Here is a 115,343-nt window from a genome sequence, read left to right as displayed (position 1 = left end):
GAGGAAGAACGGGTGACCGAAATAGCCGGGATGATTAGCGGAAGCGTGGTGAGTGAGGCAGCTTTGGAAAATGCCCGGTTATTACGGGAACAATTTTAATTTAATATTTATGAGTTACAATTTATTGAAAGGAAAGAAAGGAATTATTTTCGGCGCGTTGAACGAGATGTCTATCGCTTGGAAAGTAGCGGAGAAATGTTTGGAAGAGGGGGCGCAAATCGTTTTGACGAACACGGAATTATCTATTCGTATGGGAAAGGTGAAGGAGTTCGCGGAACAGAATAATATTCCTTTGATTCCGGCAGATGCTACTAGCGAGCAGGATTTGGAACAATTGTTTCAAGCGTCGATGGATTTGTTGGGTGGAAAGATTGATTTTATCCTGCACTCCGTGGCAATGTCTTTGAACGTGAGAAAGAAACGCTCTTACGATAATTTGGATTACGACTTTTTGCAGAAGACGTTGGATATTTCAGCCATATCGTTTCATAAGGTGTTACAGACCGCGAAGAAGTTGGATGCCATGAACGAGTGGGGTTCAGTGGTAGCGCTCTCGTACGTGGCCGCGCAAAGAACCATGTTCGAGTACAACGATATGGCGGATGCCAAAGCGATGCTGGAGTCTATTGCCCGCAGTTTCGGGTATATTTACGGGCGGGAAAAGCGGGTACGCGTGAACACGATTTCCCAATCCCCGACGATGACCACGGCAGGTAGCGGTATCAAAGGTTTCGATTCGTTGATTGATTTTGCCGAGCGTATGTCCCCGTTAGGGAATGCCGATGCGGACGAATGTGCCAATTATTGTATTACCTTGTTTTCGGACCTTACCCGCAAGGTTACCATGCAGAATCTTTTCCATGACGGCGGATTCTCCAGTATGGGTATGAGTTATCGGGCAATGCACCAGTACAACAAGAGTTTTGAAAACGATAATTCAAAATGAAATCGGATTTCCGGTTTGTGATAGTAGAAAATCATAAATCGGAAATCATAAATCGGATATAGAAAAGATGTTTTTATTTTTTGACACGGAAACGACGGGACTTCCACAACGGTGGAATGCTCCCATAACCGACTTGGATAATTGGCCTCGTATGGTGCAGTTGGCGTGGATTATGTGCGATGAGAAAGGGAATATTATTGAAGAACGGAGTGACATAGTGAAGCCGGAAGGATTTTTGATTCCGGCGGAAGCGTCCCGGGTGCACGGGATAACGACGGCGAAAGCGCAGGCCGAAGGTAAAGAACTGCTGTCTGTTCTGGAAGTTTTTTCAGATAAAATAGACGAGGCGTACGCGATGGTCGGTCATAACATCAGTTTCGACGAGTGTATCGTGGGCGCGGAGTTTGAGCGTAAACGAATCATGAGTTCGATGTTTTTGAAGCCGAAGTATTGCACGATGAAATCGTCCACGAAATATTGCAAGTTGCCGGGTGGGAAACAAGGATTCAAGTCCCCGAAGTTGTCCGAGTTGCATCAAGTGTTGTTCGGCGAGGGATTCGAGAACGCTCATGACGCGTTGGCGGACGTGAGGGCTACCGTGCGGTGTTTCTGGAAGTTGAAGGAACTCAAGGTGATGTGAGGAAAATAAATAAAAAAACGTATGGCTAAAAAGCAGGAATATAATTATAAATCATTACAATCGGATTACGGGAAGATGCCGCCGCAAGCGGTTGATTTGGAAGAGGCGATACTGGGTTCTCTGATGTTGGAAAAAGATGCTTTTATTACCGTGAGCGACTTTTTGAAGCCGGATTGTTTCTATAAAGAGGCGCACCAGAAGATATATCGCGGAATCCAGAATCTGTCCTTGAATAACGAGCCGGTGGATATTCTGACCGTGAGCGAGGAGATGAAGCGGTTGGGAGAACTGGAGGAGATTGGCGGTTATTATTATCTGGCACAGTTGACTTCCAAGGTGGCTTCTGCCGCCCACATTGAGTTTCACGCTCGTATTATCGTGCAAAAGTATATCCAGCGGGAGTTGATTCGCGTATGCACGGATATCCAGAATAAGGCTTATGACGATGCCACGGATGTTGCCGACTTGGTGGATATGGCACAAAAGCAGGTATTCGAGATTGCCGAGGGAAACATCAAGAAGGAGACGACGGCTATTAACGCTTTGATTGATGAAGCCATCAAGGGAATCGAGATTGCCGGGAATCGTCCCGACGGATTGAGCGGTGTGCCTTCCGGTTTCACGGCATTGGATGAAGTTACTTCCGGCTGGCAACCTTCCGACCTCGTGATTATTGCCGCACGTCCTTCTATGGGTAAGACGGCATTCGTGTTGTCTATGACCCGGAATATGGCGGTAAACCATAACCAGCCTATCGCCTTGTTCTCTTTGGAGATGTCTTCGGTGCAGTTGGTCAATCGTTTGATTGCCAGTGAAACCGAGTTGGGCTCCGAAAAGATTCGGAACGGGCGTTTGTCCGAAGACGAGTGGCAACAGTTACACGCGAAAATCAAAGCGTTGATAAAGGCTCCTATATATGTAGACGATACTCCGGCTCTTTCTATTTTCGAGTTACGGGCAAAATGCCGTCGTTTGCAGCAGCGTTATGGTATCAAGGTGTTGATTATCGACTACTTGCAGTTGATGACGGCGGGAGCCGATATGCGAGGAAACCGGGAGCAGGAGGTAAGTATGATTTCCCGGCAGTTGAAGATTATCGCCAAGGAGTTGAATATACCCGTGATTGCCTTGTCGCAGTTGAACCGCGGCGTGGAGCAACGTACGGGAGATGCCAAGAAACCGATGTTGTCCGACTTACGTGAGTCGGGAGCTATCGAGCAGGATGCTGATATGGTGCTTTTTATCCATCGCCCCGAACGTTACGGGATCATGGAAGACAGTATGGGAAACAGCTTGAAAGGGATTGCCGATATCATTATCGCCAAGCATCGTAACGGTGCCGTGGGGGAGATTCAATTGCGCTTCCGTAACGAGTTGGCTCAGTTCTGCGATCTGGAAGAGGTTTCTCCTTTTGCATCCGGTGGTTCAACGGTAAAAACCGTTACTTTCGGTTCCCGTATGAACGAGGATGCCGCTCCGCAAATGCCGCCCCTCGATACGGATTTCCGGGACGGGGGAAAGAGTTTCGAGAGCGGTGGTAACAGTGGGGCTGCACCTTTCTAATAATTGAAAATGGAGAATTGAAAATTGAAAATGAAAAGAACTCCTCTGTCAGCTGCGCTGCCACTAGCCAAAAATAGTGAGTATTTCAGCTCTCCCTCTGTTTATAGAGGGAAACTGGCGAGTAAGCGAGAGTAGCGGGGAAACTTGTTTCCACGTTACCGAGCGAGAGCCAGTTCGAGCGATAGCTCAATACCCCGAAGGGGGGAGGGAGTTCAATCTAAAATCATAAATCATAAATCTAAAATCATAAATGGTCAGGTTTTTATTGAAGTATTACGTGTTTTGGGTCGTGTTCTCGATCGCGGCAAAGGTGATCTTTCTGGTTTACCAGTGGAAAGAAACGGCGACACTCACCGGGTACGATTACGTGATGTTGTTCACGAAAGGGTTGCGTATGGATCTCTCTTTCGGGGGATACGTGATGGTATTGGCTTGCGTGATTATGGCGATAGGTGTGTTCCTGCCGCCCAAATGGTTGAAACGCGTGTATTCGGTAATAACCTTGATACTTTTGGCTATATCCAGTCTGATTGTTGTCGGAGATTTGGAGTTGTTTAAAAACTGGGGCTATCATATGGATGCGACCCCGCTATTCTATTTGAAAACGCCGGGAGAGGCAATGGCTTCGACTCCCACGTGGTTGATATTGGCATTGGTCTTGCTTTGTGCGGTTATGGTAGGGGTATTTTATAGCTTTTATCGCCGTTGGGTGGCAAATTCCTTGAAGCCGGTCCGGGAAGCTGCTTGGAAGAGCGTCGTTTATCTCCTTTTGGGTGGATTGATGATTATTCCGGTGAGGGGCGGTTTCAACGTGGCTCCGATGAACGTGAGTTTCGTGTTTTTTAATAACAAAAATATGTATGCCAATCAAGCGGCAGTGAATCCGGTATGGAATTTCTTGTACGAGGTGGCACACGTCAACAAGATTAAAAGCGACTTCGTTTTTATGCCGGAAGATAAGGCAAGACAGCTGGTGGACAGCGTGTACACGGAAACGGGTACTTTCCCGAGTGTGTTGAAAACGGATAAACCGAACGTGGTGGTGCTTTTACTGGAAAGTTTTACACTGAACGCTTGGGACGCCATGCCTAATTTGCAGGCGGTGGCGAAAGAAGGCATTTTCTTCTCGAATATATACGCCACGGGAAATCGTTCCGACCGGGGAGTACTGGGGGTTATCAGTGGTTTTCCCGCCCACCCGCAGGTGTCCATGCTGAAGTACCCGAATAAAACGTATCTTCATCCTCGTTTCCCGTTGGATTTTGAGGCTAACGGGTATAGTACTCGGTTTTATTACGCGGGGGATTTGAATTTCGGGGGATTTCGTTCCTACGTGACGATGAGTTTTCAAGGTAGCGTGACGGAGAATGATTTTTCCGGGGAAGCTATCGAGAACCGCTTCAAATGGGGGGTACATGACGGTTATATGCTGGAGCGGTTGTATGAAGATTTGCGTGTGGCGAAAACTCCTTTCATGTATATGGCATTTACCATGAGTAGTCACGAACCGTTTGTCGTACCCATGGAAACAAAAATTCCGGGAAGTGATACCGGTTCGAAGTTTAAAAATGCCATTGCTTACACGGACCAGTGTTTGGGTGAATTTTTTGAAAAGTGTAAAAAGTCCGGGATTTGGGATAACACGTTGTTCGTGTTGATTGCCGACCACGGGACTCGACACGTGGGAAACCTGCAACCTCATGCGCCGGAAACTTATCGTATACCGATGATATTTACCGGGGGGGCTATGAGTGTGCAGGATTCGGTGGTGAATACCTTGGGTTCGCAAACAGATATGGTAGCTACTATGTTGGCACAGTTGGGAATAGATGCTTCGGCTTATCATTACAGCAAGAATCTGCTTGACCCGAGTGCCGTACCTTTTGCTTTCTATGCCTTTACCAACGCGGCAGCCGTGGTGACAAGCAATGGAGCCTATATTTATGATTTGAAGTCTAAAAAAGATATCGGGGTGAATACTAATCCTAGAGATGAAGCCTTGTTGAAGGCCTATTTACAAATCGTTGACCAAGACTTCAAGGGAAGGCAGTAAGAATATAGGTTTATTCGTGAGTTTGACAAAATATGAAATTAATATGCTGATTGTTGCAAATAAAAGTAATGTGAATTGAGTTTTGTTCTTGTATCAAAATATTTTAATTGTAAAATTTGCGAATTTGCAATAAATTTTATATCTTCGTAACAAAGAAATACTAACTATTGAATCGTTAAGTTATGAAGAAAATTAATCGAAACTTTTTTAAGCCATTCATGTTTATTTGCATGGGCTTAATGGCTGTAATGCTTATGAGTGCGGCAGACCCGTATGATACTCCTGGAGCACCCGGAAAACCCGAAATGGTCGACGTTGGGAATAATTGGTGTACAATTAAATTTACTCCCCCAGCAAGTGACGGGGGTTCTCCTATCCAGGGGTATCGTATTGGTTGGAGATACAAAGGAGGAACATGGAATACGACACCTGCTGATAAATTACTACCTGGCTACAAAGTAACGATTACTGGTCTTACAGAAGGCAGTGAAGTTGAATTTCGTGTTAGTGCCGTAAATAAAGCCGGAGAAGGTCCTCCATCCGATGCGAGTGGATTCTTCTATATCAAAGATTAGATGATACTATTTCAAAAAAACATCACCTATAAAAAGCCAACTAATTCATAGTTGGCTTTTTATATTATAATCTTCCGCTTAAACTTACCTACTCACTTTCACCCATTTCATGGCATCTGCCACTACCAACTGAGAGTACTTTTCTTCACCCCATTTCTCTGTCACCTCAAACGGGGGAATACCCCGATCATCCAAAACGACACGGGATTCTCCTGCCGGTAAATCAAATTTTCCCAATGAAATCCACTTATCAGTATTGTCCCCAGTTCTCTCGATCACGATTTCTTCGCTTCCCTTCGGGGTATAGACTGTATAGTAATTCTTCATTCCCGGATAATTTGATTCATAGCTATATTCCCAAGCTCCTTCTTTAATATGAGATTGGTAAACAAGAATCTCGTATACCCCCGCTTCCGGAAGATTCGCTATCCACTCCGCCTTACAACTTCCATTTCCGGCAATCTTGATAAAGGCACTTTGAATCTCCTCCCCGTAAAACTTATCTTGCCCAATAAACGGTCTTCCCCACGTGCTCTTCTTGAAATCCGAACCAATCCTATATGCGTCCTCCTCTTCTTTCGTCAATCGATCTGCCAATCGCTTAAACCTGTTTCCCGACGAATCGATTAAATGAAAACCTTCGTCCTCGTTATCAACTATAATCTCCCCGAGAGGATAAAACTGATTTTTGTCAAGGGATTCGACACACTCTGCTGGAATATCCCCCTTCCACAATGGGGTGCCATGACCGCCCAACATAACTCGTTCCGGTACGCTCCTTGCGAAATTGGTAGATACAAAAAAATACAGTCTATCAGCCTCGTTGGCAATAATCCGCTTGTATTCTCCTGGTTTGACCAAGTAGCTCCGCCAATTGTCAATAACCCATTTCCCGTAATCATCTTCATAACCCCTGATTACCGAAACCAAGCCATCCACTTTACCGATATTGCCAACCTTGAAATCAACCGACTGCATATCCTCCGTCTGCCGGAATGTCAAATCCCTTATCGCCAACCTCGGTACATCATGCGTCGTGTACCAATCATCCACGAATGGTTTGATGTCCTGCCCGAAACGCTCGCAGAATCCCTCCATGAACACGTCAAAATCCACCTCTCGGAAACGGGCATTCTCGTAGAACTCCCGTGTGTAAGCGCACACCGAATTCCAACTGGTAATTGTAGTCAGGTAGGCGAGTAACTGCGAAACTTTTATGCTGATCAACTTATTGTATCCATTCGGATACTCTCCCCGGATTATTCTTTCCAATCCCTTTGCCGCAATGCTATCCAGCATCGGTGGGAATAAAATAAACTTGTCAAGCGTCGGGTTTGCTATTTTACCGAACAACATGTCTATCCCCGCGTACCTCTCGGAAGCAACACTCCAGTGGAAATCCGAGAAAAATCGTTCCACGTGTATATCCTTAAGGAAATAAAGAAAATCATTGAATAACATATATTCCTGTACATTCTTTTCTCTCAGTTTATCAGGAGAAATGTCGCCTGGTTTATTGTATTTATCTATTATCCGTTCCCCGAAAAATGCCATTTCCGGCTGGATATGATTATGGAAATAATAATCATTAAGGAAAGAAGAAGGTGCCTCCACGAATTTTAGAAGCTTGAAAGGATACGGGTTAGGCATAGTTCCTTCTATAAGGTTACGGCACTTGTTTACCAATTCCTCCCAATACTCCTCCGCGTTCGGATACCCCGCTATTTCATCCATCCAACCGTCAAACGGCTTCAAGTAAAAATCATTTCCCGGGTACGTGTAGAACTCCAACGTGATGGAATCCGCCACCACCGACCGCTTCACGTAATTGCCCATGCAAAGCGACAATCCGGTTAGAGCTTGTAAATTGCGGAACGTTACTTCGTCCTGTTTTTCCTCCGGAACGCCTTGCGATAACACCATCTGCCCGTCGGGATTCTTCACGTGCAACGTGTAATCCGTGAAATTTGTTTCTTTCGACGGTTGCAAGGCTACCGGTGCCACTGCCGCCGGGTACCATAGTACCTCCGGTATAAGCAGCGTGTAATCCCCTGACACGAATGCGGAACGTTTGCCGTATCGCTCTATCTTCCCCGATTGCCGTACGGGAGCGAAATACTCATCATCATCAATATTCATCTGGTAAATATCCTCATCAATATACCCGGCGTACTCCATTTCCAACACCACGCTATCTCCGGGAGTCAATGACCGCTCTACGACAACCACTTGTTTGTCCCTCTGAAAAGGTATTTCCCGTCCCTCCGACTCCAGCCGGCTGATTTTCAGTCCGGGATTCAGGAACAGGAGCAACTTTTCCATGTTCTTTGCTTTCCGATTCACCACCGCCATCCGGCTCACCGCCGAGAAATTCTTACCCTCGGGCATATAGGTGATGTCATGCGTCAAGATTCTTGCCTTGGGATACGCCTCGTACCGCGAGAATGTATCTCGGTACGCCTCCCGGTTCTCCCTGCGGGTCTGGAACTTATCGATGTAAATATATCCCATCCCCACGGCTAATACCAGTAACAGATCACCTGTCGCGTGATAAAACGCTTTCCGTCCCGGCACGTTGGGTAACCGCCTCGTGAAAGGAACTGCCAGACATAGTAATCCCAGCCCCAGTAACAAGAAGGTCCCCCGTTGCAACAGGCACACGCCGGAATGCATAAATCCCACGATCGAGGAAAAAGCTTCCGGCAGCAGGCTTCCCCGGAAATCCAGAATCCCGTGAAGTGGCTTCGTCAGGTAAAGATACGATATGCAAAGAAACCCGGTCAGCACGAACCAGCTCACGAAAGGATGTCGCAATATCCTGTTCACCAGTAACGACATCCCCGCCACGAACACGAACGTCGGCAACACATCTCTCAACAAGAAGGACAGATACACCCACGGGTTTACCGGCGAATCCGGAATAATCAAATTAATAAATAGCCAGAATGCCATGAAAATAACATCCACGACCAAAAAAGGAATGACCAGCCCCGCTAATTCCGCCCCGAAAATCTGGCTATTACTTAGTGACCGAATAGAGAGCACTTCCCGGCTATCCGCTTTCTTCCGAGCCCTCGACCTGTCGCAAGCCAAAAATACCACGACTAAAGATTGGAACAAATTCAAAAAATAGACTCCTCTCACTGGGATAGAGGACGCGAACACGATGTTCGCCCACGCCTCCTGATGAATGTCCCATGGGATTAGAAACGCCAGAGTGTAACCCAATACACCCAAGATAAAAAGACGGAACAACCAGTTCCTCCTTACTAACTTACTCTCGTAAGTAGTAGTAATTTGCCATCCTGCCATACACAACATTTTTTATTAGTACACATTTTAATAAATACTTGAATATTCTTATCTCATAAAACTTATTTTATTTACAATTGTTCGTTAATTCTATCAGCGTGATTTCCGGTCGTTGACCGATGCGTCCGGCAAAGCCGAGGTAGCCTTCGCCGCGGGAAACGTATAATTGGCGTCCATTCGTTTCGTACAATCCGTTGTATTCGGGGTAGATGTATTTTGAAGGACTCCACCGGAAGCTACCGATTTGTATCCCGATTTGCATGGCATGGGTATGGCCTGCCAGCATGAGAGCCACGGGATAGCGGATTACCTCGTCCCGCCAGTGTGACGGGTCGTGGGAGAGGAGTATCACCGTGTGTCCTTCCGTGCCTTGCAGGGCTTGTGGAAGGTTCCCGAAGCAGGGGAAAGGTGGACGTCCGCAATTCTCGACTCCGGCAAGATAAATCGTATCGGTACCGATAACGAGGGGAACATTGGTGTTGTTTAGCATGTGGAAGCCTGCCGCTTCCATGTTCTTGAAGAATTGTTTCAGGTTATCCGCCTGTTCTTCCCGGGTAGCCCATCTCACGTATGTACCGTAGTCGTGATTACCCGTGGAGGAGTAGACGCCGTATTTAGCTTTCAGTTCTTTCAATTGGTCAATCCACGGGTTCATTTCCGAGGCAAAGCTATTGACCATATCCCCGGTAAACACGATAAGGTCGGGGTTCAGTGCGTTGACTTCTTCCACGAGTTTTTTTATACCGGGATAATGCTCCCCGTAACTTCCCAAGTGCAGGTCGGTTAGTTGCACGATACGATACCCGTTGAAATTGTCGGGAAGTTCTTTAATGCATACTTGCTGGCGTTCTATTTTGTAGTTGCAGCGTCCCCACGTGATACCGTAAAAAATGACTAAAAAGGAGAATAGGGCGATGCCTAAAGCTGTTCTGCTTATAATATGGGCAGCCGGAATGCATTTAAATTGTCGTAACAGGATTGCAAACGCGTTGATAATGATATATAGTGTTTTCGGGGTATAAAAAAGTAAAATCACGGAAACGCCTTTGCCTACCCAAAAATAGGCTTCCGGTCCTTTCAACGTGGGAATAAAAAAATGGTACACGACAATACAGGCCATGAAAAACAAGGAGTGTGCCCAGAATAGACAAGTGTAAATTCGTTTTCTCAAGTAACGTCTGATTTGCAAATAGAGTAGCGAGTCATTCAGTAACACGCAGAGAAGTCCGGCGACGAGTATGAACAGTCCTGTTTTCATGTCAGTTTATTTAAAAATGAGTGTACCGAAATGTTCCGGTTGGTGAAAGTCCGGTTTGGGTGTTTTCACGGGGTGCCATGTCACGAAATGCGGGTGTGGCAATTTGTTACCGCATTTGTGGATATTACCTCGGATGGTAGTACCCGGTTTGGGTTGGAATTTATGTCTGAAAAAAACGGTGTATGGTATTTTCACCATGAGCGACCATTGATAGTAGGCTTCGTCCGGGTTCTCGTTGTTGAACTTTATCGTGGAGTCACGGAGAATATCGCTATCCAGTCTGCGGGGTATGGGTCTTCGTTTCTCCCGGCTGGTGCCGAAGGCTCCCAGTACCGTGCCGATAGCGTTGAGCTCGATGTTGTAATATCCCGTGCATTTTTCCGGTTGTATGAAAAATTCGACGCATGAGTCTTCCCACACGGGAGAGCAAGGCGTGAGCGCCGTGGCACGAAATTCATATTCCTGCACGTCGAATTTCAAGAAAAGATGGTGTTCATTGTAGGCAATCCGGAAATAAACTTCCGGCTTGTATGGATATACATCCGGCCAATTGATTTCCTTCAAGTTTATTCGGTTACATTCTCGGTCTAGGTGATAGCTTAGAGCCTGTAATGTTTCACTACTCGCTACTTCCGGAAACTTTTTTATTTCAATGATATCCATGATATGAGAGAAAATAAGACGTGTCAGGCAATTTTCACCTGACACGTCGGTATAATGTTTTAGAACAGGCCGGTAATTTTACCGTTGTTGTCAATATCTATTTTTTCCGCGGCGGGAATATCCGGTAAACCGGGCATTCGCATGATACTACCCGTGATCGGTATGATAAATCCTGCTCCGGATGCTATCTCGATCTGGCGTACGGTAACCACGAAATCTTTCGGGCGTCCCAGTAATTTCGGGTTGTCCGAGAGTGATTTTTGTGTTTTGGCGATACACACCGGAAGTTTGTCCAGCCCGAGATCCATTACTTTCTTCAGGTCGGCTTTGGCCTCTGCCGAGTAGTCTATCGCGGCGGCACCGTATAGTTCTTTGGCAATGGTTTCAATCTTTTTCTCCACACTCCAGTTCCAGTCGTAGAGAGGTTTCATGCTGCAAGTGCATTGCTCTGCCACCTTGGATACCAGTCGGGCAAGGTTTTCGGCTCCTTCACCGCCTTTTGCCCAGACTTCGGCGACTTCCATGGGTACGTCCAGTGCTTTACACGTTTCGGCAAGGAATGCAATCTCTTCGTCTGTGTCTGTCACGAATTTATTGATCGCAACAACGGGGCAGATGTTGAATTTCTTCATGTTCTCGACTTGTTTTTCCAAGTTGCCGATACCTTTCTTCAAGGCTTCGAGGTTCGGTTCTTTCAATTGGTCGAGTTTCATTCCCCCGTGATATTTCAAAGCTCTCACGGTAGCCACCATGACCACGGCACTGGGTTTCAATCCTGCTTTCACGCATTTGATGTCGAAGAATTTCTCAGCGCCCAAGTCAAAACCGAATCCAGCTTCCGTGACCACGTAATCGGAAAGAGTCAAGCCCATGCGGGTGGCGATGATAGAGTTCGTTCCTTGCGCGATATTGGCAAAAGGACCACCGTGTATAATGGCGGGGTTGCCTTCCAGAGTCTGCACGAGATTGGGTTTGATGGCATCTTTCAACAAGGCTGCCATAGCCCCGTGCGCGTTTAAATCACGGGCGTAAATCGGTTTCTTGTCAAACGTGTAACCGATGAAGATGTTCCCGAGTCTGTTCTTCAAGTCTTCAAAGTCGTCCGACAGGCAGAGGATCGCCATTACCTCGGAAGCGGCAGTGATGTCGAATCCGGTTTCACGGGGAATACCGGCAGATGTACCGCCCAATCCCACGATGATGTGGCGTAGCGAACGGTCGTTCATATCCATTACCCGTTTCCATGTCACCGTGCGCGGGTCGATGTTCAACGAGTGGGTTTTGCTCTGTATGTTATTATCAATTAAAGCGGACAGTAAGTTGTGGGCTTTCTCGATAGCCCCGAAATCACCCGTGAAGTGCAGGTTAATGTCTTCCATGGGAACGACTTGTGAATATCCGCCCCCGGTGGCACCTCCCTTGATACCGAATACCGGACCTAGCGAGGGCTCGCGCAACACCACGGTGGCTTGCTTGCCGATGCGGTTCAATCCTTCCGTCAGACCGATGGAGATGGTCGTTTTTCCTTCACCCGCGGGGGTGGGGGAGATAGCGGAAACCAGTACCAGTTTTTTCCCGTCGATCTTTGATTTATCGATCAGGCTTAACGGTAGTTTCGCTTTATATCTTCCGTAGGGTTCCAGTAGATCCCTATCGATTCCTAACTTATCGGCGATCTCGTAGATCGGCTTTATCTGTATGGAATTGGCAATTTCAATATCTGTTTTCATATGCGTGTAGTTAATGTTATTTTAATATGAATTTTGTTGTCCCGATCTGTTGGTTGTCCGAGAACAAATCGGCAATGTATTCTCCTTTTTCCAGACTGCCGTCATTCGGCCAGAATATGGCGATTTCCAGTTTTTCGCCCTCGTACTCTATTTCGCGTCTAGCGGAATAGGTCAGCGTGGCGTTTTGGTATTTGAAAAATGATTTACTGGATGCTGCCAATACTTGTCCGTCCGGGCGGGTAATCCGCAAGTATATCATCCGGGGACCTCGTTTGGCCGTGATATTTCGGGCAAGCGAGAAGTCTGCTTTCAGTTGGAAACATCTTCTCAAGTTGGTTTCTTTGTCGTTTTTATTGACGCAGTACACTTTGAAGTTTTCAACGGATAGCGTACTTGCTTTTTCGAGGGTTTCCGCCAATTGTTCGGTTTTCTGTTCCAGTGTTTTATTCCTGTCCCGAACCCAGTCCATTTGTTTTTTCACCTCGGTGTTTTCCGCTACCAATTTCCGGTTCAGTTGGTTCAGCGAGTCGATTTGCACCACGTAACTTCTCAGAACTGTTTTCAATGTCCCGATTTCTTTCTTGTACCGGTTGATCTCGGCGTAAGAATTATTACGAAATTCTTTCATTTTCTCCATGAGCGAGGCTATTTTCTCCTGCTCGTGTGCCAATTTGTTGTTCAGTGTATCGTTATCTGTTTTTAAATTGTCGTAGTGATGACTCAAATCCGTCAATTCTTGTTGAAGTTCTTCCTTTTCGGCCGTGATGGCAACCATATTTTCCCGGTTTTCTTTTTTCTCGATCATGAAAAAGACAAAAAGGACGATCAGTATAGCGGACAGAACGCCGATGACGATGAGTAACGTCTTATCTTTCTTGCTTTTAATGAGTTGTTTTTCTTCCATATTTATATTCGGTTTTATGTTATAACAAAAGCTTGGTTATTCATTTCAACAAATATAGATATAAAACGTTATAGAACGGAGAAAGGATTAGATTTTATAAAAATTTAGCACTTGTTTTTTTGATTAAATTTTTCTAATATTGTAATCGGCGTTTTGAATATTATATTTTAAACCCTTGACAAAGCTATAATTTTAAACAGGGAGTTACTATGACGGAAGAATTTTTGCAATACGTGTGGGCGAATTCTCTTTTCACGAGCACGAGATGCCTTTCAACGAAAGGAAAAGAGGTGGAGATTTTGAATGTCGGTTTACAAAACCGGGATGCAGGACCAGACTTTTTCAACGCGAAGGTGCGGATTGGCGATGTCGTGCAAGCGGGAAACGTGGAAATTCATCAAAAAGCGAGTGACTGGTTTCGGCACGGGCACGAGAAAGACACGGCGTACGATAACGTGATTCTTTCCGTCGTGGCGGATGCCGACATGGAAGTGCGTGATTCTAAAGGCAGGGAAATAGATGCGATTACCCTTCGGTATGACGTGCGGTTATGGGATGAGTACATCTTTATGCAGGGTGTTCCCGTGGAACCTCGTTGTTACCGGAATTTGCGTCGTGTTGATCCGGTGCGTATGGATATGCTTTTCACGGGATATGCGATCGAGCGGCTGGAACGGAAATGCGGGGATATTAAACTGATGCTGGATGAAACACGGAATGATTGGGAAGATTGTTTTTACCGGATGTTGGTTCGTTACTGGTCTGGTAACGTGAATGCGGAGGCGTTTGCCCAGTTGGCACGGGATTTATCCTACAAGAAGATAATTCGTTGCAGTGATAATTTGTTTCGGGTAGAAGCCTTGTTACTGGGGTATTCCGGGTTATTGACGGGATTGGAACAAGAAGACGATTACACGATAGCTTTGCGGGAGGAATACGAGTATCAAGCGGCTAAGTTTCATCTGACCGCGATGGAACGGGCACGATGGAAGTATATGCGGATTCGTCCGACTTCTTTCCCGACGGTACGGTTGGCTCTTCTGGCGTCTTTAATGATGCGCTTCAATTTTTTGCTTTCCGCCGTGCTGGAAGCGGAGCATTTGCCGGAGGTGTATAAATTGCTGGACGTGCAGGCTTCCGACTATTGGGACTCGCATTATAAACCGGGTGTACCCGCCGCGAGGCAAGTAAAACGATTGGGAAATAGCATGAAGACCGTTATCGTGATCAACGTGATTATCCCTTTCCTTTTTATTTATGGCAGGGAGAGAAAAGAAGAGCGATATTGCGACAAGGCTATTCAATGGTTGGAAGAGTTGGAAGCGGAACGCAATCACGTGACTGAGGCGTGGACGAAACAGGGTGTCGAGTTGAAGTCCGCTTTACAATCGCAAGCGTTGCTTCAAATCAAGCGGGAATATTGTGACGCTCACCGGTGTTTGCATTGCAAGATTGGTGGAGAGGTGTTTCGAAGTGTCGTGAAATAATCAGCCGGGATACAATGGCTAGCCTGCCCTTGAACTAGGGGAAGTCTATATTTAGGGGTGGGTTTAAGGTGACTGTTAGGTGGCTTTTAGGCGGCATCGCCTACACTTTGCCCACACTTCGCCTGCGCTTCGCCCACGTTTTAGTAAACAATACGCTTTTTTAACATTCACGGGTGGTAATGTTTCCCGCGAAACAGAAGAGCAAGGAGATGTCAGTTTGCAGGTTACGCGAGGGGTTGATTGTAGGAAATGTATAATTGTGGGGTTGCCTGTCCCCGGGTTTTTCAAGGTATGGAAAAGGGAATGACCGATTTGTCGAGAGGTCATTCCCTTTGTACTGCTTATATATATGAAGGTGTTATTTCAACCCTTTTCTTTTCAATAAAGGCTCGATGGACGGTTCTTGTCCCCGGAAGCGTTTGTATAGTGTCATGGCGTCTTCCGATCCGCCTTTTGCCAGAATATTTTCCCGGAATGATTTTGCTTTTTCGGGATTGAAGATGTTTCCGGTTTCCTTGAAAGCCTCGAAAGCGTCGGCGTCCAGTACTTCTGCCCATGTGTAGGCGTAGTAGCCGGAGGAGTACCCGCCCGCGAATATGTGCTGGAAGTAGGGACTGCGGTAACGTACCGTGATTTCGGGAATCAGTCCGATTTTATCCAGCGTGGTTTTCTCGAATTCATTCGGGTTCACGAGGTCTGTCGTGGTACGTGTATGGTAAGCCATATCCAACAGGGCGGCAGCCATAAACTCGGTGGTGACGAAACCTTGGTTGAAATGTCCGCTCGCTTCCAGTTTGTCAATCAAGGATTGCGGGATTGCCTCACCGGTTTGATAATGGCGGGCGTATATTTTCATCACTTCGGGATCGGAAGCCCAGTTTTCCATGATTTGCGAGGGGAGTTCCACGAAATCGCGGGGAACGGATGTTCCGGATACCTTATTATATGTACATTGAGATAACAACCCGTGAAGCGCGTGCCCGAACTCGTGGAAGAGGGTTTGTGCCTCGTCGAAACTGAGTAGGGCGGGTACGCCTTCCCCGGCAGGTTTGGTGAAGTTGCACACGTTCGTGATGACAGGGGATACTTTTTTACCCAGCGCAGACTGTTTTCGGTAGGAGTTCATCCAAGCTCCAGAACGTTTGCTTTCTCTCGGGTGGAAGTCCATGTATAGGATACCGATATGATCGCCGTTGGCTTCTTTTACCTCGAACGCCAGTGCGTCGGGGTGGGGGACGGGAATTTCCGCTCGTTGCGTGAAGGTGATACCGAATAGCTTGTTGGCGGTGTAGAAGGCTCCTTCTCTCACGCTTTCCAGCGGGAAGTATTGGCGGAGTTCGTTTTCATCCAACCCGTACTTGCTCTTTTTCACTTTCTCCGCGTAATAACGCCAGTCCCAAGGTTGTAATTTGAAGTTTTTACCTTCTTTACGAATCATACGTTGAAGTTCGGCTGCCTCTTTTTTGGCAATCGGTAGAGCCGCTTCCCAGATTTGGTTGCACAAGTTGTAAACGTTCTCCGGGTTTTGTGCCATGTTATTGTCAAGGATAAAGGCGGCGTGGGTGTCGTAACCCAGCAATTGCGCTTTTTGTACCCGCAAAGAGGTCATTTTGGCGATGATTTCCTTGTTATCGTACTCGTTGTCGTTGTTGCAGCGATTAATGTATGCCTTGTAGATTTTTTCTCTCAAATCACGGTTGTCGGCATATTGCAAGAACGGGATCATGCTCGGGTTGTGGAGCGTGAAAACCCATTTGCCTTCCAGTCCGGTATTTTTCGCTGTTGCCGCTGCCGTGGCTATCACGTTGGCGGGAAGACCGGACAGGTCTTTCTCGTTGTCGATAACCAGTTTGAAGGCGTTGGTTTCGTTCAGAAGATTTTCGCCGAACTGCAGGCTCAACACGGATAACTCGCTGTTCAAGCGTTTGTATGTCTCTTTGTCTTCGGGGGAGAGGTTTGCACCACCTCGCACGAAGTCTTTGTAGTATTTATCTAATACAGTCAACTGTTCCGGGGTGAGATTTTCTTTGTTCCGGTTCTCGTACACGGTCTTGATGCGTGCGAATAGCTTGTCATTTAAGTTAATGGCATCCCTGTGGGCGGTTAGTTTCGGGGTGATTTCCTTGGCGATGGCTTTGATCGAATCATTCGTGTTGGCACCTTGCAGGTTCCCGAAGACGGAAGCTACCTTGTCGAGCATCTCCCCGGATGCCTCGAGGGCGTCAATCGTGTTTTTGAAAGTGGGTGCTTCCGGGTTGTTGATAATCGCATTGATTTCAGCTTGTTGCTGTTTCATCCCTTCCTCGTAAGCCGGAATGTAGTGTTTGTTTTTAATTAAATGGAAGGGCGGAACCTCGTGAGGGGTTTCGTACGCGTTGAAAAATGGATTTTCATTCTTCACTTGCCCTGATTGGCAGGATTGCATAGCCAATCCCACGCAACAAACTAAGTAAGTGATTTTCTTCATTCGTGAAATTTTAATTGGTTATTGATTAAGGTTTGCAAATTGTCATTTGCAAGTTACAGGTTGCAGGTTGGCAGGTTACAAGTTATGGTGTGACTTGAATTGACTTGCTACTTACAAATTGTAACGTCACGCGTTTGCATGCGACAAATATACGAAAAGTTTGCAAATTATCATTTGCGGGTTATAGGTTACAAGTATTATGGAATACCTTTTATTAACTTGTAACCTGCAAACCTGTAACTTGTAACGTCACGCATTTATGCGTGACAAAATATACAAGTAAATGATTTTCTCGCTATTTTTGTGTGCTTAATAAGATTTTGATGTTATGAGTGTAAAAGAGAATGTAGCAACATTTGTCACGAAGTTGCCTAAGGTTATATTATTGTGCGTGATTGTTTATTTGATTTCGTTGAATTTCAAGAGCGCGGAGGAGAACAAGGGAGAAGATGTGAAGACGGAAACAGAGGTTGTTCCCTTGGATGAAGTGAAGAAATATTTTCCCGCTTGCACGGGTATCGAGAAAGTCAGTGAGGTGCGTTATGACGTGAAGAATAGTGGGGACGTGATAGGTAAATTGATCGTGACGACGCCGATAGCCGACGATCTGATCGGTTATTCCGGGAATGTACCTTTATTTCTGGCCGTGTCCGGGGAAGACGTGATTTTAGGACTTACTTTATTAAATCATAGTGAGTCACCCGGTTTTATCCGTCAGATAACGAGGAAAAATTTCTTCTCGTCATGGGACGGTAAGACATTGGAGGAAGCGGCAGAGATGGACGTGGAAGCCGTTAGTGGTGCCACGATGACCACGGATGCCGTTCGGGGAAGCGTGAAGAAAGCGTTGAATTTTTATTTCGAGCGTGACGGGGGCGGACGGCATACGGATTGGTTGAAACTGGTTCGTCATGCTTTGGGGGGATTGGTAGTGCTGTTGGCTCTGGCCAGTATGTTCTGGGGAAGCCGGATGAAGAAGTGGCGATTGCCGTTACAGGTGGCTTCCATTCTGGTTCTTGGTTTTTGGAGCGGGTATTTCGTTTCGTTCGAGTTGTTGTTCAACTGGTTGTTGAACGGGATTCCTTGGGGGGCGCGTGTTTTATTGCCCGTGATCGCCGTGTTGGCGATAGTATGTCCTTTGTTTCTGAACAAGGCGTATTATTGTGCTTATCTCTGTCCGTTCGGGGCGGCTCAAGAAGTGATGGGAAAAATCCGCAAGAAAAAAATCGTCCCGAAGGGTATTTGGAAAAATATTTTCAAATATACCCGGGTTACCTATTTTATGGCGATCATCGCTTTGTTATTGTGGGGAATCCCGCTGGAATTGGCGTCTTTGGAACCTTTTTCCGCGTTTCTGTTGACGGCGGCATCGAGTTGGGTGATCGCGCTTGCCGTGGTATTTTTAATCTTGTCAATATTTTTTTCTCGCCCGTGGTGTAATTATTTTTGTCCCACGGGAGAGTTGTTGGATATTTTGAGAAAGGGCGATATAAAGGCAAACCCGGAGAGATGGAAGAAGGTGTTTCGGGAATGCTTGGTGTTGGTGATTTTCTTGGGAGTATTGTATTTTATCTTACAGTAAAAAAATATTGAAACTTTTTTATCAAAACACTTGATTGTTTGAATTAAAAGTGCGTAATTTGCATCCTGTTTGGAAAGCGTTTATAAAATATTGAGAGAGATGTCAAGAATTTGTCAAATAACTGGAAAGAAAGCGATGGTTGGTAACCATGTTTCTCACTCTAAGAGAAGAGTAAAGAGAACATTCGAGATCAACTTGTTTAAGAGAAATTTTTATTGGCCGGAAGAAGAAAGATGGGTACGTTTGAATGTATCAGCTGCCGGATTGCGCCTTATCAACAAGAAAGGTATCAATGCTTGCTTGAGAGAAGCTACTGCCAATGGTTTAGTTAAGAACGTATAAAGTAAGAAGAGATGGCAAAGAAGAGCAAAGGAAATAGAGTACAGGTGATTTTGGAGTGCACGGAGCATAAAGAATCCGGTATGCCGGGAACTTCTCGTTATATCACTACCAAAAACAGAAAGAACACACCCGAGAGAATGGAGTTGCGTAAATACAACCCGATTCTGAGAAGAGTAACTTTACACAGAGAAATTAAATAATTAAGCTATGGCAAAGAAAGTTGTTGCAACATTAAAAACAGCAGATGGTAGGGGATTCGCGAAAGTGATCAAAATGGTAAAATCTCCGAAAACCGGTGCCTATACTTTTAAGGAACAAATGGTTCCCAACGAACAGGTAAAAGATGCCTTGAAAAAGTAAGATTTTAAATCTTCATATATGAAAGGAGCGTCGTGAGATGCTCCTTTTTCTGTATATAGATAAAATATTTGTTCCCGTTGGAAAAAAAATTCGGTAAAAGAGTAACCTATTTGAAATCTCCCCGTAAAAGAACACATATTAGCGATCAAGACACAAGAAATGATTGCTAAAATTGAAAGAGTTAGTTTGAAAGATTGAAAAAATAAATTTCCTCGATTTTTTTTCGGGAAATAATGAAACCTTTCTTTTTCGGCGACGTTAAAGAGAGTATATTAGATGATGAACTTATGATTTATTTTTAGCTGTTATTAGATTGAATCATCTAGCATAAAAGAGAGGGGATAGCTTTGACTATGGTTTAAGCTGATTTTCTGAGAGAGTTCTTAATGGTACTGGAATATGTTCTACGGGACACCACGCACACACACCACACACACAGACGCACGCACACACACACATACAACATCTTTTCGTCAGTCCCAATATATTCCATTTAAGACTTACAGGGAATCCCTCCTTTTTTATTTATGATTTTAGATTTATGATTTAGTGTGTATATAACCCTTTTGGATTCATAGAATTTTTAACCTTTTCATTTCCAGTTTTCGGTATTTCCAATGTCAATTTTTAGTATCTTTGTAAGTCAGTTTTTAAGGCCAAGGAAAATTCATGGATTACAGAGAAGAAGATAGCAATATAGCCATATATGGTGCCAGAGAGCACAATTTGAAAAATATAGATTTAACGATACCTCGCGATAAGTTGACGGTAATTACCGGGTTAAGCGGTAGTGGTAAATCGTCGTTGGCATTCGACACGATTTATGCCGAGGGACAACGTAGGTATCTGGAAACCTTTTCCGCTTATGCCCGTCGTTTTTTGGGTGGAATGGAGCGTCCTGACGTGGATAAGATCACGGGATTAAGCCCGGTGATCTCTATCGAACAGAAGACGACGAACAAGAATCCCCGTTCTACCGTGGGTACAACCACTGAAATTTACGACTTCTTGCGTTTGCTGTATGCCCGCGCAGGAGTGGCTTATTCTTATGCCACGGGAAGCAAGATGGTGAAATATACCGACGAGCAGATTCAGGAGTTATTACAGAAAGATTTCGAGGGGAAGCGTATTCTTATATTGGCTCCCGTGGTGAAGGGACGTAAAGGACATTACCGGGAGTTGTTCGAGAATATGCGGAAGAACGGGTTTATTTCAGCCCGCGTGGATGGAGAGATACGGGAAATCACGATCGGGATGAGCGTGGATCGTTACAAGATGCACGATATTGAAATCGTGGTGGATAAAATCGTGATGGAGCAAGTTGACCAGAAGCGCTTGAAAAACTCCGTGGCGACAGCGATGAAGCACGGTAAAGGGGTGATGACGGTAAAAGATTACGAGAGCGACGAGATAAAATATTACAGCCGCCATTTGATGTGCCCGGACACGGGTATCTCTTATAAAGATCCGGCGCCACATACTTTTTCTTTTAACTCTCCTCACGGGGCGTGTAAAAAGTGTAAGGGATTGGGATACGTCAATCAAGTGGCGATGGATAAAATCATACCGGATGATTCGCTTTCTATTTATGCCGGGGGTATCCTGCCCTTGGGGAAATATAAAGGATCTCTTATATTTTACCAGATTGAGACGATATTACGGAAGCATGGTGCGGATATCAAGCAACCGATTCGGGATTTACCGGAGGAGGCTCTGACAGATATTTTGTACGGTTATCCGGGACAGTTCCGGTTAGAGAATGCCGAGATCGGGGTATCATCCAATTTCCTGACGACTTACGAGGGAATTTTGAAGTACGTGACCATGCAGGAAGAGAATTCCACTTCCAAGAAAGCCAACAAATGGGCGGAACAGTTTATCTCCGTGGCGACTTGCGATGTTTGTAACGGGCAACGGTTGAATCAGGAGGCTTTGCATTTTCGGATAAACGGGAAGAACATTGCCGAATTGGCAAATATGGAATTATCCGACTTGTACGAGTGGATTTGTGACGTAGAGGTACATTTGGAAGAGAAACAGAAACAGATCGCCGGGGAGATTTTGAAAGAGATTCGTACCCGCTTGAAATTCATGTTGGACGTGGGATTGGAATACCTTTCTCTGAATCGGCAGTCGATGACGCTTTCGGGGGGAGAATCCCAACGTATCCGTCTGGCAACGCAAATCGGTTCGCAGTTGGTGAACGTGCTTTATATTCTGGATGAGCCGAGTATCGGGTTACACCAGAAGGATAACCGGAAATTGATTCATTCCTTGCAGGAATTGAGAGATAACGGTAATTCCGTGATTGTCGTGGAACATGACAAGGAGATGATGGAGAATGCCGATTATATCGTGGATTTAGGTCCCAAGGCAGGACGGAAAGGGGGAGAGATTACGGCTATCGGAACTTATTCCGATGTGCTGAAAAGCGATAGCCTGACGGCGCAATACTTGAACGGGGAGAAGGTGATTGCCGTGCCGGCGGTTCGGCGCGAGGGGAACGGGAAGAAGATTACCTTGAAAGGTTGTACCGGGAATAACTTGAAAAACGTGAGTGCCGATTTCCCGTTAGGTAAGTTTATCTGTATCACGGGTGTGAGCGGTAGCGGTAAATCATCTTTGGTAAACGGTACGTTGCATCCGATATTGAGTGCTCATTTTTATAATTCGTTGACGACGCCGTTACCTTACGAGTCGATCGAGGGGATAACCAATATAGATAAAGTGGTCGTGGTAGACCAGAGCCCGTTGGGGAAGAGTCCCCGTTCGAATCCTGCCACTTACACGGGACTTTTTACTGATATTCGTAAGATATTCGAGAAGTTGCCGGAATCACAGATTCGGGGATACACGGCAGGGCGTTTCTCGTTTAACGTGAGTGGCGGGCGATGTGAAGAATGTAAAGGGGCGGGGGTGAAAACGATCGAGATGAACTTCTTGCCGGACGTGTACGTGCATTGTGAAGCCTGTGACGGTAAACGTTACAATAAAGAAACTTTGGAAGTCCGTTACAAGGGAAAGTCGATAGGTGATGTGCTGAATTTAACGATCAATCAGGCTGTCGAATTTTTCGAGAATCTGCCTCATTTGCAATTGAAGTTGAAAATGTTGCAGGATGTAGGTTTGGGATATATCAAGATCGGACAGCCTTGCACGACGTTGAGCGGGGGAGAGTCGCAACGTATAAAACTGGCCACGGAATTATCCAAGAAGGATACGGGAAGAACCTTGTATATACTGGATGAACCCACGACCGGATTACACTTCGAGGATATCAATATCCTTTTAGGGGTACTGCAAAAGTTGGTGGATAAAGGGAATACCGTTATCGTGATAGAGCATAATCTCGACGTGATAAAAGTAGCGGATTATATTATCGATATGGGTCCCGGTGGAGGTAAAGCAGGTGGTACAATCGTGTGTACCGGAACCCCGGAGGAAGTTGCCAAGAATAAAAAATCGGAAACCGCTCCTTTCTTGCGGGAAGAATTCGGTTCGTGATTCATTTTATCTTCTTGAAAAAACGCCGCCACACGTAATCTTTCGTGTACGGGTCTTTCGAGGTGAGAATGAAAGAGGCTTTGCCCACGATGAAATCTTCGGGGATGGGACCGATGTAGCGGGAATCACGGGAGTCGAAAACTTTATCACCGGCGATAAAATACCAGTTTTTCCGGAAAGTGTATTGTCGGATAAGGCTGTCATCAAGATAGATTTGTCCTCTTCTGATGTAGAGAGGGGTTTGGGTTTCGTGGGTGATTATTCTTTGATACAGGGAGTAATTGGACGTGTCGATCGGGATGGTACTTCCCGCGGCAGGGATGTAAAAGGGACCGAAATTTTGAATGTTCCAACCGTGACGGGTATCGAAAGGGAAAGCGCGGTAAATTCCGTCGGCATAATCTCCCCGGTAGCGGTGCAAGCGTTGTTGATCCTGCATATTGCCGTAACCGCTTTTGCCGTTCACGAAATTGATGCCTTCCCGGATAGACAGCGTGTCGCCCGGCAAGCCGATACAACGTTTCACGTAAAAAGTTTGCGGGTCCATTTCCCATTCCCCGTGTTGATTATACTTGGGAAAGTTGAAGACGATCACGTCGTTTCTTTCCAGAGAACCGTATCCCGGAACCCTTACCGTTTCCGGTCGTGCCCCTTCCAGAAAATCAAAGTTTTTATAGAAGCGTGCTCCCATGTACAGCTTATTCACGACAATAAAGTCACCCGGCTCGATGGTCGGGTACATCGAGTCGGAAGGAATACTGTAAAAATCCACGATAAAAAACCTCATGATAGCGGCAATCACGATAGCTAACAGGAATGCCCCGACGTATTGCAATATGTTCTTGACAACTTTTTTCATTTCTTTATGGAGATAAAAATACGTTCTAAATAGTAATAAAACAAGGGAATCACGTACAAACTGACTAAAGTCCCGATCGTCATACCCGCGATCAGGGTAACGGACATGGAGCGTTGTAATTGTGAACCGATATCATTTCCCCATAGCATGGGAACAATGGCCAGTATAGTCGTGAGGCTGGTCATGAGAATAGGTTTCAAGCGTCGTACCCCGCCCTCGTGAATGGCTTCTTCTAAAGGGACACCCGAACGTTGCAACCGGTTGATCGTGTCTATTTTCAGAATGGAATCATTGATAACGATACCGCTCATCACCACGATACCGATCATGGACATAAGATTCAGTGATATACCGCATATCCATAATACCAGCATGGTGAAAGCGATATCCAACGGTATTTCGATCAACAGGATCAAGGGTAAGGACAAGGACTCGAATTGTGCCGCCAGAATAAAATAGAGCATCAGTATGGCGACGATGATGACCATCACCATTTCCCACAATGTTTCTTGTCCGGAAAAATATTGCCCGTCGAATAGGGTGTTCAATTTCTTTTTGCCTGCTTCTTCACGTATTTGATTGATGATCCGGGCTGTGGAGTCACCGACATTATAGATATTCACGGGAACGACCACACCTTCTTTGCGACCGATAATACTCTTGTAATCGAGTTCTTTTTTCATGCGAGTCAAGGCGGCAACGGGAATATCCAGTTGGTCACCATTGCTCACGAACGAGGAGCGAATGATGTCCAGTATCGTTTTTTCTTCTCCCGATATGACGATCGGGACATAACGATTGCCCGTGTTGAGCTTCCCGATATTCATTTTGCTGATATTCTTTTCGAGTACATTAATCAGTGAAGATTGGTTCACTTTGTAGAGTGCCAGACGGTCGGGTAAAATTTCCACCACGATTCGTTCGGAAGTACTCGGTTTGTCTAGTTTTAAGCCCGGCATCAGGGAATCGATATGCTCGATAAAAGCGTTGATCGTGTCGAGTTCGACGATTCCTCTCCGGGATTCCCCGCTAAGGTAGACAATCAAGGGGACATCACTGTCTTTAAACAACTGCTCGAAAAGGTTATCCACTTCCTCGATATCCACTTTGGCTGCCGGGTAAGTGGATTTGATATAGTTTCTGATGTTTTTCACTGTTTTGTCCAATTCGTGGGCGTTTCCCGTGCGGATGTAAAATTCTGCCTCGTTCGTGTTTTGGTTCTTTTCCCGGTTCAAGAAAAATAATTTTTCTCCGGCGTGGCAACTGATCTCTTCACATTCTCCTTCAAAGCGTTTGATAATATCCTTTACCCGGGATTCGTTTTCTTCCATGTGAATACTTGCGTTCCAGTCCGTGCGGAGGATCATTTCGTTTGTTTCAATAACGGGCATTCGTTCCACTTTTAACTGCATGGCAATCATTGTTCCCGCGATTAACGTGATAAAACATCCGACAACGATCCATCTCTTGTGGTGGAAAACGACGTGAAAAATAGTCGTGTAATAGTCTTCAAGGTGTTTGAAACTGATGCGTTGTATAAAACGAGTGATTTTCCCCTCTCCGGCATTCCGGAACAAAAGGTGGAATACCACGGGGACTATCGTGATAGACACGAAGAATGAAACAAACAATCCGATGGCGACAGCCATAGCCTGATCGTAGAATAGAGCCCCGGCGATACCGCTCATGAAAATCAAAGGTACGAAAATGGCACAGGTAGTCAGAACCGACGAGAGGAGGGGAGTGATGATCTCGTTCGTTCCGTCCACGCAAGACTGGAGTAGTGATTTACCCCGGTTCCGGTGTTGATTGATGTTGTCAATGGTGATGATCGAGTTGTCGACCATCATGCCCACGCCCAAGATAAGTCCCGATAGAGAGATCGTGTTTATGGATATCCCGATGATTTGGAAGAAGAACATCGTGATAACCACGGATACGGGTATGCTGATGGCGATGATAAGTGGTGAGCGGGCATCCCTTAGAAAAAACAACATGGCTACCACGGCGAGCAAAATTCCTTGCCAGAGACTTTGGATGAGATTGTCAATCGAGTAATTCAACAACTGGGCTTGATCCCTTGAAACGGTAAACTCCACGTCCGGGTATTCTTCACGGAATTGTTCGAGCAAGCCGGTTACTTTTTCTTTCATTTCCGACATCCGGGCGTTTGATTGCTTGATAACGGCAAGGCATAGTGACTGGCGGTCGCCGTTGAAGAATATACCTCTTTTTTCCCGGGGACGTATGCCTATTTGTGCCACGTCTTTTATTTGTAACAGTCGTCCGTTGATGTTCAAGTATACTTCTTGCAGTTCTTCCGGCGACATGATTTGCGAGGCAAAACTGATGCTGTACTGGTAATACCCGTCTTTCACGGAGAGATTCCCGGATACTTGATTGTTGTTGTCTATTGCCGTTTTCAGTTGGTCTTGGGTTATTTTCAAACTTCTCAATTTTGTTTCGTCAGGCAGGATATAGAGTTCCGGGGAATACATCCCGCTGATATCTACCATGGCGATGTCTGTCAGTTGTTCCAGTCTTTTTTTCAACACGGCATCCGTGAACTCGCAGAATTCCAAGAATTTTTCTTCCGATTCGTATTCCTTCAGGTTGATGTTTATATAGAATACCGGGAGGTCGGACGTCGACGCTTTGATGATAGTGGGACGTTGTACTTCCTTGGGAAGACTGTTCACGCTGGCGTCCACTTTTTGATTTACCTCGATGAAAGCGTAATCGAGTGAGGTGCCGTACTCGAATTTCATGGTGATCAACCCGCTTCCTTCTTTCGATTCCGTCTGAATTTCCGTTAACTTGGGGATTTGCTGCAATTGGTTTCTCAACCCCGCCGTGATGGTGTTCTCGATCTCGCTGATAGAAGCGTTGTCCCACGTGTAATGAATGGTAATCTCCGGGATCTCGATATCGGGCATCAACGACACCGGTAACCGGAACGATGCCACGATTCCCAGCACGATAAAGGCTATCGTGCTCATAATGACTGCTACCGGGCGTTGTATTAGAAAGCGAACCATATTTTAAATTTTAGATTTGATGATTTTAGATTTTAGATTTCCTTGCTCGTTCTGCCCCTCCTTTTCATTTTCAACTTTTAATTTTCCATTTTCAATTGTAAACGTCATTGGTAAATATATAATCAGTACCGGAAGCGAGAATGCAAGACCACTCATGGTGCCGATTGCCATGTTTTTCCAGAAAGGATTGATCTCTCCGATGAGGAAAGGGATAAATCCCAGCAGGGTAGAGGCGATGGTGAGGAATATCGGGACAATCTTGGCGTTGTACGCTTTCAGGTAAGTCCGTATCCCTCTCGGAGCCCCTTGCCTTATCTTGTTGTTATAATCGTTTAGTATATAGAGTACGGCGTTTACCGACAGACCGCTCAACAGGATAAAGGCAGCGAGGCATCCTTCGTCGAATCCTACCCCGAAGAAATACCCCCCCAAGAAGCAGCCAATAAAGGAAATCGGGGTGATACAGATCACGAGAAGGGCTTGACGTAACGATTCCAGTAAAATGGCGCAAATGAAGTAAATGATCCCGATAACCAACAGGATATACAGGATGCGGGCATCGATACCCCCGATATCTTGTTGCCAGTAATTTCTCCATTCGTCCGATTCTTTTACTCGGAACCCCACGGGCATAGTGCGGTTCATGGCTTTTATTTCTCGCTCTTTCACCTTTTGTGACAAGCGGTAAGCCCCGATAAAATCGTATTGTATCTCGACTTCGTACTCTTGGTTCCTTTTGGTAATGTTTTCGAAATCTTTCTCTTCCGTGATGGTGCCTATATCTTGTAGGCGATACACCGATTTGTCCCCTCGCAACGGTTGGTTACGCACGTCCCACACGCTCGCTTCCACTTTTTTGTCCGGTCGGATATCAATGTTCGAGTATTCCCCGTTGATGTATGCCCGCGTGGAGGACGAACCGGAGTAAGTCAATTGGTTCAAGTTACCCAGAAGATTAGAGATGTCGGCGTTGTTGCGGGCGAGTTTTTCTTTATCCACTTCCACGGCAAACGCTTTTGCTTTTGGAGAGCGGTCGCTGCCGATATATAGTTTCTTCACCCGGATATTATTTTCCAGTCTTTTTTTCAGTTGTTGGGCGTATTGCAGTACTTTGCGGTAATTATATCCGATCACTTTCAGGCGTTCGCTCCGGATATCTTCTGACGTTTTGTTCGAGAATCCTTTGCCCACGCCGTTCACTTCCGAGTCCCCGTTTCCGATCGTGTTGGCAAAGCGTATCAGTTCGTTCTTCACTTGTTCCGGCGAACCGTCTTTCTCGTGTTCCGGTTTGAACGTGATGACCATCTCGGCTTTGTTTGCCGATGACACGTCCGAGGTAAACGCGGCGATGGATTCAAAGCCGGATAAGAAGTTTTCCAGTTTCCCGAAAGCCTCGTTCATCTGTTTGAGCGTGGCACCGTGGGGCATCGTCATGTCGAGCGTGAGTCGTGTCTTGCGGTTTTCCATTTCTTTCCGGCTTCGTGTCCACGCGTCACCCCCGCCTTCCATGAACAGGCGGAGAGAACCGCCCAGGATTTTGTCCGTGTAAGGTTTGAGCGTCAAGTAGGTTTCGCTACCGAAAACAGTATTGTACGTGTTGCTATACCATTTTTCCCGGTCTACACTCGATGGCAACAGGAACACGGGGAGCCCGAATCCTAGCACGGCGAGTATCACCGCTACTTTCCTGTATCTCCGCGTGAAACGGCTGAAACAGCTGTATCTCCGGTTGAAACGGACGATGCGTTTTAGGCGGCGGATGCGTCGTTGTTGATTTTTTTGTTTTAACGGTATTTTTTCCATCAGCGCGGGGACGAAAAAGAGTGCCACGGCAAGCGATACCCCCAAATTAATAATAATCACGGCAGAAAAGTCCCACATGCTTCTCATGATTGAACTGTCCATGTTAAAAATCACGCTCAACGCTCCCACGGTGGTCAGCGTGGCGGCAAGCACGGCAAGGAATGCTTTTCGGTTCCTGTGGTGACGGTAATGGTCGGTCATCACGATCACGCTGTCAATGACGATACCGAATGAAACCGTGATTCCTGCCAACGTGTACAGGTGGATTTCTATTTTGAAAAAATAGTAAAACACGAGAGCGATTAGTAAGTTTGCCGCCAGACAGATCGTGATAATTCCAAGGTAACGGAAATCTCTGCTCACGAGGTACACGAAGAGCAGTAATATCAGAATCGTGAATCCTGTCCGGTACAGAATCTGAGCCAATTCGTCCTTGATCTCCGTGCTGTTGTCCCGGATAAGTTGCACGGAATAGTTTGTCGGGAAACTTTCGGCGAGCCGTTTCATTTCATCTTTGATTCTTCCGGCGAGTTCTATCATGTTGGTGTTCTTTTCCGCATATACGTTCAAGTTGATCCGGTTCAGCCCGTTGATTCTATAATACGCTGAAGGGTCCCTTTCCCGGTAATCCAGACTCACGATATTTTTCAGGTAGATGATTTTCCCGTTGATCACTTTTATCGGGAGATTCATGATATCGGTTTTATCCTCGTCCGAGTTTCCCTTGAACACGAGGTAAGAGTATTTTTTTTCCGGCGTGATTTCAGTCAATACTTTCCCGGCATCATTCCTGTAATAGTAGCGAGAAATGGCACTTGATATATCTGATGCGGTAATTCCAATGTCGGCGAATAATTCCCGGTCATAATGCATCACCCATTCGAACGGGACAGCCCCCGTTACGCTCATGCTCTCCACGCCCGGCATGGTCGAGACGAGAGGGGAGATATGATCTTCCGCGAAAGTGGCGACTTCCTTCGAGTTACCCGGTCCCGTGAGCACGTAATTCATCAATAAACGCCGTTCCGATTCTGTCGCTTTCCCGTCATGAAATTCTCCGCCGCCGACAGCACTCACTGAAACACCCTCCGGCAGTCCCGGTGCCACCGACCGGATGATAGAGGACACGTATAATTTGACGGCATCTATATTTTCTTTTTCATCGATTGTCAGTTCAATTGTTCCGAACCCGTTACCCGTGGAAGAATGCAGCTCTTTCAGTCCTCGGATACGTGCCAGAGCACCCTCCAGTTTCGTGGTTACCTCCGTTTCCAGCAATTCCGGGTTGGCATTGCTCCACGAGAACGACACGTTCAGCTTGTTCGACCGGGACGACGGTTCCAGTTGCAGCGATAGCCTCGGGATCAAGCTGATTCCCAGTAGCATCATTACCACGAACAGGGTATTTATCGAAAAAGCTGACAAACGCATGGATTAATTTTAGATTTAATGATTTTAGATTTTAGATTTCTCTCCGCTTGCCACCGCTTCTTTAAATTTTCAATTTTCAATTTTCAACTTTCAATTGTCAATTGTCACGTTGTTCATGTGCGACAACCCAAGATTATTCTCGTGAATTACCGTGTCTCCGGGTACGATACCTTCTTCCACGCTGACTTCCGAACTGTTCTCGTAACCCGTGGTGACGTATCGCCAGATGGCTTTCCCCTTTTGATAGACGAACACGACTTTCTTCCCTTGGCGGGGCAATACTGCCGACTTCGGGACAATGATTTTATTATCTATCTGCCGTTTCACGAGAATACTCACGTTCATCCCGTCCACGAGCAAAGCTCCCCGGTTCCCGGTAACGGCTTTCACTTTCACCATTCCGTTCTCGTCAATCCGGGGATTCACTTCCGTGATTTCTCCTTTCAGCGTGTGTTCATGATTGGCGTATGGTGTGATTTCCACTTCCATACCCGCTTGGAGGTTGGATATTTCTGTTTCCAGCACGTTGAACACGACTTCCATTTTTGAATCGTCTATCAAGGTGCAGAGCGATTTATATGCTGCCGTCTGGTTATACGGTTTAGCTTCCAAGTCTGCCACGATGCCATCGAAAGGTGCGGTTGTCCTCACGAGTGAATACTCCCGTTGCGCTTTCTTGTAGGCGTTAATGCTGTTTTGATAACCGCTTTGCAGGTATATTGCCTCCATTCTCTTGGGAGGAATCTTCACCGTGTCCTCCAACGACTGCAATCCTTCCGATATCACGGCCAGTTTCAAGTCGAGATTCGCTTTTTCCATGGTAAGGCGTGCGTCTTCCAGCGTCTGTTGTGCCTTGTAATCATCCACGATGGCAAGTACGTCCCCTTTTCTCACTCGGTCGCCATTTTTCACCCTCACCTCTCTGATCATGTCCGCCACCTCGAAATTGACGGTTGCTTTCCGTGTCGCTTCCGCCTTCCCGTTACTGATCAATTCCAGATTAAACGGCGCCACTCGTGCCACTTGCACTTTCACCACGTGGTTTTCCTCCTGCTGTTCCATCTTGGCTAGTTCCTCTTCCTCTGTTTTTTTACTCTTACCATTACAAGCAAGCAAAAGGAGAGAGGCTACGATGGGTAGTATAAACTTGTAATTCATATAACAAACTATACATTATTGTTGATAAGGTAAAGAATAAGTGGTGACAATAGAACTTTCTTTATTAATATCAATGGCATATAAGGTTTTGTTTTGATTGTCCACGTTAATATAAGTTGCATAAGGAATTATATATTCTCGGATAGGTTCTCCCTCCCATGTGAATACGAATATTGAAGATTTTGTTTTTATTTCATCTATTTCTATATTTTCTCTATTATATAAAGCATATATGTATTTCTGGTCACTGCAAATAGCTGAAAAATACTCTTCATTTTCTTGTGATATGGTGACTTTCGTGGGATTAATGAATTCTTTATAGAAAATTGTTTTTAATAATTCTCCTTTATTATTTATTAAATCTATTCGGGGAAAATTGAAATAAGCTGATGCAACGTATTTTTTATCAGAATTGTAAGTGGACATTACTTGTGAAATAGGGAAAGGATTATAGCTTTTAGAAAATTTGATTTTTTGTGGGACATAATGAATAGAAGAATCATTCAAATTTAAAAGAAAGTGTCTACATTCATCATTGTCTTCTGTTCCAAAGAGTAATGTGTCGTTAATGAAAAATATATCTTTTAGGGGAAATCTAATATAATCAAGTAATGATAATGATTCTTCTATATAAGTTTTATCTTCTTTTATACTTAGGTCTATATTAATTTTCACTAATTGTGATACTGCTCGATCTAAAACCCATATCTTTGTTTGATTATTTTGATTTTCAAATTGGGAAAAAAATGCAGGTGCGATAAATTCATTTGAACCTCGTCCTTTTTTGCACAAATTAATACGTTTAATTATAGTATCTTTAGAGTAAATTGAAAAATGGTAGTCTGTTCTATGTGTATTACATATAAAATAGCGGTTAGTAGTTTGTAAACTGATAATACCCAATTCTTTATCAAAATATTGATTTTCATTTCCTTTTAAATGTATAGACGATGGAAAGTCGTTGATAATTATTGTATTATTCGGAAGTGATTGACAACTACTATATATAATAGAAACTAGTAAGTAGATAATCTGTTTCATCTTTATAGAATTAATGGTAATGCATGGCAAAATAATTATCTTGCCATGCTTGTTTTATTTAATGAAAGCATTTAGTGTAATTCCCTTTACCTTTTTCATTTTGGACTTGCGTACAACTTCCACAATCATAATAGGTATATCCAACTTTTACAACAGATGAATAATAACAAATGTTATAACTACTACTGCTTCCTTCACCACTTGCTAAAGCTTCAATGTTTTTCAATGCTAGATTTGTTGCGTGTTTTGATATATTGAAATTTATTCCAATACATACAATTATTGCCGCATTTAAGGTCAGGATTGTAATGATTATTTTTTTCATTATATATTTGATATTTCGTTCTATGTTCTTTTAATAATATTTCATGAAAATGCATGTCATATTATTTTCTTAGAAACATTTACTTTGATTTCCTCTACCTTTTTCGTTGTAAATCTTAGTGCAAGTTCCACAATCGTAATAAGTATAACCTGTTCTTACAACTGATTCAGAGTAACAAACAACAAAACCACCGCTTCCTTCACCTCTTGCTAGAGCTTCGATGTTTTTTGCTAAATACATATTAGCTTGCGTTGAAGTCGTGAAGTTTATACTTATACAAGCTACTAGTACAACACTAAAGATTGTAATTGTCATTAAAATTTTATTCTTCATAATTCATCTTTTTGAATGTATTCTTTTCTTTTTAAAACACTTCTAAATATAGATGACGTACATCTTTTTCCCATAAAAACACTATCTTCGCTTCACCTCCTTACTTTTTTTAGGAGAGGGCAGGCGATAGTCGGGGACGGTTTCTCAAGGTAGTTCCTGACGTCGCCTTTACTCTCGGTTCATATTTTTGTTTTCTGTCTGTAACAACGTTTCAAATATATAGCGAAAATTCGGGAAATAGTCAATAACAAGTTAAGAGAATCCTCATAATTTTTCATGGGATGGAGGATTTCTGCCCGGTTTCAGGGATGCTTAAGGTGATTTCCAGAATATAATGGACGTTTTAGATTTATTTTATAGAAATCCTGTTGATATGATTTCCCACTCATTTCCCATTCAAGTCCCACTCGTGCTCTATTTTGATAAAAAATATATAGAAAATTACTTGCATTTAGAAAAAAAATGTTGTATATTTATATACTATTATTTTAACGAGAAAAAGCCGTAACAACCTTGAATAGGGCAAAAATTTTCAAGGAAAACGGCTAAATGTTTAATTAAAAAATTTAAAGAATGGCAATTTTAGATGAATCTATGTTAGTGGGAGCTTCGGGAAAAATCGATGGCTACGTGGTCTACAAGGTAGGCAAAAAGACTTACGCGCGGAAATCGCCGAGAACGATAGCGAATCCCCGCACGGGAGGACAAACGGCGCAACGGTCGAAATTACCGGGTGCGCAGACGATGCACCGGGCTGCACGGGGAAGCGTGCTGGAACAAGTTTACACGATCGTGGCACGAGAGGAAGAAAGACTTTCGGGGTACCATTGGTTTTTACACGCGAATATGAACGTGTTCGGGGCGGACGATTACGTTGACTATCCCCGTTTAATGCTGACGGCGGGTAGTTTGCAATTACCCTTCGGGATGCGGCAGGTGGCGGCTGACGCGGGGCAGCTGGAGGTGGCGTGGCAAGATAACTCGTCGACGGTGACGGCTCAATCGACCGACCGGTTGATGGTGGCTGCCATTTTCGATAGCGAACCCTATCAGCCCGTCGTGTTGGAAAATGTGCGGGGATGCCGCGCCGACGGGAAAGGGTGCGTGTATTTGCCGGAAGGCGAATGGACGGAGGCGCACTTGTATTGTTTCTTCGGGACGGTGGATGGGAAACGCTATTCTCCGTGTATGTATTTTTCTATTCGTAAATCTTAACGGGTGGTAGTTATGGCTATATTTGATCCTACTATATTTCAGGGGCTTTCAGGTTCCGTGGGGAACGTGACGGCGTACAAATTGGGCGACAAACACGTGGCGCGGGGAAAAGCGATCGTGATAAAGGACGCCAAGACCTTGGCACAATTGAAGCAGCGGGAGCGTATGCGGGTGGTCACGGCGCTTCGTCGTGGTTTTATCGTCGTGCTGGAAGCCGGGTATTGCTCGGCTTCACGAAAAGTATGCTCGAATTGTTTCGTGAGGGATAATATCGGGAAAGTCGAGGTGGACGACGAGTTGAACACTACCGTGGATTTGTTGTCGCTGTCCCTCTCGGGCGGAGAACTCGGGATGCCCCAGATCCGGGCGGAAGTGGAGGCGGGCGAGCGGCAAGTCGTGTTCCGCTGGGGAAGCCAGCCGTTAATGCCCCGGATGGCGAAGGACGATCTCCTGTTTGGTGCGGTGTTCGAGCGAGTGTTACGGAGAAGTCGGCTCGTGGAGTTGGGGACAAGGGGAGAGTGTGGCGAGTTGGCATGGATGCTGCCCGAGGGGTGGGATGCGGGGCAACTGGTTGTTTACGGTTTCGCCACTAGCGCTAACGGGAAGAGGGCTTCCGGGACGCTGGGAATACTGGGATAATGTTATAAACAAATCTCCTTGTCAGTAAAGGAGATTTGTTTTTAACGGGATAATGGTATCGTGGTATATGAATAATTGTTTGTTATCGTGATAAAGGAACGGGAGTTCCTCTTTGCCTGTCGTGAGATCGCGTAGCCAGTATATGCGGTCGCTAGGTACGTTGTTGAATAGAAGGTAGTTGTGGCGGGCAATTTTAGTCCCGGCGTTTTTCCATTCGTTGTCCCAGTACAAGAGTTGATAGCGATGTCCGAGCATGATATGGTTTTCTGCGTTACCGGGGGCTACGCGAATTTTTTTCACTTTCATGGGACGTTTTAATGACATTTCGTTGGTGCTTTCATAAGAAGGATACTGCATACTCGTGTTATATAAAGGACCCCAACGTTGATTGGGATATTTTGCGATATCCGGGTGTAATTTCATGTATGTTTCTTGCCCCTTTTGCTTCCGGGTAACCTCGGGAGAAAAAACGGGTAAGGGAGTGGCTCGTTTTAGAGAATCTTCAGGGGTATATTCGTCCGTGAGAAATTCAATGATGCTCATGTTGCTTCGGGGAAACTCACCCGGGGCGACGTATCGATAGAAACGGAACGGATGGCATATTTCCGGGGTGTATTCCTGGAGATTGAGGATGGGGGCTTCCCGGATGGTGTAAAGCAGTGTCGAGTCTGAAAAATCCTCGCGGTTAGCCCCCTCGAATCGACCGCCTATCATTCTTTTTGCTTGTTCTTTCAAGTAAGGTTTTTCCGGAAATTTACGGAGAAGAACAAGAGTGTCTTTACGGGTTGAATGTTCCGGGACTATTTCCACAATTCGATATGATCCGGGGAGCGAATCAACAGGAACGATGTAAAACGGAGAAGCGAATGACACGAGCGTGTCCCCCCGGAAATAAGAGGGAAAATAAAGCGTGTGGTACACCGCGTTCTCGAACACGACCTGTTTTCGTGCTTTGTCGATTTTTCCCCATGTCGCGGGAGCTGTACCTGTTGGCGTGTTGTCGAACGTGTAAAGGAATGCCAAGTGATTGGGTGTATCTTTGTCGAAGGGAAGGGACACTCGTGTAACCCGGTAATATTCTCCGGTTACCTCTTTGAGGCAAGGGGTATCAAAATAGTCCGGTAAGTATTCCCCTTCGGCTTTTAACATGTAGGGACTGTTTGTTTGTGCGCCGAACGTGTTCCTGAAAAAACTGGGGGAAGCGCTGGAGTAGGGGCTGAGGGTGTCGAAATTGAAAGTTTTGTTATAAAAATTTTGATTTGTCGTGCTGTCAATAAATTTACAGTGGAAATGTCTGTTTGTTTTCTCCCGAAAAGACACGTTGTAGTCCACGACCACGGGGATCCCGTAAGCCCGGAATATGTTGCAAGCGTTGTTTGCCATGCAAATACAATCCCCTTTATATCCAAGGAAAAGGTCATATACACCCACGTGTTGCCCTTGATTGATAGCTAATGACGAACGTATAAATCGAGTGTAATGATTGTAACGTAAGATGAAACCGTGTATATCTTTCATGGTGGAACGATCCAGCCAGCCTTTGAACATGTCGTTTAGTCTTTTCCCGTTCTCGAAGAACGGGTAGCCTGCGATAGCCCGGTAGGGGAGAATCAATTCTTTGAATTGTTCAAAGGTGAGATAGGAGGCGTGCGGAAAGGTTTGCCATGCTTGGAAAGCATTTTCTATATGTGACACGAGAAAAACGGAAGATATGTATTTCGGATCGGGAAATGTCCCTTTTTTGATTGTCGGGGTGTCAACGGGCATAGCGTTGATTAATTTTTTTATCGCGATTTGGAAATAATAATTTCTTTCCTCGTAATATCTTGAATTTAGCATGGTGTCCCGTATGTTACCCGTGGCGTATTTGTATAAGCTGTCTATTCTGGTATGCCATTTATAAATGGAAGAATCCGGGAATATAGCTTGTTCCGTGGAAAGATGCCATTTCATGTTGTCGATCAAGAAACAGGCGGCTTTGTATTTCAGGGAGTCGGCAGGAGCTTCTCGATAGTGGCGTAAGACTTTTTCCAGTTCTCCACGATTGCTCCCGGCGAGGGAGAGGGTTTCTTCCACTCCGGCGGGATAGCGGGTACAGGCAAAGGGGAGGAGGAGGGTCAACAATGGAATGATTTTTATCATGAGGATTTTTTTGTTGATAATGCTTCTGATAATACTTTTTTGTATAATTTCCATAAAGGGAGGTTTCCTATAGGGTTGCCAATTAGAATTACTTTATTTTCCTTGTTTAACAAGAAGGTTTGATAATTTGGGTCTTTAGGGAATAGGTTGAGTTTACCCATTTTATTTTCATAATCATGAAAAATTGGTAAACTGAATTTATTCTTCTTTTTTAGCGTTTCAACGATAGCGTAGTCTTTCGTGTTAACAATAAAAATGAATGCGATACTTGTGTTAATAGAATCACTCTCTTTTATGTATTTTCCCCATTCGTGTAATTTTAACCTGCATTCAGTACAACTATTGGAGTCCACGATGGTTAGAATTTTAAATTCTTTGCTTGTTAATGATTTCCATAATGAATCTTGTTTAATGTTTATCGTATTAGGGAATTTGATTTCCTTTTCAAGCCATTGTTTCACTATGATTTCAGCTCTTTCTTTATTTGGATTGCATGAAATACAAAAAATGAAAATGTATAAAATACAAATGAACTTCATGGTATAGGTTGAAAATTTATTTATTATTATGTCTATTCGATATTTTGTATATTAAATCGATACAATTCTTCGTCTGCAGTAATACCGTAAAGTTGTTTGTTTTTCTCGTCGATATTAATATATAAAAGATACTCGGGAACAATTATTTTGCATACAGGGTTTCCGTTCCAGTCGTATACTTGAATTTCTGATTTTTTTGAGTCTAATCCCCAGCGTGTTATTGGTTGATTCGCGTATAAGGCATATATTTGTTTGTCTGTTACGCATAGGTCCGAGTAGTACATGTTCGGTTCTTTGCTATCATCCAAAGGTAAATGCATGAAATTTCTGGAGGTTGTAAGTGAAAGGTGTTCTTCTTGCTCGAGGTCGAGAATATTTATTTGGTCAAATTGAAGCATTGCTTGGGCTAGTTTTTTAAAGTCCGGTTTGATTTTATCTGCGGAACCGACTTGATTTCTCTCGATGTCGGTAATTTTATCATATAAGATGTATTCACGAGATATTTCATTTTGGAGATTATGTTGCGTGTATGCTATTTGTTTTTTCTCGTGCTTGTAAATGCGAGTGAATAATGGCATGTTTTTTTTGAATTTTGTTTTGAAAGGAATTTCACGGAAACTGGTCAGTGGTGTCGTGATAGTATTGTTTTCTATGATAGAACGTGTAAGATTAAAAGAAAACATACTTCTTTGATTGATGTCTGTAAAATATATGTGTATTTGATTTGAATCAATATCATAATAATCACAGTAAGTGAACCCTAAAAATTCATTAGCCCCTCTTCCTTGTGGAATGAAATCATTTATTTTATTCAAATGGCATAAATTATAGACGGAAAGGTAATTCGATTGGTTGTAATTTTGAATCACGAGCAAAGAATCTATAATAAAGAAGGCTGACGGTCCCACGAGGTCTAACGGTACTTTTTCTCCCGTGATTTCAAGTGTTTTGGGAAAGTCTTCAATGAATCTTATTGAGCTGTGATTCAATATGCTTTTTTCTGTGCATGAACAGAATACGAGAAAAATAGATAATATGTAGAGTTTCATAAAAAAAGAGTTATTTGTTTATGAATCCAAGGGTATATTAAACCCTTGGATTTTAAATTTACCATTTGCAATATCCCCCAGTTGTAACACCTGTACCTGAATAATATTTGCATTCAACACATCGTAAATATTCGTCGTTAACATTTACGGAAGCTCTTGTGTAACAAGTCGCTTTTCCTGATTCAGAGCCTGAGCCGCCCTCACCTCTTGCTAATGCCTCAATATTTTTAAGAGCAAGATTTCCAAAACTTTCTTTTTTTGATAAATTAATATTTATGCTAATGCTTGTTATTATTGCGATAATGAATATGAACAAAATATTTAATGTTTTCTTTTTCATGCTTGTTATTTTTTTTTATAATAATTTCTTTCCGTCTTTTACCCGTGTATATCCTTTCAACAGGAGAGATGACGTTTGTCTCGGATTTTTTATACCTTTATACTTTCTTCTTTTTTGAGGAAGTCGGCGGTGTCGGGGTCTTGCTAGGATTGTTCCGGCACCGCTTTTCTCCCCTCTGATGATGTTTAATGGTTTGTTTGACTTCTATTCAATCACGTTGCCGTCTAGCTTCAGCTCGTGTATTTTGGATGAAGTGTTACATAACACTTGTATCGTTTTGTTGAAACGTCCAAGCGAGTTGGGCTTGAAGGTTACTTTTATATCTTTTGTCTTGCCCGGTAGAACGGGACGTTTGTCCCATTGGGGGGCGGTACAGCCGCAAGTGGTGACGACATCCCGGATGATGAGGGGATGTTTACCCGTGTTCTTGATGATGAAGATTATATCGGGGTGATCGTCGTAATGCAGGGTTTGCAAATTGACGGAATCTTGCAATATCTCCACCGTGGTGAGCGGGGCGTTTGTCCATTCTTGAACGGGAGCGGTAAAGGCAAGCCAACATATGATGATGGCTGCCGAACATGTGGCAAGTATACCTATATATATAAGGTGTGTTTTTTTCATGATGATGGTGGTTACAAGTTGAATTGGACAAGTTTCGCGTCGGGAGTAGTCCCGTAGAGTAGGTTTTCTTCCGTGTCGAACGCGAGGTAATTGGCGGCTTCCGGCAGGGTGTAATTATTTAATAAGGTTCCGTTCCAGTCGAAGACGAGGAGGGTGGAACTGTTGATGATTTTTTGCCCATATTCTTTGTAAGTCTTGCCGGAATAAAGTACGTAAATTCGTTCGTTAGACACTGCCACTTCCCGGAAGCCCGTGACGTTATCCGAGTAATAAGCCACGTCGGGGTATTTACCGTCATTGATGTCCACGTGGGGATAGTAGTACGTGTGACGGCAGACGAGCGAGATCGTGTTGCCGTTGATGCGACAGATATCGAGTTGACCGCTACGGATGTCGGTGCAGACGAAAGCCTTGTTGTCCGGGCGTAGGCGTAGCACGGTGCTTGCCCAAAGGATGCTTTTCCCGTAATCGGATAACTCGGGATAAGCGGGATGCACGGGGTAGGGGACGGCGTATGATTCGCTGCCGTCGTCCAGTGAATAAAAACGGTAGCGGCCTTGCTCGTAAAGCCCGGTGGAAATCACGAATCCGTCACCTTGGATAGCCGAGAGGTGAGTGTTGGTGCCTTCTGCCAGCACGAGGGGATGAGCCGCGGAGCGGCTTAATGCCTTCGGGTTGTGGCGATGGAGTTTACCGGTTTCAAAATCGAAAACGGATAGTTCCCCTTGTTCGTTTACCGATAGATTGTCAATTGTGTATGCTTCATTTTCCCCTTTGCCGAAAGGTAACCAGTCGCGAGTGGTGCGGTTGGAAAGATCGATGAGGCTGAGGTTATTTTCTTCATAACGTCGTTCCACTGCGAGTAAATCCCCGTGTTTAGTGATTTTTAGCGGTGTCGTGATCCCAAACTCGTGAAGGTTTGTCACGAGGGTTGAGGTGATTTCATTACCCGAGGTCTGGATGGATGCCGGGATCTCCAAATAGCTGTTATCCGTGGAACAGGATAAAAATAGCGGGAGGATGATTAGTGGGATAAGGTGCTTTTTCATGATAGTTAGTCTTTCTTTCTCATGCCATATAAGATTTCACCGTTAATGATACATCTGCCTTCGCCATTAATACACGAAGAAGAAACTGAATTTTCACCTCTTGAAAGAGCTTCGATATTGCGTAGTGTAGTTTCTTCTTTTTCATGAATAGGTGAAAAACTTGTAAATAATACTTCTAACAGTATTGCTGCAACGATAATCGTGTTTTTTAGATTCAATTGTTTCATTTTTCAAAATTTGTTTTTATATTGCATTGTTTTATTTTCGTTGTATGCAACAAAAATATGGAGAAAAAATAGGAGAAAGACAGATGCAAGTTCATAAAATCTTCATAAAATTGAAACCGAAAGGAGGTGTCCCATTGCTGAAGGAGGTAGTAATGGCGATAATAGCTATTGTTTTTGTTATTTTATTGCAATACTGGCTTGTTTATTTGTTGTATGCAGGAGAGGAGGGAAGAATAAAAAAAGAGTTAAAAGAATCTACTCTTTGGAATATTGGCGAATTGAGTCAAAGAGAGGCAATGAAACCTGATAGTATTGTTAGGTCTATTAGTAATGATGCTCAAACAGGAGAGTTGTTGATAAGTATTGGAGAGAAGGAATATCGTGTAAAAGTGGATTCTTCAGAAAAGGCTTTTGAAAGAGAGGCTATCGTGGCTTACGACGTGAACTTGCGGAACCCGATTACCTTGGCTTGTTTGGATTCGTTGGTTAAGCATAGGGCGAAAGAAGTAATCGGTAATCTCTCAATCGCTTTCCGTCGCGTAGATTCATTGGGCAACACGAAAGAGGTATATCCGCCGGGTAACACGAGGTATATGGATATGGAGGAAGCGGGATACGTGCGATTGGGATATATTAGCGGGGAGAAGGTGGGAGTGCTTTTTGATTTCACGTGGAAGGATTTTCTATACAGGTTCTGGTGGCAGTTTACTGGGATTATTTTGGTCGGGTCGGTACTCGTGGTGTTGATTGTATCTTTTGCCTGTAGGATTTGGAAACAAAGGAAGTTGCGACAATTGCAGGAAGCGTGTTTAAGACAAAGAATGCATGATTTGAAAAGACCCGTGGGAGCGGTCGAAGGACTATTTCTTCGATTGCAGCGGCAGATTCAGAAGGTTTCGGATAGGGAGAAAGGCGAGGAGATGTGTGATATCGGGTTGGAAAAAGCAGCCATGCTGAAAAGGGAAATGAGTAACGTGTTGCAGTTGGCGATGTTGATGTACCGCAAACGAGTGGAATGGGTGGATATTTCATTGAAAGAGGAATTGGTAGCGTTGGCAGCGGAAGAGCAGTTTGCTAACCCGGAAAAGGATATTCGGGTAGAGTTGGATTACAGGTTGCCGAACGTGTTGTTGCTCTCGGAACAGTTCGTGTACGCGTTGCGGAATCTGATGGATAACGCGGTGAAGTATTCCGGGGAAACGGTTTTTATAAAAGTAGCTTGTTACCGGGAGGGGAAAGCCCTTGTCGTATCAGTGACGGACGAGGGGAAAGGTATTGCTAAAAAAGATTTACCTTATATTTTTGAAGAGTATTGGCGAGTTGGTAGGGATGAGAAAGCAAAAGGCTTCGGGTTGGGATTGGCATCCGTTCAGAAAATTGTGAAAAGGCATAAAGGGAAAGTTCACGTGGAAAGCGAATTGGGAAAAGGTTCCACGTTCACTATAAAATTAGATAACTATGGAAAGAAAGATAAAACTTTTGTATGCCGAGGACGAGAAGGAGATGCGGATTACGTACACGGAAATATTATTGGAGCAAGGATTTGACGTTTATGCCGTGACGAATGGGGATGAGGCATGGGAGGCTTACCAAAAGGATGAATGGGATATATTGTTATTGGATATCGAAATGCCGGAAAAAACCGGGGAGGAAGTAATCCGGTTGATTCGGGAGAATGATACTCAGGTGCCTATCGTGGTATTTACCGGATACGACCAAGAGGGATTGTCTGTTATGGAAGCGGACGGGGGTGCGGATGATTACGTGAGCAAGGATTGGTCTGTCAAGGTTTTGGTTGATCGTTTGGGCAAGCGTTTGAAAGATGCGATGAGAAGGGCGGAAAGAGGTGAACAACGGGTATTCCGTCTGTCTTCGCGTATGACTTATGACAAGGTTACCAATATTTTGACGATAGACGGTAAGGCGACAAAATTAAAAGGAATGCAGGGGAAAATCATGTTGATATTTTGTACACGCAGAAACGAAGAGATCAAGAGTACGGAATTATGCAAGGAATTATGGAATTTCGACGATGACCTCAAGAAAGGGGAATTATCAACATATATATCACAATTGCGAAAGATATTGAAAGCCGATCCCTCTGTTGAAATAGTCAATAATAACGGTTGTTACCTCTTAGTAGTTCCGGATAAGTAAACGCATATCTCTTTGCATTTCCTCGACGGCGGAGGAGAATACTTTCGGTTTTTTGTTGATGACGAGGTTGGCGGTGACGATGGCTTTATCGATTTGTCCGCTTTCGGCGTACATTTTAGCGAGAAGGTAGAGGGGGTAGATTCGGTTGGGAACCATGCGGGATGCCGTGAGGAAGGTGGCTTCTGCCAAGTCGTATTGTTGCATTGCCTGATAGTTTTTTCCCATGATATTGTAGATCATCGGGTCGGAGGAAAGAACGGCAGCTTCACGAAGTACCCGGTTACTTTGGTCCGGGTTGTCCGTGCGGGAGAGGCATTGCCCGTACTCGAACAGAAAGGCGGGATGATCTTTCAGAATGGGGTATATCGCCCTGTAATTGTCCACGGTTCGTTTGAATATCTGCATGTTAAAATAGATTTGTTCGCTTCTCCAGCGTTTGAATGCTTCTATGCGTTCTGTTTTTCCCGAGGTGAAGTACCACACGGGAACAAGTAAAAACAGGTAGAATATTCCCACTATCCGGGGGGACGGGGCGGAAGACGATGCCGTACATTGTGCCGTGAGTAGCGAGAACAGGATGGCTAACGGCAACACGTTGAACGGGTAGGAGAAACAGGAGAAGATGAGAAAAGCGATTAACGCTCCCACGTGTCCCGCTTGTTTGTGTATTTGGGCTCGATAGGCATTCCGGATGGCGGAGGCGATGATGCCGAGAAAAAGCAATAGCCCGATAAGGCCGTTTTCCACGGTGATTTGAATAAACTCGTTGAACGCGGATTCCGGGGCATCGGCAACGAGTTCTTCTTGTGGCGTGTAGTTGTCCTGCGTGAAATAGGCTTCCTGCGCTTTCCCGTAAGGTCCTGCGAAGTTCCCGAAACCGGTTCCTGTTACCGGGTGTGAAGCTATGATGGTTGTGGATACTTTCCAAATCAAAAGGCGTCCATCAGCGGAGCTTTTTTTCATCATGTATGTACCGATCATTAAAATGCCAATGACCAGAAAGATGACAATCGTGGCGACAGGGGTAATAATGGGATGCGCCCGATAGAACGCGATGCATTGCTGACGCAGGTGATAATGGTATCCCACTACAATTGCACACCCGACGATGGCTGCCACCCATGCACTCCGGCTCATGGTAGCGGGCAGGACGAGAAGGAGGGCGATTACCACGCCGATAGAAATGATATGAGGCCATTTGTGTGTCGTAAGGGCATAGTGTAAGGCCAGAGGAAAGATAGCGACCAGAAAGCCGGAATAGGGCCCCGGGTTAAAGAATGAACCTGTCAGGTCGAACTGGTTGTGAAATGAAGGAGTGAGCCCGTATAGCTGTGCCGCGCCCCACATCGCCTCGATAAATCCGACAGCCAGAAGGGCGACATTGACGAAGTTTCCGGAGGAGAAGGAGGTGAGTATCCTGAAAAGGAAATAGGTAACCCCAACGAGCACGAGGATTCCCGCCCGGGCGTGTATTCCTTGCCCGAAGTAGTGCAGGTTCAGCAGGCTGTACGCTATATAGAGAAATACAAGTAGATCCGTGAGCGTGAAACGGAAAGGACGGATCAATGCCAACAATACACAGGGTATTGCAACCCAAGGAAGTATCGAGTAGAACCAAAAGATTTTCGCTATACGGTTTTCCAGTTCCCCTCCCGTGATGAATGTAGAGGACAACAATAATAGTGATATGATGAAAACAATTGTTCCTAGCGTGTAAGTCTTAATATTCTCCTTCAATAGCATTTTACGTCGTTTTATGCAAAAGTAGGAAAATATATATAATATGTATAATGGAAAGTTGATAATATTCTAAGAATTATCGCTTGCTTCGTCTTCTTCCTCTTCTTGTTTAGGTGGTTGAGGGGTGTTGAAGATGTCGTATTTATCGAGGGGTTGCAGGTATTTCAACCAGCGGAAATCTTTCAGACGTTCTTCTCTCGGGTCGACAAGGAAGAGGGGAGTCAGGTCACCGTCGGGTTTGTTTATGAAAATGATATCTGTCACCCGTCGTTTCTCTATCATGATACGGATGTTGGAACTGGTGGCACGATTGACACCGATAATAGCACCTTGGTCATCCGGGTAGTAAATGGTTTCGCCACTCCCGTCCACGTATACCATGTATAACTCGTTATCCTTGAAATACCCGGTCATATTTCTTCCTTTGATCTGGTCGAACATTTCGGTATCCCATCGTCGTCCGACCATGAAGGCTTTGTTGTTCAAATAGAATTGTTTGATTTGCCCGTTACCCGTGAGCAGTGATATTTTTTCGGCAGTCATCTGGTAACCGGATGCCCATGTAACGGGTTCATTGTACAAGGTTACGGTTGAATCTGCGGTCAGGTATACCATAGAGTCACATACGCCTTGTATATCTTGGCTAAAGAATCTGACCTTATGAAACGCGCGTAGTATTTGATTTTTGGCGGAATCTTGTTCCATATACAGGGTATCGCCGTGCAGGAACAGGGAATCCTGTTTGCTGCAAAGGATAAGTAGGGCACTGTCGGTGACGAATGACTGGTTGGTTTCCCGGTTCATCTGGGCGTAATGTCCTTTCACGATCACGTCGTTGACCGAGTCTATCAAAGTGATGTTCCGGTACAGGTTTGCCATGCCGCTGATACTGTCAATTATCATGGTGTCGCCGTATCCCGTGTAAGTGAGGTGGGTGAGGCGGTTATTTTTATACAACTCGGCATGCCCCAAGTTGGAGTCGTACCATCCGTCTTCGGAGTAGAGAGTGTTGTTGTCTTCGCCTTTGCCGTAAATATTGGTGGGACCGAGGATGTACACCAGTTTTGTCTCGGTGTTGTATTTCAATGTATCGGAATAGATATCGTAATCGGGGGAAACCACTTTCACGCTATCCTTGAAGAAGGCGAGCTTGGATTGCGTGAAGTAGGTGCCTTGTTTGCTATCCAGCGTGTTTACTTCATCTTTTAGGTTACCCCAGTTGAAATAGTACCCGATGTCGAAAATCCCGTCATAATCCAGATAATTGGTCTTTAGCGTGATTTGCGGGTCTTTGAGGGTTACGTTCCGGCGTACTTGTATCATTTTTTTGTTCGAGTCATAATACATGTAATCCCCTGTCATGTGGATACTGTCATTCTTTATGACCCGCACATGCCCGAAGGCTTCAAGGTAATTGGTATCCGGTCGTTCTACTTGATAAAGACTATCGCACCACATGAGTACATCATCGTGCTTCATGTGTACGTTCCCGATAAATTTTCGCAGGCTATTCTGGGTATCCATGCTGAAATTATCGGAATTCAGAATGTTTACTTTCGACTTTTTTACTTGTGCTATACCGTTTACGGGGAATAATCCCCATAACACGCATAACATTCCAACCCAAATACCTGCTCTTGCCATGAAAAATAGTCAATCTTAGATCATCAATTATTTAATCCAACCGTCGTAGTGGAATTTGATGTTTTTGTATTCATCGTCGATATGGATATAGGTATTCGCTTGTCTTTCCTTGATCCATTTCTCGATAACTTCTTGTTCTTTTTTTCTTTTCAGCCCGTTCTCGAAGCTCATCCAGTCATCTTCAAGATTAGCCGTGTGAGCGGGGTAATACGCTTTTATTTTGATGATTTTGTACTCGTCGCCTATTTCTGTTCTGTCAAGGAAGGGTTCGGAGATTTCACCTACTTGCAGGCTGTTTACCTGACGTGCCATATCTCCTTTGATTAACTCTTTCGGTAATTTGGAATCCGCGTCGTACGCGTTGAAAAGGAGTCCGCCGTTTTTACTGGTTTTTTTATCGGTTGATACCCAGAAAGCGGCTTCTTCGAATGTCCATTCCCCGTTTTTGATGGTAGTCACCAGACTGTCCAGACGTTGAAGGGCTGCTTCACGGTCTTTTTCTTCAATTCTGGGACGTAACAAGATATGACGAACGTTTACTTTATCTCCTTGGCGGTCGATGTATTGGATAATGTGAAAACCGTATTCCGATTCCACGATTTTGGATATTTTTCCCGGTTTCAAGCTGAATGCCGCTTCGGCAAATTCCGGTGTCAATTCGTTCTTGGACATATAACCCAATTCTCCACCTTTAGCAGCGGTTCCCGGGTCTTCCGAGTAGAGTACTGCCAACGTATTGAATGATTGTTTGCCTTCAAGGATGTCATCGCGGTATTGTCTAAGCAGGTTCCGGATACGTTCTTTTTCCGTGTCGGCAATTTTCGGTTTAATCACGATTTGTTGTATCTCGTATCTGTCACCCACTTCCGGTAAACTGTCTTTGTTGAATTTGCGGTAGAAATAACGTACTTCCGAAGGGGTAACCCGAACGTTTTCCACTATTTTCTGTTGCATCCGATTGGTGATCATTTGTTCCCGCATCGGGGTACGCATTTCGTTTTTGATTTCCTCGTATGATTTACCGAAATAGCTTTCCAGTTTCTCGCGTGAACCGATGTTTCTCACGTATTCTTCCAACTGAGAGTTTAATTGTGCTTCTACTTCCGTGTCGGAAACTGTTATACTATCTATTTTGGCTTGCGCCATCAATAGCTTCTGAACCAGTCTGTTCTCGAATATTTGAGCTTTGGCATCGGCTTGATTAGCGATTGCGCTTCGCGTCTGTTCATGTAAAAAATCGTTCTCGATGTCTGATTTCAACACGATTTCTTCTCCGACCACAGCGATAATCTTGTCAATCACGTTCTTTTGTGCTGAAGCATAACTAGCTAAAAATAAAAGTATAAGCAGTGATAAATATCTCATAATCCTTTAATAAATTTATACTCAATAAAAACGCTCTAAACTAATACTTTTTCTTCAAATCTAAGAATAATCCGTTCGTTTTCGCTTTTTTATTTTTAATTTTCAAATCCTGTTAATAAATTTTGACGTAATCTTTACGTGTTCCTTCCGCGTTTATGTCTTTCTCTAGGTTTTCCTCGAAGGCTATTTTGCGTTTGTTCAATAATAGTATTTCGATTTCTTTTTTCACGTACCCGAGGGGAGCAGTTTCGTGTTCTTGGCGAGTTTCGTATATTTTCAGGAAATAGTAATTCTCGTCGTTTTCCGTTTCTATCAACTCTTTGTTTTTATATTTGGCTTCCCAATCGCTGCCCGTGATGGGCAACAGGTTCAATATATCGCGCAAGGGTATCCATTGGTCATTGAAATTATCGTATTTTTTAGCCGAAGTAATGCAATACTCTTCCAGTGCCGCTTGATCTTTGGCATCTTTCGAGCGGAACCATTTCCGTACGTTGTCAATATTGATAGCCGATTTCGGCAACACGATAAACAATGCCCGCACGACGGGAGTGTTGAGTATGAAGTTGAACTTGTTGTTGTCGTAATATCGCGCTATCTCGGCATCGCTGATACCCCGGTCGAGTTTTTGAGCCACGAGTTTCTCCTTGTATTTATGGATGAGGATGGACGAGGAGTAATCTTCCACTTGCTTGCGGATATTCTTTTCTTCATCGCTTAGATTCTGGATTGCCTTGTGGAGCAGGAGTTCCTTGGTTATCCAGTTTCTCACGTAGCTTTGTGCCATGATCGTGCTGTCTGCCGAGGGGGCGCCGACGGGGATGATACTATTTACTTCCGAGAGGAATAAATATTTATCAAATGCCTTGGCAACGGGCTTTTCCTCTTCGGGGAAATTTTCTTTACACGCACCCAGAAAAAGGGTTATCAACAGTATATATTGTAATTTCATCATCTCGCTTGAATTATATTCGGGCGAAAATAATAAAAAGCGATTTAATTCTATCGATTCGTGGCAGTTTTTTCGTGTATTTTGTATTTTTGTGGAAGATTTCGAATGATGACCCGCGATATAAAGGATATATTGAAAACGTACTGGGGATATGATGAGTTTCGTTCCCTGCAAGAGGATATTATCCGCTCCGTGATGAGCGGGAGGGATACACTTGCCCTTATGCCGACGGGCGGGGGGAAGTCCCTTACTTATCAGGTGTCGGGATTGGCGATGGAGGGCGTCTGTCTGGTGGTGACTCCTTTGATCGCGTTGATGAAAGATCAGGTGGAAGATCTGAAAGGGAGAGGGATTTCGGCAGAGGCGATTTATACCGGGATGAAGACGGAACGGGTGGCATCTATTATTAATAAGTGTATTTACGATACGGTGAAGTTCCTTTATGTTTCTCCCGAGCGTTTGTATTCCGAGCGTTTCCGTGAAAAATTACGGATGATGAACGTGTGCATGATCACGGTGGACGAGGCTCACTGCATATCGCAATGGGGATATGATTTTCGCCCCGCGTACTTGCGAATAGCGGATGTGCGGGAATACTTCCCCGGGGTGGTTATCCTCGCCTTGACCGCCACGGCAACCCCGGCAGTGGTGAAAGATATCCAGCAACAACTTCGTTTCGAGACTCCCCGTGTCCTGTCAAAGAGTTTCCGTAGAGAGAATATCTCGTACGTGATTCGGGAAACGGAGGCGAAACCGCTCGAACTTTATAACATATTGTCCAAGGTGCGGGGAGGGGCTATCGTGTACGTGCGTACACGGGAGAAAGCCTCGTCCGTGGCCGCTTTCTTGAATAAATCGGGAATAAAATCCGATTTCTATCATGCCGGTTTGTCTTCTTTACAGCGGGCACGACGTCAGGAATTATGGAAGAACGGGGAAGTACCCGTTATCGTGGCTACCAATGCTTTCGGGATGGGGATTGACAAACCGGATGTGCGGGTAGTGGTGCATTACGATATCCCGGACAGTCCCGAGGCATATTTCCAAGAAGCGGGACGAGCCGGACGGGACGGGAAGCGGGCGTATGCCGTGTTGTTGTCTTCTCCCCCGGCCGTGGGTGCGTTAAAAAGGCGTATAGAGGATGCGTTCCCGTCGAAAGAGTATATTAAACGGGTGTACGAGGCTTTGTTTAACTATTATCAATTGGGGGAAGGCGAGGGCGAGGGGCTCGTGTCGGAATTTAACCCGGATGTATTCGTGACAAATTTCAAGTTGAACTTGGCGAAAGCGATGTCTGCCATTGAAATATTGGACGTGGCGGGATATCTGACTTACACGACCGATTTGAATACTCGTTCCCGGGTGATGTTTATCGTCGTGCGTGATCGTTTGTACGATATTGACACGGGTAACCCTTTAATGGAGAAGTTATTGGTACTTCTAATGAGAAACTACGCGGGTATTTTTGTTCAAGATGCTTATATTGACGAGGGCTTTTTAGCGGATCAACTGGGGATAAAGCGGAAAGAGTTGTATGATGCTTTCGTTACTCTGGCTAAACGCAAGATTATCCGTTACGTGCCGGGGGACACGAAACCTTATGTTATTTTCCACCGTCCCCGCTTGCCTCTGTCATACGTGTCTATCGGTCGGGAGGCTTACGAGGAGCGCAAACACGCGTACGCGAGCAAAATCGAGGCTATGGTGCGTTATTGCGAGGACAAGGAAACGTGTCGGCAATTGTTGTTGATGGAATATTTTGGGCAGAAGGAAAGCGAAGCCTGCGGTATATGTGACGTGTGTATCAGTCGGAAGAAAGCGTCGGTAAGGGAGAAACCTGTCGGGACGGACGAGCGGATACTGCAATTGCTCGCGGGGCGGGATGTTCCTGTAAATGAATTAGTCCGTGGAATAGGTGTGTCACCGGAGGTGGTGGTCGAGCGGATTCGGGCATTACTGGATGAAGGGAAGATTCGATATGTCACTCCGTCCGTTTTGGGATTGATAAGCCGGTAAAGTTTACTTGTAACTTGTGTATGGTAAAGGGTTCGTTACCCCTTACGCTACCCTTTCGCTACCTCATGAACGTAGCATGAACGTATCATGGACGTATCATGAACGTAACCCGTCGTTTATGCTGCCTTTGTGGTATGTTAAACCAGTATTTTTAAGGTAAAGTAGGGATAGAGAATAATATAGGGAACATAAAACTAAAGATATATTTCGAGTTTTATTTAGTGAAAGAAAAAAAGTTTTAGAATCATCGGTACCTTTTTTCTCGTGAAGTGTTATAAGGGAAATAGCGATGAGATGAGAAAAGAGAATGATGATATTATTCGTTTGATTGTACGGAGTCTTCGGGGGGAATTGACCCCGGATGAAGAGGTACTTTTTATATCGTGGAAATTTTGTTCGAAGGCCAACGAGGAGATGTACCGACGTTTGGAACGTGAATACAAGGAACACGCGGAGTACGCGCTGTACAAGCAATTTGATACCCGCAGGGAGTGGGCTGTCGTGGAGAAAGGTATTCGGAAAAGACGTTCCGTGCATCGTTTGTATCGTGTGGCAATTGCCGCTTCGTTCCTCGTTTTGGGTATTGCTTCTTATATCTTGCTCGCTCCCGAGAAGGAGCCTCCCCGGCAGTTGGCAAAAGTCTTGCCAGTCGGCGAGTATTCTTTCAGCAAGAAGGCTTCTTTGATTTTGCCCGGGGGCGATACGTTACAGATTACACCCGTGATGACTGACACACTAATCGAGCGATTGCCTTTCGTGAGCAATAACGGGGAGGCGTTGGTGTATCACGAGACTTCGGGTTCGGATACTCTTGTGTATAATACCTTGGAGATTCCGCGGGGAGGGGCTTATTCCCTGCAATTGGCAGACGGAACGAAGGTCATGTTGAATTCCGAATCGCGGTTAAGGTTCCCGCAGGCGTTTAACGGCGATACCCGGGAAGTATTCCTTGACGGGGAGGGATTTTTCCAAGTGGCTAAAGACGCGGAGAAACCTTTTATCGTGCATTGTACCGATTACAAGGTGAGAGTACTGGGTACGACGTTTAATATCTCGGCTTACGCGAGTGATGACGTGTCTATGACCACGCTGGTCGAGGGACGGGTGAACGTGGAGCGGGGGGACACGAGGGTGTTGCTGATTCCCGGGGTGATGGCTTCGGTGACACGTTCGGGTATCACCACGCGGGAGGTGAATGTTGATTCGTATATCTCGTGGACGAAAGACCAGTTTAGTTTTAGCGAGGAACGATTGAAGGATTTGTTAAAAAAGATATCCCGCTGGTATGACGTGGATTTCGTGTTTAACAACCCGGAAATCGAAGAATACAAGTTCTCGGGATTTATTCCCCGGTACGAGAATATAACAGCCGTATTGCAAATCATGGAGCAGGCTGCCGACGTGGTATTTAAAACAAGTGATGATAAGAAGATTACGGTGTACGATAGTCATGAGAAAGTACACTAAAGGTATAGAGTGAAAAAATAAGTTTGGTTTAAATTTTTGAAATGAAAAGATGGATTACCTTAAGTATGGTGATGCTATTTGTATTGCCATGCCCGGAGCTAACTTTTGCTTCCGCTAAAAAGAAGAAAAAAGCCACCACGGAGGTGAAGAAAGAACCCGTGAAGCGGCAGAGTAAGTATGACAAGCTGGTGAAGAATAAGCTGTGCGTGACGGCACGGGGCAATTTTGTTACCTTGCATAAGGTGGACGGGAAACTTTATTTCGAGATTCCCGCGAAGTACCTGAACCGAGAAATGTTGTTGGCATCGACGATTTCTGAGGCGAGTGACAATAACCTGTGCGCTATCGGGTACAAACCGAAACCGCCTATGCATATCAAGTTCACGAAGACCGATAGCACGATATTCATGAGAGAGGTGAACGTGACGGCCACCTGTAACGAGAACGAGGGACACATGAAAACCGTGATGGAGCGGAGTTTTATGGACCCGATTATCAACTCGTTCAAGATTTATTGTTACACGAACGATAGTTCCGCTTTTCTGGTCGATATGACCTCCCTGTTCACGGGGAACGTGGAGAAGTTGGCGCCGATAGCTAATTCGGGGGGGACGGTGGAGATCACTGCGGCGTTTAATAGTTCCGGGTCTATTCTGGATGATATTAAAGCGTTTGACGATAACGTGACGGTGAAATCATACCTTTCCTATTCCGTGACAGCAAAGATGTTGGGTATACTTTTATTGAAAAGGAACGAGCCGTTGACGGTGAAGGCTACGCGCACGCTGTTGTTGTTGCCGGAGGAGAAGATGCATCCCCGTGTCAGCGATTCCCGCGTGGGGGTGTTCCTGACGAACGCAAAACAGCATATCTCGACCGATCAGGATAAGATTCAGGCCTATACTCTGGCTACCCGTTGGAAGTTGGAACCCAAGGATATGGAAGCCTACAAACGGGGCGAGTTGGTGGAACCCGTGAAACCGATCGTGTATTATCTGGACGATGCTTTCCCGGAAGCGTGGAAGGAGCCGATGCGTCGGGGTACTTTGCGTTGGAACAAGGCTTTCGAGAAGATCGGGTTCAAGAACGCGGTACAAGTGTTGGATTTCCCGAAGGACGACCCGAATTTCGATCCTGATAACTTGAAGTATTCCTGCATCCGTTACGTGCCGGCAGCGATATCCAATGCCATGGGTCCCTCGTGGACAGACCCGAGAACCGGGGAAATTATCAACGCGTCCGTGATTATTTTCAATGACGTGGCGAAGCTCGTGAACCAATGGCGTTTCTTGCAGACTTCACAAGTGGATGAATCCGTGAGGGGGAAGAAGCTACCGGATAACGTGTTGGCGGAATCTTTGGAGTATATTATCGCTCATGAGATTGGGCATACGCTTGGTTTGATGCATAATATGGCTGCTTCGGCCGCCTATCCCGTGGACTCGTTGCGGTCGGCAACTTTTACTCGAAAGTATGGCACGACTCCCTCTATCATGGACTACGCCCGCTTTAATTACGTGGCGCAGCCGGGAGATAAAGGGGTGAAGTTGACTCCGCCCGATCTAGGAGTGTATGACGAGTACGTGATTAAATGGTTGTACACGCCACTACCGGGACTTAGCCCGAAAGAGGAGGCAGCCGTGTTGGAGAGTTGGATAGACGAGAAAGCGGGCGATCCGTTGTACCGCTATGGGAAACAGCAGGTGATAGAGCGTTATGACCCGAGTGCTATCGAGGAAGATTTGGGGAATGACCCGATTAAGGCGGGGGAGTACGGGATACGGAATCTGAAATATATTTTGTCACACTTGAACGAGTGGATTCAGGATGACGCGGACGGCGCTTACAAGGAGCAGATGTATAACGAGTTGGGGAACCAGTATTATCGTTATTTGCGCAACGTGATGTATAACGTGGGTGGTATTTACCTGTCGGAAGTGAAGGCGGGAACACCGGGTAAGACGTACCAATCCGTGCCGAGAGAGGTGCAACGGAAATCTTTCTTGTGGGTGTTGAATCAATTGAAGAATAGTGATTGGCTGCACAACGAAACGTTGACCGACCAGTTCTCGTTGCGGGTTGCCTTGCCCCCGATCGTGCGCTATTACACTGGAACCGAGTTGTTGGGATGTTACAAGAACGTGATGCTTTCTGCCCATGTATCCAAGAATCCCTACACGATGAAAGATTATTTTGACGATATGTACGCCCAAGTTTGGGAAAGTGCTATTAAGAACCGGAAGCCGACCGAAGGGGAGAAGATCTTGCAACGTTTGTCGATAGACCAGTCTGCCGACGTGATCACGAAGAAGTCGAAATTGGTGAAAGTGTTGACTGATGAGGATGTGCCTGCCGTGGGGAACGAGGCGTATATGCCTTCCGTGGATGAAATTGTCACTTACGGTCTGGACGAATCCGGTTTGGTGAGCGCGTTTCGGGATGAATTGCGGGAGATAGAACGCGAACGGGGACGCGGCTTCGTGGCGAAACAAATGGCTCTTAATTCTTTCAAGTACGGCTACGGGTGGCAATACCGTGTGAATACCCGCACTATCGATGATTCCAAAACCCGTTTCCACGCTTACGCTATTCGGGTGAAGAATCTGTTGAACAGTAAATTGTCTTCGGCAGATACCGAAACGAAGGCACACTACCAAGCGATGCTTTACACGTTGGATGAGGCGTTGAAAGCGTTGAATGAGAAATGAGTTGATAAAGTTCATAAAGTCTGTAAAGTTCATAAGGTTTAGAACCTCGTCACTTTATAAACTTTATGAACCTTATAAACTTTACGAACTAACTTAAATATGTTGAATATGAAAATGAATCTGTCTTTGAAATCCGGTGACAAGCCGCGGCGAATGTTTAAGGTTTGCCTGTCGCTTTGTTGCATTCTTCTATTCAGTTTTTCCGGTTTCTGTGATTCGTTGTCCCGGAAATACGACGAGAAGACACCTCTGAATCTGAAATTCGAGAAAGCCACGATGTTGCAGGTGCTGAATACGTTGAAGAAGGAAACCTCGTTGGATTTTGTTTACAACCACGAGGAAATTAAGGGAATCCCTTTGATCACGAGAGAGTTTAAAAATGCCACTATCCGGGAAGTCCTTGATTATTGTTTGAAAGATACACCATACGCCTATTCATTTGTCAATGACGTGGTGGTGATCAAAAAGCGTCAGGAAACCAAAACCGTGGAAAAGATCACGATCACGGGAGAGGTAAAAGACGAGGAAGGAACCCCGCTCGCCGGAGCCACGGTACTGTTGAAAGGTACGACTTTGGGGGTGGCTACCGATGTGGATGGAAAGTACAAGTTGGAAATCCCCGTTCAGAAAGAAATGGTGTTGATTTTCAATTTTATCGGTATGTCGAGCCAGACTTTCACGATCACGAAATCACAAGAGTTGAACGTGGTGATGAAAGAGGACACGAAGGTGTTGGAAGACGTGGTAGTCACGGGGTATTACACGCAGTCGAAGAACGCGTATACCGGTGAAATCACGACCGTGAAGGGGGAGGATTTGTTGAAAGTGTCTTCAACCAACGTGATACAGGCTTTGGCTGCCTTGACTCCGGGGTTGAGAATCATGGAGAATAACGAGCAAGGCTCAAACCCGAATGCTATCCCCGAGATCTTGATTCGGGGTGCCAATTCTATTATGACTGAAAATCAAGCGGACGTGAATACCCCTTTGATTATGCTCGACGGGGTAGAAATCTCGATAGAAGAATTGTATGACTTGGATATTCATGATATAGAGAGAATAGACGTGTTGAAGGATGCTTCTGCCGCGGTATTGTACGGGGAGAAGGCATCCAACGGTGTGATTCTGGTAGAGCGTTCACGGGTAAAAGGAACGAAGCCCCGGTTCAGTTATAATTTTACACCCAATTTCAGTTATCCCGATTTAACTTCCTTGCGATTGACTAATGCAACACAGAAGTTGGAATTGGAACGCCTTGCCGGGTTGTATGATAACGTGGATGGTAGTCTTGATCCGGCTTATTATTATAAATTGGATAACGTGCGGCGGGGGGTAGACACGGATTGGCCTTCCAAACCTTTGCGTTGGGCTTTCTCGCACAATCATTCGGTGAATCTGTCCGGTAGGGGCAACGGGATCGAGTACAAGGCGAACGGGAGTTTCGGAGATTCTTACGGTGTGATGAAAGGGGATAACCGTAGAAGATACGGGTTGAATTTCACTTTCGCTTATCATTTGAGCGATAAGTTGACTTTCACGTATCGTTTCGCTTTTTCGATGACGGATAGTAAAGCGAGTCCTTACGGGGATTTCTCCACGTACACGAAATTGAACCCGTATAACCCGGTATATGATGAGGACGGGGAATATATCAAACTTTATTATTTTGATCCGTTGTCCGGTAGTTCTTCAGATTCTAAGAATCAAGGCAATCCGTTGTATAACGCTACTCTATCCAGTTTTAACAAGGGGAGAAGTAAGTCGTTCACGAATTATTTGAGTATGCGTTGGGATATTTTCAAGTCTTTCTTTATCACGGGAGATATGAATGTGAAGATGACGGAGTCGTGGAGCAAAGTGTACGTGTCGCCAGATGATTCTTCATTCGAGGGGGCTACCTTGAACAAGCGGGGAACCTATTCTTTCACGAATAACGAGGGAACCAGTTGGGCGGGCAAGTTCGTGTTGAATTATCGTTTGCCCTTGAATAAAGACGGTAACACGGTGTTATCTTTGAACGCGGGTGCTGATATCGGTATTAACAATTCTTCATCAATCACGACGAAAGCGGAAGGATTTCTGAAAGACGGGATGACGGATATTAAATTTGCATCGCAGTATGCCAGTACTCGTCCCTCGGGAGGTGATAAGAAATCCACGGAGGTAGGTTTTTTCGTGAATGGTAGTTTCGAGTTGTTGGGACGTTATTTTTTGAACGGTTCTTATAAGTCTGCCGGCTCATCAAAGTTTGGAAGCGAACATCGTTTTGCCCCGGTATGGACGGCGGGTATCGGTTGGAACGTGGATAAAGAGAATTTCATGAGTAATGTCAGTTGGTTGAATATGCTACGTTTACGTTTCAGCGTGGGTTCCACGGCTAACGTGACCTTCTCGCCCTATCAAGCGATGACGACTTACGAGTATAAGACCGATTTGATACATTACGCGGGAATCGGTGCCGTGCCTATCACGATGGGAAACCCGAATTTGAATTGGCAGCTCACGACAAAATATAATTGGGGTTTGAGTGCGACGTTGTTGAATGAGCGTGTGAATATCGACGCCAGTTACTACAAGAATAAGACGAAGGATGCTTTGATGCCGATCTCTTTACCGTGGTCGGTGGGGGTGTCTTCGGTGCAGGTAAATATGGGTAAGCTGGAAAATTCGGGATACGAGTTTTCAATATCGGGACAAATCATAAGACAAAAGGATTTGTATTGGATGGTTACCGTGAACGGTTCGCACACGATGGATAAATTGACAAACGTGTCCACGGCATTGAAGGCTTACGAGGTAACTCAGTCTTTGGGGGCACGTCCTTCTCTGAGATTTGAAGAGGGAGGTTCACAATTCGCTATCTATGCCATGCGGTCGGCAGGTATTGATCCGGCTTCCGGAAAAGAAGTTTTTATCACCAAAAACGGGGAATATACTTTGGATTATGATACGGATGAACGGGTAGAAGTGGGCAACACGAATCCTATTCTCGAGGGAAGTATATTTACCAGCCTTACTTACAAGGGGTTCACGTTGAATATCACGACGGGGTACAAGTTCGGGGGAGATGCCTATAATAGTACGCTTGCCGATAAGGTGGAAAATATTAACCCTTGGGAGAATGTGGATCGCCGGGCTTTTACCGACAGGTGGAAGGAACCGGGTGATTTGAAACGTTTTTTGGGAATTCCGGAAAGCAAAAGTGATGCTCAACGTTATTCGGCACGTTTCGTGGAACGTGATAATTTATTCGAGATCAAGAGTATTTCTCTTACTTACGAGTTTAAACCGGAATGGTTGAAGCGGATCGGTGTCAAGCGTTTGAACGTGGGTTTCGGGATGAGCGATATTGCGCGTTTCTCTTCCATGAAGTTGGAAAGAGGAACTTCCTATCCTTTCGAGAGGAGTTTTAATATCACGTTTAGACCGACTTTTTAGCAAACTGTAAATAGAAAAGAGTATGAAAAAGATAATAATTCTACTGTGTATATCGTTTTCCTTCTGCTGTTGTGACAGTTTTCTGGATGTGAATCCGGATTCGGAAGTGATTAATGGCGATATGTTCAACTCGGCAGACGGGGTTGAAGATGCTCTCTACGGTGTGTACATGACGATGGTAACCAAGGATATGTACGGTCGGTTGATGTCGAATATGATACCGGAGATATTGGGACAGAATTTCGTTTCCACCTATTCGTATCTGCCTTATCTGGGGCGTTTGGAGTATGACCGGAGTGAAACCCGGGGAATGTACAAGAGTATTTGGAAAACGGGATACTTGACGATTAGCTACTTGAATAATATTATTGAGAATCTGGAAGGAAAGAGCGAGAAGGATTTCCGTTATTATGATTTGTACATGGGCGAGGCTTTGGGATTGAGGGCTGCTATTCATTTCGATTTGTTGCGGTTCTTTGCCGTGCATATCAATTCCTCGAACGAGTCGGCGAAAGCGAAAGCTATCCCGTATGTAACGGAATATGATTTCAAAGTAACGCCTTATTCTTCCGTGGCAGATGTTTACGGGAAAATTATTGCCGATTTGGAGAAGGCGGAAACTTTGTTGGCGGATGACGAAACGTATATGCCTGCCAATAGGGTCGGGAGCGAGAAAGGTTTTACCGGGGCACGGGTATTGCATTTTAATCTTTACGCGGCACAGGCTATGTTGGCTCGGGTGTACTGGATGAAAGGTGATTTGGCAAAAGCCAAAACGTATGCCGATAAGGTGATTCGTTCCAATAAATTCCGTTTTGCCAATAAGACGAACTTGAGTAGCTTCATGCAGAAAACAATTTCTTTGGACGAAACGATTTGGGGATTGTATAATGCTGAAATATATTCCGACTGGTACACGCAACATATCAATCGGCAAGGATTGGGAGAGTTGTGTGACGGTTTCGCGGATATTTATAAAGATGCGGGTCCCGCGCCGGGGAGCGATTACCGCTATTCGGCTTGGTTCGAAACTTACGAGAAGAGTGGGGTTAGTAGGGATATATGCGTGAAAATGATGGGACGGGTATCCGATACGACTTCTACAACCACGAGTTATGGCGGTGGGCCTTACTTGGGAACCAGTATGGTGAGAATCCCCGAAATGTATTATATTATGGCAGAGGCTTTGTTGGACGAGGGGGATGTAACGGGTGCAACGTGGTATTTGGATACGGTGCTCAGCGCCCGCGGAATGGTGAAGTTCGAGAATCGTACACCTGCTGTAGAGATCACGTTGGATGATATCATGGCGGAAAGAAGAAAAGAGTTGTTCGGGGAAGGACAATGGTGGTTCTGCTTGAAACGATTGAACAGTTCGGTAAGATTGGCGACTTCTTCGGCCGTGATTCCCGGTAGCGATAAAATTTATGCTTTGCCGTTACCGACAGAGGAAGAAGATTATCGCCCTAATGAATAACTATTAAAGTGAGTCGTTATGAAAAATAAATATTTGATATATATCGGAATAGTCCTTTTCTCGGGAATATGGGCTTGCAGTAACGATGCTGTTTATTATGACGCAAACCAGAAAAGGTCGATTTATTTCACGTGGGATAGATTGCATGCAGTCGAGAAGACGGCTAATGATACCGTGTTTTTCAGTTTTGCCTTGTACAACGAGTCGGAAATCGAGTATAAGATTCCGGTAAAGGTGATCGGGATGCCGATGAACGAGGAACAGGAGTACGAGGTGGAAATGGTGGCGGACTCTTCGACGGCCGTGTTGGATAAGCACTTTAAATTTGGCAAGTTGGTTATTCCCAAGAATGAAGTGGATGGGGAATTGTCGCTCGTGTTGGAACGTACGGATGATATCATGGATAGTCCCGTGTACATCTACTTGCGGTTTAAGGAAAACGAAAACTTCCAACCGATAGCCAAGAATTTTTATCGATTGGCTGTTGTGGATGGGGCATTGCCTGCTCCCCAGTGGTGGGCAGCCAATTATTTAGGTGTTTACGCGCAGAATAATGACAGGTTGTACCGGAAGATGTTGGAATATTTCTGGCAGTTGGAGGAGTTGAAACCGGTTTTCTATGCCGATGCGGTGAAGGAATACGGGCTTTACTTGGAGGATGCTCCAGCCGGATTTTACCAAAGGGCGGGTAATATAATCTGGATCAATTACGTGTTCAAACCGGCTTATGATTTTTATAGTGATCCGGCGAATACTTACGAGGGATTTGCCATGGTAAATCCGGATAGGTTTATTCGGTAGTAAAGAAATTAAAAAGAATATGTTATGAAAACAAAATCTTATATAGTTCTGTTATTCTGTATCATGGCAGGAATGTATTCCTGTTATGATGACGACTCAACCTTGGGGAGGAATAATGTATCGAAGGTTTCTATTTCGGCGGCTTACGACACGCTTACCACTTATTTCGGGGAAGAGTTAGTGGTAAATCACGTGAAGGTGGAACAGTCGGGAGAGGAGTTGCCGTTGACTTACGAATGGGCATACGGGGAATTGAATATGTCGGGTGGAGCTTTAAAGCCTTATCCGATCAAAGACACGCTTCATGTTGTGTCGACAGAGTTGGAATTGAATTATGCTTTCCGGAAATTGGGTACGTTCGGTTTAAGGTTGAAAGTGGATAACGGTGAAACAACCGAATTTAAGTATTTCGTGTTACAGATTGACACGGAATATGCCGAGGGGATCACGATGCTTAGTAAGAATAGCGAGGGAAAAGGTCGGCTTTCGTTCATGAAAACCTTGACAAGAGAGGAGATTAGCGCGGGGAAGGAGCCTTATTTCCAAGATGATATTATGGAGGTTTGTAACCCGGATATGGAATTAAAGAACGTGACAGACATGATACAGCATGACGGACGCTTGATGATTAGTTCCGGTAGTGACGCGAGAATATATAATATGGATTCCAGAACTTTTGGTATCGAGATGGCAAGTTCCTTTGCCGCGAGATTCCCGAATGCCGCTCTTCAGCAATTTATTGGAATTTCGAGTCAGGATAATATGCACGTGTATTCTTCCGACGGAAGGGCTTATGTTTATGAAACGATGCTGGATGAATTACTCGTGTTGGATGCTTTCGCGGATTTGGATGTTGACGCGGGGATTCCCTATAATAAACCCGTGTTCGTGAATTACGAGAATTCGACATATTATATTGCCAGTACATCAAAGTATATTGTAACGAGTGGAAGTAATTTCGCGGATTTGGATATTATACAGACTTGCTTTATCGGTACGAACTTGTATATATTTGCCACACGGAAAGATGATCCTTCCAAGGTATATATCGGTCGTACAACTTCAAGTAGTTTTGGTAAACCAACGGCTGCCAATATGAAAGAATACACGGCTACGGGAGAGATATGTATGGATCGTAATTCCATACTGGTAGGAGTAAAACCCCATACTTGTGTATATTACACGTATAAGAATGCGATTTATAGATATAAACCTTACGAGGAGTTACCCACGCAACCTGTTATAACGGTGTCGGACGGAATGGAAATAAAGACTCTTTCTTTGGATCCTGACCACGGTTATCTTTATGTCGGTGTGTACGAGAAAAATAGTACTGAAACCTTGAAAGGCAGTCTTTATATTTATGACACGGAAAATAGTCGCTTGGTGGAAACGCACAAGAATATAGGGGATGAACCCGTGACTGTGATTTATAAAGAGAGAGTGTAGGAGATTTTGGATTTAATGATTTTAGATTTAAGATTCCTGTAATCTGATTTAAGTATTCCGGCTCTTTCTCTGTTTGTTGAGGAGGGGTTGGAATATTTTCTAATGACAAGGAGTACATGTTGAAAAGAAGCCGTGTGAGCGAATCATTAAACCTTCGATTATTGATATCCAAATATAGTAAAAATCCAAATCTTTTTCAAATAACTAAAGAGATATTTAATAGTTTACAATCAATATTTTAACACTGTATATTGTTTTAGTCGTGTTAGTTTTTTTGCTCTCTCTTTTAACGAACGTTTATTAATACATAAGTAAATTTGTATGTTGATGAAACAAAAAGCGTTGTATGATGGTTTTGTGAAAGGTGACGAGAAAGCCTTGGAGGTATTGTATGATCAATATTTTGCCACGTTGGGGGTTTACGCGAGTCGTTTCTTGCGTGAAGAGGATATGTGTGTGGATGTCGTGCACGAGAGTTTTATAAAAACTTGGGAGAAACGCGGGCAGTTTACTTCTTTTCAGGCGATTATCGGGTTCTTGTATACTTGTGTCCGAAATGCTTGTCTGAACGAGTTGCGGCATTTGGATATAAAAAACAAAGCATTATTACAGCAAGCTTCTGTTTGTGATATTGAAAACGAGATTATTGAAAATGAAGTGAAACGGATTATTTGGGCGGAGATAGCCAGATTATCCGGTGATTATCGTGATATTATGGCCATGAGTCTGGAAGGGTATTCCACGAAAGAGATATCCGAAGAATTGAATCTTTCCGAGCAGACGATTAAAAATAAAAAGGGGGAAGCTTTAAAGCAACTTCGTAAGAATATGGGCCCCTATCAATGGTGTTTGCGCTGTTTTTTCTAGTCTTTTTGCTATGTCCGGGTAGCAAATTACGAAAAAAGTTTCCCTACCCTTAGTTTTCCTCAATAAATAATTTTTTGCCTTCTTTTTGTTGGTGAAATTGCAATTTCTTTTGCCGTCTTTTCCTGATGCAGTAAGTCAATGAAATAATTTGTCAGGGGAATTGACGATTCTTAATTATTCTATTACTTTTGTTCGCTATGTTGTAAAATACACGTGTTAAAATGTAAATTACGGGAAATGATGGTATATTTTTGTGGTACATTTGCATGTGTTTTGAATGTTGACACATGGTGATGCATATTGTTTTACTATATATTTAGATGTATTTGGGTTGATTTTTAAGGTATTGGATATACCTTAGCGATTTATCGGAAGTTTTTAGTTATGGTAGAAGTGTATATTAGATACAAGAATTTATAAAATAGTAAACGAAAGGAAACTTTATTATAGGGTTTAAATAAAATGTCTAGAATTTTTTGTTCGATGCTTCTGATCATTTGTTGCGTGTGTCTGTTCCGTTTTCCGGGATTCGGTGATACACGTTCTGGGAAAGTTGTAGTTACCGGAGAGGTGAAAGGAGAGGAGGGCGAGCCGTTACCGGGAGTCACGGTTGTGGTGAAAGGAACCTCATGGGGATGTGTCACGGACAAGGATGGAAAGTTTAAACTGGACGTGCCGGATAAAGATGATGTCATACTCGAATTCAAGTATGTCGGGATGAAGACTTTGGAGACGCGGGTACCGAAAACCCGCGTGCTTGAAGTGGTGTTGTCTAAAGATACGAAAGAATTGGACGATGTGATTGTTACGGCGTATTACACCTTGCCGAAGAATGCTTTTACCGGAGAGATCACCACGTTGAGAGGTGAAGACTTGTTACGGGTTTCTCCGAACAATATCATTCAAGCGCTGGCAACGTTGGTTCCGGGATTGCGGGTTATCGAGAATAATGAACAAGGGTCTAACCCGAATGCCGTTCCCGAGATACTGATTCGGGGTGCTAGTTCGTTAGTGTTGAATGATCAGTCGGGAGTGAACACGCCTTTGATTATTCTGGACGGGGTGAAGATAACAATTGAAGAGTTGTATGATTTGGATATTTATGACGTGGAACGGGTGGATATTTTGAAAGATGCTTCTGCCGCCGTGCTATACGGCGAGAAAGCTGCTAACGGGGTGATTCTGATCGAGCGTACACGGGTGAAAGGAAATCGACCGAGGCTCAGCTATAATTTTACCCCTATCTTTAGTTTTCCCGATTTAAGTTCCTTGCGTCTTTGCAACGCGGAACAGAAACTCGAGTTGGAGCGTTTGGCAGGACTTTATGACAAGGCGGACGGGAGTCTTTACCCGTCTTACGCTTATAAACTGGAAAACGTGCGTCGGGGGGTCGATACGGATTGGGCTTCCAAACCGTTGCGTACAGCTTTTACTCACGGGCATTCGGCATCCCTTACCGGACGGGGCGGGAATATAGAGTACAAGGTTGCCGGTCGCTTTACCGATATGTATGGCGTGATGAAAGGTGATTTCCGAAAGAATTACGGTGTCAACTTCTCGTTGGGATATCGCCTGCGTAAGAAGTTATTGATTACCTATCGTTTCGCTTACACGATGACCGATAGTAAGAATAGTCCTTACGGGAGTTTCGCGCAATATACTTTGATGAATCCTTACAATCCGGTGTATGACGAGTCCGGTAAATATATCCGGAACTACGATTTTTACCCGCTCGGCGAGAAGGGAAACGTTCAACAGAACCCGTTGTACAACGCTTCGCTATCCAGTTTCTCGAAGAACCGGGGCAAGAATATAACGAATTATTTATCTGTGCGTTGGGATGTGTTCAAGTCTTTGTTCGTTTCTGGTGATTTGAGCGTGAGTCAACGGGATAGCCGGAATAAAGTGTATGTTTCACCGGAGGATTCCCGCTTCGATTCCGAGGTGCTTGCCAACAAGAAAGGAACTTACACGGAAACCCATGGCGAGAGTACGGATTGGAGTGCCAAGATGGCGCTGAACTATCGTTTGGTATTAAACGAGGCGGGAACGACTGTGGTTTCTTTGAGTGCAGGAACAGATATCGGGAAATATAAATCGTCCGCTTCACAGTTGAAAGCGGAGGGCTTTCTGAAAGATAAAATGACCGATTTGAAGTTTGCCGCACAGTACGTGAACACCAAGCCGACAGGTGGTGAGCAGGAATCGGCGGAAGTCGGATTCTTCGTGAATGGCAGTTTTGATTTGTTGGGGCGTTATTTCGTGAACGGTTCATACAAAACGTCGGGTTCCTCGAAGTTCGGGAGTAATCATCGTTTCGCGCCGGTGTGGTCGGCGGGTATCGGGTGGAATATACACGAGGAGGATTTTATGGATTTCGATTGGTTGAACGTGTTACGTTTGCGATTTAGCGTGGGTTCCACGGCTAACGTGACGTTCTCCCCGTATCAAGCTATGACGACTTACTTATACGGGAATGATTTGCTTCATTACGGTGGGCTTGGTGCCGTGCCGATCACAATGGGAAATCCCGATATGAAGTGGCAGATCACGAACAAGTATAATTGGGGATTGACGGCTGCTTTATGGAATGAAAGAATAAACGTGGCGGCGAGTTACTATATCGAGAGGACGAAGGATGTACTTATGCCTCTTTCCTTGCCCTCGTCCGTGGGAGTATCCGAGGTACACGTGAACATGGGTAAATTGCGAAATTCCGGTTACGAGTTCTCAATTTCTGCCGAGATATTGAAAACGAGAGATATGTCGTGGCTCGTGACTGTGAACGGTTCACGCGTGATAGATAAATTGACACGGATTTCGGATGCGCTCCGGGCTCAGAATCTGGCTGCTTATTACGGGGTGAAACCGCAACCCATGTTCGTGGAGGGTGGTTCGCAATTCGGGATATATGCCATGCGTTCGGCAGGGATTGATCCTGCTTCCGGGCAGGAGGTGTATATCAAGAAGAACGGGAAATACACGTTTACTTATGATTCGGAAGAGCGGGTAGAGGTGGGGAACACGAATCCCACGTTGGAAGGGAGTTTGTTTACCGGTTTCGGGTATAAGGGATTTTCGGTGAATGTGTCGGCAGCTTATCGTTTTGGTGGTGACCTGTATAACACGACGTTAGCGAATAAAGTGGAGAATATTGATCCTTTGGGTAACGTGGATAGACGGGCTTTTACGGAGAGATGGAAAAGACCGGGTGATCTAGTGCGTTTTCTGGGGATTCCCGAAAACGAAACGGTTGTTAAACGATATTCCGAACGCTTCGTGGAACGGGATAATTTGTTGGCAATCACGAGTGTGATGCTGAATTACGAGTGGCAAGCGGAGTGGTTGAAGAAAGTCGGTATCAGAAGGATGAACGTGGGATTCGGTATGTCGGACATTGCCCGGATTTCATCCGTGAAACAAGAACGGGGAACGGAATACCCGTTTCAGCGAGGGTTTAATTTTACGTTGAGAACAACCTTTTAAATGAAGAAAGTATGAGAAAGATATGGTTACTGTTGTGTATGTCGTTCCCGTTCTTCGGTTGTGAGAACTTCCTGAATATAAATCCCGATTCGGAGGTGGTGAACGAGGATATGTTTAGTACCCCGGAGGGAGTGGAGGATGCTTTGTATGGCGTGTATATGTCTATGGTAAAGGAGGATATGTATGGAGGAAAGATGTCGGTAGTGGTTCCGGAGATTTTGGCGCAGAATTTCATGACAAGTGATAATTATTTATTTCGTCTGTCATATCTTGATTTTGATAATGTATATGGACGTAATGTTGCAAAAAATATGTGGAATGCTAGTTATCTTGTAATTAGTTATTTGAATAATATTATAGAAAATCTGAAACGTAAGAGTGAAACAAGTTTTCCTTATTATAAGCTGTATTGTGGGGAGGCGTTAGGGTTGAGGGCAGCAATTCATTTTGATATATTACGCTTGTTTGCAGTCCATTTAAATTCAACAGATGAAAATGCAAAAAAAGAAGCAATTCCTTACGTAACAAAATATACTTTTAAAGTCACACCTTTCTCTTCTGTTGAAGAGGTTTATGATAAAATTATTGCTGATTTGAAGGAAGCTGAGGCTTGTTTAGTTGAAGATAAATCTTTGATGCCTACCGTACGGAAAGGAAGTGAGTCCGGTTTTACGGGAGCTAGAGAATTGCATTTTAATTATTATGCGGCTCAAGCCATGTTGGCACGGGTATATTGGATGAAGGGGGATTTGGAGAATGCGAAGAAGTATGCCGATAAAGTGATTCAATCCGGTAAATTCACTTTTGCCATTAAAAGTACGCTAGGAACTTTTATGGCAAGGCGGGTTTCTTTGTCGGAAACTATTTGGGGACTTTACACGACGAATATCAGTGCATACCTGTATGATAATCAAATGAAAAGTAACGTGCTAAAACTTCCGTCAAGTTGGGCAAATATTTATGAAGAGGATGATCCGCGTCTTAAAAAATGGTTTGTGACGAAAGAATTTGAAGGAGGAGTGAAGGGAGTTTGTGTCAAGATTATGGATGAAAACAATGATGCTTCTCCATACACGGGTGGCGGATATTTGGGATTCAGCATGATTCGGATTCCGGAGATGTATTATATTATGGCGGAGGCTTTGTTGGCGGAAGGGGAAACCGAAGAAGCAAGGGTTTATTTGGATTCCGTGGTGGCAGCCCGGGGATTGGTGAAGTTTGCCGACCGTGATTTTGTTCGGGATATAACGATAGATGATATTATGGACGAATGGCGTAAGGAATTTTACGGGGAGGGGATATGGTGGTATTGCTTGAAACGGAGGAACAAGGATATTTTCGTGCATGAAAGAAATTCGGTCATCGCGGGAAGTGATAAAATATATACTTTGCCGATACCTGTTGATGAATTTGAATACCGTGACGAATAATTTCAAAAGTCAATGATGATGAAAGATAAACGTGTAATCTGGTTGATATTGTCAATGCTGGTTTGTGGATGGGCTTGTAGTGATAAGACCATAATCTATAATCCGGAACAGAAAAGAAGTATCTATTTTTACAAGGATGTCAATAGATACGCGTCGAAAGTCGTTCCGGATACGATAGAATTTAGTTTTGCGGCACTGGAAGAGTCGGAATACCGTTATGATATTCCGGTGAAATTCATCGGGATGCCGATAGAGAAAGAGATAGAGTGTGAGGTGGAAGTTGTTGCAGACTCTACCACGGCGGAGGCGGGAAAGCATTATGAGATGGGGAAGATTGTGTTTCCCGAAGGAGAGGTGAAGGGAATGTTGTCGCTCCGTTTGAAACGGACGGAAGATATACAGAAACATCCTGTGATGATTTATATGAGATTGCGGGAGGACGAGAATTTCGTGCCGATGGAGAATGAATGTTATCGGTTGTCTGTGGTGGATGGGGTTTTGGTTGCTCCGGGATGGTGGGCAAGTGGGTATTTGGGGGTGTACGCTAATGGTAATTATAAACTTTACCGGAAAATGCTGGAATATTACTGGGAATTGGAAGAGTTGAAACCCGTGTTTTATGCCGAAACCGTGAAAGAATACGGGAGATACTTGGAGAAAGCACCTGCCGGATTTTTTCAGCAACCGAATAATATCGTGTGGATCAAGTACGTGTTTAAACCTGCTTACGAATTTTACAGTGATCCGGAAAACACGTATGACGGTTTTGACATGGTTAATCCCGATCGTTTTATTCGTTAGGAAATGAGTTTACAAGGAGGAAAAGTGTTTATGAAAACGAGAATTTGTATAGGTATCTGGCTTTTGTTACAGTTCGGGATATATGGTTGTCTGCATGATCATACTTCCGTCGGGGATAAGGAATTGTCGGAAATCACAATAACCGCGGAACATGATACATTGGTTGCTTACTTTGGTGAAGAGTTTATTCTCGACCATTTGAACGTGGAACAATCCGGCGAAGAGTTGCCCTTGTCTTACGAGTGGGGATATGGTAATTTGAAAATGAACGGGAATGAAATAGCGGAATACCCGATTCGGGATTCTTTGCGTGTTATCTCGCACGATCCGCAACTTCGTTATACCTTTCGGGAATTGGGAACATTCGGGTTGAGTTTGAAAGTCGAGAACGGGGAGTCTATTCGTTTTAAATATTTCGTTTTACATATTGATACAGAGTTCTCGGAAGGAATAACCGTTTTAAGTCGTGATGAAGCGGGAAAAGGACGGTTATCTTTTATGAAAACGCTCACGAAAGAGGAAATTGATGCCGGAGTGGAACCGTTCTTCCGAACGGATATCATGGAAACCATCAATCCCGGGATAGAAATGGAGGATGTAACCGACATGGTACAAGTGAATGAAAGATTGTTGGTTTCTTCCGGTAATACGGCACGGATTTATAATATGGATGTTCGTACCTTTGATGTGAATGGCATGACTTCTTTCCGGGGAACTTATCCGACTTGTTCTTTGCGTGGTTTTGCAGGGATATCGGCACAAAATAATATGTATATATACTCGGATGACAAGAGTGCTTACGTGTATGATTATGTGGTGGATGAACTGATACTAACCCGTTATTTTGAAGACGTGGAGGCGGATGCTTTTTGTATGGGAGAGAAGCCCGTGTTTATCGATTACGAGAAGTCTGTTTTGTATTCCCCTCGAAGTGGCGGGTTTAATGAATCCGGTGAGAGATTCATAGCTTTTGATGTTCATGCTGTTTGTTTTGTCGGTTCTAAATTGTACATGGTGAATACCATGAAAACAATGCCGACACAGGTCTATCTGGCATTGACAAATGCTACATTCAGTTCCTTAAGTACTGTAAAGTTCTATCCGTCTCTCGAAGCGATTAAGATAGATCGGGAATCTATTTGCGTGGGATGCAGTGCTTTGAGTTGTATATTTTATACTTATGATAATGCCGTGTATTGTTGGAATGTGACAAAGGAATTGCCGACCGAACCTATTGTTACCCTGCCGGATGGAATGGAAATAACTGCTTTATCGATGAGTGCTGATGAAAATTTGTTGTACGTGGGTTTGTACGAGGAAAACTCGGCCTACGCTTTAAAAGGGAGTCTTTACATTTACGATGCTAAAGATTATAATTTGGTTAAAACTTATCCCAACATAGCAGATAAACCGTTGCGTGTGATTTATAAAAAACGAGTGTAGAAAAAATATTCGGGTGATAGCCATTGGATATTAAATACAATTCTTAACTTTGCTACGCACGTGTAAATGTTGTGTATTAATATTAATTAAAAAATAGGTGCATGAAAAGAATGTTATTGCTTGTTCAGATATTGATTCTGACTATTTTTGTTTCTACTGGAAGCAACGAAATTGACACCAATAGAAGAGATGTTCCTGCGCTCCCAGTACAAGCAGTGGATCAGCCTTATTATAATCAGCTTTCCAAAGGTGGAAATTGTTATACGAAGGATCATCATTGGTTGAAAAATGGAAATAACCATATACAGGTAGGTACTTCATACATGATAATAGGCGCTATTGGTAATAGTGTTATTTTTATATCTCCTGTAAAAATAGTGGATGATACTTTTGTGAAAGGAGATTTATTGGCAGAAATAGAGGGTACGTCTGGAAAACATGAGCTTCGGGCTCCATGTGATGGTAAAGTAATAGGTATAAATCTTCAGATTGAAAATCCTTCACAAATGGCACCAGATCAAGTATGGGTTTATAAATGTGAATTGAAGAGAGATCAGTTAGGAACTTTAATGGATGAGGAAGAATACGAAAGATTTGCACAATAAAATAGTATAAATCTACTATCACACCCTTGAAAAAGCATTTAAAATAGTCTTTTTCAAGGGTGTCTTGTATTCGGATATTTATGATTACAAGACGTGTTCCTATAGAGAATCCTATGTAATCCTATCGAAGACCTAGGGTAATAAGTACATAGGGACGGTGCTGGTCTGCTCTAAGTCCAGTGATTCTATAATGGAGATAATAGGAACTCCACAGGATAAACGGAGGAAGAACGAAGGAGGGGTATGATTACGGTATTACTTGGGTAGGATTACAGTGGGTTCTCCATAGGAAATGGTTATTTTCAAACTCCTTGTTTGTTTCCGAAAAGAGAGAGATGTAATCGGTCGCAGTAACGCCACCCATTCCGGATGCAATGTTCCAATGTTTTTGGGATGGTTAGTTGTAGTTCTTCGGGGGTGGCACCCATGGGCATAAGCAGTATGTCTTCTTTTTTCCAGTCTTTTAGCCGAGCAAGCAATTGTTTGATTTCCGTGATGTCGGACTCGTTGGAGTAAACGAATTTAAGTTGGAAGTCTTTCCCGTGTTTTCGGGCGTGCGTGATAAAAGATTGTATCGCTTCCGGGTTTAGGCGTATCGTGTTATGTCGTTCGGCGTGAGGGGGAGGAGGGACAGAGCCGGATAATTTGGGTGACATGCTAAAGAAATCGAGTTCACGGGCACAGGCTTCGTCAAAAATCGTAGCGTTCGTTTCCACGGTAATATGGAATGGAGTCACGGACTTTAGTTGACGGCATAACTCTCCGACAGCTTCCGCTTGCAGGAACGGTTCGCCGCCCGTGATGACGATATGGTCGATGTTTCCCCAGTTATAACCAATGATGCGTACGGCTTCTTCTATCGCTAAAGTGAATCCGTTCTCGACACGATACGCTGCGTAAGCCGTGTCACATTCACACGTGCCACCCGCGGGTGTGCGCCACGTGCAATGAAGATTGCAACCTGCCAAGCGTACGAAAAGAGAGGGTATGCCGTTTAATTTCCCCTCGCCTTGAATGGTTCCGGGTACAAGCAATCCCGAAGCAGGCAATTCTTTCAATAATTTACCTTCTTTATCCCTCGTGATGGGGAATATTCCGTCTTTGGCTAGATGCAGGTTCATTTTATCAATTGTTTCCACCATGCATCATTTTTCCACTCTTCCTGAATAGCCTCGGAGAAGCGTATGTCGTGAATGTCAAAATCGACTAATTTCATGTCCTCGCGGAATGCTTCGGCGTATCCGGTTGCCGTTTCATGTACCCGAACGGAAGTGAGTTGCACGTTGCCCTCGCCATTCTCGTGTGCCGTGTTCTGGAGAATCTTGTCTATCAAATAGAATAAAAGCAAAGCGTACCCTTCGGCTGACGGCGAAACGGGAATTTCCGCTACCCGGCGGTTGTATTTGTACACGAATGATTTCAGTTCTTCGGATTCTTCTCGCCACAGTGAATAGGTATGGTCGAAGCTGTCCACGAGTTCTTTTACCTTGTCGAGTAGCACGAAGTCCATTACCATGTAGCCTCTGTCCAACTTATCGGACGTGATAAATACTTCCACGATATACGAATGCCCGTGAATATTCTCCCGACACCGATGTGATGAACAGTTCCGAACAATGTGCGCTCCCTCGAATTTGAATAACTTCCTGATAAGCATGTAATGATTTTAGATTTAATGATTTTAGATTTTAGATTGAACTCCTCCGCCCTTCGGGCACCTCCTCTTATTTTCAATTTTTCATTTTCAATTTTCAATTGTAAGTGGGTCTTTTATCCCTGCTTCCTCGAATGCTTTGGTGCGGAGGAGGCAACTGTCGCATTTGCCGCATGGTTTTTCGCCGCCCCGGTAACAAGTCCATGTAAGACCGTAGTCTACACCAAGACGGGTGCCCCAGCGAACCTCATCGGCTTTGGTCATGTGCATGAAAGGCGCGTGGAGGGTGATTTTTTGTTTTTTCTCTGCCCCGAGAACAGTTCCCAGATTGATGGTCTGTTCCATGGAACGGATGAATTCTTCCCGACAATCCACGTACCCGGAGTAGTCCACCTCGCTGACGCCGATAAAGATATCGGCAATATCCAAGGCATCGGCGTAAGATGCCGCCACGGAAAGAAATACCATGTTACGTGCCGGGACGTAGGTATCGGGAATGGTTGTACGGTTGATATTCCCGTCGCCGATATCCATTTTCTCGTCCGTGAGGGAACAACCGTCCCACTGGTTCAGCATCAATTGCACGAATTTATGTTCTTTTACCCCTGCCGCTTTCGCCACGGCTTTGGAGGCTTCAATCTCCTTGTCATGTTTTTGCCCGTACTCGAAAGTAATGGCATACAATTCATCAAATCCCTGCTCTTTCGCGACATACAAGGCCGTCGACGAATCCAGTCCCCCGGATAATAAAACAAGCGCTTTCTTCATGATTTTCTTCTCTTGTCAATTTACACGACAAAGGTAAATATATTTCAGACATTGAACAATTCGGACGGGGCGGAAGAGAGAAATTCTTCAAAAGAAATTCCATCCGTTCCCCCGATAAAGGTTGGGTTTGGGTGATAAGCTTTTTATTTAGGTCAGGCTAATAAATTGTTTAGGTAGAGCTAATAAAATTTGGAGAGATATATTTTATGAATATTAGTTTAGTTAGAAAATGGTTTAAGGGTAATATTGGAGTATAGAGTGGACTGAAAAGTTTTTTTAGAGTTTGATTGTTATATTTGTCGAACGATAGACGTGTAAATTAGATTAGTAGCATTATATTTGCATGGTTATTAATGTTGATGCTCGTGGATTATTCAGATGATAAAGAATTATTAGAAGTATTGAAATGTGGCAAGATATCAGCTTTCGAGTATATCTATACCACATACTATGATTCTTTGTTGAATTATGCCGACCGTTTATTAAATGATTTGGAAACCGCCCGGGATGTTGTCCAACAAATGTATTATAAAATATGGGAAGGGCGTGAAGTACTGAATATTTCTCTTTCTGTAAAAGCATATCTTTTTAAATCGGTTTATCACGCATGTTTGAATACTCTGGCTCATAAAAAGAATATTCAAAAGTATGAGCGGGAACAATTGGCAGACCTTTATTTTTCTAATGTTATTCAATCGCCGGAGGCTGAAATGGAATTGTGGCAGGCTGATGTAGCCAAAGCGTTGGACGAGGCAATAGCTTTGTTGCCGGAAAAGTGTAGAGAGGTATTTGTTTTAAGTAAGGTAGAGGGGTTGAAAAATAGGGAGATTGCTGAAAAATTGAATATTTCCGAGAAAACGGTAGAACGGCATATGACGATAGCTTTGAGTAAGTTGCGTGAGGAATTGGATTGGTTGCTGCAAATTATTTTATTTTTTTCGGTTTCTCATTGGGGGTAAAACATGTTTTGTCTGTCTTTAGTGTATAAAAGGCAGGAAAGATGGAAACAGAGACTTTCAATATAGATGAATTACTGATTCGTGTTTTGTCGCATCAGGCAGAACAAGAGGAAATTGTATATTTTTCAGAATGGATGAAGGATGAGCGGAATCGACTTTATTTCGAGAAGTTTAGAAAAGTGTGGAATCTTTCCTCTGGAAGACATGCAGACCGGGAAATGGTTGAGGCGGGACTGGAAGACTATCGACGGTTTATGCATCGGTCTTTAAGTCCGAAACATAGCATGAAGCGTGTATGGAGAATGATCTCGGCTGTAGCCGTGGTGATGATTGGTGTTTTTGCTTTGCTGCATTTGTATGAACCGGAAAAACAAATTGTCTCCGAGGGGAAGGAAATTATTTATAGTAAAGGAATATTGTTGACTCTTTCCGATGGCAGGAAAGTAAATGTTCTTTCCGATTCTTTGGCTTTGTCCGACGGAATGGAAGATGATATCAAGATAAGTAAGATCAACAACCGGGAGATTGCTTATGAACTGAATGATTCATTGGCGGGGGCTGGGGATTTTGAATTGGCATACAATGAAATTATTGTCCCCGCGGGAGAGCGTTTCTCTCTTCGGTTGTCGGACGGGACAAAGGTTTGGATAAACTCGGAGAGTTCGTTGCGTTACCCGATACGTTTCGGTAAAGAGAGACGGGAAGTGGAGGTACGGGGAAACGTGTATTTTGAAGTGACACGGGATACAGCTTGTCCATTTGTTGTTTCGGGGAGGGAGTTGGTGACTGAAGTACTGGGAACTTCTTTTGAAGTGAACCTGTACGGGGATCGGGATGAGGCCAGTGCTACTTTGGTGGAAGGAAAAGTGAGGGTTCTGGCGGGGAAATATTCTGTCGTTATGAAGCCCGATGAGCAAATCGTGTTTAACACGAAGAGCGGGGACGTGGAAGTAAAAAAGGTGGATGCTGCTAATATGGTAAGATGGAAAGATGGAGTACTCGTGATAAATAACGAGCGGTTTGATGATGTCGTTTGGAAATTGGAGCGTTGGTACGGTGTGGCTATTATTAATGAGACAGGAAAATCATTCACTCAGCTTTTTAGCGGAGAATTTGACCGAGAGGATGTTCAAACGGCTATTGAAACGATATGTGTGAATCTGGGTATTCAATACAGAATGAATGAAGACAGTATTATTTTACAAAAATAAAAAAGGAGATCCGTGCGACCAACACTTGGGATACTCCTTTTAAATTAAGCTTTATATAATCATTTAAAACTTACATGACAAATCTATGAAAAAAAAACAACATTTTTTATCGTTGTCAGTATTATTTCTCAAAAGAGTGGTTTTACTGACGTTGATATGGGGGGGTATTTGTTGCAGTCCGGTTCGGGCTGCCGATGCGGGACAACCTCGAAAGGTGACCTTGAATTTGAAAGGGGTGTCACTTTCCGTGCTGTTTAACGAGATAAAAAAACAGACTTCTTACAAATTCTTCTATAATGATACTCAAGAGAAGAATATCGGGAAGGTTACCGTTTCCGTGACGGATGAAACCGTTGAAAACGTGTTGAAACGGGTATTTGAAAATTCTGCCTACACGTTTCAAGTCGTGGGTGAACAGATTGTGATCACGGATAAAAAAATGGAAGATACAAGACAGAAAAATGTCCGTATCACGGGGCTGGTTACGGATCAACACAAGATCCCATTGTCCGGTGTGACCGTGGTCGTGAAAGGAGTTCCGATTGGAACTGCCACTGACGTAGACGGTAGGTATGCATTGACATTACCCGTGATGGAGAATATGGCTTTAATATTTTCGTTTATCGGAATGGAAACTCAAGAGGTGAAATACACGGGACTGGACACGATTAACGTGATCTTGCAGGAGCAGGCAGAAACCTTGCAGGATGTGGTAGTCACCGGTATTTTCAAGAAAAACAGGGAGAGTTATACGGGTGCCGTGCGGGTGGTGACGGCTCAGGAGTTGAAAAACTTCAAGGGGCGTAACCTGATTGCTTCATTGGCAAATATTGATCCGGCATTTAACCTGATAGCGAATAATGACTTGGGTTCTAACCCAAACCGATTGCCGGAAGTACAGATCCGGGGTGCCGCCAGTTTGCCGAACGTGGGAGAGTTGCAGGATAACACGAGCGCGGATCTGAACACGCCGTTGATTATTCTGGATGGGTTTGAAACCACGTTGCAACGGATGATGGATTTGGACGATAACGAGGTTGCTTCCATCACGATTCTGAAGGACGGTTCGGCCACTGCGCTTTACGGCTCACGCGGAGCGAATGGTGTCATCGTGATTACCACAAGAGAGCCGGAACCCGGTAAATTGAGATTTTATTACAAGGGGGAGATGAATATCGAAACACCAGACCTGAGTGATTATCACGTGTTGAATTCACGGGATAAGTTGCGTTTGGAGGAGATGTCCGGATATTATCATACCACGACTTTGGGACCGGATTGGGAGATCAGATTTCAGGAATATCATAATGCCGTACTCGCTCAAGTGGAAAAAGGGGTAGACACGGATTGGCTGTCGATACCTTTACGCACGGGCGTGGGACATCGTCATAACTTAAGAGTAGAAGGCGGAGATGCCAGTTTCAGGTATTCGCTCTCCTTACAGTATAATTTGACCGAAGGGGTAATGAAAGATTCCAAGCGGGAGAATTTTAACGGAGAGATCAATTTGTCATATAAACATCAACATTTGATATTCAGCAATCGCTTGTCAATCGGTTTGAATAAAGCGAGTGAATCGCCTTATGGGGCGTTTTCCGATTACGTGAAATTGAATCCGTATAGGGAGCCTTATGATGAAGAAGGAAATGTGCGGCGATATTTTGCCCCTTATAATTGGGGATATTGGGCTAATTCGTCAGGTGTCGATAGCGAGAAGGGGGTACCTAATCCATTGTATGATGCGACATTGAAGACATATGATAAGAGCAATTACACGAATATCACGAATAATTTCTCGATAGAATGGACTCCGATTCCGGAATTAACATTTAGGGGGCGTGTCGGTATTTCCGGACAAATGAACGAGTCGGATGTATTTAGACCGTCGACACATTCCAGTTTCGTTTCTTATACCGGGGAAGATGTTGCACGGAAAGGAAGTTACCAGTATGGTACAGGAAAGGATTACAGGTACGAGGCCAGTTTCACGGCAAATTACAGGAAGTTGTTTGGCGGGAAACATTTGGTTTATGCCGGAGTGAATGCTGAAATGAGCGAGTCGACGGGACGTTCATATACTTTTAAAGTGGAAGGGTTTGCGGACGAGTCTATCGACTTTTTGTCCATGGGGCTTCAATACGAGAAAGAGGCTAAACCTTCAGGTTCCGAATCTAAATCCAGAAGAGTCGGTTTAGTGGGAAACGTGAATTATTCTTACGATAATCGTTATTTTATGGATTTCAATATCCGGACGGATGGTTCTTCTCAATTCGGCTCGTCAAAACGTTTTGCACCTTTCTATTCCGTGGGATTGGGATGGAACGTGCACAATGAAGAGTTTTTCCGAAATAATATTTATATCAACAGATTAAAATTGAGAGCTTCTTATGGAGTTTCCGGAAGTCAACAGTTCAGTTCTTACCAAGCGATGGAAACTTATTCCTACTACGTGGGGGATCGTTACAATATATGGATGGGAGCTTACCAGATGGCATTGGGAAACAAGAATCTGGAATGGCAAACCGTGGACAAATATAACGTGGGGTTTGAAGGAGAGTTTCTGAACAGTCGTGTGAGTCTTGATTTGGATGTTTATTTAGAGAAGACTTCAAGCCTGTTATCCTCTTTGGAATTACCTTATTCGAATGGTTTCGACAGTTATACCGAGAATATCGGGTCTGTCGAGAATTCGGGATTTGAATTGAAAGCGAGCGTGTGGTTGTTACGAGATACGGAGAAGAGGTTGATGTGGTCTGTCACGGGTAATATCGCTCACAACAAAGATAAGATCACGAAGTTGTCGGAAGCGATGAAGGCTGCGAATGAGAAATTAGCCCGGACAAGCGGCTCCAATCCCAATCGGATATTGCGGGAAGGTGATTCGCAAAATGCGATCTATGCTGTTCCTTCTTTGGGGATAGATCCGAGTTCGGGAGAAGAGATTTATCTGAAAAAGAACGGGGAGGTGACTAAACTATGGAGTGCGGATGATCGGGTGAAATGTGGTGTCGCCCAACCGAAATATAGAGGAAACTTGAGCACGATGGTACGCTACAAGGATCTTTCACTGAATATGTCTTTCGGTTTCCGGTGGGGAGGGCAACAGTATAACCAGACTCTGATCGACCGGGTGGAGAATGCGGACAAGCGATATAACGTGGATGACCGAGTGTTTAAAGACCGTTGGCAAAATCCGGGAGATAAAACATTCTTCAAGGGTGTGAACGTGACAAGACCATCTTATTATTCTTCCCGTTTTGTTCAGGATGAAACGTCTTTCTGGTGCCAGAATATGAATCTGACTTATGAATTAAGAGATTGGGCGTGGATGCGTCATTTGGGAGTATCGGTAATTAACGCGACGGTGGGAACCGGAGAGTTGTTTTATCTGTCAACGATCAAACAGGAAAGAGGGCTTTCTTATCCTTTTTCCCGACAGTATATCATGTCATTGTCCGTTATGTTTTAAAAAAGGTGATTATGAAAAAGATATTTATAATAGCAATAGTATTTGCGGGAATTGTTTTTTCCGGTTGTAATGATTGGTTAGACGTGAATCCCCGTACGCAGATTAAAAAAGATGTCTTGTTGGAGACTCAGAAGGGATTCCGGGATGTGCTTACCGGAGCTTATATTCGCTTGAAAAATGATAATCTTTATGGTGGTGAAATGATGTGGGGGGCTATCGAGTACTTGGGGCAACATTGGGAAACTACAGCCGGGTACACGGATTATTATATCCAGCAATATAGTTATACGAATAGTTCGGTGAAAGACAGATTCACGAATATTTTTAAAACATATTACCAAGCGATAGTTGACGTGAATAGTATTCTTGAGGTGATAGACGGGAAGAAAGATATTTTCACGAAAGGGAATTACGAGTTGATCAGGGGAGAGGCTCTGGCGATACGTGCATTTTGTCATTTGGATGTGTTGCGTCTTTTCGGTCCTATGCCTGCGGGCGAGATTTCAGGAAATAAGATATTGCCTTACGTGAAGACCGTAACTAATGAAATACATGATTATTCTACTTACGGGCAATTCGTGCAATTATTGTTTGAAGATTTGAACGAAGCGGAAGATTTACTAGGCAAGGTAGATCCGATATTGAAATACTCGGTAGACGAATTGAAGGATGAAACAACATGTGACGTGGAGGATGATTATTGGACTGACCGCCATGTGCGTATGAACTATTATGCGATATTGGCTTTGAAAGCCAGGTTGTATTTCTGGACTCAGGATATGACAAATGCAGCTCTTTACGCGAATAAGGTAATTGGGGCAAAGGATGCTGCCGGTAAAAAGATGTGGACTCTGGCGGACGGGGTAACAATGGAATCGGGAGATTTGGCCTGTACCTCGGAAGATATCGTGGGATTGAGCGTGTATAATCTTGATACAAAGGCAACTGATGTTTTTGATTTGACCGGGAATGGGAAATACATGGGGTGGAAATTCACGTATTACGTGTTCCCGACAAACGAGAGTGCAGTGGATGTCCGCTATAACAAACAATGGGTGAAAACAACGAAAAGCGGATCGGATATCTATATCTGCAAAAAATATTATCAACCGGATCGGGATGCGAAATACGAGATACCTCTGATTCGTTTGACGGAGATGTATTTTATCGTGATGGAAACAACTTCTTCGGTGGCGGAAGCAAATAGCTTGTATAAAGAGTATGCGTCCGCAAGAGGAGTGAGTAGTGGTGTTGATTTGGCATCTGACCGGGTGAACAAATTGAAGAAGGAGTTTAATAAAGAATTTTATGCCGAGGGGCAAATGTTTTTCTTTTATAAAAGGACAGGGGCAACTCAATCTCTTGATTACGTCACGCTGAAACCTGAGGTTTACGTGGCTCCTCTGCCCGAAAGAGAAATAGTGTATAACAATAAGTAATTTGATGGATATGAGAAGTATATATATATTGACGCTGTTACTTTTATCTATGAGCGGTTGTAGTGAGGCGGATTTGAAACTTTATAGTGATGAGTCCAGAGTTTATTTGGGAGGGTACACGAGGGCTTCCTCGACGACGTTTTATTACGATACGGACGACGTGACGAGGGATACTCTTTACGTGTACGTGGAAACCATGGGAGGTCCGAGAGATTACGATCGTGCAGTGACTTTTAAGCAAGTTACGGTATATGACATAGAGTATACCGTGGAAAATGGGATGAAAGTGGATTCTGTTGTTACGGAAAATCCTTACAATGCTATTGCGGGTAAACATTTTGTAGCTTTTGATAGCGAAGAGGCCAAGAGATTGATGGTGATTCCCGCTAATAAGGTGAGTGCCCTTATTCCTGTTATTTTTTTGAGAGATCCGTCGTTGAAAGAAAACGAATATTATTTGACGGTGCAATTGTGTGAGAACGATGAGTTTAAAATCGGAGGGGTGAAGGAAGATGTGGAATATGCTTTTACTTGTGCGGACAAATTAATAAAACCGAATTTTTGGGGAACCAATCCTTATGCCGGTGGTTTTTGGGCTTTCGGTGATTACAGTACCAGAAAACATGAGTTCATGATTGAAGTGACAGAAGAGAGGATAGATGATGAATGGTGGAATACTAAAGTGAACGGGGTTAATGGAGCCACGACTTTCTATCAAGTGATGTTTAAAACAGCATTGGATAAATATAATAGCGATCCCGTGAATATCGCTAGTGGAGCGGCACCCATGAGAGAGGTCGAGGGTGATTTGTCAAGTAAATTGATAACGTTTAAATAAGCAAGATGATGATGAAAAATATAAATAATATTGTCTGGTTATTCTTCATGAGCCTATTTTGCGTGGCTTGTTTTGAGGATGATAACAAATATGATTATATGGAATTGGATCGTGTGACTATCGAGGGTATCGATGAAAAATACACGAGAGTATCACATCAGGATATTTTATCTATTACGCCAACCGTGACAACGGATGCGGACGTGGAATATGTTTGGGAACTTTGGACTTCCGTCCGAAAAGACGGAATCATTTACCGGCCGGACACGATAGGACAGTCAAAAGACCTTCGTTATGAAATAATGGAAAAACCGGGTTCTTATTACTTGGTATTCAACGTGAAAGATAAGAAAACGGGGGTGACAACGATGTACAGAAGTACGTTGGATGTTGTAACTATTAATTCTATCGGGTGGTATTTGTTGAAAGATGAGGGTACTACCGAGAAGTACACGGATTATGATTTTATTTATGACGGAGGACGTATTGATAACTGGATTGCTTTTTATAATGATGGAAAGAAGTTGAAGGGGGAAGCCGTAAGAAGTATTTTTTCGTCCCAATACTCGGATCAGGCTACCGGAGGGGGATATAATTGTATTGATGTATTGATACCGGTCGCTAAAGAAGAGGTAGCTGTAATGGAAGTTAGTAGTGGAAATATTAGACTTCCTTTTGAATCTCTGTTTTTTGAATCTCCTGAGGTAAAGAATTTTCAGGATATTTGTATTCAGAACGATGAAGTTAGTGTAAATCTGGTGAATGATAATATGGTTTATCGTATGTCGACACGAAATGCGGCATTATTCTATCGTCTATACGGGAATTATAGCCTTTCTAAGGGAATGAAAGGTTTGCTAGGGCCAACCTATTTTGATGATTTGAGTAAATCATTTGTATATGTTGATTATAATGTCAATCGTTATGTTGAATCCTCGACTGCACCGGCAAGTTGTAATAATATGAATGCTCATATGTTATGGGGAAGTGCTGTTAGTCATAGAATACAATCAAATAGTTTTTTTGCTTATGCTTTAATGGAAAAACATACTATGCCAGATATTTGTATGTTGGTTAAAATGAGTCTTAACTATAGAACTGATAATCCGATTGTAGAAATTGATACTATTCCATTGACACTTGGTATAGTAACAGCAGAAACGAGAACTGTAAATGCAAATTACGGAGTTATTTATTTTGTAAAAGATCAGAAATTGTACAAGTATATTATAGATTCACAGCATGAAGAACCTATTTTGGACCTTCCGGAAGGTGAAAAAGTAACTTGTATGCAGCATGTGGCTTATCCAAATTTCATGTCAAATTATTATGGTTCCGAGATAGACTATCTTGCTATCGCTACTTACGTGGATGGAAAATATAAGGTGTGGCTACATGAATTTGATGCCGATAATCTGAAGCCGTTGAGCAAGCCTACATTTGAGGGGAACGGTCGTGTGGCTTGTATAAATTATGTGGCTGAAAGTTCTTCGAATTTCTTGTTTTAGTTAGAGGGAGTTATTTTATTGTGTAGCTAAAAAAGGGTACTCGGGTAGAGATAGCCGAGTACCTTTAGTTTTATCTGTGATTTATATTTAGATATGAAAAGTATATTTTTAATTGTAACCCTTCTGTCACAATGCTTTTCGGCATTCAGTCAAGGAGGAGTAAATTTCGAGCATCTCACATTTGAGGAAGCTTTAGCTAAGGCCAAAGCGGAGAATAAACTTGTATTCATGGATTGTTACACGAGCTGGTGTGGTCCTTGCAAATACATGACGGATAATGTTTTTCCGCGGGAGAAAGCCGGAAATTTCTTTAACCCGAAATTTGTTTCAGTGAAATTTGACATGGAAAAAGGAGAGGGGAAAGAGTTATCCAAGAAATTCCATATAAAAGCTTTTCCGACATTTTTCATTATTCGTCCCGACGGTACCGTACAACATAAAATTGTCGGTGGCGGAGATCTTGATAAAATTATAGCAAGGGTAGAACGGGGATTGAACCCGAAGACTTCTCTTGATTACTTGGAAAAATTGCACGAGCAAGGGAAAATGAATAAACACCAATTGATGCTTTATCAAATAGCATTGAACGAGGCTTTCGAAAAAGAGAAAAGTGCAGAGGTCGGAGAGAGATTGAATGCCATGTTGACCCGGAAAGATAAAATGAAAAAAGAGTATTGGCCGATTCTAGAGAAGAGTGCATACGGTACCGCGGATTGTCAGCTTGTTTTAGACCACATTTTCGTTTTTTATAAGAATATTGGTAAAGAAAAAGTGGATCAATATTTGGTTAATACGTTTACCAAGCAATTGCGTTTTTCGATGGATTCCGTGGAATTACTGAAACAAATGCAAGGCGAATTGACTCCACTTGATTTGCCGGATAAGGCACTTTTAACCCGTAATCTGGAATTGATGCTGGCTAGTGCAGAGCGTGATGTTGAAAAAGTGATTGCTCTGGCGGGGGAAGTCGAAACAAATGAAAACGGGGAACTGTGGGCAACCATGAATGCGATTAATGCTATCCGGGGGAAAGCAACGAAAGAAGATTTGAATCGACTTATTCGCTTGGAGGATAAATACATGAATATTGCCGCCGGAAACAGTACTGATTACGTGGCGAATTATTTCGAGTCACTAAAAATAGCGGCAAGCGTGGGTGTTTATTTTCAGAATCTGAGTTACGAGGAAGCTTTAACGAAAGCGGGACGCCAAGGTCGTAAACTGTTCATTTACGGTTTTATGAATAACGACAATTTGAAAGGGAAACTGATAGAATCAATACTTGAACAAGAAAATATCAGTGACTTGTTGAACCGAAATTTCCTTTGTTTGAAATATGATGTAGAAAAAGAAGAGGGGCTTAAATTGGTTAAACAGTTTGGTGTAGATGTTTTCCCGACTTTTATCATCGTGCTCCCGGATGGTTCTGTTCGTCAGAAAGTGGAGGATATTCATGAAGTGGAAGAATTGAAATCAGTATTTGCCGAATGAAGAAGGAACTGTGAGCCTCACGTCTTTACGGGGGATATACGGATATTTTCGGAATTATCTTTTGAAAGCTGTTTCATTTTTCGTATTTAACGTTAAATTTGTCAACATTGAATATTGAAAATGTGGATACATGCAATTATCAGAAGAGCAGATTATTAAGTTAGCTCCTGATGCGGCATCCGTGAAAGCCGGGAAGGGTTTGGCTTCGGCGGCGAAGTGGGTGTTGCGGGGGGCTAGTGAACGGGCGTTGTGGGGACATTGTCAGGGAAGCGGGGCGAATCCTTACCAGACACAGGTGGATTTGCAGAATATAGCTTTCAAATGTTCTTGCCCAAGTCATAAATTTCCTTGTAAACATAGTTTGGGATTACTGTTTCTGTATGCCTCACAGCCAAACTTGTTTTCGACCGGAGAGGAACCCGCGTGGGTGGCGGAGTGGTTGAATAAACGGGAGAACAAGGTGGCGGAGAAAAAAGAGAAGAGCGATAAACCGGTGGATGCGGCGGCACAGGCAAAGCGTCAGGAAGCGAGGCATCGGAAAGTACTGGGAGGTGTCGAGGATTTGCAGGGTTGGCTAAAGGATTTGGTGCGGAACGGTTTGTTGAACGTGCCGGAACGTGCGCAGGCGCTGTTCGAGGGGATAGCGAAGCGCATGGTCGATTCGCAGGCTCCGGGATTGGCGGGGATGATGCGGCAGTTGCAGGAAATCAATTATTTCGGGGAGGATTGGAAATACGAATTGACCGCTCTATTAAGCAAGGCATACCTTGTGGCGGAGAGTTACAAGCATTTGGACGAATTGCCCGATGATTGGAAGGACGAGATTCGTACTCTCGTGGGATACCCGCAGGCTAAAGAGGAGGTGCTGGCAAAGGGGGAAACGGTAACGGATGATTGGTATGTCGTGGGTACCGAGTCGCTAGAGCAAGACCGCCTGACGGTAGAGTATAATTGGTTGTACGGACGACAGAGTAAAAGATATGCGCTGCTTTTACAGTTCATCATGGCGGGCTCGTTGCCGGAGGTGGCATTATTACCCGGTACGGTAGTTCGTGCCGATGTAACCTTTTACCGGGGAATGAATCCTACCCGGGTGCTGGTACGTGAACAACGGGGAAGTGGGGGGGTATTCTGCCTTACAGACGGGAACGCGGGGTATATGAACTTGACGGAAGCTACGCGGAGATTCCGGGAAGTGCTGACGGTAAACCCTTTTACTTACGAGGTGCCGATGATCGTGAACGGGGTACGCTTCGTGATACACGAGGGACAACTTTGGTTGCAGGATAGCGACGCCCGTTTGTTCGCCTTGAGCGTGGGAGAAGCCGGACGCTTGAAAGGTCTTGCCGTGACGGGAGGTCGTGAATTCACGGGTTTCTTCATGGCGGGGGAGCGTAGGTGGAGAGTGTTATCGTTATGGATAGATGATAAATATTACACGTTGAATAATGAGTATAACGGATAATATAATAAATACTGCCCTATTGGGTACGGCAAACCGGGAGTTGACGGAGGGGGAATTGCCGGAAGATTTGAGCGATACTTTGTTGAAGGTAAAAGAGAGTGCTGCGGACGGGGAAGAAGTTTTTTACAAGACGGCTGCCGTTTTGTTTGCTTATTATCGTTCCGGTTTGGAACCCTTGAAGTTTAAGGAGTCGGTTCCGGTCACGGAAGCGGAGCCGGAAACAATGCCATACGCCGGGAAGAAAGCGGCGGCTCTTTTAGGAATGTTATTGGGGGAGAAATACTCCTACATGCTACTGTTATGGTACAAGACGGCAGCAAAGCACGGTTATCTGATTCCGGCGGAGTATTTGCCGGGGGTATTGGGAAGGGTATTCTTGCCCGGTAGCCAGACGGCAAAGCGCGAGAAACAATTCTTGCCTTCCCTGATTGGTAACCGGGGACGGTGGTTATTGCCGTTGATGAACTATCCGCCTTTGCAGGAGGAAGGAAATGAAGATTGGGAAACGGCGACTCATGCTGACCGGAAGCTGATTTTGTCCCGCGTGAGGAAGGACAATCCCGCCCAAGGTCTTGAATTATTGCGGGCGGAATGGAAGAACGAGTCGGCACAACATCGCGCGGAATTATTGGCTTGTTTGGAAATCGGTTTGTCTAAATCGGATGAAGAATTTCTGGAAAGCGTACGTGCCGGAGATCGTAGTAGCACGGTAAAGGACTGTGCCTTAGATTTGTTGCGGCAAATACCCGATTCCAATATAGTGGAGTTGTATTCCCGGACATTGAAGCAGCATTTGCGTTACCGTCGTTTGCTCGGCTGGGCTGTAGAGCCGATTGCGTATTCCGAGGAGTTGAAAAAAGCGGGTATCAGCGAACTTAGTAGTAACAAGGGCGAGAGCGACAGTGATTACATATTAAGGCAAATGGCTGAAAATGTGCCTCTCTCCTTTTGGTGCGAACTGTTGGAATGTGACGCTGAAACCGCGGCACAGCGGTTGCGTAAGTCCCCGCCTTTCTCCAAGTATATTTGTTTGGAGAACGCTATTTTTACCTTCCATGACCGACAATGGGCTTACTATTGGTTGAAAGGAGAACGGGTATTGCAATCCCCGGAGTTGACATCATTGGTACCTCTTTTGCCTGTCGAGCAACGGGAAGAATTAAATCTGGAGGGAAAAGTACAGCAGAACTTTTACGTGACGCAATGGTTGGACGATACGGACGAGGAGTGGGGAGTGAAGTTTTCCCGAGGGGTATTGAGAATACTCTATTCTATGACATATTGCTATTACGACCGTCCGACTTGCGAGCAACTGGCTCTGCGTATACCCGCTTCATTGTTAGGCTATATCGGGGAACTGGGCGCAACGAAAGAGAATAGCAACAGCCATTGGGAATTTACCGTTCGTATGCAGCAACTACTGCAAATCAAGAAGGATATAGAAGAAAGCCTGATTAATTAAATGATATAGTGATTGTTGATTTAAGATTCCAGCCGCACGGGGCTGACGTTTTTTGATATTAACTTTTTTATAACTTGAAATATGGGTTTATTATTAAGACGACACGCGGAACAGCAGTTCGAGGAAGAACTACACGAGTTAAAGAAGAATGAAACAAATAAGGTTCCGGAGAACTGGCAACTATCTCCGCAATCCGTTGTGACCTATCTTATGGGAGGTACATTGAAAAACGGGTTTGAAGTGAGTCCTAAATATATTGGAAATCGGCGGTTGATAGAGATAGCCGTGGCAACACTGGTTACGGACAGGGCTTTGCTGTTGTACGGTCTGCCCGGAACGGCAAAGAGTTGGGTGAGCGAGCATTTGGCGGCAGCCGTATCGGGTGATTCGACGCTGATAGTGCAGGGTACCGCCGGGACGGGAGAAGAAGCCATTCGCTACGGTTGGAATTATGCCAAGTTACTGGCGGAAGGTCCCAGCGAAGGGGCTTTGGTGCAAACTCCCGTGATGCGGGCGATGAAAGACGGGAAACTGGCTCGTATCGAGGAATTGACCCGCGTGGGATCGGACGTGCAGGACACGTTAATCACGATTCTCTCGGAAAAGGCTATGCCTATTCCTGAACTGGACAGAGAGATTCAAGCTATACGGGGGTTCAACGTGATCGCTACTGCCAACAACCGTGACAAGGGAGTGAATGAATTGTCGAGTGCCTTGAAGCGTCGTTTTAACACGGTAATTCTTCCTTTGCCCGACACGATTGACGAGGAGATCGATATTGTCCGTCGTCGGGTAGAGAGCTTCTCCGGCGTGATGGATATACCTGCCGAGAAACCTGCATTGGAAGAGATTCGCCGGGTGGTAACCATTTTCCGCGAATTGCGGGGCGGGGCTACCGAGGACGGTAAAACAAAATTGAAGACACCGAGTGGTACGTTAAGTACTGCCGAGGCTATATCCGTGGTGAACAATGGGTTGGCTATGTCCGGTTATTTCGGTGACGGTCGCTTGAATGCTATCGATCTCGTGTCCGGTATTATCGGTGCTGTCGTGAAAGACCCGGTTCAGGACAAGGTGATATGGCAGGAGTACTTGGAAACAGTAGTGAAGGGACGCGACGGATGGAAAGACATCTACCGTGCTTCTCGCGAAATGCTGTAATTATCTTTTAGTTTATACAATGGTTGATGGAATACATTTTTTAGGTATACGGCATCATGGTCCCGGTTCTGCCAAAAACGTGAGGGCGTATCTGGAAGAATTGGAACCGGATATGATATTACTGGAGGGACCGCCCGAGGCGGAGGCTTTGCTTCCGGGGGTACTCCGCGAGCAGATGCAACCACCCGTGGCTTTGTTGGCTTACCAGCCCGACGAACCGAAGCGTGCGGTTTTCTATCCTTTTGCCGAGTTTTCCCCGGAGTGGCAGACGATGCGGTTTGCCATGAAGAGGGAAATACCTCTTCGGTTTTTCGACTTGCCTTTGATACATCATTTAGCGTTATGGAAAGAACGGGAAGAGCGGGTTGAATCTCGAGAAGCGAGCGAAGGACAGGGGGAAACGGATAACACGGGGGACTCGTTACCTTTAGCCCCCGAAGAAATGATACATGTCGATCCTTTCGAGGCTTTGGCAAAAGCGGCAGGGTACGATGATCCGGAATTGTGGTGGGAAGTGAATTTCGAGAACCGTCGGAACAATGAAGAAATCTTCCTTGCCGTCAAAGAGGCGGTGACCGCCTTGCGGGAGGCTTTCCCGAAAATAGACCGGGAAACGTCGTTGCGGGAGGCATGGATGCGGAAGATGATTCGGGCGGTACAGAAGGAGGGATACAAGCGCGTAGCTGTCATCTGTGGAGCGTGGCACGTGCCCGGGTTGGAGAATATGCCGAAGCAGAAAGAGGATAACGAGATACTGAAAGGTTTGCCCAAGGTAAAAGTCGAATGCACGTGGATCCCGTGGACATACGATCGCTTGTCTTACCGTAGCGGTTACGGTGCGGGGATTGTTTCTCCCGGTTGGTACGACCACGTGTGGGATTACCCCGATGACGACGGAACCCGCTGGATGAGTAAAGTGGCATCCTTGTTTCGTTCGAGGGGAATGGATATTTCCGTCGCCCACGTGATTGAAACGGTACGTTTGGCGCAAGTCATGGCGGCTTTACGCGGTTTATCCCGTCCGTCGTTGGAGGAGTACAACGATGCCGTTACCACGGTAATGGGTTTTGGCGATCCCATCGTCCTGCAAATCATCCGGGAGGCTTTGGTAATCAGCAATCGCATGGGAAATGTACCCGACGATGTTCCTAAAGTGCCTCTACTCGTGGACGTGGAGAAATTGTTGAAGCGTTTACGTTTACCTTTAAGCACGGAAATTAAGGAGTACAACTTGGATTTGCGCAAGCCGAACGATTTGGAACGGAGTATCGTTTTCCACCGTTTGAACTTGTTGGGAATACGTTTGGCCCGACCGATAGCGACCGACGGGAAAGGGACTTTTAAAGAGTCTTGGTCTGTTTATTACGAACCGGAACAGACATTGGCTATTATCGAGAAGGCCGTTTGGGGGAATACACTGGCGGAAGCGGTGGTGTCGTATAACGTGCACTTGTCGAAAGACATCTCTTCCATTTCCGAGTTGGTAGACCTCTTGCAACGGGTTATTCCCGCCGACCTGCCCGATTTGGTGGAGGAAATGACGCAACGTCTGGACGTGCTGGCGGCTTCCGTGACGGATGTCGTCGAGATGATGAAAGCCATTCCCGGCATGGTCACGGTGGTGCGTTACGGTAGCGTGCGGAATCTGGATTACGGTAAGGTGAACGATATGCTCTACGCCATGATGGCCAGAGTATTGGCGGGAGGAGTACTGGCGTGTGCCAATATAGACGAGGATGCGGCGTCCGACCTTATGGATAAGTTTGTCGCCGTGGATTATGCCGTTGCCACGGCAAACCAACAGGAATTAACGTCTATGTGGATGGAACTCGTGCAAAAGGTTCGGGAGGCACGTAGCAGTCATCCCTTGTTATCCGGTTATACCACCCGTTTGTTGCGTGATAAAAACGTGTTGGGATACGAGGAAACGGCACAGACCTTGCAATACTATACTTCCCGCGGGAATGCCGCTTCCGAAACGGCTTTCTGGTTCGAGGGATTCCTGAAATCATCGGGAACTATCCTTTTATTGGACGAGCAATTGTGGGATCTCGTGAATGGTTGGCTGGCTTCCCTTGGTGACGAAACCTTCATGGAATTGTTGCCCATATTGCGGAGGACGTTCAGCGAGTATAGCGTACCGGAACGCCGGAAACTGGGGGAGAAGGCCAAAGGAACTTCCGGCGTGAAGCGTGTAAACATGCAGGACGAAGCTTTTAACGCGGAAGACGCGAGAAAGGTAATTCCTGTGGTGTGGCAGCTAATGGGAATAAAGTAACCTGTATTTTCAATTATTAAAGTAAATATTATGGAAGAAACCCTTTTAAAAAGATGGCGGTTGATACTCGGGGGTGATGCGGCGGACGGCACGGGAATCTCGTTAAGTCCCGAAGAGTCCCGCGTGGACGATGCTTTGCACGCCTTGTACGATAGTGATCGGCGGGGGGGGCTGGGGGGTTCTGCCCCTAAAGTGAGTCGTTGGTTGGGTGATATCCGGGAATTCTTCCCGCAATCGGTAGTACAGGTGATACAGAAAGACGCTATCAAGCGGTTAAACCTCACCTCTTTACTTACCGAGAAAGAGATGCTCCAGTCCATTGTGCCGGACGTGCATCTGGTGGCGACGCTTATGTCCCTGAGTCGGGTAATCCCCGAGAAGAACAAGGCGATAGCCCGTGACGTGGTGCGTAAGGTCGTCGACGAGTTGATGAAGAAACTCTCCGCGCCGATGCAGCAAGCGGTAACGGGGGCGCTGAATCGTTCCAGCAGGCGTCGCAATCCCCGCTATAACGAAATAGACTGGAAAACCACGATAGAAAAGAACCTGCGCAACTACCAACCGGAGTACAAGACGATTATCCCGGAGGTGCGTATCGGCTACGGGCGGAAACGGCGGGCGCTGAAAGACATCGTGCTTTGCCTCGACCAGAGTGGCTCCATGGGTGCCTCGGTCGTTTATTCGGGGATATTCGGTTCCGTGCTGGCTTCCATTCCCGCGGTGCAAACCCGCATGGTTGTCTTTGACACGTCCGTGGTCGATCTGACCGATGACTTGCAAGACCCCGTGGATTTGTTGTTCGGTGTACAATTGGGCGGGGGTACGGATATCGACCGTGCTTTGGGGTACTGTCAAACGGTTATTACCCGTCCGTCCGACACGGTGCTGGTCTTGGTTACCGACCTTTACGAGGGCGGGAACGAGAAAGAGATGCGCGAGAAGATGATTTCCCTCGTGCAGAGCGGGGTACAACTCATCGTTTTGCTGGCATTGAACGACGACGGGGCGCCTTTCTACGATAAAGAAAATGCCCAATTCCTAGCCGAATTGGGAGTTCCCGCTTTTGCCTGTACGCCGGATAAATTCCCGGATTTAATGGCGACCGCTTTAGCGAAACAAGATATAAGTATATGGTTATCAAAAAACACATGATGATTAAAGGTAAGAAAAGTATAGAGCTCATCGAGCGTTGCGCGGAGATATGGGAGGCCGCGGTACGGGCAACCCACCATTTCGTGAAGGAAAGCGATATCGTCTTCTACCGTCCTTACGTGCGGCAGAATTGCGACAATCTACCCCTTTTGTTGCATCACGAGGGGGACGAGGTGGTGGCGTTCCTCGGTTTGGATTCCACGTATATAGATATGCTGTTCGTGCATCCCGATTACCGGGGAAAGGGTATCGGGCGAAAACTGGTACAGAGGGCGGTAGACGAATACCACGCCGAAACGCTTACCGTCAACGAGCAGAACGAGCAAGCCCTCGGTTTTTACCTGAAACTGGGTTTCGAGGTGCAAAGCCGTAGCGCCCTCGACGGGTTCGGCTTTCCTTATCCGCTCTTGCACATGCGCTTGAAGAATCCCCGCCAACGATTGGTAAAAGTGACGGGTGACAAGAAAGCCTATCTTTCCTTGCTCTTGCTTGCCGATCCCTCGGAGGAAATGGTCGATCGTTACCTGCCCGACGGCGAGATGTTCATTCTCGAACGGGACGGACGGGTAATCGGTGAGGCGGTAGTGGATGCCGCGGGCGAAATAAAGAACCTCGCCGTCGATCCCGACTACCAGAGGCAGTATTTCGGTAGGTACATACTGGCCGCGCTGGCTGAACACTACAAAGACCGTTTCGATTATTTATGGGTAGGTACCAGCGATTACGGCACGGTGTATTACGAGCAATACGGTTTTGAATGCGACCACGTGGTAAAGAATTTCTTCACGGACAATTACCCCGAACCAATCATCGAGGACGGCAGGCAATGTGTCGACATGGTCTACCTCAAGCGGAAAATACGGTAGAATAGGTTCCTATTCTACCAACCACTTTTCAATATTTCTCGTCTTTTTGGAGAAGTTGATTCCTATTTTAAATAACTCGCGGGAATCAGCCTCAAAGGGTAGGGCGTAGTGCTTTTCATTGATTTGCTTTAATGCCTCTTCCGCCGATCCTTCCAGTTTAAATTCCATCACGTAGATATATTTGTCTGTCTGCAAAACCAGCTCGATACGTCCTTCACCGGTATGATATTCCGCTTTGACATAGAAACCTATCAATTTGAAGACAATGAAAAGTATGTTTTGGTAGTGTAATTCAACATCTTTCGCCAATTCATAAGGTGTGTCGGCAAAGAAACTTTGCAAGCGTCGGAAGAACGCGTCGTAATTACCCGTGCAAATCTCGCCGACAAACTGTCGGATGGCAAAAGGTGAATCTACCGCGTTCGTGTTAGCGTAGAAAGGAAGCAGGAATTGAATGAACCCCTCTTCTACCTCTCGGTTGGGAAATCCTAACGAGTAGAGCCCGAACACCTTGTCGTATCCTTTGATGGTTAAGTAACCGCTCTGGTATATCACCGGGATAGCACTCCCGTCGTTGTAAATACTGTTCAGCACGTCGGCACTGGTTTCCACGTTTTCTATCTTTTCCAGATTATAACGATTCTGTTTCAGTAGTTCCACCAGATACGTGGGAGTTCCCGTTTCGAACCAATAGTTGCCGAATTGCATCTTTTTGAATGTATTCAGCAGGCTGAACGGGTTATAGATACCTTCCGAGTTTGCCGTGAAATGATAACCGTCGTAACGTTCCTTCATCTCTTTGCAGGTTTCCTCGTAGCTCATGCCTTGCGTGGCTGCCAACTCGTGCAAGTCTTCCTCGAAACCGGTATGCAGTTCGTTGTCCGTGATTCCGCACAAGCTCACGTATTTCCTGTCCATAGATATATCTTCGAGATTATTCAAGTCACTGAACACGCTCACTTTGCCGAATTTCGTCACTCCTGTCAGTAAGGCAAACTTGATATACCCGTCCATGCTTTTAAGTACACCGTAAAAGGCTTTCATCGTGTTACGGTACGCATTCTGCAATTCCTCGTTGCCAATCGCTTGCAGCATAGGTTTGTCGTATTCGTCAATCAGGATAACTACATCCTGTCCCTCTTTTTCACGAGCCCTGCGAATAATACCTTTAAAACGCAGCGAGGGACTGACCTCCGTTGGTCTGCTCCCGTACAATTCTTCCCATTCGGCTAACCTGTCGTTTAATATGTTATCCAGACTATCGGGTTTGTCGTACTTTTGCGCATTCAAATCCAAGTGCAGGATAGGATATCTTTTCCATTCCTTTTCCAGTTTTTCCATGGCAAGCCCAGTGAAAAGCTCTTTTCTCCCTTGGAAATATGCTTCCAGTGTTGAAATCAACAGACTCTTACCAAAACGGCGAGGGCGGCTTAGGAAATAATAACGTCCGGACGATACCAGTTCATAAACCAATGCTGTTTTATCAATATAAAGATAATCATCATTGCGTAGACTCTCGAAATTCTGAATACCGATAGGATATAGTTTTTTCATGGCTTGTTTATTTCATTGTGTCGGACTATGACAAAGATAGTATAAATCACGGTAACAGGAAAGATATTTTATGAAATTCCCGCGGATACCTCCCTGATTATTGTATATTTGCCGTGACTAACGTTTGTGGTGCATGGAAATAATGACGGAATTCCCTGCGGGGATAAAATTCAAATACGAGTGGCGGAAGTATCAGGCGCGGGTATTGGGTGAACTGGAGGCTTATTTGTCCAACGGTTCGCTCCACGTGGTGGCTCCTCCCGGTTCGGGAAAGACGGTATTGGGGTTGGAGGTTATGCTGAGGCTTAATCGTCCGACGTTGATACTGGCGCCCTCGCTGGCGATACGGGAGCAGTGGATAGATCGTTTCCGGGAGCTGTTTTTACAGACCGATCGAAAGCCGGAATGGATATCAAGTAATATACGGAAGCCTGCTTTCGTGACGGTCTGCACGTACCAAGGGGTGCATGCCGCGTATAATAACCTGCCGGATGAAGAGAAGAACGGGGATGCACCCGCCTCGAAGACGAATATCACACGGGAGTTAAAGCGGTTGGGGGTAAAGACGGTCATACTGGATGAGGCTCATCACCTGAAAAACGAGTGGTGGTATACTCTTGAGCGTCTGAAGAGTCACTTGTCGCCCGTGATTGTCGGGCTGACGGCAACCCCGCCTTACGACGTGACGTTTGCCGAGTGGCAGCGTTACCTTGAATTGAACGGAACGGTAGACACGGAGATTACCGTGCCCGAGTTGATACGCGAGGGAGATTTATGTCCGCATCAGGATTACGTGTATTATTCTTTGCCTTCGCCAGAGGAATACGATCGCATCAACGCATTCCGGCGGGATGTCGATACGCTCTTCCGGGAGTTACAGAAAGACCCGGTGTTGATCGAGGCGTTCGCGAATCACCCCGCGTGGGTGGATCCTGCGGGGTACTTGGAGTGGATATTCGACCATATGTCTTTCTATTCCGCCATGTTGATATTCCTGCATCACGCGGGGAAAGAGATTCCGCCTGTCCACCTGCAAGTGCTGGGACAGGAAAACATACGGGTGCCCGCGTTGGATTACGCGTGGATGGAGGTATTGCTGGAGTTTTATTTGCAGGGAGGAGGGGATACTTTTATCGGTCGTGAGGAGCATCAGGTATCTCTGGAAAACAAGTTGGTGCGGAATGGTGTCACGGAGAAGAAACAGATCAGTTTCCGGTATAACGGTCGGTTAACGAGGATGCTGACGGCGAGTATAAGCAAGTTGAACAGTATCGCCGACATCGTTTCTTTCGAGTCCCGGCAGTTGGGCGACCGTTTGCGGATGGTGATATTGACGGATTACATACGGAAGGAATGGAAAGTGGCATCACCCGCGAACGACCTGCCTTTGGATAAAATGGGGGTGTTCCCCGTGTTCGAGAAGTTGCGGCGGTCGGGTACCGGTGGAAATCGTGTCGGGGTGCTGACGGGTTCGATCGTGGTCGTACCCCGCGCGGCGTTGGGGGTACTGGACGAGGTGATGCGCGAGATGAGGTTGGGAAAGGCGTCCGTGAAACCCCTGCCTTATGATGATTCTTACGCCGAAGTCGCTTTAACCGGGATGATAAAGGACGAGATAACCCGCGTTGTCACCTGTATGTTCGAGCGGGGGGCTATCGAGATTCTGATCGGTACAAAGTCGTTGCTGGGAGAGGGGTGGGATGCACCTTGCATCAACACGTTGATACTGGCGAGTTTTGTCGGTTCGTTCGTGCTGTCGAACCAGATGCGCGGGCGGGCAATCCGGGTAGAAAAGGGAAATGCCGCCAAGACGGGGAATATATGGCATCTGGTGTGTGCGGACCCAACTTCGCCCACGGGGGGTGACGATGTGGAGCTGTTGCGACGCAGGTTCAAGGGCTTCCTCGGGATATCCGACCGGGAGGGCGAGAAGATCGAGAATGGCGTGAAGCGCCTCGATATTCCCGCGACCTTGTGCGATAGGGAAATCATTGAACGGAGGAATCAACGTACTTTTGAAGAAGCGGGCGGCAGGGAGCGGTTGCGGGGGCGTTGGGATGCGGCGGTGAGGCAGGGCGTGCATCTCGTGGAAGAGATCAAAGTACCGTATCCCGAGAAGGAGAAGTTTCAGGAGGTGAAACGGTTGTATTTGCAGAAAACGCTCAAGTACTTGTTCGTCGAACTCGGTTTCATCGTGTCCTCGGTTCTTAACGTCATGTTCTATGATTTTGCCCGGATGAGTTCGCGAATACATTCCTCGCGCATGTTGTTTACCGTGCTTTTAGTCTTTTTGGCGGTCGGTTTTTGTGTTATATTACCCCCGGCGGTGAAGGCATTGCGTCTTTACTTGAAATATCGCGATATCTCGAAGGATATACGGAAGATAGGGTGCGCTTTGCTATGGACTTTGCAAGACGAGAAGGTGATACTTTCGCCACCGGGGGAGGTGAGCGTGGAGGCGTACGGCGATGATTCCGGTGCCGTGTACTGTCACCTGAAAGGCGGTTCCAATTACGAGAAATCGGTATTTATCAATGCCTTGAAGGAAATTATCTCACCCGTGGATAATCCCCGTTACGTGATCGTGCGGGAGAGCAGGCTATGGAGTCGCTTGAAGCAGGAGGATTACCATGCCGTCCCCGAGCTTTTGGGGAAGAGGAAAGCCTCCGCCGAGTGCCTGCGGCGGCATTGGGAGGAGGAAGTCGGGGCATGTCGTCTGGTGTTTACCCGCACGCTGGAGGGGCGTAAGTTTCTGCTTCATTGTCGGGTGAATTCTCTGGCTACCAAATTATCCGATGATATCGAACACGTGAACGTGTGGAGGTAAAAGTTCGCAAATGGTAATTTGCAAACTTTTACTATATTTGTCACGTGCGACCTGTAACTCGCGAATGACAATTTGCAAACTAAATAACAATATACTATGGGATTTTTAGGTAAAATATTCGGTGGTGGCGGTAATGGCGGGGAGAAGAAAGAGAGTTCGGCGGATAGGATGTTGAAGATTATTCGCGAGAGGACGACAATGGACTACGCGGAGCTTGTTCCTGCGGACGAGCAGACCATGCCGTGGAACAGTAAGATAGGGGGTATTCCTTATATGCCGGAGGGGTTCGTGTACCCGTGTGACGAAACGGATTACACGGTACAGGCGGAGGGAAGCGTCGCGCCACAGCCGCAAACGGCTCCCTCGGATGTTCTTCTGGGGGGTACCGGACAACTGCGGGTGGAGAACCCGGAGATTATCGCGGGGGACACGACGCTAACGGAGGTTGCCGAACCTGCCGAACGGGAGAAGAAGCCGTTGCATTTCCTCGGGCAGTTGAACTTTGCCGAGATGCCCGCGTTGGAGGGGTTCCCGCGGGAGGGAATATTGCAGTTCTATATCAGCGGGGAGGATTCCCTCGGGTTGAACTTCGAGAACCGGACAGACCAGAAGGGCTTTCGGGTGATTTATCACGAGCGGGTGACGGAGGATACTTCCCGTTTGCTCGCCGAGGTGCCGACGACCGGTATGGAGGATGCTTTCCCGTTGTCGGGAGAGAGAAAGTTGAACTTCCGGAAAGCGTCTATGGCTATGACTTCATGGGATTTCCGTTTCGAGAAATTGTTATTGGAGGTCTACAATCAAACTCACCCGGACGCTACCGTGCCTACTTTAGACCGGGTGGACGAGTCGGTTTTCGACGAGGTGTACGCCCAACTGGAGGCGGGGGGACACCGTGTCGGCGGCTATCCTTCTTTCACGCAGCTCGACCCTAGAGAGTATGACGAGCGTATCCAAGAGCATACCGTCCTGCTTTTCCAACTGGATTCAGACAGTGACAACGGCATCGCGTGGGGCGACAATGGCGTGTGCAACTTCTTTATCCGCCCGGATGATTTGGCGAAAAGGGATTTCAGCGGGGTGTTGTATAATTGGGATTGCTATTGAGTTTGTAAGGTTTATAAAGTTTATAAGGTTCATAAAGTTTCTAGGACCCCTGCGGGGCGCTTTGTTCACGGCAGCTTGAGCTGCCGATAATATTGTCCGAAGGACACCCGTTACTTTATGAACTTTATGAACCTTATGAACTTTATAAACTTTATAAACCTTTACGCCCCTTCCATCCATTCCATGTTTGTCGGGTATTGGAATACTTTCAGTTTGAACAGCGGGAGGATGGCGAACAGGTGGTCGAACACGTCGGCTTGCGCTCTCTCGTAGACGAGCCATTGCGTGCTTGCCGTGAAGCAGTAGATTTCCAAGGGGATACCTGTCGCCGTGGGTTGCAATTGGCGAACCATGTGTGTCATGTTCAGGTTGATATCGGGGTTGGCGGTGAGCCACGCTTCCATGTATTCGCGGAAGGTGCCGAGGTTTGTCAGGCGGCGTTTATCCAGCGGGTTAACCACTCGGGCGTTGTATTCGTTGATTTCTCGTTGTTTATTCTCGATATAGTTTTTCAGCAGGGACGATTGTTTCAAGTTCTCCAAATCTTCGTCCGAGAGGTAATGCACGGAGTAGATGTCGATGTTTACCGAACGTTTGATGCGTCGTCCCCCGGCTTCCTGCATTCCCCGCCAGTTGGTGAACGATTCGGACACCAGTTTGTAAGTCGGTATGGTGGAGATGGTTTTGTCCCAGTTCTGCACTTTCACGGTGGTGAGGTTAATCTCTATCACGTCACCGTCGGCGTTGCTGCCGGGCATCACTATCCAGTCGCCGATATTCACCATGCGGTTGGAAATCAATTGTATTCCCGCCACGAACCCGAGGATGGCATCCTTGAATACCAACATCAGCACGGCGGACAAGGCACCGAGTCCGGCGAGCAGTGTCGCGGGATTCTTGTCGAGCAGGATACTGATGATAATAATCGTGGTGGCACAGTAGAAGAATATCTTGATGACTTGGATAAATACCTTAATCGGTCTGTTTTTCGCCACGGGGTAACTCTCGTATATGCGGTTGATACCGTCCAGTACGCTCGATATAATGAGCAGGAAAGAGATGGTAATCCAGATATTGATACAAATCATCAATATATTGATTCCCGTCCAGTCGTACGCCCTGAAAACGACTAGGGTAACGATCGGGGAGATTAGCAGCCCCAAGCGGTTGAAGAATCGTTGGTCGAACATCAGGTCGTCCCAGTTGGTCGATGTCCGTTTGGTCAGTTTCATCACGATACGCGCCAGCCATTGCCGGGTAAGTATATGGACAATCCACGTGATGATACCCATGATAATAACCAGCGCGAGAAAGTAAAGCAGGTCTGAGAATCCTTCCGAATAGACGTGTAGATGCTGTAATCCGGCATCGATGTACTCTTTAATAGTCATGTTAATATGTTTTAGTTGGTTTTGCACGGGGGCAAAGATAGGAAATAAGTTTATAAAGTTTATAAGGTTTATAAAGTTCATAAAGTTCTTGGACCCCTGCGGGGCGCTTTGTTCACGGCAGCTTGAGCTGCCGATAATATCGTCCGAAGGACACCCGTTACTTTATGAACCTTATAAACCTTATGAACTTTACAAACTTTATAAACTAATACGTCACCACCGACGTCTGTTTCTTCCCGTCCATCCACACGGTGAGGGGGGCTTTGAAGCGGACGTGGCGGGAGTATTTAAATTCTTCGACCACTTCCTGTTGTGCCAGCACGTCGAAGTTGATGAAGGCGTTCGCGTCTTGGAAGGGGATGGCGAAGTAGCCCACGTTCATCGAGGTGACGTTGTGGAAGAAGTGGGAGCCGAGCGACGCGTCGAGCGGGAAGTCGGGGAGTCCCTGTTCGACGATGACTTTGGCGTTGGCGATATCCGACCACTGCACGGGGATGCCCGTCAGCGGGTCGCGCGTGCCCCAGCGACCGGGACCGATAAGCAGGTATTTCTCGCCTTCGCGGGCGATGTCGGCGTTATGGCGTTTGATTTCCTCGGCGATCTCTTCCGTCCGCAGGCGGTCGAATTTCTCCGGGTCGACGTACACCACGTCCCGTATATATTGCAACTTCCCGTTGCCCATGCCCTTGTCGGCACGCAGCAGGACGTGTTCGGCGTCGATGGCGTCGTTTTCTATGTCGATATTATACTCGTTTTTAATCAGCGGTTTGATTTGCAAGAGGTAGAACACGGGTTTCCCGCCCTCGAAGTTGACGCAAAATTCGATTTCCACGGGCGAACCCATCGCCTGCGAGAAGATGTCGAGCAGGATTTGCAGCGCGGGTGCCAGCGGGAAATAGTCGTATTGCAGTATCTTCGAGAAGTCGACGACACGGGGACCTCTCGTGGAGAAGTCGTACGTGATTCGGTCGTTCATGAAGTCGTAGACAGACGCCGTGTATTCCAGAGTCCCGTCCCGTTCCGCCTCCGGCATGTCATACGCTTTTATGGCGGCGTTTTCCCCGTCGCGGTACAGGTCGTATTCCCGCCGTTCGAGGTCGATGGCGTAGAAATAGCGTTGCGATGCCTTTATTTTGTCTTGTATGGAGGCGAGTTGCAGTTTCGGGTACGCGGGGCTGAAGCGGTGGGTTTTCTCGCCGCCCACCACGTAGGCACCCAACCCGACGGCGGTAACGGCGAACCCGTCTTCCGGCTTGATGTAGGAGAAGGGATAGAAGTTGTACGACTGTGCCACGCCGCTGATTTCCGGGTAATAGCGCCCGTTATGCTCGTTGCCGACCACTTCCTGCAGGATTACCGCCATTTTCTCTTCCTCGATCATGTAGTCGATGGCGTTGAAGTACGCCCGCGACTCGGGCGAGAAGATGGAGGCGTACACCAGCTTGATAGCGTCTTCCGCGTCCCGCGCCCGTCGCTCGAAGTCCGGGTGATTGTTGGGCAGGAGGTAGGTGGAGTACACGCCGGCAAAGGGTTGGTTGAGCGAGTCCTCGAACAACCCGGAGGAGCGTACCGCCAGCGGTTTGGTCATCACGCGGAGGTATTCCCGCAGTTTTGCCCGCAGTTTCTCCGGCAATCGTGCCGTCCGGAAGGCGTCGATGATGTGGTCGTATTGCTTGTCGGCGTAGAGGACGTCGTAAAGGTCGTTCTCCTCGATAAAGTTGTCAAATTCATCGACGCCGATCACCGCCGTTTTGGGTATCATCACTTGCAGGTCGGGAATGAGTTTTTTAAGGTACACGTTCTCGATGAAGTTGGAGAGGAACGCCAGCCCGCGTCCCTTGCCGCCGAGCGAGCCTTTGCCGAGGCGGGTAATGTAGCGGTTGGAGTCTACCAGCAACGGGTTGAAGTTGATGATGCGTCCCCGCAATTTTTTCAGTTCCGACGCTTCGAAGACGTTGGCGATGAAGCGGCGCGTTTCCTCCGCGTTTTTGAAATAGCTGAAACTGTAACGGCGCAGTTTTTTGGCGAGGTTGATTTCCGCCCGTGCCATGAGCCACGTGGAGATGCCGTTGCGCTTGGCGTGGTATTCCAGCGACTCGTCCGGCACGGTCATCAGTTTGCGCCGGAATTCCTCGACGCTCGTCGCCCGGTCTATGGGCAGACCGTTGGCGTCGCGGAAAATAAAATCGCCGAACCCAAGTTCCCCTTTAATGAAGTTGCGGATATCCCTCGAAAGGGTCGGGGAGTTTTTGACTATGAAATTGGCTTTTGTTTCTTGGGCCCGGCGTAGGTTTTCGGGTTCGTGGCTTTGCAGCAGGCAGGGAACGTGGGTATCGAACGCGCGCACGTGGCGGATCAGTTCGATGCCCGCGTTCTCGTCCTCCACGCCGCCGCGGGGGTAACGGACGTCGGAGATAACGCCGATGATGTTGTCCCGGTACCGGTCTATGATGTCGACGGCTTCCTCGAACGTGCTGACGAGTATCACTTTCGGGCGTACCCTCATCTTGAGTATCACGCCCATCTCGTCGTTCGAGGGTTCCTCGTTGATAATCGCCTGTGTTTGTGTCATGACCTCGGTGTAGAGCAGCGGCAGGTAGCGCGAGTAGTATTTGATGGAGTCCTCGACCACGAGAATCACCCGCGTGTCGGCGAGGCGGGTGTCGACGTCGAGGTTGATTTTGTCTTCAAGGTATTTCGCCATGGCGAGAAATACTTTCGTCGACCCGTTCCACACGAACACGCGTTCGATGGATTCCCGTGTTTCCGCTTCCACGCGCCGGAAGTGGGCGAGGTCGGCATTGTTGTTCACGAGCATCAACTGGTGGATGTCGGGATACAGGCGTTTGATGGAGCGGCTCGTGGCGACGGGTGTCGTCTTGTCGATTCCCGCCATGATGATGATGAGCTCGAAATGCTTGTTCGCCAACGCGCGCAGTGCCGCTTCCTCGTTCGCCACGGAGGTGAAACGGGGGGCGGTGTAGAGGTTCAGTTGCAGGTATTCGCCGAATATCTTGTCGGAGAATTGTCCCTCGCGCTCGATGGTATACGAGTCGTAGTAGTTGGCGATGAGCAGGATTTCCTTTACCTTGAAAGGCATGAGCTCTTGAAAGATGTCACGGTCGCTCTTTTTCCGCTTGTATATTTTGTTCAAGTTTATTTTTTCCATAAGACAAAGATACAATTGAAAATTGAAAGTTGAAAATTGAAAGTGAAAGGACTACCTCCCCTTGTTTCTAAATCTCGCGCGGAAGGGGGAAACGACTTGTCGGATCGTTTCTCCCCCCACGCGGAAAGAAATTTGGAGGGGTAGTTTTTGGCATTTTCAATTTTCAATTTTCAACTTTCAATTGTCACCGTGAGGTAGATGGAGTTGGAGGTACGTTTCCCGTTGGCGGTTTTAGCGTAGACGTAGACTTGGTAGTCCGCGAGCTCGATGCCGTCGCCGGCGGGGATGAGTTCGGAGGTGGCACCGCCTTCACCCCTGAGGCGCAGTTCTTTTTGCAGGCAGAACCCGTTCTCGGGGTTGTAGACGATAGCGCGTACGAGGTCGTTGTTGTAGGCGTAAGCTCCCTCGATAGCGTTGGGCGTTTGCTCGAATTGTAGCTTGTAGCCGGTAGCGTTAGCGGCGACTTTAACGGCGTCGATTTCCCTGGCGGACGCTCCCTTCAGGGTAAGTTGCTCGCGCTTGAATTCGAGTATCTGTTGGGCGTTGACGGGGGAGGCGTTGACGGTCACGACGGGTTTCCACAGGGGCCCCTGTGCCATGATGATTTTCGACCAGTCGATTTGGCTGGCAAATTCCTCGTTCGACTTTTTCTTCGGGTCAACGGGGGTGTCGGGGTCGATCTTGGTGGTGGTGATCACTTCCGCGTTCTTTTTGTTCACGCTCGTGAAGCGGTTCGCCCACTTGACGCCCTTGCTGTCCGGCGGGAAACTTTGGCGCAAGGCGAGGTTGAGGAATTTCACGTGGCGATTCAATTCCGAGAATCCCGACGCGTTTTTTTTCTGGTCTTCCTGCAAGGGGGCTTGCGTGGTGTTTTCCATGCGGACACCTGTCCAACCTTTACCGATGGCGGAGTAGATTTTGTTCCCGATTCTTCCCGTTACCAGGGTGTACTCGGGTGATTTTTGTCTAGCCATTTTTGTAATGTATTTAATTTGTAACTCAAACGCCTTTCCATACTCTTCGTGGAAAGCTCTTAACAAAGGTAGAATCATATTTTTTTATATCCAAGAAAAATTATAAATATTTTTAGAATAAATTAACATATACTCTCGGCGTTCCGGGTTTACCTTCCCCGCGGGGTGGCAATATGGCGTGAAACGCCCGTGATGGCGGGGGATGGCGTAACTCTTCCTTCAGTTTAATATCCATAAGTGTTCCATAACTCTTCCATAAGTTACCCTTGTTAGCATGGTATAAAGGTAGCTGTGGTATGGGTAATTTGAGGAATATTTATTAAATTTACAGTTAAGGTGGAATGAAGGTGCGTCGGGGGAGTATTAACGGTAAAAAGGAGGTTAATATGGCGAATTTGAAATCAAAAGGTAAGGACAGCGGACGTCAACGTTCCGGGGGTAAAACAAAGTATTACAGGAAAGGTAAGGAATGCACGTGCGACAGCAAGCGCACTCCCGCGACGACGGAGGCGCGGGACAAGGCTCTCGCCAAGCGCACGGATGCGCAACGGGACAACTCGGATTGGTTCAGTGCGGCGACACTGGTGGAGAGTACTGCGTACCGGGTGCTGGAGGATTGGAACATGTGGAACGATTTCGCGCGAGATTTGACGGTCACGGGATGGAACCTGTGCCACATGATTAATGGCCCGTATTGCGACGGCAGCGGGGTGATTAATTTCCCGGCGTTCGTGTTCAGCATCGGGTGGCTTGCCAATTCGACGTACACGCTCGTGAAGCGGGAGGGATGGACCGTGACGCTGGAGTGGACGAGTACCGCGAGGCAATTGCGCTCGGGGGGGAGGGATAGGCTGATGGTCGGGTACTTTCACGCCGCGCATCCCGATTGCCCGCAGTTCCTGGAGGACACGGGAGCGAGGCGGGAGGACGGGAAGGTAACGCTGACTCTGCCGCGGCATGACGCGCCGGAGGGGGACGTGTTGCACGTTTACCCGTTTTTCGTGCGGCGGAACGGCACGGATTTCTCGCGTTCGCTCTATTTCCGGGTGGCGGACGGGATGGACGGGGAAGTTTGAATAATTGAAAGTTGAAAATTGAAAATTGAAAATGAAAGGACTACCTCCCCTTAGTTCTTGTCTTGCGCGGAAGGGGGGAAACGACTCGCCGGAGCGTTTCTCTCCCCACGTGAAAGGAAATTTGAAGGGATAGTTTTTTACATTTTCAATTTTCAATTTTCAACTTTCAATTTTTTTCATGAAAAAGTAATACCAAAGAATAGTTCGGGTATTCTTATGGTGTTATGGATAAAGATAGAATATATATAGTATTGGATTTATTTCTTAAATCTTGGAACGGGACTCTAAATCGGGCGGAAGAGGAGGAGCTGGGGGCGTTGTTGGCGGAGCCGAGATGGGCGCGGTTGAAAAGAAATCTGGAGAGTGACCGTTTTATAATGGCGAGGTTCAAGGAATACGGGAAATATAATTCCGCGGCGGATTTCTCGTTTTTCCTGAAACAGGTCAGGAGAAGGGAGAAGTCGCGACACGTGAACACGTGGTGGCGGCGGGTGATCGCAAGTGCGGCTTGCGCGGCTATTTGCGTTGCCGCGGGATGGTGGTGGTCGCGGGAGGCGCGTGAAGAGGCGGCACCCGGGTTCATGGCGGAGAGTGCGGTGGAGCGGCAAGGCGCCGACCGTAACAGTGTGCGTCTGGTGCTGTCCGATAATCAAGTAATCACGTTGTCGAAGAAGACGGAGATTATCCCTATCTCGCGTCTGGATTCGATCGGGGTTTCGCGGTCGGCGGGTGTGCCGACGCTGGACTACACGCGGTTGAAAAAAGAGCTTTTGACGGACACGGTGGTCTACCACACGTTGATCGTGCCGCGGGGGGAGATGCAGTCCGTGATTCTTTCCGACGGTTCGCGCGTGGTGGTGAACGCCATGTCCATGCTGAAGTACCCGGTCGTGTTCCCGGATTCGACGCGGGAGGTGTACGTGGAGGGCGAGGCGAAGTTCGAGGTGGCTAGGGACGGCGGGAGGTCTTTCGTGGTTTCGGGCAAGGATTTTCAGGTGGACGTGCTGGGGACGGTGTTCAACGTGATGAGTTACGACGAGGAACCGGTGTCGCTGGTGACGCTGCTTGAAGGGAAGGTCAGGGCGTCGTCGGGCGACAGGACGGTGATATTGAAGCCGGGAGAGCAAGTGTCCATCACGCCGGATCACGATACGCGGGTGAGCGAGGTGGACGCGGAGGCTGTCGTGGCGTGGGTGGATAAAAAGATTAATTTCGACGCGGAGAGGTTGGATGCGGTGATGAGGAAATTGTGTCGATGGTACGACGTGCGGGTGCTTTACGAGACACCCGCCATGAGGGAACGGCGTTTCACGGGGATGATGATGTACGATGTCCCGTTGGAGATGTTTCTCGAGTGGCTGAGCACGACGACGGATATGCGATTCACGTTGAGTGACGGGGTGATCGTTGTTGCCGCGAGCGGCAAGTTACATACGCCGTGAGCGGCGGGTTACAAGTTACAGGTTGCATTTGCCGCGGGGCGGCAAGTTAGAGGTTATGGCATTCGATGAATGGCCAAGGGGGCATGCTATGCTTATTCTACAAATCAGACATACAAACGATGGTGGAGCCCGCGCGAGCGAGGTGATGGGACACGAGAGCGAGCGCGGGTTTTCATCTTTTATGAAATCTAAAACTAATCTACATGAAAAAGAAGAAGTCTAATCTATTGATGATGAAGAGGAAGACGGGCATCGTGTTGATGTTGGTTCTCTTTCTTCAATCTTTTAACACCGGGATTTGTCGCGCCCAATCGGCGGACGAACCGAGGTTGACCGTGGAGTTTAAAGAGACTCCTTTCACGGGGGTGCTGGATTACATCAAGCGTCACACGAAGTACGAACCCCTGTACAATAACGAGGAGATGAAGCGGATTCCCGCGGTGACGCACAGCTTCAAGTCGGTGCCGTTGTCGGACGTGCTGCGGGCTTGTCTGGAGGGGACGGAGTACACGTTCAGTTTCTACCAGAACATGATCGTGATACAGAAGCGGCAGCGGACGCTAGAACCGGTATCGGTACGCGGCAAGGTGCTGGACGAGAGGGGGGACATATTGCCGGGAGCGACCGTGCTGGTGAAAGGAACGACGATCGGGGGAAGCACGAGTAACCAAGGTATTTTCGCTTTCAATTTGCCTAAAATGGATACCATTTATCTGGTGGTGAGTTTTGTCGGTTACGAGAGTCAAGAGGTGGCGGTCGCTGATTTTAGCAAAGAGACGGTGGTACGCATGAAACCGGACACGAGGGAAGTGGAAGAGGTGGTCGTGACGGGATACGGGAACGTGAGAAAGACGAGTTTCACGGGTAATTTCGTGACCGTGAAGCGGGAGGAGTTGTTGAACGTGTCGAAGACGAACGTGATTAAGGCGCTGGAGGTTTTCGATCCCTCGTTCCGTATCAAGACCAACAACCGATGGGGTTCCGACCCGAACGCGCTGCCGGAGATGCAGATTCGCGGGCAGTCGAGTATCGGGGTGAAGGATTTAGACCGGAATTCGCTGTCAAAATCAGCGTTGGAGAATAATCCCAACTTGCCGATTTTTATTCTCGATAATTTCGAGACGACGATCCAGAAGGTGTACGATATGGATCCTAACCGCATCGAGAGTGTCACGATATTGAAGGACGCGGCGGCAACGGCGTTGTACGGTTCGCGGGCGTCGAACGGCGTGGTGGTGATCACGACGGTGGCACCGCGGTCGGGCGAGGTACGGGTGACGTATAATATGGTGGGGACGGTGACGATGCCGAACCTGTATGACTATAACCTGATGAACGCGAAGGAGAAGCTGGCGGCGGAGGTGGCGACGGGGATGTATGATATCTCGGATAAAGAGTTGTGGGTGGGGTTGTTCACGATAGAAGAGTATCAAGCCAAGTTGAAAAATGTTATAGAGGGGGTGGATACTTACTGGTTGAGCAAACCGTTGCGCTCGGAGTTTAATCACAAGCACAGTTTGTACGTGGAGGGAGGAAACGAAGAGTTCCGTTACGGCATCGACTTGAGTTACAATAACGAGAACGGGGTGATGAAGGGGTCGTACCGCGACCGTATCGACGTGGGGTTCTCCATGCTTTACACGACGCCGAAGGTGCAGGTGACGAACCAGATCACGTATGGCGTGACGAAGGAGAAAGAATCTCCCTACGGTGATTTTTCGACTTACACGAAGTTGTTGCCTTACGAGAAATACAAGGACGAGAACGGTAAGATGTTACGCCGCTTGAATTGGTCGCGCGTGTTGGATTTCGAGCCTATCAACCCGTTGTACGAGGCGGAGCTGGGGAGTTACGACAAGGGGAAAACGAACACGATAACCGATAACCTGAGTGTCAACTGGTATATAAAGCCCACGTTATGGGTTCGTGCCGAGGCGAGTGTCACGCAATCGGTGAACAAGAGAGAAAAGTTTATTGACCCGTTGTCAGTACATAATAATTTGCAGTACGGGGATGACAGGAGTTACGTGGGGAGCCTGACGAAGTCGGACAGGGAATCCACGTCGTGGGAAGGGAAGTTCACGATCTCTTATAATGAATCTATCCTGAACCATAATATAAATTTATCCGGCGGCGCGGAGGTGAGGACGAGCAAGAATAACTCGAGCTCGGGTACTTACAAGGGATTCCAGTCGGCGGAGTTTTCTTCGCCGGAGTTCGCTCGCGATATGCCGAACAAACCGGGTTTCAGCGAGACTCAAACGCGCTTGTTCGGGGTGTATTTCAGGTTGAATTATTCTTACCGGGATATTTATCTGGCGGATGCCACGGTACGTTTTGACGGTTCGTCGGAATTCGGTTCGGACAAGAGGTACGCGCCTTTCCTGTCCGCCGGCGTGGGGTTGAACGTGCACAAGTATCCTTTCATGGAGCGGTTCGGTTTTATCAACCACTTGAAGGTACGCGGTTCTTTCGGGCAGACGGGTAACGTGAATTTCGCGCCTTACGCGGCGGTTCCGACTCACGTGATCGATACCGACGAGTGGTACGTGTCCGGTCCGGCTACAAGTTTGATGTCCACGCGGGGTAACCGGGATTTGAAATGGGAGAAGACGAATAAACTTGACATGGGGTTCGAGCTGGGGGTGTTGAATGATTTGTTTTATTTGGAATTCACGTGGTATAACGAGGTGACGAACGGTTTGATTAACGATGCGTCGTTGCCGAGTTCCACGGGGTTCACGACTTATTTGACGAATGTCGGTAAGGTGGATAACAAGGGGTTCGAGTTGCACCTGAGGGCCCAGTTGCTGCGGACTTCGGACTGGTACGTGGCGGTTTACGCGAACATGGCGCATAACAAGAACGTGATAAAGAAGATTTCCGATTCGCAAAAGGCTTATAATGATGCCGTGAACGAGTATTATAACCAGACGATAGAGAGTATCTGGAATGATGATAACCCGAATTTGAACCGGGTGATGACGAAATACGAGGAAGGAGAATCGCTTTCGGCCAAGTACGGGTTGAAGTCTTTGGGTATCGACCCGGCAAACGGGCAGGAGTTGTACGTGTACCGCGACGGGACGGTGGGCTACGAGTGGCGGGCGACGGAGATGCGGAATATCGGGGATGAATTGCCGTGGGGAACGGGTGCTTTCGGGGTGAATTTGAGATGGAAGAATTTCACGTTCGGCACGAGTTTCACGTACAAGTTCGGGGGTGACTTTTATAACGAAACCCTGATAGAGAAGGTGGAGAACGCGCAGATTCAGACGTTTAACGTCGACCGCCGCGCCATGGCACAACGTTGGCAGAAGTTCGGGGACGTGGTGATGTACAAGGATATAAAGGATGAAAGACAGACCACCCAGCCGACTTCCCGTTTCATGCAACGCGAGAATATTTTGGAATGGAACTCGATGAATATCGGGTACGAGATCGGGAGCGAGAAGCTGAAGAGATTCGGTATCGAGAATATCCGCGTGGAGGTGGGTACGAATGACTTGTGGAGGCTTTCGACGGTAAAGGCGGAACGCGGTTTGAGCTACCCGTACGCTAATTCGGTGAATTTCTCCGTGAATGTTAGATTCTAGAACGCGATAAAGTTAAAGATATGAAGACAATAAGATATATCATGGGTTTGCTGGTGGCTTTCTCGATGACCGGCTGTAACGATTGGTTCGAGGTAAGCCCAGAAACTCAAATCAGCAGTGATGATTTGTATTCTACCGGGAACGGGTACAGGATGCAGGTAAACGGTATTTATAAAAGTCTGTCCGGCGAGAGCCTGTACGGGAAGGAGTTGACGTGGGGGCTGGTGGACGTGTTGGGACAATATTACGTCAAGCAGAATATGGATCAGGTTTACCAGAACGTGAACGACCGCTTGTATGAAACCAGCGATGTGCTTTCTTTGACAGACCGGATTTGGTCGAGTATGTATAAAGTGGTCGCGGATTGCAATAATATTATCGAGCACGTGGAGAAAGCCCCGAACAGTATATTCGAGAACGGGGAAGGGGAGAAGTGTAAAATACACGGGGAGGCTTTGGCGATGCGTGCTTTCATCCATTTCGACCTGCTCCGCCTGTTCGCCCCCTCTCCCGCTCAAAACGAGAACGGGACGTGGATTCCTTACGTGAAGGATTCGGAGTCGGTGATTAATAACAAGATGACGGTGAAGCAGGTGCTGGAGAACGTGGAACGCGATTTACTGGAAGCACATTCGCTTATGGTACAATGGGATTCCGTGGTTACTTACTACGAGAATCTGGGCGGGGATGTGATCTGGATGTGGAGGGTTATGTCCGGGTTCTGGAGCGGTTGGGATGAAGAGAGCGAGTACGCGGAGTTTTTCGGGCACCAGCGTTCCCGCATGAATATGGTGTCGGTGAACGCGCTTTTGGCGCGGGTGTACGCTTACATGGGCGAGAAGAAGAAGGCGTATGACGTGATCGAGAACACGTTGAAGATGGGGGGATCTTGGGAACAGTGGGGATTTGATATGATGGACTGGTTGGAGCAGGGGGAGTGCCGGTTGCTGGGCGACGTGATGTTTAATCTCTATAACAAACAGGTGGGGGAATATTACGCGCCTTATTTGACGACGGAACGCCCTCTTTACCTGAGGAATATAACGCAAGTGTTTCCTGACCGGAACCAGATTGACGGTCGGTTCGAGAAGTTGTTGATAAGGGTAGGCACGAATTACGCTTCGGCGAAGAACCGGAGGACAAATTCGGACGTGGCTTATTTGCCCGTGATCCGGAAGAGTGAATTGTATTACATGAAAGGTGAATATCTGGCTTCCGTGGGGAGGGTGGACGAGGCGGTGGAATTGCTGCGGACGGTGAGAAGCGCGCGCGGTGATATCGCTACCGACGATTTGAACACTATCACGACGGAAGCGGGATACGTGCAAGCGATGCTGACGGATGCCCGGAAAGAGTTTATCGCGGAAGGGCAATCGTTCTACATGTTCAAGCGCCTGAATCTTCCGGTGTTTGACGGTAACCAGAATATTGACTTCAGGAATAATAATTATTTGCCTGTGCCGAAGAGCGAGGAGAGTGCTTTTTAAGTCTGTTAATTTTAAATAGGTAGAAATGAGATATGTAATTTTTATACCGGTGTTCGCGGCTTTTCTTTGGGCTTGTTCCGAGGATAAATTCACGACTTACGATTCAGATAGATTCTTGTATTTCACGAGGGGGATAACCGCGGACAGTATTACCGAATCGTTTTTCTTTTACCCGGGCGAGGATACTCACGAGGTCAAGTTGGAACTGGCGTTTGCCGGGATACCCGCGGGGGAAAATATGACTTATCGCGTGGATGTTGACGAGAGTTTGACAACGGCAGTGAAGGGTGCCGATTTCGATTATGAACCGGAACAGACGTGGGAAGCCGGCAAAGAGAAGGATACGCTCGTGGTGAAGTTGATTAAAACGGCGAAGCTGGAAAACGAGATGGTTCGGGTGGTGTTGAAGTTGACGCCGACGAGAGATTTTGCCTTGGGACCGGCGGGCAATGCCAGAAGCCAGCGAATGATATTTACTTCCATGGCGATAGCTCCCTCGTGGTGGACGAGCGATATCGTGAGGTATTACTTGGGAGAGTACAGTGACGCTAAATATGCCAAGTTTATAGAGGTTACCGGCATCAGTGACATGAGTGGCATGGGACCGACGGAGTTGAGGTATTACTCGTTAAGGTTGAAGTATCATCTGGTAGAGATGAAAAATGCCGGAACTCCGGTGATGGACGGTGACGTGGAAATGACAGTTCCCATTGTTGGATAATTAATTGAATAATGTTATGAAGATACAGAATTATATATGGGGTGTGTTTGTGGCGATTCTTCTTTGCGGGTGTTTCGAGGATAAGGGGAATTACGACTACTCGGAAATGCCGACGGTGTCCGTGGTGGAATACATCACGAACGAGGATGAATTGGGTAGCTTTTACGCATTGACGGTGGGGGATGTGATTAAGGCTTCCCCGGTACTGGAATACGCGGGGGATTCCACGGCGTTGTCATTGACGTTTGAATGGATAGTGGAGAATGGGGTGACGAAGGAGGTGAAATCGCTTGGGTTTGGTAGAGAGCTGGAATGGAAAACGGATATGGGTGGTTTCATGACGGTGTACTTGTTTATTACGGACACGATTACGGGTTACCAGCTTGCCGACCGGGGATTCAGCATGTGGCCGACGGACAACGATTCGATGTCGGAGTCGTGGATGGTATTGTCGGAAATAGACGGGAAGGCTTGCCTCTCCATTCTGGAGAACATGAGTAACTGGGAAGACGGTAGTTACGTGTACCGTTTCCGGGAATTGAAGGATTATTACACGAGCCAGAATGCCGGGGAGGAATTAGGCGGTTCGCCCGTGAAGGTGATGAACCACTGGTTGCAGAGCGGCAGTTCTTCCTCGCCCGGGATGATATTGATTCTCCAGAACGGGGGAGTGGGTCCGGTGTACGTGAGTAATCGGGATTACAAGAAGACTTTGGACTTGAAAGACGATTTTATAAACGGGGTGCTGCCGAACGTGACTTTCAAGGATGCCGTGGCGAATTCTAAATGCCATGTTTTATTGGCGACGAACGGGGATTTGTACCTGAAAGCGGTGGAACATCTGGATGTTTGGTTTGCCGGTAAATATATCGATATCCCGGTAACGATAGAGGGAGGAATGAAGATAGATCGTCTGGTGCGTATGTCGTATCAGGATATGGGTATCACGGGTACTTTCGCTATTGACGGTTTACATCACCGTCTTTTGTATATCGCGAATGACAATTCGCTGGAATATACCGGGAACTGGGGGGATGCCAACGCTATCAGTATCGTGCAGACGGAACCTGCCGAGGGTGTCACGCTCGCCATGGAGAATTTGAAAGACGTGGATATTCTTTACGCCGGCTCGTACGTGGGAAGTTTCCAGACGGAATGGGGTACGTCCACGAGTTCGGATATGTTTATGTTTTACAAGGATAACAGGAGCGGAAGTGACACGGAGGGGTTGTATTGTATCCACACGTTCAGGTTGGGTATGGACGACGAAACTTGGGAATTGAGAGCGTACCCGAAGATAGAGAGGGCATTTCCTGTCGGTTTCCAGAACAGGATCAACAGCGACAGCGAGTATTTTGTCGGTCCTCACGGGGATTTGGGGTTCTTTTTCTTCAGTAGCGGGGCGAATAACGGTGAATTGTGGGGGTATATATTCAGGGGGACGGGAGGAACCGATCCGATGAAATTGTTTGATTTCGGGGGGAAGAAAATCGTGAAGATAACCTCGACGGATTCGGGCAGCGGTTCAAGTAGCAACGGGATGGATTTGACTGTCGCTTTGGAAACAGGGGAGATTTATATGTTTAACGTGAATAATTCTCATTTCGCGACGGGAATAACTCCCAAATGGCAATCAACTGCCAGTTTTGGCAAAATCGTGGATCTTCGTTATAACGGATCCGCTCATAATGCAATTTAATAGTTCTGTGAGTTAGTGATTGCCGATTCAATAAATTTCTTCATCGGCTTTGCCAGCACCTCCTCTATAAACAGAGGAGGTGCTGAAATACAGGCTTGTTCTGGAAAACTTTTCTGTCATAAATCATGTAAATTGAAAAAATTCAGCTTTTAGAGTAATACCAAACCTCGTTTCATGTATTTATAGTACGGATGAGCGTGAGATGTGGCATTGTAAGTGAAGCTAACTGTAATAAACAAACAAATTGTGACAAACGAGTAGTACGGGACAAGGGAAAAATTAGAGTCTGAATCAAAATATCTGTCGGCATTTATCCGGTAGATTTTGCAGGGAATAAGTACGGCGCTTTGCAACCGGACAGTTCCCCGGTACTGTCATTATGTCTTCAATTGATTGTTTACACTTTATGAAAAACTGAGAAGTTTAACAAGAATAAAGATGGTAAACCTTGAATCTATTTTACCGGGGATAAACGGCAAGGACGAAAGATGTTGGGAACAACTTTACAATTCTTGCTATGCTGCGATGTGCGTTTACGTCGAATCGATCGTCAAGGATATGGATTGTGCGAAAGATATCGTGCAGGATCTGTTAGTGAATCTCTGGCATTCCAATGTGCAATTCGCTTCCTCGAAAGAACTAATGGGATACCTGTACAAATCTCTGTATCACAATTCATTGTTATACATCCGCAACAAGAAGAAAAGAGCCGCCATACTGGATAAGATTGACAAAGAAAAAGAAGAGGAGGATTTTGCCGCGGATTTCCTTCTGGATACGGTACAGGAAGAAATAGTACGCCTGCTCTACATGCATATCGGTGATTTACCCCGAATGAGAAAACAGATTATCAAGTTGAGTATAAGCGGTTTTTCCGGTAAAGAGATTGCCGAGAAACTAGGTATCAGCGTAAACACGGTGAAAGTCCAAAAGAACAAAAGCATCAAATATCTTCGTGATCGCCTTATGCATCGCGGGAGAGAACTCGACCTTTGAAGAGCCGCGGCAAACAAAGTGTTAAATTTAAGATTTTTCTAACGATTCGTTTGGAAAATAAAAAATAATGTTATATATTTACAGTGAACGATGATAGAGATGAGGGAAGAGAGTTTGGTTTGAGTTAGTAACTTTAAAATGAAGACGGAATGAAAGCTAAATGGAATCAAATGGTAATCGTAGCCCTTCTACTAGTTGTAATCACGAGCATCGTCGTATACACTTGGATAGGGATAGCAGAGATCATTCATTATTTTGATCATCTGGCGTACGAGTCCTTCACTACCGTGAGAATACTCGGTTTGTGACGGGGAACAAGGAACAACCGGTACACGATCCGGTAGACATGGTACTTAATTTTTCACAAGAGTGTCGATAACCCGATGATTATTGTTATTTTTGTAGGGACGGAAAATGAATAAAATAACAATTGATGACTTCTAAAATGATTCGGGTATTATCGCTGTTTTCTGGATGCGGGGGAATGGATTTGGGACTGGAAGGCGGATTTTCAGTTCATAGAGATAGTATTAATCAAA

The 115,343-nt window shown here is 45.9% G+C and carries 84 protein-coding genes (2 of these 84 cut by a window edge); 53 read left to right on the top strand and 31 right to left on the bottom strand.

Translation table 11 applies throughout. The annotated features are described in order from the left end of the window. From recN to CS948_RS15875, 6 genes are all read left to right on the top strand, one after another. A protein-coding gene (gene recN / locus CS948_RS15900; RefSeq protein WP_099292665.1) for a DNA repair protein RecN crosses the window boundary here: on the top strand, positions 1 to 99 show its end. 1,560 nt of this gene lie to the left of the window's left edge; only the last 99 of its 1,659 coding nucleotides appear in the window; the start codon falls outside the window, past its left edge; its stop codon occupies positions 97 to 99. Between the two features lie 10 nt (positions 100 to 109). Next, positions 110 to 946 (top strand): enoyl-ACP reductase, encoded by an 837-nt coding sequence (locus CS948_RS15895; protein WP_099294589.1) that lies wholly within the window; start codon positions 110 to 112, stop codon positions 944 to 946. Positions 947 to 1,013: 67 nt separating this feature from the next. Next, the gene (locus tag CS948_RS15890) at positions 1,014 to 1,586 is read left to right on the top strand and encodes a 3'-5' exonuclease (RefSeq protein ID WP_099292664.1); all 573 of its coding nucleotides are present in this window, start codon (positions 1,014 to 1,016) and stop codon (positions 1,584 to 1,586) included. A 21-nt stretch (positions 1,587 to 1,607) separates the two neighbouring features. Next, a complete protein-coding gene (gene dnaB, locus CS948_RS15885; protein WP_099292663.1) occupies positions 1,608 to 3,149 on the top strand; it encodes a replicative DNA helicase in 1,542 nt (513 codons plus the stop codon). A gap of 250 nt (positions 3,150 to 3,399) precedes the next feature. Next, positions 3,400 to 5,202, top strand: coding sequence for an LTA synthase family protein (locus tag CS948_RS15880; RefSeq protein ID WP_099292662.1), 1,803 nt, complete (start codon positions 3,400 to 3,402; stop codon positions 5,200 to 5,202). Positions 5,203 to 5,384: 182 nt separating this feature from the next. Continuing rightward, positions 5,385 to 5,777 carry a fibronectin type III domain-containing protein gene (locus CS948_RS15875; protein WP_099292661.1) on the top strand — a complete coding sequence of 131 codons (393 nt, stop codon included), beginning with the start codon at positions 5,385 to 5,387 and terminating at the stop codon, positions 5,775 to 5,777. Between the two features lie 84 nt (positions 5,778 to 5,861). Here the strand turns inward: CS948_RS15875 and CS948_RS15870 are convergent, their stop codons facing one another. The 5 genes from CS948_RS15870 to CS948_RS15850 all read right to left on the bottom strand — a co-directional run bounded on the left by CS948_RS15870 (position 5,862) and on the right by CS948_RS15850 (position 13,644). Then, entirely contained in the window at positions 5,862 to 9,089 is a 3,228-nt protein-coding gene (locus CS948_RS15870; protein WP_099292660.1) for a hypothetical protein, read from the bottom strand. A gap of 67 nt (positions 9,090 to 9,156) precedes the next feature. Then, on the bottom strand, positions 9,157 to 10,347 hold the full coding sequence (locus CS948_RS15865; protein ID WP_099292659.1) for a metallophosphoesterase: 1,191 nt from the start codon (positions 10,345 to 10,347) through the stop codon (positions 9,157 to 9,159). Between the two features lie 6 nt (positions 10,348 to 10,353). Next, positions 10,354 to 11,055, bottom strand: coding sequence for a carbohydrate-binding family 9-like protein (locus tag CS948_RS15860; RefSeq protein ID WP_141560968.1), 702 nt, complete (start codon positions 11,053 to 11,055; stop codon positions 10,354 to 10,356). 14 nt (positions 11,056 to 11,069) lie between these two features. Then, on the bottom strand, positions 11,070 to 12,740 hold the full coding sequence (locus tag CS948_RS15855; protein WP_099292657.1) for a formate--tetrahydrofolate ligase: 1,671 nt from the start codon (positions 12,738 to 12,740) through the stop codon (positions 11,070 to 11,072). A 16-nt stretch (positions 12,741 to 12,756) separates the two neighbouring features. After that, positions 12,757 to 13,644 carry a hypothetical protein gene (locus CS948_RS15850; protein WP_099292656.1) on the bottom strand — a complete coding sequence of 296 codons (888 nt, stop codon included), beginning with the start codon at positions 13,642 to 13,644 and terminating at the stop codon, positions 12,757 to 12,759. Positions 13,645 to 13,853: 209 nt separating this feature from the next. Here CS948_RS15850 and CS948_RS15845 point away from each other — a divergent pair, with 209 nt between their 5' ends. Further along, positions 13,854 to 15,131 (top strand): DUF2851 family protein, encoded by a 1,278-nt coding sequence (locus CS948_RS15845; RefSeq protein WP_099292655.1) that lies wholly within the window; start codon positions 13,854 to 13,856, stop codon positions 15,129 to 15,131. A gap of 358 nt (positions 15,132 to 15,489) precedes the next feature. Here CS948_RS15845 and CS948_RS15840 read toward each other — a convergent pair whose 3' ends face one another. Then, the gene (locus CS948_RS15840) at positions 15,490 to 17,598 is read right to left on the bottom strand and encodes a M3 family metallopeptidase (RefSeq protein ID WP_099292654.1); all 2,109 of its coding nucleotides are present in this window, start codon (positions 17,596 to 17,598) and stop codon (positions 15,490 to 15,492) included. Positions 17,599 to 17,926: 328 nt separating this feature from the next. On the opposite strand from CS948_RS15840, the gene CS948_RS15835 reads away from it, so the two are divergent. The 5 genes from CS948_RS15835 to uvrA all read left to right on the top strand — a co-directional run bounded on the left by CS948_RS15835 (position 17,927) and on the right by uvrA (position 23,386). Then, positions 17,927 to 19,180: a 4Fe-4S binding protein gene (locus CS948_RS15835; RefSeq protein ID WP_099292653.1), complete on the top strand. Its 1,254-nt coding sequence runs from the start codon at positions 17,927 to 17,929 to the stop codon at positions 19,178 to 19,180. Between the two features lie 99 nt (positions 19,181 to 19,279). Next, complete coding sequence (rpmB, locus tag CS948_RS15830; RefSeq protein WP_099292652.1) at positions 19,280 to 19,522, top strand: 50S ribosomal protein L28; 243 nt, start codon at positions 19,280 to 19,282, stop codon at positions 19,520 to 19,522. An 11-nt stretch (positions 19,523 to 19,533) separates the two neighbouring features. Further along, the gene (rpmG, locus tag CS948_RS15825) at positions 19,534 to 19,722 is read left to right on the top strand and encodes a 50S ribosomal protein L33 (protein WP_018336620.1); all 189 of its coding nucleotides are present in this window, start codon (positions 19,534 to 19,536) and stop codon (positions 19,720 to 19,722) included. A 7-nt stretch (positions 19,723 to 19,729) separates the two neighbouring features. After that, entirely contained in the window at positions 19,730 to 19,882 is a 153-nt protein-coding gene (locus CS948_RS15820) for a DUF4295 domain-containing protein (protein ID WP_099292651.1), read from the top strand. Between the two features lie 669 nt (positions 19,883 to 20,551). Beyond that, positions 20,552 to 23,386, top strand: coding sequence for an excinuclease ABC subunit UvrA (gene uvrA, locus CS948_RS15815; RefSeq protein ID WP_099292650.1), 2,835 nt, complete (start codon positions 20,552 to 20,554; stop codon positions 23,384 to 23,386). Between the two features lies 1 nt (position 23,387). Here the strand turns inward: uvrA and lepB are convergent, their stop codons facing one another. From lepB to CS948_RS15780, 7 genes are all read right to left on the bottom strand, one after another. Then, on the bottom strand, positions 23,388 to 24,245 hold the full coding sequence (gene lepB, locus CS948_RS15810) for a signal peptidase I (protein WP_099292649.1): 858 nt from the start codon (positions 24,243 to 24,245) through the stop codon (positions 23,388 to 23,390). Next, on the bottom strand, positions 24,242 to 27,283 hold the full coding sequence (locus CS948_RS15805; protein WP_099292648.1) for an efflux RND transporter permease subunit: 3,042 nt from the start codon (positions 27,281 to 27,283) through the stop codon (positions 24,242 to 24,244). The genes lepB and CS948_RS15805 overlap by 4 nt, the downstream gene beginning before the upstream one ends. A gap of 3 nt (positions 27,284 to 27,286) precedes the next feature. Beyond that, entirely contained in the window at positions 27,287 to 30,517 is a 3,231-nt protein-coding gene (locus tag CS948_RS15800) for an efflux RND transporter permease subunit (protein ID WP_099292647.1), read from the bottom strand. A gap of 90 nt (positions 30,518 to 30,607) precedes the next feature. Further along, complete coding sequence (locus tag CS948_RS15795; RefSeq protein WP_099292646.1) at positions 30,608 to 31,675, bottom strand: efflux RND transporter periplasmic adaptor subunit; 1,068 nt, start codon at positions 31,673 to 31,675, stop codon at positions 30,608 to 30,610. A 15-nt stretch (positions 31,676 to 31,690) separates the two neighbouring features. Beyond that, the gene (locus CS948_RS15790; RefSeq protein ID WP_099292645.1) at positions 31,691 to 32,716 is read right to left on the bottom strand and encodes a BF3164 family lipoprotein; all 1,026 of its coding nucleotides are present in this window, start codon (positions 32,714 to 32,716) and stop codon (positions 31,691 to 31,693) included. 58 nt (positions 32,717 to 32,774) lie between these two features. Continuing rightward, positions 32,775 to 33,041, bottom strand: a complete 267-nt coding sequence (locus CS948_RS15785) for an NVEALA domain-containing protein (RefSeq protein ID WP_099292644.1) — start codon at positions 33,039 to 33,041, stop codon at positions 32,775 to 32,777. Between the two features lie 69 nt (positions 33,042 to 33,110). Then, positions 33,111 to 33,374, bottom strand: a complete 264-nt coding sequence (locus CS948_RS15780) for a hypothetical protein (protein WP_099292643.1) — start codon at positions 33,372 to 33,374, stop codon at positions 33,111 to 33,113. 573 nt (positions 33,375 to 33,947) lie between these two features. Between CS948_RS15780 and CS948_RS15775 the strand changes: the two genes are divergently transcribed. Together CS948_RS15775 and CS948_RS15770 are read left to right on the top strand one after the other, a co-directional pair. Next, positions 33,948 to 34,589, top strand: a complete 642-nt coding sequence (locus CS948_RS15775) for a DUF6266 family protein (RefSeq protein ID WP_099292642.1) — start codon at positions 33,948 to 33,950, stop codon at positions 34,587 to 34,589. 12 nt (positions 34,590 to 34,601) lie between these two features. Then, positions 34,602 to 35,228 carry a hypothetical protein gene (locus CS948_RS15770; RefSeq protein WP_099292641.1) on the top strand — a complete coding sequence of 209 codons (627 nt, stop codon included), beginning with the start codon at positions 34,602 to 34,604 and terminating at the stop codon, positions 35,226 to 35,228. Between the two features lie 21 nt (positions 35,229 to 35,249). Here the strand turns inward: CS948_RS15770 and CS948_RS15765 are convergent, their stop codons facing one another. The 7 genes from CS948_RS15765 to CS948_RS15730 form a co-directional block, all read right to left on the bottom strand. Further along, positions 35,250 to 37,370, bottom strand: coding sequence for a hypothetical protein (locus CS948_RS15765; protein WP_141560967.1), 2,121 nt, complete (start codon positions 37,368 to 37,370; stop codon positions 35,250 to 35,252). Further along, entirely contained in the window at positions 37,367 to 37,909 is a 543-nt protein-coding gene (locus CS948_RS15760; RefSeq protein WP_099292639.1) for a hypothetical protein, read from the bottom strand. The genes CS948_RS15765 and CS948_RS15760 overlap by 4 nt, the downstream gene beginning before the upstream one ends. A 32-nt stretch (positions 37,910 to 37,941) precedes the next feature. After that, positions 37,942 to 38,958 (bottom strand): BF3164 family lipoprotein, encoded by a 1,017-nt coding sequence (locus tag CS948_RS15755; RefSeq protein ID WP_099292638.1) that lies wholly within the window; start codon positions 38,956 to 38,958, stop codon positions 37,942 to 37,944. Positions 38,959 to 39,016: 58 nt separating this feature from the next. After that, positions 39,017 to 39,298 carry an NVEALA domain-containing protein gene (locus tag CS948_RS15750; RefSeq protein ID WP_099292637.1) on the bottom strand — a complete coding sequence of 94 codons (282 nt, stop codon included), beginning with the start codon at positions 39,296 to 39,298 and terminating at the stop codon, positions 39,017 to 39,019. Between the two features lie 204 nt (positions 39,299 to 39,502). Further along, entirely contained in the window at positions 39,503 to 39,922 is a 420-nt protein-coding gene (locus tag CS948_RS15740) for a DUF1573 domain-containing protein (RefSeq protein ID WP_099292635.1), read from the bottom strand. An 11-nt stretch (positions 39,923 to 39,933) separates the two neighbouring features. After that, entirely contained in the window at positions 39,934 to 40,971 is a 1,038-nt protein-coding gene (locus CS948_RS15735; RefSeq protein ID WP_099292634.1) for a BF3164 family lipoprotein, read from the bottom strand. Positions 40,972 to 40,976: 5 nt separating this feature from the next. Then, a complete protein-coding gene (locus CS948_RS15730) occupies positions 40,977 to 41,198 on the bottom strand; it encodes a hypothetical protein (RefSeq protein ID WP_099292633.1) in 222 nt (73 codons plus the stop codon). 44 nt (positions 41,199 to 41,242) lie between these two features. On the opposite strand from CS948_RS15730, the gene CS948_RS15725 reads away from it, so the two are divergent. After that, positions 41,243 to 42,745, top strand: coding sequence for a sensor histidine kinase KdpD (locus tag CS948_RS15725; protein WP_141560966.1), 1,503 nt, complete (start codon positions 41,243 to 41,245; stop codon positions 42,743 to 42,745). Next, positions 42,657 to 43,355, top strand: coding sequence for a response regulator transcription factor (locus CS948_RS15720; RefSeq protein WP_099292631.1), 699 nt, complete (start codon positions 42,657 to 42,659; stop codon positions 43,353 to 43,355). Before CS948_RS15725 ends, CS948_RS15720 begins: the two co-directional genes overlap by 89 nt. Here CS948_RS15720 and CS948_RS15715 read toward each other — a convergent pair. From CS948_RS15715 to CS948_RS15700, 4 genes are all read right to left on the bottom strand, one after another. Then, on the bottom strand, positions 43,335 to 45,098 hold the full coding sequence (locus CS948_RS15715; protein ID WP_099292630.1) for an O-antigen ligase: 1,764 nt from the start codon (positions 45,096 to 45,098) through the stop codon (positions 43,335 to 43,337). The two genes, CS948_RS15720 and CS948_RS15715, sit on opposite strands and share 21 nt — an antisense overlap. 66 nt (positions 45,099 to 45,164) lie before the next feature. Next, positions 45,165 to 46,739: an OstA-like protein gene (locus CS948_RS15710; RefSeq protein WP_099292629.1), complete on the bottom strand. Its 1,575-nt coding sequence runs from the start codon at positions 46,737 to 46,739 to the stop codon at positions 45,165 to 45,167. Between the two features lie 27 nt (positions 46,740 to 46,766). Next, a complete protein-coding gene (locus CS948_RS15705) occupies positions 46,767 to 48,104 on the bottom strand; it encodes a peptidylprolyl isomerase (RefSeq protein WP_099292628.1) in 1,338 nt (445 codons plus the stop codon). 112 nt (positions 48,105 to 48,216) lie between these two features. Next, a complete protein-coding gene (locus tag CS948_RS15700) occupies positions 48,217 to 49,059 on the bottom strand; it encodes a peptidyl-prolyl cis-trans isomerase (RefSeq protein WP_255302042.1) in 843 nt (280 codons plus the stop codon). A 105-nt stretch (positions 49,060 to 49,164) separates the two neighbouring features. Here CS948_RS15700 and CS948_RS15695 point away from each other — a divergent pair, with 105 nt between their 5' ends. From CS948_RS15695 to CS948_RS15635, 13 genes are all read left to right on the top strand, one after another. After that, complete coding sequence (locus CS948_RS15695) at positions 49,165 to 51,072, top strand: RecQ family ATP-dependent DNA helicase (RefSeq protein WP_176555171.1); 1,908 nt, start codon at positions 49,165 to 49,167, stop codon at positions 51,070 to 51,072. A 294-nt stretch (positions 51,073 to 51,366) separates the two neighbouring features. After that, positions 51,367 to 52,539: a FecR family protein gene (locus CS948_RS15690; RefSeq protein WP_099292626.1), complete on the top strand. Its 1,173-nt coding sequence runs from the start codon at positions 51,367 to 51,369 to the stop codon at positions 52,537 to 52,539. A 41-nt stretch (positions 52,540 to 52,580) separates the two neighbouring features. Then, positions 52,581 to 55,247, top strand: a complete 2,667-nt coding sequence (locus CS948_RS15685) for a zinc-dependent metalloprotease (protein ID WP_255302041.1) — start codon at positions 52,581 to 52,583, stop codon at positions 55,245 to 55,247. 108 nt (positions 55,248 to 55,355) lie between these two features. After that, a complete protein-coding gene (locus tag CS948_RS15680) occupies positions 55,356 to 58,685 on the top strand; it encodes a SusC/RagA family TonB-linked outer membrane protein (RefSeq protein WP_255302040.1) in 3,330 nt (1,109 codons plus the stop codon). A 22-nt stretch (positions 58,686 to 58,707) separates the two neighbouring features. Further along, the gene (locus CS948_RS15675; RefSeq protein WP_099292624.1) at positions 58,708 to 60,162 is read left to right on the top strand and encodes a RagB/SusD family nutrient uptake outer membrane protein; all 1,455 of its coding nucleotides are present in this window, start codon (positions 58,708 to 58,710) and stop codon (positions 60,160 to 60,162) included. Between the two features lie 18 nt (positions 60,163 to 60,180). Next, complete coding sequence (locus tag CS948_RS15670) at positions 60,181 to 60,963, top strand: DUF4843 domain-containing protein (RefSeq protein ID WP_099292623.1); 783 nt, start codon at positions 60,181 to 60,183, stop codon at positions 60,961 to 60,963. 24 nt (positions 60,964 to 60,987) lie between these two features. Further along, positions 60,988 to 62,412 (top strand): hypothetical protein, encoded by a 1,425-nt coding sequence (locus CS948_RS15665; RefSeq protein WP_099292622.1) that lies wholly within the window; start codon positions 60,988 to 60,990, stop codon positions 62,410 to 62,412. 327 nt (positions 62,413 to 62,739) lie between these two features. Continuing rightward, on the top strand, positions 62,740 to 63,279 hold the full coding sequence (locus tag CS948_RS15660; RefSeq protein WP_176555081.1) for a sigma-70 family RNA polymerase sigma factor: 540 nt from the start codon (positions 62,740 to 62,742) through the stop codon (positions 63,277 to 63,279). Positions 63,280 to 63,762: 483 nt separating this feature from the next. After that, complete coding sequence (locus CS948_RS15655) at positions 63,763 to 66,765, top strand: SusC/RagA family TonB-linked outer membrane protein (protein ID WP_255302039.1); 3,003 nt, start codon at positions 63,763 to 63,765, stop codon at positions 66,763 to 66,765. Positions 66,766 to 66,776: 11 nt separating this feature from the next. After that, positions 66,777 to 68,195, top strand: coding sequence for a RagB/SusD family nutrient uptake outer membrane protein (locus tag CS948_RS15650; RefSeq protein ID WP_099292619.1), 1,419 nt, complete (start codon positions 66,777 to 66,779; stop codon positions 68,193 to 68,195). Between the two features lie 18 nt (positions 68,196 to 68,213). Continuing rightward, on the top strand, positions 68,214 to 68,996 hold the full coding sequence (locus CS948_RS15645) for a DUF4843 domain-containing protein (RefSeq protein ID WP_255302038.1): 783 nt from the start codon (positions 68,214 to 68,216) through the stop codon (positions 68,994 to 68,996). A gap of 30 nt (positions 68,997 to 69,026) precedes the next feature. Beyond that, positions 69,027 to 70,439, top strand: a complete 1,413-nt coding sequence (locus CS948_RS15640) for a hypothetical protein (protein WP_099292617.1) — start codon at positions 69,027 to 69,029, stop codon at positions 70,437 to 70,439. A 101-nt stretch (positions 70,440 to 70,540) separates the two neighbouring features. Beyond that, positions 70,541 to 71,044 carry a hypothetical protein gene (locus CS948_RS15635; protein WP_099292616.1) on the top strand — a complete coding sequence of 168 codons (504 nt, stop codon included), beginning with the start codon at positions 70,541 to 70,543 and terminating at the stop codon, positions 71,042 to 71,044. A 302-nt stretch (positions 71,045 to 71,346) separates the two neighbouring features. Here CS948_RS15635 and CS948_RS15630 read toward each other — a convergent pair whose 3' ends face one another. The 3 genes from CS948_RS15630 to queC all read right to left on the bottom strand — a co-directional run bounded on the left by CS948_RS15630 (position 71,347) and on the right by queC (position 73,466). Continuing rightward, the gene (locus CS948_RS15630; protein ID WP_255302037.1) at positions 71,347 to 72,186 is read right to left on the bottom strand and encodes a 7-carboxy-7-deazaguanine synthase QueE; all 840 of its coding nucleotides are present in this window, start codon (positions 72,184 to 72,186) and stop codon (positions 71,347 to 71,349) included. After that, positions 72,162 to 72,701: a 6-carboxytetrahydropterin synthase gene (locus tag CS948_RS15625; RefSeq protein ID WP_099292615.1), complete on the bottom strand. Its 540-nt coding sequence runs from the start codon at positions 72,699 to 72,701 to the stop codon at positions 72,162 to 72,164. The genes CS948_RS15630 and CS948_RS15625 overlap by 25 nt, the downstream gene beginning before the upstream one ends. Before the next feature lie 87 nt (positions 72,702 to 72,788). After that, positions 72,789 to 73,466 carry a 7-cyano-7-deazaguanine synthase QueC gene (queC, locus tag CS948_RS15620; protein ID WP_099292614.1) on the bottom strand — a complete coding sequence of 226 codons (678 nt, stop codon included), beginning with the start codon at positions 73,464 to 73,466 and terminating at the stop codon, positions 72,789 to 72,791. Positions 73,467 to 73,825: 359 nt separating this feature from the next. On the opposite strand from queC, the gene CS948_RS15615 reads away from it, so the two are divergent. From CS948_RS15615 to CS948_RS21790, 13 genes are all read left to right on the top strand, one after another. Next, positions 73,826 to 74,425, top strand: coding sequence for an RNA polymerase sigma-70 factor (locus tag CS948_RS15615; RefSeq protein ID WP_255302108.1), 600 nt, complete (start codon positions 73,826 to 73,828; stop codon positions 74,423 to 74,425). A gap of 41 nt (positions 74,426 to 74,466) precedes the next feature. Then, positions 74,467 to 75,636 (top strand): FecR family protein, encoded by a 1,170-nt coding sequence (locus CS948_RS15610; RefSeq protein WP_099292612.1) that lies wholly within the window; start codon positions 74,467 to 74,469, stop codon positions 75,634 to 75,636. Positions 75,637 to 75,721: 85 nt separating this feature from the next. Next, positions 75,722 to 79,105, top strand: coding sequence for a SusC/RagA family TonB-linked outer membrane protein (locus CS948_RS15605; RefSeq protein WP_099292611.1), 3,384 nt, complete (start codon positions 75,722 to 75,724; stop codon positions 79,103 to 79,105). Positions 79,106 to 79,116: 11 nt separating this feature from the next. Next, positions 79,117 to 80,544, top strand: a complete 1,428-nt coding sequence (locus CS948_RS15600; RefSeq protein WP_099292610.1) for a RagB/SusD family nutrient uptake outer membrane protein — start codon at positions 79,117 to 79,119, stop codon at positions 80,542 to 80,544. A 10-nt stretch (positions 80,545 to 80,554) separates the two neighbouring features. Beyond that, a complete protein-coding gene (locus tag CS948_RS15595; RefSeq protein ID WP_176555080.1) occupies positions 80,555 to 81,382 on the top strand; it encodes a DUF4843 domain-containing protein in 828 nt (275 codons plus the stop codon). An 8-nt stretch (positions 81,383 to 81,390) separates the two neighbouring features. Beyond that, on the top strand, positions 81,391 to 82,890 hold the full coding sequence (locus CS948_RS15590; RefSeq protein ID WP_176555079.1) for a PKD-like family lipoprotein: 1,500 nt from the start codon (positions 81,391 to 81,393) through the stop codon (positions 82,888 to 82,890). Positions 82,891 to 82,983: 93 nt separating this feature from the next. Continuing rightward, positions 82,984 to 84,381 (top strand): thioredoxin family protein, encoded by a 1,398-nt coding sequence (locus CS948_RS15585; RefSeq protein WP_099292607.1) that lies wholly within the window; start codon positions 82,984 to 82,986, stop codon positions 84,379 to 84,381. Positions 84,382 to 84,511: 130 nt separating this feature from the next. Next, a complete protein-coding gene (locus CS948_RS15580) occupies positions 84,512 to 85,846 on the top strand; it encodes an SWIM zinc finger domain-containing protein (RefSeq protein ID WP_099292606.1) in 1,335 nt (444 codons plus the stop codon). Beyond that, positions 85,830 to 87,308, top strand: coding sequence for a DUF5691 domain-containing protein (locus CS948_RS15575; RefSeq protein ID WP_099292605.1), 1,479 nt, complete (start codon positions 85,830 to 85,832; stop codon positions 87,306 to 87,308). Before CS948_RS15580 ends, CS948_RS15575 begins: the two co-directional genes overlap by 17 nt. Positions 87,309 to 87,389: 81 nt before the next feature. Continuing rightward, a complete protein-coding gene (locus CS948_RS15570) occupies positions 87,390 to 88,469 on the top strand; it encodes an AAA family ATPase (RefSeq protein WP_099292604.1) in 1,080 nt (359 codons plus the stop codon). A gap of 19 nt (positions 88,470 to 88,488) precedes the next feature. After that, on the top strand, positions 88,489 to 90,747 hold the full coding sequence (locus CS948_RS15565; protein WP_099292603.1) for a DUF5682 family protein: 2,259 nt from the start codon (positions 88,489 to 88,491) through the stop codon (positions 90,745 to 90,747). A 30-nt stretch (positions 90,748 to 90,777) separates the two neighbouring features. Next, positions 90,778 to 91,899: a VWA domain-containing protein gene (locus CS948_RS15560; protein WP_099292602.1), complete on the top strand. Its 1,122-nt coding sequence runs from the start codon at positions 90,778 to 90,780 to the stop codon at positions 91,897 to 91,899. Then, the gene (locus CS948_RS21790) at positions 91,896 to 92,765 is read left to right on the top strand and encodes a GNAT family N-acetyltransferase (RefSeq protein WP_218014306.1); all 870 of its coding nucleotides are present in this window, start codon (positions 91,896 to 91,898) and stop codon (positions 92,763 to 92,765) included. Before CS948_RS15560 ends, CS948_RS21790 begins: the two co-directional genes overlap by 4 nt. A gap of 9 nt (positions 92,766 to 92,774) precedes the next feature. On the opposite strand, the gene CS948_RS15550 is transcribed toward CS948_RS21790, so the two are convergent. Next, positions 92,775 to 94,319: an ATP-binding protein gene (locus tag CS948_RS15550; RefSeq protein ID WP_099292601.1), complete on the bottom strand. Its 1,545-nt coding sequence runs from the start codon at positions 94,317 to 94,319 to the stop codon at positions 92,775 to 92,777. A 133-nt stretch (positions 94,320 to 94,452) separates the two neighbouring features. Here CS948_RS15550 and CS948_RS15545 point away from each other — a divergent pair, with 133 nt between their 5' ends. Together CS948_RS15545 and CS948_RS15540 are read left to right on the top strand one after the other, a co-directional pair. Beyond that, complete coding sequence (locus CS948_RS15545; protein WP_255302036.1) at positions 94,453 to 97,146, top strand: DEAD/DEAH box helicase family protein; 2,694 nt, start codon at positions 94,453 to 94,455, stop codon at positions 97,144 to 97,146. Between the two features lie 96 nt (positions 97,147 to 97,242). Continuing rightward, positions 97,243 to 98,253 (top strand): YwqG family protein, encoded by a 1,011-nt coding sequence (locus tag CS948_RS15540; RefSeq protein ID WP_099292599.1) that lies wholly within the window; start codon positions 97,243 to 97,245, stop codon positions 98,251 to 98,253. A gap of 161 nt (positions 98,254 to 98,414) precedes the next feature. On the opposite strand, the gene CS948_RS15535 is transcribed toward CS948_RS15540, so the two are convergent. The 3 genes from CS948_RS15535 to CS948_RS15520 form a co-directional block, all read right to left on the bottom strand. Next, on the bottom strand, positions 98,415 to 99,644 hold the full coding sequence (locus tag CS948_RS15535) for a mechanosensitive ion channel family protein (protein WP_099292598.1): 1,230 nt from the start codon (positions 99,642 to 99,644) through the stop codon (positions 98,415 to 98,417). A gap of 205 nt (positions 99,645 to 99,849) precedes the next feature. Further along, positions 99,850 to 102,813: a PEP/pyruvate-binding domain-containing protein gene (locus tag CS948_RS15530; protein WP_099292597.1), complete on the bottom strand. Its 2,964-nt coding sequence runs from the start codon at positions 102,811 to 102,813 to the stop codon at positions 99,850 to 99,852. Between the two features lie 170 nt (positions 102,814 to 102,983). Next, positions 102,984 to 103,865, bottom strand: coding sequence for a hypothetical protein (locus tag CS948_RS15520; protein ID WP_099292595.1), 882 nt, complete (start codon positions 103,863 to 103,865; stop codon positions 102,984 to 102,986). 308 nt (positions 103,866 to 104,173) lie between these two features. On the opposite strand from CS948_RS15520, the gene CS948_RS15515 reads away from it, so the two are divergent. From CS948_RS15515 to CS948_RS15480, 9 genes are all read left to right on the top strand, one after another. Continuing rightward, on the top strand, positions 104,174 to 104,863 hold the full coding sequence (locus tag CS948_RS15515; RefSeq protein ID WP_141560965.1) for a hypothetical protein: 690 nt from the start codon (positions 104,174 to 104,176) through the stop codon (positions 104,861 to 104,863). Positions 104,864 to 105,087: 224 nt separating this feature from the next. Beyond that, on the top strand, positions 105,088 to 106,305 hold the full coding sequence (locus CS948_RS15510) for a FecR family protein (RefSeq protein WP_099292593.1): 1,218 nt from the start codon (positions 105,088 to 105,090) through the stop codon (positions 106,303 to 106,305). 203 nt (positions 106,306 to 106,508) lie between these two features. Beyond that, positions 106,509 to 109,901: a SusC/RagA family TonB-linked outer membrane protein gene (locus tag CS948_RS15505; protein WP_099292592.1), complete on the top strand. Its 3,393-nt coding sequence runs from the start codon at positions 106,509 to 106,511 to the stop codon at positions 109,899 to 109,901. 20 nt (positions 109,902 to 109,921) lie between these two features. Continuing rightward, complete coding sequence (locus tag CS948_RS15500) at positions 109,922 to 111,388, top strand: RagB/SusD family nutrient uptake outer membrane protein (RefSeq protein WP_099292591.1); 1,467 nt, start codon at positions 109,922 to 109,924, stop codon at positions 111,386 to 111,388. A 25-nt stretch (positions 111,389 to 111,413) separates the two neighbouring features. Beyond that, complete coding sequence (locus CS948_RS15495) at positions 111,414 to 112,109, top strand: DUF4843 domain-containing protein (protein ID WP_099292590.1); 696 nt, start codon at positions 111,414 to 111,416, stop codon at positions 112,107 to 112,109. Positions 112,110 to 112,125: 16 nt separating this feature from the next. Continuing rightward, the gene (locus CS948_RS15490; RefSeq protein ID WP_099292589.1) at positions 112,126 to 113,808 is read left to right on the top strand and encodes a PKD-like family lipoprotein; all 1,683 of its coding nucleotides are present in this window, start codon (positions 112,126 to 112,128) and stop codon (positions 113,806 to 113,808) included. 438 nt (positions 113,809 to 114,246) lie between these two features. Continuing rightward, positions 114,247 to 114,804, top strand: a complete 558-nt coding sequence (locus tag CS948_RS15485) for a sigma-70 family RNA polymerase sigma factor (RefSeq protein WP_099292588.1) — start codon at positions 114,247 to 114,249, stop codon at positions 114,802 to 114,804. Positions 114,805 to 114,953: 149 nt separating this feature from the next. Then, positions 114,954 to 115,112 carry a hypothetical protein gene (locus tag CS948_RS21715; RefSeq protein ID WP_176555078.1) on the top strand — a complete coding sequence of 53 codons (159 nt, stop codon included), beginning with the start codon at positions 114,954 to 114,956 and terminating at the stop codon, positions 115,110 to 115,112. A 125-nt stretch (positions 115,113 to 115,237) separates the two neighbouring features. Beyond that, positions 115,238 to 115,343, top strand: partial view of a DNA cytosine methyltransferase gene (locus CS948_RS15480; protein WP_099292587.1) — the 5' end (the start) only. It continues 1,163 nt past the right edge of the window; 106 of the gene's 1,269 nt are visible here — the first part of the coding sequence; its start codon is at positions 115,238 to 115,240; its stop codon lies off the right edge, out of view.

Origin of the sequence: Butyricimonas sp. Marseille-P3923, assembly GCF_900184685.1 — a bacterium.
Classification (GTDB): Bacteria; Bacteroidota; Bacteroidia; order Bacteroidales; family Marinifilaceae; genus Butyricimonas; species Butyricimonas muris.
Note: the sequence above shows the minus strand (reverse complement) of the source record. Positions and strands in the feature narration are given on the sequence as shown.

Excerpts from the sequence above, each read along its gene's own strand:
- CS948_RS15710 (WP_099292629.1), bottom strand. The coding sequence starts at position 46,739 with ATGGCAAGAGCAGGTATTTGGGTTGGAATGTTATGCGTGTTATGGGGA.
- CS948_RS21790 (WP_218014306.1), top strand. The coding sequence starts at position 91,896 with ATGATGATTAAAGGTAAGAAAAGTATAGAGCTCATCGAGCGTTGCGCG.
- CS948_RS15650 (WP_099292619.1), top strand. The coding sequence starts at position 66,777 with ATGAGAAAGATATGGTTACTGTTGTGTATGTCGTTCCCGTTCTTCGGT.
- CS948_RS15530 (WP_099292597.1), bottom strand. The coding sequence starts at position 102,813 with ATGGAAAAAATAAACTTGAACAAAATATACAAGCGGAAAAAGAGCGAC.
- CS948_RS15565 (WP_099292603.1), top strand. The coding sequence starts at position 88,489 with ATGGTTGATGGAATACATTTTTTAGGTATACGGCATCATGGTCCCGGT.
- CS948_RS15755 (WP_099292638.1), bottom strand. The coding sequence starts at position 38,958 with ATGAAACTCTACATATTATCTATTTTTCTCGTATTCTGTTCATGCACA.
- CS948_RS15875 (WP_099292661.1), top strand. The coding sequence starts at position 5,385 with ATGAAGAAAATTAATCGAAACTTTTTTAAGCCATTCATGTTTATTTGC.
- CS948_RS15520 (WP_099292595.1), bottom strand. The coding sequence starts at position 103,865 with ATGATTCTACCTTTGTTAAGAGCTTTCCACGAAGAGTATGGAAAGGCG.
- lepB (WP_099292649.1), bottom strand. The coding sequence starts at position 24,245 with ATGAAAAAAGTTGTCAAGAACATATTGCAATACGTCGGGGCATTCCTG.
- CS948_RS15715 (WP_099292630.1), bottom strand. The coding sequence starts at position 45,098 with ATGCTATTGAAGGAGAATATTAAGACTTACACGCTAGGAACAATTGTT.
- CS948_RS15895 (WP_099294589.1), top strand. The coding sequence starts at position 110 with ATGAGTTACAATTTATTGAAAGGAAAGAAAGGAATTATTTTCGGCGCG.
- uvrA (WP_099292650.1), top strand. The coding sequence starts at position 20,552 with ATGGATTACAGAGAAGAAGATAGCAATATAGCCATATATGGTGCCAGA.
- CS948_RS15550 (WP_099292601.1), bottom strand. The coding sequence starts at position 94,319 with ATGAAAAAACTATATCCTATCGGTATTCAGAATTTCGAGAGTCTACGC.
- CS948_RS15615 (WP_255302108.1), top strand. The coding sequence starts at position 73,826 with ATGCTCGTGGATTATTCAGATGATAAAGAATTATTAGAAGTATTGAAA.
- CS948_RS15835 (WP_099292653.1), top strand. The coding sequence starts at position 17,927 with ATGAGTGTAAAAGAGAATGTAGCAACATTTGTCACGAAGTTGCCTAAG.
- CS948_RS15625 (WP_099292615.1), bottom strand. The coding sequence starts at position 72,701 with ATGCTTATCAGGAAGTTATTCAAATTCGAGGGAGCGCACATTGTTCGG.
- CS948_RS15880 (WP_099292662.1), top strand. The coding sequence starts at position 3,400 with ATGGTCAGGTTTTTATTGAAGTATTACGTGTTTTGGGTCGTGTTCTCG.
- CS948_RS15675 (WP_099292624.1), top strand. The coding sequence starts at position 58,708 with ATGAAAAAGATAATAATTCTACTGTGTATATCGTTTTCCTTCTGCTGT.
- CS948_RS15800 (WP_099292647.1), bottom strand. The coding sequence starts at position 30,517 with ATGCGTTTGTCAGCTTTTTCGATAAATACCCTGTTCGTGGTAATGATG.
- CS948_RS15730 (WP_099292633.1), bottom strand. The coding sequence starts at position 41,198 with ATGAAACAATTGAATCTAAAAAACACGATTATCGTTGCAGCAATACTG.
- rpmB (WP_099292652.1), top strand. The coding sequence starts at position 19,280 with ATGTCAAGAATTTGTCAAATAACTGGAAAGAAAGCGATGGTTGGTAAC.
- CS948_RS15770 (WP_099292641.1), top strand. The coding sequence starts at position 34,602 with ATGGCTATATTTGATCCTACTATATTTCAGGGGCTTTCAGGTTCCGTG.
- CS948_RS15870 (WP_099292660.1), bottom strand. The coding sequence starts at position 9,089 with ATGGCAGGATGGCAAATTACTACTACTTACGAGAGTAAGTTAGTAAGG.
- CS948_RS15645 (WP_255302038.1), top strand. The coding sequence starts at position 68,214 with ATGAAAGATAAACGTGTAATCTGGTTGATATTGTCAATGCTGGTTTGT.
- CS948_RS15705 (WP_099292628.1), bottom strand. The coding sequence starts at position 48,104 with ATGAGATATTTATCACTGCTTATACTTTTATTTTTAGCTAGTTATGCT.
- CS948_RS15685 (WP_255302041.1), top strand. The coding sequence starts at position 52,581 with ATGAAAAGATGGATTACCTTAAGTATGGTGATGCTATTTGTATTGCCA.
- CS948_RS15510 (WP_099292593.1), top strand. The coding sequence starts at position 105,088 with ATGGATAAAGATAGAATATATATAGTATTGGATTTATTTCTTAAATCT.
- CS948_RS15680 (WP_255302040.1), top strand. The coding sequence starts at position 55,356 with ATGAAAATGAATCTGTCTTTGAAATCCGGTGACAAGCCGCGGCGAATG.
- CS948_RS15740 (WP_099292635.1), bottom strand. The coding sequence starts at position 39,922 with ATGAAAAAAACACACCTTATATATATAGGTATACTTGCCACATGTTCG.
- CS948_RS15485 (WP_099292588.1), top strand. The coding sequence starts at position 114,247 with ATGGTAAACCTTGAATCTATTTTACCGGGGATAAACGGCAAGGACGAA.
- CS948_RS15575 (WP_099292605.1), top strand. The coding sequence starts at position 85,830 with ATGAGTATAACGGATAATATAATAAATACTGCCCTATTGGGTACGGCA.
- CS948_RS15540 (WP_099292599.1), top strand. The coding sequence starts at position 97,243 with ATGGGATTTTTAGGTAAAATATTCGGTGGTGGCGGTAATGGCGGGGAG.
- CS948_RS15595 (WP_176555080.1), top strand. The coding sequence starts at position 80,555 with ATGAGAAGTATATATATATTGACGCTGTTACTTTTATCTATGAGCGGT.
- CS948_RS15725 (WP_141560966.1), top strand. The coding sequence starts at position 41,243 with ATGCAACAAAAATATGGAGAAAAAATAGGAGAAAGACAGATGCAAGTT.
- CS948_RS15605 (WP_099292611.1), top strand. The coding sequence starts at position 75,722 with ATGAAAAAAAAACAACATTTTTTATCGTTGTCAGTATTATTTCTCAAA.
- CS948_RS15585 (WP_099292607.1), top strand. The coding sequence starts at position 82,984 with ATGAAAAGTATATTTTTAATTGTAACCCTTCTGTCACAATGCTTTTCG.
- CS948_RS15780 (WP_099292643.1), bottom strand. The coding sequence starts at position 33,374 with ATGAAGAATAAAATTTTAATGACAATTACAATCTTTAGTGTTGTACTA.
- CS948_RS15610 (WP_099292612.1), top strand. The coding sequence starts at position 74,467 with ATGGAAACAGAGACTTTCAATATAGATGAATTACTGATTCGTGTTTTG.
- CS948_RS15655 (WP_255302039.1), top strand. The coding sequence starts at position 63,763 with ATGCTTCTGATCATTTGTTGCGTGTGTCTGTTCCGTTTTCCGGGATTC.
- CS948_RS15765 (WP_141560967.1), bottom strand. The coding sequence starts at position 37,370 with ATGATAAAAATCATTCCATTGTTGACCCTCCTCCTCCCCTTTGCCTGT.
- CS948_RS15505 (WP_099292592.1), top strand. The coding sequence starts at position 106,509 with ATGAAAAAGAAGAAGTCTAATCTATTGATGATGAAGAGGAAGACGGGC.
- CS948_RS15515 (WP_141560965.1), top strand. The coding sequence starts at position 104,174 with ATGGCGAATTTGAAATCAAAAGGTAAGGACAGCGGACGTCAACGTTCC.
- CS948_RS15495 (WP_099292590.1), top strand. The coding sequence starts at position 111,414 with ATGAGATATGTAATTTTTATACCGGTGTTCGCGGCTTTTCTTTGGGCT.
- CS948_RS15635 (WP_099292616.1), top strand. The coding sequence starts at position 70,541 with ATGAAAAGAATGTTATTGCTTGTTCAGATATTGATTCTGACTATTTTT.
- CS948_RS21715 (WP_176555078.1), top strand. The coding sequence starts at position 114,954 with ATGAAAGCTAAATGGAATCAAATGGTAATCGTAGCCCTTCTACTAGTT.
- CS948_RS15560 (WP_099292602.1), top strand. The coding sequence starts at position 90,778 with ATGGAAGAAACCCTTTTAAAAAGATGGCGGTTGATACTCGGGGGTGAT.
- CS948_RS15580 (WP_099292606.1), top strand. The coding sequence starts at position 84,512 with ATGCAATTATCAGAAGAGCAGATTATTAAGTTAGCTCCTGATGCGGCA.
- CS948_RS15695 (WP_176555171.1), top strand. The coding sequence starts at position 49,165 with ATGACCCGCGATATAAAGGATATATTGAAAACGTACTGGGGATATGAT.
- CS948_RS15735 (WP_099292634.1), bottom strand. The coding sequence starts at position 40,971 with ATGAAAAAGCACCTTATCCCACTAATCATCCTCCCGCTATTTTTATCC.
- CS948_RS15720 (WP_099292631.1), top strand. The coding sequence starts at position 42,657 with ATGGAAAGAAAGATAAAACTTTTGTATGCCGAGGACGAGAAGGAGATG.
- CS948_RS15500 (WP_099292591.1), top strand. The coding sequence starts at position 109,922 with ATGAAGACAATAAGATATATCATGGGTTTGCTGGTGGCTTTCTCGATG.
- CS948_RS15845 (WP_099292655.1), top strand. The coding sequence starts at position 13,854 with ATGACGGAAGAATTTTTGCAATACGTGTGGGCGAATTCTCTTTTCACG.
- CS948_RS15660 (WP_176555081.1), top strand. The coding sequence starts at position 62,740 with ATGAAACAAAAAGCGTTGTATGATGGTTTTGTGAAAGGTGACGAGAAA.
- rpmG (WP_018336620.1), top strand. The coding sequence starts at position 19,534 with ATGGCAAAGAAGAGCAAAGGAAATAGAGTACAGGTGATTTTGGAGTGC.
- CS948_RS15535 (WP_099292598.1), bottom strand. The coding sequence starts at position 99,644 with ATGACTATTAAAGAGTACATCGATGCCGGATTACAGCATCTACACGTC.
- CS948_RS15850 (WP_099292656.1), bottom strand. The coding sequence starts at position 13,644 with ATGGAAGAAAAACAACTCATTAAAAGCAAGAAAGATAAGACGTTACTC.
- CS948_RS15670 (WP_099292623.1), top strand. The coding sequence starts at position 60,181 with ATGAAAAATAAATATTTGATATATATCGGAATAGTCCTTTTCTCGGGA.
- CS948_RS15855 (WP_099292657.1), bottom strand. The coding sequence starts at position 12,740 with ATGAAAACAGATATTGAAATTGCCAATTCCATACAGATAAAGCCGATC.
- CS948_RS15795 (WP_099292646.1), bottom strand. The coding sequence starts at position 31,675 with ATGAATTACAAGTTTATACTACCCATCGTAGCCTCTCTCCTTTTGCTT.
- CS948_RS15570 (WP_099292604.1), top strand. The coding sequence starts at position 87,390 with ATGGGTTTATTATTAAGACGACACGCGGAACAGCAGTTCGAGGAAGAA.
- queC (WP_099292614.1), bottom strand. The coding sequence starts at position 73,466 with ATGAAGAAAGCGCTTGTTTTATTATCCGGGGGACTGGATTCGTCGACG.
- CS948_RS15700 (WP_255302042.1), bottom strand. The coding sequence starts at position 49,059 with ATGATGAAATTACAATATATACTGTTGATAACCCTTTTTCTGGGTGCG.
- CS948_RS15865 (WP_099292659.1), bottom strand. The coding sequence starts at position 10,347 with ATGAAAACAGGACTGTTCATACTCGTCGCCGGACTTCTCTGCGTGTTA.
- CS948_RS15760 (WP_099292639.1), bottom strand. The coding sequence starts at position 37,909 with ATGAAGTTCATTTGTATTTTATACATTTTCATTTTTTGTATTTCATGC.
- CS948_RS15490 (WP_099292589.1), top strand. The coding sequence starts at position 112,126 with ATGAAGATACAGAATTATATATGGGGTGTGTTTGTGGCGATTCTTCTT.
- CS948_RS15690 (WP_099292626.1), top strand. The coding sequence starts at position 51,367 with ATGAGAAAAGAGAATGATGATATTATTCGTTTGATTGTACGGAGTCTT.
- CS948_RS15600 (WP_099292610.1), top strand. The coding sequence starts at position 79,117 with ATGAAAAAGATATTTATAATAGCAATAGTATTTGCGGGAATTGTTTTT.
- CS948_RS15890 (WP_099292664.1), top strand. The coding sequence starts at position 1,014 with ATGTTTTTATTTTTTGACACGGAAACGACGGGACTTCCACAACGGTGG.
- CS948_RS15665 (WP_099292622.1), top strand. The coding sequence starts at position 60,988 with ATGAAAACAAAATCTTATATAGTTCTGTTATTCTGTATCATGGCAGGA.
- CS948_RS15775 (WP_099292642.1), top strand. The coding sequence starts at position 33,948 with ATGGCAATTTTAGATGAATCTATGTTAGTGGGAGCTTCGGGAAAAATC.
- CS948_RS15820 (WP_099292651.1), top strand. The coding sequence starts at position 19,730 with ATGGCAAAGAAAGTTGTTGCAACATTAAAAACAGCAGATGGTAGGGGA.
- CS948_RS15785 (WP_099292644.1), bottom strand. The coding sequence starts at position 33,041 with ATGAAAAAAATAATCATTACAATCCTGACCTTAAATGCGGCAATAATT.
- dnaB (WP_099292663.1), top strand. The coding sequence starts at position 1,608 with ATGGCTAAAAAGCAGGAATATAATTATAAATCATTACAATCGGATTAC.
- CS948_RS15640 (WP_099292617.1), top strand. The coding sequence starts at position 69,027 with ATGAAAACGAGAATTTGTATAGGTATCTGGCTTTTGTTACAGTTCGGG.
- CS948_RS15840 (WP_099292654.1), bottom strand. The coding sequence starts at position 17,598 with ATGAAGAAAATCACTTACTTAGTTTGTTGCGTGGGATTGGCTATGCAA.
- CS948_RS15590 (WP_176555079.1), top strand. The coding sequence starts at position 81,391 with ATGATGAAAAATATAAATAATATTGTCTGGTTATTCTTCATGAGCCTA.
- CS948_RS15805 (WP_099292648.1), bottom strand. The coding sequence starts at position 27,283 with ATGGTTCGCTTTCTAATACAACGCCCGGTAGCAGTCATTATGAGCACG.
- CS948_RS15545 (WP_255302036.1), top strand. The coding sequence starts at position 94,453 with ATGGAAATAATGACGGAATTCCCTGCGGGGATAAAATTCAAATACGAG.
- CS948_RS15630 (WP_255302037.1), bottom strand. The coding sequence starts at position 72,186 with ATGGTGGAAACAATTGATAAAATGAACCTGCATCTAGCCAAAGACGGA.
- CS948_RS15750 (WP_099292637.1), bottom strand. The coding sequence starts at position 39,298 with ATGAAAAAGAAAACATTAAATATTTTGTTCATATTCATTATCGCAATA.
- CS948_RS15790 (WP_099292645.1), bottom strand. The coding sequence starts at position 32,716 with ATGAAACAGATTATCTACTTACTAGTTTCTATTATATATAGTAGTTGT.